The organism is Paenibacillus odorifer (assembly GCF_000758725.1).
Taxonomy (GTDB): domain Bacteria; phylum Bacillota; class Bacilli; order Paenibacillales; family Paenibacillaceae; genus Paenibacillus_AQ; species Paenibacillus_AQ odorifer.
Window position 1 is genome coordinate 5,248,111 of record NZ_CP009428.1, and the last position, 115,343, is coordinate 5,363,453.

Here is a 115,343-nt window from a genome sequence, read left to right on the forward strand (position 1 = left end):
TTTCTACTATCTGATCTAGCAGATCAAGTACCGCACCCCACAACTGGCTATGTTCCCTAGCCTTCTCGGGTTGGCCCTTCTCCATAGACTTAACACTGAGTTTCTCCAGCTTTCGTGCAACATCCGTCTCTTCAAGCAGCTTGTACATTGCCGTACATAGTTCAAGGCCGCTACGGCTTTTCTGGATTCGTTTCTCAAAAGCAAATAATGGTCCTGTTATACTAGCACGGCATCGTTCCATAGTAGCAAGCAGTTCATCATCCATCTGTCTGCCGCCTTCCAGCGACAAGCTAGGAATACCTTTCCATGAGCGGCCATCCGTCCAGCGATACCCTTGAATCCCACAAGCCAGCACATAGTTTTCTAAAGCATCCATATCCTCACGTGTAATACTACCGTCTAGCGGAAGCAAAAGCTCCGTCTTTACGCAACGGAATACATCCTCGTAACGCCAGCGACGACGCACTACATCCAGCGCGGAACGTATAAATTCCACTAGCGGATGATGCAGCTCATTTACCTTCTGGTCCAGAAAAAATGGCACTCCGTAATCTTGGAACAACGGTTGGATCAGCTGCTCGTAATCGCCAATATTGCGCATCAATACAGCCATTTCGCCATATTTTGCACCTTCATCACGCGCCAGTCTAGTCATTTCGAGCAGTGCTCCCTCAACCTCTGCTCTGTGCGAAACTGCGGCGCCTATGGATATAGCCTCTCTTGCCAGTTCATCCGCACCTATCCAGGCCTTCCGGCGATCATATCCCCGTTCAAGGTGAGCAAGTACTGGACTTTCTTCAAAACGCGGAAGAACCGTTGGCTCCAGCAGCTCGTCCCACACATCAATGCCCAGCTCTTCAGCTATTCCACGCAGTTTAATGTAAGTAACCGCAGTGGGGTGAAACAATTCAAGCTCATTCAACTGATCTCCATATGGGTAAGGACGATCAATTGTAAGCGAAACGGTCAGCTTCGAAGCTTGCTGCATCAATTCTCGAAGCACTACGAATTCCTGCGGAGTAAATCCATGGAATCCATCTACCCAAATCTCCGCCCCGCGAATGTAGGAGGAATCAGGAATATGCTCAGCCAGTTCTGCTAAACGATCCTCTTCATCGATATAGAGACGTGACATTTCCTTCTCTAAATCGCTGAATACCAGCTGCAAATCATCCAGCTTACCCTCAAGAATAGGACTTCTTGCAATAGCTCCTCGCATAGCGGACAACTGCTCTTCTAAATCAGTGGAACCCAAACAGCAACGCTTCATCTCCGTGTGCAGTTGGTTCAGACGTTCCACAAAACCCGGTCTGTCTGCTGAGGCACCGAACAATTTCAGTTCCTCTTTGCGACGACTGATGATTTTGTAAATTAACATTTTCTTACCTTCATCACTGATTGGCAGACTTGCACTGCCACCAGTTTCCTGCTTCACACGATAGGCAAGCCGCGAAAAACTCAGTGTCTGCGCCCGAAGGCTTCCCTTCACATTCCCTACGGTCAAAAGCCCCCGTTCTGCTCCAAAAGAACCTTGCTCTGGCACAAGAATAATAATCGGCGCACCAAGCGGTTCCTTCTCTAAGGAAGAAGAGATAGATTCCCATATTTTTGTTGTCTTGCCACTGCCCGAGCGGCCTAGTAAAAAGGTTACCGACATAAATGATAGACTCCTTCCGTAGCGGAGAAAATATATAAATTACAAGGTGAAATATCCACCTATTGATTACACTCCAATTAAAAAAGTTCAGTGATTCCTCGTCCCTTCAGTATATCATAACCACACTAATCGGAACATGTGTTTGCTAGTATTTTCTAATGTTTTACAAAGGATAACAGCTACGAGTACAAATAAAAAAAAGCAAACCTCCGGATTTTGGCGGCTTGCTTTTTAGAGTGTTTAGTTTGTTTTTAATGCCAGATGTGCAACGTTAGATTAGAGCTGCCAATGTCAGAGCATATGGTCAATGTTAGACTGTTCGGCGTTCAGTGCTCAGCGTTCAGCGTTCAGCGTTCGTCATTCGGCATTCGGCATTCGGCGTTCAAATTGCACATTTTCGGCTAGGCTTGTTTCATTAATTACTTACGGACCCAGGAGCCGTTATTCGTGGATTCAGTGCTGTTTTGGCAACTTTTCGGACCCCATTGACGCTATTCTTCGAAAATGTGTTGCATTACGGGTGTTTTAAGAGCAATAGCGCCTTTGGGGTCCGTAAGAATTCAATAATAGGCTGTTTACGCTAAATAGAGTCATCTGAGTCCGTTGGCAACTACTTGCCTTACAGTCGACTCACGGCCACCCTACGTCCAGCCCTTTTATCCTATTTGTTACTTGGCACTGTAAACCTTTTTGACCTTCAGGCTTATTTTTTACTCCGCACTTCAAAAATCGCAAACTTCAGATAGTGTCCTTCATTAACGCCAAGTATTTGTGGGTGGTCTTTGCCTGCGGCCCGCCATTCCACAAGTCTCAACACCTTGCCAGCATCTTTAGCTGCATCGGCAATCGTTTCGAGGAACAGATCTGGCTGCATATGGTAAGAACAGCTTGCGGTAACCAAATAGCCGCCTTCGTTCACCAGCTTCATCCCGTGCAGATTGATATCCTTGTAACCACGGCAAGCGCCAGCTACTGCACTTTTGGTTTTGGCAAACGCCGGAGGGTCCAGGATGACTACATCCCAAGTTCTTCCTCCACCTGCCGTCATCGGCTTGGATGTGTCGGTTTTGGCTGTTTTGCCTCCGGATTTAGGATTTGTAGCAGCTGCTGCCGTCTCTGTTCCACTTGCAACTGTCGCCCGTTCAGAACGTTCCTCTAGTCCTTTAACCTGATTCCGTAGATATGCAAAAGCATCATCCACTACGAATTCAACACGATCGCTAAAGCCGTTCAGCTCCACATTCACTTTGGCACTCTCAATGGCGTGAGCTGAAACGTCAAGGCAGGTTACTTTTTTCGCGCCATACTTGCAGGCATGCAGCGTGAAGCTGCCTGTATGTGAGAAGCATTCCAGCACTGTCGCACCGTCCCAATAAGGGAACGTTACATGTTTGCCGCTCTTATTAACTGGTAAGGTCTGTAGTGAACCCTCCTCAGTTTCAATTTCCTGTAGCGTAATGCCGCTTCGTCCTCCCCAGCCTTTCATGAGCGGAGCAATGGAAGCTCTATTCTCACGTTGGTCAAAGAAGTAACCTGTCTTCTGGCCTTCTTCAATATCAACGACCAGCTTCAGGCCATTCTCACTCACAGTTACATGCCGTGGACATTCCCCATACAGCAAACCCGTTGTCTGCTCCATACCTTCAAGCTCGCGCACACTAACATCACTGCGCTCATAGATTCCGCGCGGTGCCATAACCTGCACCAATGCTTCGACGATTTCTGCACGCCGCTTGTCCATTCCGAGCGTAAGCAGCTGCACAACCAAAATATCTCCGAATCGATCTACAATAAGCCCCGGCAAAAAGTCCGCTTCACCATAAACTAAGCGATAAGCATCCGCACCCGGAAGGAACCGATTTCTGTGTTGCAGACAATTCGCAAACCGTTCTGCAAAAAAGGCTGTGTCCATGATCGCAAGCGGTCCCTGTGATACAATTCTTACCCGAATCTGTGAGGCTGGATTGTAATATCCCACGGCCAAAAATCGGCCCTGATGATTAAGGACATCTACTAATCCCCCCGTTTCCGGATTTCCTTCTACCGATGCGACTTCACCTGCATAGACCCATGGATGGCCCTGTTCCAGTCTTTTTTTGCGATTGCGTTCTAAAATAACCGATGGCAATGACTTCAACTCCCTGTTTTTCTAAAAATGTTTTTATACATGTCCCATGCAATACATTCATATATTGGTGTACAACCCTCGTCCAAAGGAGTATGCCCTATGTTCAGTGATTTGCTGTTCCCTATCATATATGGTCTTGTTATCTTTCTAGCCGGCATGAAGCTGATGGAAACTGCGTTGTCCAAGCTAGCAGGCCCTCTATTAACTACAAGCCTAAATAGAGCTACCTCAACACCTATCAAAGGAATGATTGCCAGCAGCCTGTTGTCCGCCTTACTCCAGAGCAGTACTGCTGTAACGGTGTTGACTATCGGCATGGTCAATGCCGGCCTGCTCACCTATGCCCGCACACTTGGCATTATCTTGGGCAGTAACATCGGCACCACATTAACTACAGAATTGATCGGACTTCAGATCAATACCATGGCCACGCCCTTGCTGGCAGCCTCGCTCAGTTTGTGGGCAGCGGCAGTTATTGCAGGCGAACTGCCGCCTACATCGCGAGTGGCAGAGCTCTGCCACAAAATATCCCCGCCACTGCAATTTATCAGTCTGGCTGTATCAGGCTTCGCCCTCGTCCTATGGGGGATCGCTGTCATGCAGTCTATCGGCGGAACACTTCAGGAAAGTGGCTTATTCCTCTGGTTCCTAAACCATGCCGCTACAAGTGCCCTATGGGGGCTCGCCGCTGGAGCGTGCCTAACAGCCCTGCTCCATAGCAGCGCTGCTGTCATAGCTATGGCTATGAGCATTGCCGCCTCGGGTGCCATGCCGCCTGAGCTAGGTATAGCCATAGTGCTAGGCGCCAACGTAGGCACCTGTGTCACAGCGGTCATCGCTTCCATCGGCGGCACGCCATCCGGCGTCTTCGTCGCTTGGTCCCATGTTGCGCTTAATGTAGGCGGTGCACTACTATTCTTGCCCATGATCGGGCTGCTACAAGCAAGTGCAGCATGGATTGGTGGAGGCCCTGCTTCACAAATCGCCCACGCCCAGACCATTTTCAACGTAGTCTGCTCACTTCTAGCACTGCCATTATGTTACCTGCCTATATGGACAAAACTGGAAAAACGTCTTCAGTCTTAGCTTAAAGGTACCGTTTTTTTATACCCCAGCTTTCCACAACTGTACTATTATACTTCAATCGAAAATATTATAAAACCGCGAACCGTCGTAAAAAGTGATCACCGTCGAGAAAATTCCAATCAGCGCAAACAAAGCCAATGCAAAATAATCGTCTCTCGTGAACGGGCGACTGCTATACCAAGTTCGTTTTGTCTCAGTGCCAAAGCCGCGCAGCTCCATAGCGGTACTGATATTTTCAATTCGCTCGATACTAGTCAAAATTAGGGGCATCAGAATCGAAATGATATTTTTTAGCCGCTTAGGCAGCTTTTCTTTTCTGGAAATATCTATTCCCCTTGCTTGAGCAGAAAACGATATATTCTCATAATCTCGTTGAATATCCGGAATGTACCGCAGAGCCAGCGATACAGAATATGCAATTTTATAGTTCACTCCAACTCTGTTTAAGGATGCTGCAAATTCACTGGGATGGGTCGTTAGAAGAAACAATAGTGCCATTGGAATGACCACTGCATATTTGAGGGCAATATTGAATTGATAGAATAGCTGCTCCCAAGTTACCGTATACCGGCCTGCAATGTGCATAATATCATGACGTGTACCGTAAACACGTACGCCCTCCAAAGGAGAAAAGATAAAGATAGCTATATGATTAAGCAAAAAGAAAATCAAGATGAAATATAATACGAAAGCATAATCCTGAAATTGGACTTTGGAAATTCTAAAGGCAAGCAAACTAAATAACAGCATCACAATTAGACATCTTGTATCATATGTAATCATCCCCGTCACAGACCACACTACAAATAAAATCAACTTAGTAGCGCCGGTAAGACGGTGAATAGGTGAATCCTGCTTCGTAAAAGTTAACATTTTGGCCTTCATCCGCCTCGGCTCCTCCTATCATACGCAATGAACCTTCTAACGAACTCCTCAGGTTGTTTCAGTTCAGCTTTTACAGCTAGGGCAAAAAGCGAGGTTTCTTTCAAGTTCGCTTTTTTTACCACATCAGTATTCGTTAATATTCGCTCAGGGCTATCATCCGCAAGCTTCACGCCATCAGCTAACACTATAGCTCTATCGGCATATTCCAGCATCAAGTGCATATCATGCGTGATCATAATGACCGTCATCCCCTGCCCCCGCAGCGTCAAGAGAAATTCCATCATTTCGTTATAATGCCTGTAATCCTGAGCAGCAGTCGGCTCATCCAAAATGATCACTTCCGGCTCCAGTACCAGAATAGCGGCAATCGTAACCCGTTTCTTCTGGCCATAACTAAGCGCCGAGATAGGCCAGCTGCGAAAAACATAAAGTCCGCACACCTTCAAGACTTGATGGACACGTTCACGAACGAGCTCCTCAGAGCAACCTCGGAGTCTAAGTCCTAGAGCGACCTCGTCATATAAAAGTGTCTTAGAAATCATATGATTGGGATTTTGCATAACAAAACCAATCCGCTCTGCCCGCTCCTTAATCGTGTCCTGAGCAATATCGCGCCCATGCATCCGTATCGATCCGGAAGTAGGTTTATAGAAGCCACAAATAAGCTTGGAAACTGTAGATTTTCCAGCTCCATTTCGCCCCGCTATACAGACCATCTCTCCTTTATGAACACAGAGATTGAGCTTATCTAGCACCTGCTGATTTTTTTCGTATCCAAAAGAAATATCGCTAAGCTCGAGGATGGGTGGGCTATCCAGCTTATCCTGCCGTGCCTGATTGCACTCATACCAGATCTTAAGTTTATTAGAACACGCCTCCAACTGTATATCGTTCATATGCTGCGGATTCATATTTGCTGTAATCGAACATCCGGCATACTTTAAAGCCGTTAAATAGAGAGGTTCCCGAATGCCAACTTCTGAAAGTAGGGTTGTGCTCAACAGTTCTGCAGCCGGCATATCCGCCACAATACATCCTTCATGGATCACAATAATACGATCCACTGCCCGATGCAGCACCTCTTCAAGACGATGCTCGATCATAATAACGGTTTTACCTGTCTCTTTATGCACTCGATCAATAAGCTCAATCGCTTTTATACCGGTATAAGGATCTAAGCTTGCCAGCGGTTCATCAAAGAGCAGGATGTCCACATCACCTACCAGAACACCTGCCAAGGTCGTTTTTTGCTTTTGTCCACCCGATAACTCTTGAGGAGAAGAAGCCAGAAATTCGTGGATATCCACCGCTCTTGCGGCAGCCGCCACTTTACTCTTCATTTCTGTCTGCTGAACCACATGGTTCTCTAGACTGAAGGCGATATCCTCACCAACCGTTAATCCTACAAATTGTCCATCCGGGTCCTGCAATACAGTACCCACCTGATTGGACAGCTCTGCAATACTCAGATCCTTCTGCTCCTGGCCCATAATCCGTAATGAACCTGATATTTCCCCACTGTAAGCAAAAGGAATGAGACCATTAATACAATGAGCAAGTGTACTTTTCCCAGAACCTGAAGGCCCCACGATAAGCACCTTTTCCCCTTCAACAATCGTTAAGTTGATCCCCTGCAGTGTGGGTTCCTGCTGTGCCCGATATTGAAAGCTGAAATCCTTAAATTCAATCATTACTTTTTTCATCCGAGACCTTCCTCTGGGTTAATGTGAAGAGAAAAAAGCCGGTGATTTCCACCGGCTTTTTTAGCTTGGATTTGTATTCCACTCAAGCTTCTCTAGTTAAGCTGCCCTGTTTCGTTCTTGTCTTAGCATACGCAATGGCTAGTAAAGATCCGATCACTGCCACCGAAGCTATATTTAATGCACCTGCGGTCAGTCCTTGCGTAAATACTTTATTTACGGGTTCTGCATAGATCAGAATATCCAACACCGGGGCTACAAGGAACCATGCTACAGCATTCGCTGCAATCTGAGCCAGATTAAAGCGTATTATTTCCTTTCGTCCGAATTCCCCGTCATGAATAGCGATTCTAGCTACTAACAAGCCAATAACCAGCCCTACAATGCCAGATGATATGACCCAACTGAACCATGGCGATCCATAAGATATCGTATCCTTCAGGGTATGCCCGATCAGGCCTATAAATAATCCGGCAAACGGACCGTACAATAGGGAGAACAATGCCAGTAATGCGTATGTAGTCTCGATGTTAGTGTTTGGAATACCCGAAGGAATCGAGCCGAATCTCCCCAATATAACGAATAAAGCAGAACCAATACCAATCGCTACAATCGTCTTGATCGACAACACCTTTTGTTTTGCCATGTTCTCATCTCCCCCAACGCATCTATTATGTTTTATGTGATTATACATCGGAATAGTCGGAATTACTATAGAATCCAAATAAAAAAATCTGCAAAGCAACATAATGTTGGCTTTGCAGATTCATAGTTGATTATTCAGATCCTATTTTCTATTACTTCACTGTCACTGATACCGTAACTGTCTTGCCGCCTAGCTTTCCTTTAATGGATGTCGTTCCTTTACTCACAGCTACAATCTGACCGCTAGCAGATACTCTCGCTACAGAAGGCTTGGAGCTGGTCCATACCGCACTTCCAGTAACAACAGCAGTCTTACCAGTATCATACTGTGCAGTCACGACTACATTCTGAACGGCTCCCGGAGCCATTTTCAGTCTGCTTTCATTAACGGTTAGCTTTGTCAGTTTAGGAACTACAGTAATTTTGACACTAGCAGCAATCCCTTGGTAAGATCCTGTCAGCGTAGCAGTACCTTCTGTTACTGCTTTAACGGATGTAGCTTTAACCGTAGCAACCGCCTCATTCGAGGACTGCCAATTCATACTGCTGGAGACATTTCCTGTCTTACCATTAGAATAATAAGCCGTTACCTTTATCGCTTTAGAGCCTTTAATGTTCATTTCGATAGCAGTAGGTTCTACAACAAGCTTAGTAACCTTTTGTTCAATGGTAACTGGGATACTGATGGTTTTATTGGCGTAAGTTCCCTTTAAAGTAGCAGAACCCTTCACCAGTCCTTTGATTACCTTACCGGAAGTTGTTGTCTTGATAATTGCATTCGTACCGGTAAGCTCCCATTCCATAGTTCCAGTAGCATCAAGTTCACTGCCGTTTTCCATCACAGCTTTCACTTCAGGAACAGCCTTCTCTTCACCAGTAACAATCACCAGATTTTCTTCTGGTCCAAGCAAGACAAGGACTTTATCTTTCACTGTAACCTTTACTTCAACACTTTTTTCTCTTACAGCTGTTTTTGAAGTCGTTGGGTTTTCTGATTTTATTTTACCGATAACCTTCACAATACCTGCCGATTCAGCTACAATTTTACCGTCTTTAATGGTGGCAATCTCATCATCCGCAGAGGTCCACTCGATATCACTGCTAAGATCTAGCTTTGTTCCGTCAAGCTTTGTACCGTTTACTTTTGGAAGGCTTACGGTGTCATCTGTGTAAAGCTCCAGTTCCGTCTTGTCGGCTTCCAGTTCTGTAATCGTAGGATAAACTGTCAGCTTAAAGCTTTTATTAATTCCTCTGTACTCTGCTTTAATAACCGAAGTTCCCACTGCTTTAGCAGTCACTGCCGCGGTATCGCTACCAGGCGTAACGGTTGCCGCCAATTGGTTATCCGAAGTCCATACTGCGCTGCCTGAAATATTCGGAGTAGAATTCGCAGCATCGCGAACCTCAGCCTTAACGTTCAGGGTTTCACCCATAAACAGGAATTGATCTCCTGTAGGAGTAAGTAGTAGCGCTTCATAAGGAGCACGTACATATACGTCTACAGTTTGTGTAATCCCCAGATAGGATACTGTAATTACAGCTTTACCAGCAGACAACACTTTGATCTCGCCTTTGTCTACTGTAGCTACACTAGCACTAGAAGAGGACCATTCCGCTTTCGCTGAAATATCATTTGCGCTGGATTTTGTAGTTTCTTTAGTCTCTGCAACCAATTTCAAAGGTGCATCTCCAACTAGCATCTCTAGTTCTTTAACGATTTTGTCGTCATGTTTAAGCTCAATTTCAGAATAAGGCAATTTCACTACAGCCTTAAAGGTTGCTGTTAAGGTCTTGTATTTGGCAGTGATCGTTGCTGTACCTTCACCAGCCAAAGTGATCTTACCTTCTGCAATGGTCAATACGCTTGTGTTCGAGCTGCTCCAAGTAGTATCAGCCGTTACATCCTTAGCAGAAGTCGCTGTTTCTCCACCAATCGCATTGGCTTTGACCAGCAGTTTATCCTCATCATCACCCAATTTGTAGTTCCCTTCAGAACTATATTCGAGCTTCAGTTCTTTAACAGGATGTGCTACCTCAACTTCAATGGTAGCAAGTGCATGATTATAAGTCGCTGTAATAATAGCTTTTCCACTGTCTATCGGAGTCAGCAGGCCATTTACTACCTTTACAGCGTTTGTGTTAGAAGAATTCCATACAACTGCACCTGTCACATCTCTTTTAGATGAGGACCCTTCCACATTCGCATATACCTTAAGTTGCTTTGGCGTTTGTCCAACCGTAAGCTCTACTTTAGCTGAGCTTTCGAATTCAATCGAGTTGATATCGCCGGTCGCTGCAAAGACACTTACCGGAAAAACCGCAGTAGCTAACAATATCATGATGAGGAGCATTTTCGTCATTTTCCTGTACACAGTCATTTGTTCTCTCCCTTAGGCTATAATGTCGTTCGGTGGTTTATCCCCACACTCTTTTACTTATATCGACAATTGTACCCTAAGTGTTTACCCCCTGGCTCTATAAAGCGAAATTCGGGACTTTCAGACTAGATAATACGGTAAAGGTTGATCAAAATATTAGGAAGTAATATGCTAACTACTAAATTCTTTCTTGAAACAAGGGGGCTACGATGAGTGCAGAGAACGTCCAACTAGAAGCAATCCCGTCTCCTAAACAGGAAGATAGCTTCCTTAAAGGGGTAAAAGATTGTATTCCCACACTACTAGGCTACTTAAGCATCGGACTTGCAGCAGGCGTTGTTCAAAAGACAGCCGGACTCAGCATTGCTGAGATTGCCTTAATCAGCTTGATTCTTTACGCGGGCTCCGCTCAGTTTATAGCTGCTGGAATGATAGCCGTTAGCAGCTCGCCTGCGGCCATTATCATTACGATATTTATCGTGAATCTTCGCCATATTTTGCTTAGTGCAGCTCTTTCTCCTTATTTCCGCCATCTTTCCCCACTGAGAAATATGCTGGTTGGTTCTTTATTGACTGATGAGACCTTTGGAGTTGCCATCAATCAAGCTTTGAATAAGCAGCAAATCAGTGAAAAATGGATGCACGGTCTAAATCTCACAGCATATTTAAATTGGTTTCTTGCGAATGTAGCGGGAGCTTTTTTAGCCCAGTGGATCTCAGACCCTGATCAATTCGGTTTGCAGTTTGCCTTACCTGCGATGTTTATTGGCATTCTTGTAATTTCCATGATTGACCGTAATAAAATCAAACTAGATTTGGTTGTCGCAATCCTTGCCGTAATCATAGCAGTAGGAAGCTCTTTCCTATTCTCCAGTAGTGTTGGAGTGATTATCGCTACAGTTATTGCGTCAACGATAGGGATGGTGTTTGAAAAATGGAAGTGAGATGGGATGTATTTCTGATCATTCTAGGAGCAGCTTTTGTGACCTTTATTCCCAGGGTGGTTCCGCTTATGATCCTTAGCCGGTTTGAATTGCCAAAATGGGGAATGCGCTGGTTAAATTATGTTCCTATCTCTGTTATGGCGGCATTAATAGGTCAGGAGATATTTTTGAATGATGGAGAATTTTCGTCTTTAGCTAATAACATTGAGCTTTTTGCGGCATTGCCTACTTTTTTGGTTGCGATAAAAACCCGGAGCTTGCTAGGCACTGTAGTGGCGGGAATTGTTTCAATCATGATCCTACGGATGTTTTTTTGATCCACTTCTACGCGTATGAAGTCACTATCGGACCCAGTTGACCTTATTCGCAGCAATATCCCACTTTTGGAACACTAACGGACACCATTGTCGCTATTGTCATGAAAAACACCTATTATGAACCACTTTCTGAGGAATAGCTGCACTGGGGTCCGAAACTAAGCATAAAAGGCAAAAAAATTGCAAATAACGCCATCTGGGTCCGAAAGCATCAGGAGATTGTTATGAATTGGTGGTCTAGGCAGCAGCAACTAAAAAACAGAGCAGCCCTTCCCCATTAACGGGAAAATGACTGCTCTGTTTTCTTTTTACTAATATTTATTGCTTAACGGATATTTATTGCTTAACGAACAGCCTGCTGAAGCCCAGTCTGACTAACCCCGATCAACTCGCCGCGGCATTCGTTCACGCCAGCTTCCGTTATCTTCACCTGACAAAGTTCTCCTTGGAGTGAATCTTCACCATCGAAGAACACCTGCAAATAGTTGTCGCTAAACCCATGCTGGATATTGCGGCCCGGAGCCCCTTTTGCGGCTCTTTCCGGAATAACACTTAATGTCTGGCCTACAAATTTACGAGCATAAGCTATTTGCATTTCTTCTGAAAGATCAATCAGTTCCTGCACGCGTACATTTTTGATTTCTTCGTCGATCTGATTCTCCATCCGCGCTGCTGGAGTGCCCGTCCGCTTGGAGTAAGGGAATACATGCATCTCAGAGTAATTAATAGCCTTCATGAAATCGTAGCCGGCACGGAACATTTCATCGGTCTCTCCCGGGAATCCAACGATAACATCCGTAGTAATCCCGACATCCGGCATCGCCTGACGGATCAGCTGCATTTTGGCGTAATATTCTTCTGTCGTATATTTACGGCGCATTGCTTTCAGCACATCATTATGTCCGGCTTGCAGCGGGATATGCAGATGACGGCACATTTTAGAGGAACGGTTCAGCACCTCCAGCAGCTTCTCATCGATCTGGCTGGCTTCGATAGAACTGATACGTACCCGCTCCAGTCCATCCACCTTATCTAGATCCCACAGCAAATCGGCTAGACGGTAATTATCAAGATCATCACCGTAACCACCGGTATGAATACCCGTGAGAACAAATTCTTTATACCCTGCTTCTACTAATTGATGCGCCTGGGTTACGATGCTTTTGGGATCACGGCTGCGGGAAAGTCCACGTGACCATGGAATGATGCAGAATGTGCAGAAGTTGTTGCAGCCATCCTGAATCTTCATAAAAGCACGCGTCCGATCCGCAAAGCCAGGTACATCCATCTCTTCGAATTCACGTGTCTTCATAATATTACGAACAGCGTTGACTGGCTGACGTGAGGCTTCAATGTTCTTCACATGCGTCATGATCTGATCGCGGTCCTGGTTACCAATAACAAGATCGACACCAGGAATATCAAGAATCTCACCAGGAGAGGTCTGTGCATAGCAGCCAGTAACCGCCACGATAGCCTCCGGATTGCGGCGAACGGCACGACGAATCATTTGACGGCTTTTTTTGTCACCTGTATTAGTTACAGTACAAGTATTAATCAGATATACATCGGCAGGTCCCTCGAAATCGACCTGCTCGTAACCTTCATTTTTGAATAGCTGCCAGATGGCTTCGGTGTCATAAAAATTCACTTTACAACCTAAAGTATAAAATGCTACGGATGGCATCTCTTAAGCTCCTCCCATTTCTCCAGATTCATATAAAATACAAGCAGCGGCAACCATGCCCGCTGTCTCACAGCGCAGAATACGCCGTCCTAGTCCTACGGAAACCGCACCAGCTTCTTCTGCCTTTTGGCATTCCTCTGGTGTAAAGCCCCCTTCAGGACCTACCACAATCAATACCTTCCCACCAGCCTGCGGTGAAAGCGAGGATAACCAAGGGGCAACACTGCTGCGAAGCTGCAAGCCTTCTTCTTTTTCATAACAGAAATAAATTGCATCATACTCACTAAAAGTCTGGAGCAGCTGCTTCCAGGATAACGGTGAGCCTACAGCCGGAACGATGTTCCGGTGTGCCTGCTCGGCAGCTTCTTTACAAATTTTACGCCAGCGGTCCAGCCGCTTACTTTCCTTGCGTTCATCGTACTGTACAATCGTGCGCTCCGACAGAAAAGGAATAAAACCAACGGCTCCAATTTCTGTACACTTTTGAATGACAGTTTCCATCTTATCAGCCTTGGGTAAGCTCTGAGCCACTGTGATTTTTATCCGCGGTTCATGCGTCATCTCCAGGGTTTCCAGGATATTCACTGTCACTTCCCCAATTTCGATCTGAGCAATCTCCACTAACGCTTCACGGGAGACGCCATCGCTGACAATAAGCTTGTCCCCAGCCTTACCGCGCATCACTTTGGCAATATGCCTTGCATCTTCTCCGTCAATTCTAACGTTATCCGTACCAAACTGCTCCGGTGTAACAAAATATCGCTGCATCTCTTCATCATCCTGTTCATGAATTCAGTAAGAAGAAACGGTAAAGACGCCTTAATTAAGACGTCACCCGTTTCTTAGAGAAATATAACTATGGATCAGGCGAAATTTAACTATCCTATTTTTCAACAAATTACATAATACAATGTTTAAGCAGGGTTGACCAGACTTCAGTCCCTACCTTAGCTGCCAAACATTCTTAGGAATAGCTGCACAAATGTTCTCGACATTTCACTAGCCCAGTGGCCAAGAGGATCAATGGTATAGGTTCGTAACCCTGGAATAAACAGAATTAATAAAAATATAAATACAGCCCATTGCTCAAATTGCTGTAATTTGCCCCGAATAGAGCGAGGGGCAATATCCTCCACAATCCGGTAGCCATCCAGCGGAGGCAATGGAATCAGATTGAATAAGAATAGAAAGAAGTTCCATTGAATAAAGGTGCCAAAGAACAAATACACTGCCTCTAATACGCGGTCATTGGAGATCGACTCTAATACACCAGTTGCCGCAAGCACCCCATATATTAAAGCACCAATAATCCCTAGTAACAGGTTACTGATTGGGCCCGCAGCAGACACAATGACTCCCATCAGACGGGGGCGGCTAAAGTTATCGCGGTTTACAGGAACCGGACGCGCCCACCCGAAACCAGCAACCAGCAGCAGTAAAATACCAAAAAAATCGAAGTGTACAGCAGGGTTAAGCGTCATGCGTCCTAATAATCTAGCGGTAGGGTCACCGAACTTATTGGCGAAATAAGCATGACTGAATTCATGTACTGTAAAAGCAATTAAAATCGTAATGAGCAGAAAAGGAAGCTGATCCAGATCTACACGTATTATACTTTGCAATATATCCATTTTTACCTCTTTCCGGCTGTAAATGCCACCCAATCTTCTTCACGGGATACTTCCATAATCTCAAAGCCGGACTCTTGTAGTGCGTTAGCCACAAGTCCTTCTTTATCCTTGTAAATACCAGAGGTAATATACAAGCCTCCTGGCTGAAGTGCACGATACACGTCATCCGTAAACAATACGATGATTTCTGCCAAAATATTCGCAACTACAATCTTCACTGGGAGTGTAACGCCAAGACTATCCTCTGTTACTTGCTCAGCAGGTGTTCCCTCAAGAGTGTGACCCGGTCTAGCGGATGGCCACATTTCTCCAGCAGCTGTGTCAGCTACGCCTTCACCGCCTAGCAAGGAGAGCAGGTCGCTTTCTTTTACCGTAATGAACTTCTCAAGTTTGTTCAGTGCTACATTCTCGCGCGCACTTTCAACAGCTACCGGGTCCAAATCTAACGCCAGCACGGATTTCGCACCAAGCAGCATCGCACCTACAGCCAATATTCCTGACCCCGTACCGACATCGATCACTTCTTCGCCGCCGCTAATATTCTTTTCAAGCGCACGCAGGCACAAAGCAGTTGTAGGGTGAGTCCCTGTACCAAATGCCATACCAGGGTCCAGCTCAATGATTGCTTCATCTGGGCGCTCAGGCGTATATTCCTCCCAAGTTGGTTTAATCGTGAGACGCTCCGATACCCTGAGCGGTTTAAAATATTGCTTCCAAGCATGCGCCCATTCGTCTTCATCTACGGTTTTCCAAGAAATCAGCGATTTGCCCGGATCAATACCGTACTCACGCAATTCTGCTACCCGTGGAGTCAGTTCTTCTATAACAGCATCCATATCCGTGGAATCGGCATAATAACCTTTGATTACCGCTTCCCCTTCTGGGATATCATTCAAGGGTTGGTCGTATAATTCACCGTAACGCGTATTCCGCTCTTTACTGAGTGTTCCGGATTCTTCAATAGAAACCCCACCCGCTCCTGCTTCATATAAAAAATTCGAAATCATTTCTTGTGCTTCTTCTGTTGTATGTATCGTCACTTCATGCCATAACATCTTTATGTGATCCTCCTAAAGTTTTGTGAGCGTTAGCTTCATTGATTGACTTCGTGCAAAACTGGCTTCGTAAGCATAGACTTAGTTTTGTGAGCATTCGCTTCATAGTATAACATTTCTTCTTGGGGTAACGCCAAACTACAGATCAACGCTCTGCTATGCCCGTGCTGCTCCTGCAAAAGCAATCGAGCGAATGATCATCTACCATCCCCGATGCCTGCATAAAAGCATAACATATGGTAGAGCCGACAAACTTCATGCCTCGCTTTTTTAATGCTTTACTCATTGCGTCAGACTGAGCCGTCGAAGCAGGGACATCCGCACGTGTCTTCCAATGGTTAATCGAAGGTGCACCCCCCACAAAACTCCAGAGATAATCTGCAAAGCTGCCTGTTTCCGCACTAATTTGCAAATATACGCTTGCATTACGAATGATAGAATCAATCTTTAAGCGATTTCTAATAATCCCGGGATCGTTCATCAGCTCAGCAATTTTCGGCTCATCATAATGCACAATCTTTTCCGGATCAAATCCATCAAATACCTCTCTGTAATGTGCCCGCTTTTTTAAGACGGTGTACCAGCTTAATCCTGCCTGCATGCCTTCGAGCATAAGTAATTCAAACAGCTTCCGGTCATCATACAGAGGTTTACCCCACTCTTCATCATGGTATGCGATATATAAAGGATCCTCATTAACCCAAGCACAGCGAGTGATTTCCATCCTTTTCTCTCCTTTACGCTAATCCTCGCTGAGTCCACTCAGCATCTACTCACTGTAAACGAAAAAAAGGGAAGAACACAAGGTTCCTCCCTAAAAAAAATTTTCTATGGCCGCAGCTGCACTCTTGTTTCTTTATCCGGATCGTCAGTAGTATAGAAGAATATATAAATAGAAGCTTCTGTACCTTTGAAACCCTTGTAAACATCAATGGCCTTATTGTTTCCATCCCCAGTGAAATTAACGGTCAGAGGTTTACCTAAAATACGCTCTTTCCCTAGTCCGATATGGGTCTGGTTAATTCCACCGAAGCGAGCATCTTCACTTTCAGTCTCTACATAAAGATCGGCACCCTGCATATAGTACGTCCATTTTACCGGATAACCGCTAAGCTGCTGAATAAGCGTCTGTTTCTTATCAGATATATTCGTCAACAGAAGTGGTGTTTTTTCGTCCTTGTTAATTTTATAGCTGCCGTGCTGAGTTACCTTGTATTTAGCAACAAAGGTAATTGGCGTCTCTTCTGTGATTTCAAGGTCAACTGGCCGCTCAAAACGAAGCACTGTTAATTCCGGCTCACCTTCTGGAGATCTCCAGAAATTGCCCTCCAGCGTCTTGCCTGCTACTTCAAGAGTAGACTTTTGATACGGGAAATTGGTGCCTTTCTCTTTACTTCTAATAGCGATTCGAATTTGAGTAGGCGTCACTACCATTTTCTCCAGCGTGTAATTAGGTTCGCCCTCTTCTAGCGGCAGATTCAATGAAGTATTTATGGTTCCGCTCTCCATCTGCTTTTTGCTTAATTGAAGATCAAAAGCTAGTGGCCCCTCAACCTTTTTCTCTTGTTTCATGTACTGCAGCTTGTAATTCACTTCTCCGCTGGAAATATCAGCCGCCTTAAAATATTGCTGGGACGTATATTCCCCGTTTTCTCCCGGTGTACCGAAAGCACCTCCTGCCAGCGAATTTATGAGCGTTCCGTTTTTGTATGCAACAATATTTGGAAAGGCCCATTCTTTTGCTTCTGGCTGATCAAAAATGATCGCTGTAGAGAATAATATTTTTTCTTGTCCTTGGGTAAAAGGTTTCACCTCTATGCTGCGCATTCCTTCCTGTCCAATAGGAAACTTTTGTGTCTCCTGCGATTGGATATCCAGCGGTAAATCTAACTCCTGTGTGCTAAAGGCTTGCAGATTATCTGCAACTAGTTGCACATTCACAGTATCCTTTTTCGGTGTCCAATCACTCTCGAAATATCCGTTGTAATGTTGATTTTTCTCATCCCATAACACATAACTGAACTCACTGGGACCATTCGCCCCATCTGCGCCCTTCAAAGTCATTCCTTTAACATTCCAATTTTCATTTTCCAAGCGTTTTCCTACATCCAAAGTGAATAAGATAACCGTCCGATTCTCATCCACAATCGCTGTATGTAGCTTCAGAGTTACTCCATCCTGTGTCACCGACTGGTTCAGTTGTTGTCCGAGATTTTGGGCCAGCGCTGCTTGAACGCCTCCTCTCCCATGGAGCAAATTATCCCAATCATAATGCACTGCCGCATATACGGGTGCCGCTGCAATAAGTACTGAAAATGAAGCAACCACAGCTATTTTACTCCAGTTTCTCCCTCTGTTCCCGCTACCATTGGCCATACGAAGTTGTAGGGGAGTCATTGTACTGTTTTCTTGCTCTAAACGTCCCCACATGCGTTCAAAATCTGGATAAGGCACGCCTTTATCTTCATTTAAACGATGCTCCAGCATATTTTCTAACTTTTTCAAAAGCTTCGCCCTCCTTTAGTTCAATTTGAACCCCAGCCTCCTGCAGGATTCTCCTCATTACCGTTAGTCCTTTATGCAGCCTAGATTTGGTCGTTCCAAGTGGAATGGACAGCAGATCCGAAATTTCAGCCAGACTGAAATCATGCATATACCTAAGTGTGAGCACCATCCTAAGTTTGATAGGGACCTGGCTCATATATTGCGCCCACTCGACCTCCGTCTCACGCTGCTCAATCTGCTGCTCCACAGCTGTTTCTGCCGTTTTATTAAAGAAATGAAGGTTGTCCGTTATCTTCTGTTGCAAGGTTCGTTTTCGTTTCAAATGATTGAGGCAATGGTTGACCGTTATTTTCATAATCCAAGCCTTGATATGCTCCACGTGCTCACGATTGCTGCGAAATACTGTAATAAAGACATCCTGAGTCAAATCCTCTGCATCCGCCGCGTCATGCACCATATAGTAGCAAGTCCGGTATACATCTTTATTGTAGGTTTCAAACAACTCCCGGTTACTCTCCAAATCTTGCGCCCTCCTTTCTTGACTGAGATATCTATATGACAACCAATCCTTGGAAAAGGTTCGTTTTTCTGAGCATAAACTATCGCTACTCTTAAAGACATAGAAAAAATCAAACAGGCTTAATAATCTAAACGAAGCAAATAGAGGAAGGACAATGACTCTTTTAACTACGGGTCCGATAGAAAACAATGTTAACTCAGAAAACAACACAAGACTTACACAACAGGTCACGGTCGGTCAAAATTGCTAATGGTAGCGGTCAGATTGCTTCCACAGTTCTGATCGAAGGCTACTACATGAATGAGAAAGAATTCAATATGTATGCGATCTGCTAGATGTGATGCCAAATCAAGTAATAACTAAAAATTATTTTGCGGATTTTGATACTTTCGAATTTTTTTTCACAACTGCTAGTTTGCCAGATCATCCAATTCAACTCTCATTTTGGGGTAAAGACAGTGCAGAAAGATTAGTAGCCCCGCATCGATTAGTTACAGCAGAATTACTTGGGTATGATGGGGCAACTGGCGCGACAGGCGCTACTGGGGTGATGGGGCTAAAGGTGGGACTGGCTCTGATGGGGCGATTGGGGACACGGGAGTTACTGGAGTCACTGGCACGACTGGTGCTTCTGGTAACACCGGAGTTAACGGAGTCATCATAAATCATAGATATATGATTCCTACCTTGATTGTTAACAAAATCGGATAATACCAACAATTAAAAGGGTCTATCTCTCGCAAGTAGGAGACCGACCCTTTTTTGCTGATATTCAATCTATCAACATACATACTGCTGCTAGAGAATATCCATAACTTCACGCGCTTGTGTGTCGAGATTTTGTGCAGATGAAGCAATCTTCGAAAAATCCTCCAACGCCACCAGAACCTGCTGCTGACTATCTTCTATATTTTCTTGCACTTGATTTGTACCTATAGAGATCTTTCCAATTTCCAGCGTGATCGCATCCACACTATCCCGTACCTTTATGATCGAATCTTGTACCATGGAAGATAACTTTCTTACTTCTTTTGCCACCACGTCAAAACCTCGGCCATACTCCCCGGCATGCGCTGCCTCAATAGCAGCATTTAGGGCTAATAATTGCGTTTGCGAAGCAATATCGCGAATCGTTTGCACGATGCTATGAATCGATACAGCTTGCTTTTCAAGATTAGCTAGAGTATGTGTATTTTCTATCGATACTTCGGCGATTTTGTTGATGCTTCGTAATAATTCTTGACTGCGCTCAATACCTAAATCTGCTCTTTGATTCAAGCTGTCTGCCATCTCTTGCATCCGTAGTACAACATTACTCATGTTGCTTTGTCTTTGGGTGATATTAGTTGCTATTTTAGATACTCCGATGACTTGTTCATTGCTTTCATCAAACACTGGCATGTAGGTGGCTTCAAGCCAAACCGCATTTCCTTTCGAATCCATTCGTTCGATCTTATCCTGAAAACTCTTCCCTGTAAAAAGATCCTGCCAAAACCGTTCGTAACCTGGGCTATCTGCGAAATGTGAAAAACAGAACTCTTTATGATGCATTCCGTACATCTCATCTTTTTTATATCCCATGGAATTTGCAAAAACCTCATTCACATAAGCTACTCGGCGATCAAGGTCAAACCGGATAATGGCTAAATTTCTTTCTAAAGATCTAACAACAAGCCCATCAGTAACTCCTTGAGAGTGTACCAGCCCCATTCTAATTCCCCCTGAAAAAATTCAATACTTGATTGGTCGTAGTTAGTATATTCGAACAGTTATACATCCTTAATTTGTAGTGTGATATTAGCTATTTCACTTAAAATATTTATAACATCTGCAGACGCTAATATAATTGAAAATAATGATAATTAGGGAAAACTTCCCTAATGATGTGCAAGATTCGAAGGTTGATCTATCTTTTAGGGAAATACTCCCCAAAAACTCATGAAATCAGGCTTTTTCTATCTTTTCGAGCGTTTTTCAGGGAGGTTTTCCCTAATTAATCATTTTCCAACCTCAATCATGCCGAAAATTATATCCAATTCCAACAGAAATGCATCTACAGCTACGTCGACTATGAGACGCCCAAATTCTTCTTAGCGGTAGCCTTACTTATAAGCTAAAAGCTTGCCCTAATTTAGTTCATTTTTCTGATCTCATAACAAAAAAACCCAGCTACAAATATCAGCTAGGGTTCAACTCTCAATTTCATTTTCAAATTCCAACCACAAAGCAACTTTATTATTCCGTAACTTTATTTTACCACTACTTCAGTCATTCCCTCATTACGAGCACGCAGCAAAATTTCGCAGTTCATCCAAATCAAATGCACTCCAGCCAGGCTGCGGCGCAGCAAGCCACGTCTACCTTCCCTTCATGCAGCAGTTGTCTGCGACCTGTGCGAATATATTCCTTCTCCCATTGTACGTACAGTCAAAAGTATCTTATTAATTGGATTTATAATCTTTTATTTTAATCCCCAGAACCATATCCTTCTGATATGCGTCAGCTTGCTTCAAACCAATAATCCTTGGGTCTGAAGGGTAGTGACGTTCAAGATATAACAAAAATGCGTGATGAAACCTAATTTCGGCATCCAATTTATTCAGTTCGTTCGGATGATTCTCTAGTTCGGTTAATTCTGCTTCCCATCGATACAAATCGCTCGCCTCAGAGCGCTCCATACGAACCTTCTCTGTCAGCTCCCGCAACTCACGATAGGCCCGTTTTACTTTTGGAGAGTACAACTGCTTCTGGTTCAAATAGGTTAATAGTGCGATCAATAAGGCTAATCCTGTCCACAAAATAACGTTATCCATCTTCTCCCCCCACACTTAAGCTCTTCGCCCTAATTATACATGCCCAAACACAAAAATACCCCACAAAGTGAGGTATCCGCCTTAGCTTTTTTAGCTGCTATTCTTTCTTCATAATCTCATTCAGCTGACGTTTGTCCGCTTCTTGTGCGCGATCCTGAGCTTCAATATCATCAAGATCGGCTTCCGCCGCCGAGAATTCTACATCCTCTGCTTTAGCTTCGTATAACATTTTCAATTTCTCCGTCTTGGAGAAGATTTGTGAGTTTTCTCTATCCATTGTTCGTCTCCTTTCTTCTTATTAATGAAGTGCCGATCAGACCATCCCGCCTGCTTCTTCAATTAAGCGCAGAGCCTGATCGTAGGACTCCGTATGCACAATAACCGTAAGCAAAATATCTCTCCCCGTTGGACCTCCGTTACCACCATGACTCATTCCGCTAGAGCTGGTGTCCGCAGCTGCAAGTATGCCTGTGTGTGCGTGCTCAGCAGTCATGGAGTCCATTCTGGCCACATTGCCTGTCACCGGATTTACCCCTGAGCTAAAGCTGGTACCTCCATATCTACTGAAGCGATCAATGGAAACTTCAATGGCCCGAAGTGCACGAAGCTTGCGCGCGACGCCTTCGGCTTCCTCTGGACTTTTAAAATATGCCAAAATATATCTTTCCGACATCTTATCCCCGCTCTCGCTTGAAATTCAGATATCTGTTGCATTCATTTATATTGTCTTAATTTCACTTGTTTTATGCTCTGATTTTCTTATATTCCACTTATCTACTGGGAATTCGACAATTTCCTCAACGCTTCGCTGCAATATGGTACTAAAGTTGTATATTCGATTTGAAGTTATAGCTGTAGAATAAATTTAATTTTCATAATTTTTTACATTTTATATGGAGGAGGAGAACCACAGACACACAATGCAATACAAAAAAATTCATTTGGGAGGATGAACTTATTTGAAACGTACCTTTAAACACTCTATTCAAAGATTTGGTATTGGAGCGGCAAGCTTCGGACTGGCTGTGTCTGTTCTTTTTCCATCAGCTGCATTTGCGAACTCATCCCTTGAATCTTCAACCCTGGTTACGGATGTACAGTCTCAAAGTGTGACCCCTCATAACTATGCTGGAGTACTCAAAGGTTCAGCACCAGTTTCAGTGATTGTGGAATTGACTAATAAACCAGTCAGTGTGTATGTAAATGAGGCAAAAACTTATTCTTTACGATCCTCAGTCTCCTCACAACGCAGTAAAATTATCTCAGAGCATAAAAGCTTTATTTCCTCAACACAGAAAATCGATGCCGATATCGGTTTTGAATACAGTGAGATTTTTAACGGGTATTCCATTACGCTGCCAGCCAATCAAGTAAACAAGCTGTTAGAGCTTCCAGGCGTTGCGGCTATTTATCCGAATGAAGAAGTACATGCACTAGAAGACAGTGTTGAAGTGGCGACATTACCTGCTACACGTTCCTATTCAGACAGCGGTAAGCTAATAGGCGCGGACAAACTACATGATTTAGGTTACACAGGCAAAGATGTACAGGTAGCGGTTGTCGATACTGGTATTGATAAGAATCACCCTTTGTTAAAAGATAATTATAAGGGCGGCTATGATGTATATGATCAGGATGATGATCCGGCTGAAACAGCCCCTGATGCTAACTTCCCTCCAAGAGCAGGCACTCCTTACGAAACCTCGCATGGTACACACGTTGCCGGGACAATTTTAGATGTGGCACCTGAGGTAGAATTGTATGCGTATCGCGTACTTGGTCCCTATGGATCTGGTTCCACAGCGGATGTAATTGCGGGTATTGAGAAAGCGGTCGATGACGGAGCAGATGTTATTAACCTTTCTCTAGGCTCTAGTGTCAACCAAAGCTATTCCGCGAGTTCAATCGCGATAGACAATACCGTAAAATCGGGCGTGAATGTTATTGTTGCCGCCGGTAACGCTGGACCGGATGCAGGAACACTGGGCGAACCCGCTGGTGCCCAACTCGCGCTTAGTGTTGGAGCTTCTACTACTCCGATAAATACCCCTTTCTTTGATATTGGCGATGTTAAAAAGATTCCCGGGACATTAGCCAGTTACTCCCCAGATTTAATCGATAATATTGCTGGCAGTAAGATCGTTTTCGCTGGTCTTGGAAGTCCTTCCGATTACAAAAATCTGGATGTCAAAGATAAGGTAGTGCTTGTCGATCGGGGCTCGCTGAGCTTCTCAGACAAATCTCTTAATGCCAAAGCTGCTGGTGCGAAGCTTTTGCTGATTGCCAATAATGAGCCTGGTGAAATCAGCCCCACCCTTGGTGCGCCTGGGGATTACATTCCTACCTACGGAATCAGTCAAGCCGATGGCAAAAAAATAAAAACTCAGATGGCTGCGGCTAAAGATATAATCAGTTACTATATAGCGCTTGAAGTAAATCAGTTAGCAAACTTCAGTTCTATGGGTCCGGGGATGCCCGATTATCTAATAAAACCTGATGTTGTAGCGCCCGGAGTCAATATCAACTCGACGATCCCTAGCTGGGATGGGAACTATGACCAAGCTTTCGGCTTAAAAAATGGCACTAGCATGGCAACTCCACACGTTGTAGGAGCTGTGGCTTTGTTACTGAGTAAAAACTCTGATCTGAAGCCAAATGAAATTAAAGCCCTGCTGATGAACAATGCTGATCCTATTTTTAAACGTGATGGGAATTCTTACTCCTTGTACCAACAAGGTGCAGGTTTAATTAATCTGGAGAAGTCGATAAACGCTAAATCCATTGCTAAAGTCGGTGAGATCCTTAACAGCGGTCTTCCGGGTACTGTTGAAATCCCTTATTACACAGGTTCCTTATCCTTCGGCTTACAGCCAAAGGGTGTTACCGTAACGAAAGCTGTCTATGTAGAGGACTTTAAAGGGAATGGAGAAACATACACCCTGTCCACCAAATGGCTGACAGAAGTGCCTAGTGATATTAGTATTGATTTTGCACCACACAGCGTTACTTCAGGGGTAAATCAATATGCACAATTTACACTCAATGTATCTAAAATAGCAAAAGAGGGCGCATATGAAGGCATCCTGTTACTTACCTCTGATACAGAAACCCTTCGTCTGCCATTTAACATTGTTGTAGGCGACCAATTTAATGTAGCACCTATTAATCAGCTCTCTTTTGAAAGTCCACAAATTTCACCTAATGGTGATGGACGCTCAGATGACACCACCTTTACCTTTTCTGTCAATGAAGAGCTGGAAGGCATAAGTTTCGTTGCCTCTTCAAAAGATGCTCCTGCAACAGTTTTAGGTGAAGTTTATGCAATCGATGAGAAGATCTATCGTGGCGTATACGAAGTTCCAAATTGGGATGGAACATTAACAGACCTGGAGACCTCCGCCAAGTCTACTTTAGCAGATGGTCACTACTACATCATTCCTGTGCTTCCCAATGGGCAACTGCTCGAGAAACAAAAGGCCGAATTCACAATTGATACCGAGAAGCCGCTAGTTTCCGGCATCACCATTGAGGAGTATGAACGCGAAGCGCCAACCGATCCTGGCGTGGCACAAATTAGTGGTTTTATTGATGATGACCTAATGGCCTATTATATTTCTAATACAAACCCTATTGGAAACTGGTTTACCGTATATGCCGAAGGCAAACATTATGATGGGAATGCTTATAAATTTGGCGGTGTGATTGCAAATAACGGTGCCTTTACCATTGATGTTCCTGTTAACGAGGGGCTAAATGAGTACAAAGTCCACGTGGTCGATAAAGTGGGGAATGGTGCAGACGACGATGATTACGTTCAGCGGCTGCTTTATAGCACAGGGGATGGTACTTTCACAGTAACTCCGGCTCTTTCTGCATCCACCATTGAAGTAGGACAATCTGTGACCGTTGATTTAGATTATTCCGTGACAGACGAGGTTTATGGCGTCTATGGGGCTTCATTCGGTGTCATATACGATGATTCCCTTGAATCACCGGTAATCCAGCCAAGCGTACAGCTGGTTACGTATCAAGAGGAGCATTTCTCTAGTGTTCCACTTACAGAATATTCACAAACGTATGACCTTGGAGACGGCCACAAACTGACACAATATAGTGTCAATCTGTCAGGAGGTGCTTATCACGGCTCTGGCTCACTAGCCCAAATAACCTTCGAACCAGCAACAGCAGGAGATTATTCCTTTGAGCTATATGATGTCCAGATTTGGAATGATGCCACAACATCAACTATCCCATCTGGTTTGAGAACAGTAAGTGTAACTGTTAGCACACCTGAAAAACCGACACCGACACCAACGCCAACACCGACACCGACACCATCAGCAACGCCATCAGCAACGCCAGACCCAACAGAAACGCCAACACCGACACCATCACCTACGTCTTCTCCATCTTCTGAGACCTATGTATCTACAGCAACCAGCACTCCCACTCCTGGACCTTCTTTGAAATCCGGGAAGCTAGTAGAGACAGCCGATCCAGCTGGTGGTAAACCTTCAACGGTGTTTAACATCTTAGATGCTGCATTAACAAATTCGATCCAGAATGCAAAAGATAAGACTTCTGTACTTGATCTTAGCGATGTGAATTTCAATAAGTATAGCCAAGTCGTTATTACTCTTACCCCGGCGCAAGCCGAACAGTTGAAGAAATCGGAGAATGCACTCAGCCTTAACGGTAGTGGGTTCAATGTTCTTATTCCAGCGGCAACCCTTCCGGATTTCATTAGCAGCAGTGGTTTGTTGCTTACGATAAGTCTGGCTGATGCTAGCGATACAGCAGTCTTATCAGGAAGCTCAGCTGCGATCAATATTGGTTCTTCCATTCTGACCATTAAAAATGGTTGGACAACCGGAAAGCCGATTACCCTTCAGCTTAATCTAAAAGACAGCAGTCTACGTGATGCTCGAAAAACTGCCGCCTATGCAGAAACAAAGGATCATAAATGGTCCTATCTGCAACCTGGATCTTTCTCTAAAGAAGGTATTCTACAGTTTACAGTTACTGGCGACGGCTCTTATAGCGTTGCATTCCGTAATGTAAGCTTCAAGGATATCGGCACTCACTGGGCTAAAGGCGATATCGAAGTTCTTGTTGCTCATGGTATCATTGCCGGCAAAGGAACCGATGGCAGCTTCAAGCCTACTGACACCTTAAATCAAGCGGAGCTACTAACGCTCTTCGACCGTCTACTTGGAAAAGGTGACACTTGGAATACTCGTATCAAACAAAGTGGTTCACGTGATGTGCTGACTCGCGAAGAAGCAGCTCTTATCATTGCTGAAGCTCTAGGTGCTGATCTTACAGTAGCTAAGACTCCTTTGAGCTTTAAGGATGCCGACAACATCGCTGCAGAAGCACGTAACGCCGTAGCCTATGCGGTAAGCAAAGGTTATCTCAAGGGCGTTGGCGCGGACAACTTCAATCCACAAGGTACTCTGACTCGGGCACAGGCAGCAACGATTCTGAGCCGCGTGTTCGAGGACCTACGTTCTTAAACAGTATCTAGTTGAACTCTCAAAGAAAGCCCCAGCAGCCAGATGGCTGCTGGGGCTTTCTCGCTTTAGGTCACATCTGCGGCGCATACGAGGCAACTATCGGACACAGTTGCACTTAAATGCTGGATTATGCGACATTTGCCATGCTAACGGACCCCATAGTCGCTATTAGCACGAAAAACACCAAATATAAGCGCTTTTCTGGGCAATAGCTGCACTGGAGTCCGAAACTTCGCTCAAAAGGAGAAAAATGTGCAAATAGCGCCAACTGGGTCCGTATGCCTCCAGCGTCTTCTGGGTCCTATCCACTCAGATGATTACACTCAACGCTATCGGACTCAGTTGCACTTAAACGCTGAATTATGCGATATTTGCCATGCCAACGGACCCCATAGTCGCTATTAGCACGAAAAACACCAAATATGAGCACTTTTCTAGGCAATAGCTGCACTGGAGTCCGAAACTTCGCTCAAAAGGAGAAAAATGTGCAAATAGCGTCAGCTGAGTCCGCAAGCCTCCAGCGTCTTCTGGGTCCTATCCACTCAGATGATTACACTCAACGCTATCGGACTCAGTTGCACTTAAACGCTGAATTATGCGATATTTGCCATGCCAACGGACCCCATAGTCGCTATTAGCACGAAAAACACCAAATATGAGCACTTTTCTAGGCAATAGCTGCACTGGAGTCCGAAACTTCGCTCAAAAGGAGAAAAATGTGCAAATAGCGCCATCTGGGTCCGTATGCCTCCAGCATCTTTTGGGTCCTATCCACTCAGATGATTATTCTCGGCGCTATCGGACGCAGTTGCACTTAAATGCTGGATTATGCGACATTTACCATGCCCACGTAGATAATTCAAAACAGATAGTGTGTTAAAAAAAGATGGAGACCAGTCGGGGGTTTCAAGGTTACAGGGGGTTCGGGGTTCGGGGTTCGGGGTTCGGGGTTCGGGGTTCGGGGTTCGGGGTTCGGGGTTCGGGGTTCGGGGTTCGGGGTTCGGGGTTCGGGGTTCGGGGTTCGGGGTTCGGGGTTCGGGGTTCGGGGTTCGGGGTTCGGGGTTCGGGGTTCGGGGTTCGCGGTTCGGGGTTCGGGGTTCGGGGTTCGGGGTTCGGGGTTCGGGGTTCGGGGTTCGGGGTTCGGGGTTCGGGGTTCGGGGTTCGGGGTTCGGGGTTCGGGGTTCGGGGTTCGCGGTTCGGGGTTCGGGGTTCGGGGTTCGGGGTTCGGGGTTCGGGGTTCGGGGTTCGCGGTTCGGGGTTCGGGGTTCGCGGTTCGCGGTTCGCGGTTCGCGGTTCGGGGTTCGGGGTTCGGGGTTCGGGGTTCGGGGTTCGGGGTTCGGGGTTCGGGGTTCGGGGTTCGGGGTTCGGGGTTCGCGGTTCGCGGTTCGCGGTTCGCGGTTTGCGGTTCGGGGTTCGGGATTCGGGGTTCGCGGTTCGCAGTTCAGGGTTCGCGGTTCAGGGTTCGGGGACGGGATTCGGGTTCAGAGGTTCGGCGGGGTTTACCGGAGTTACCGGAGTTACCGGAGTTACCGGAGTTACCGGGCTTGCCGAGTTCACCACGAGCTGCCAGGCTTTTCCGGGTTTTCCGAGTTAGCCAAGCTCGCAAAATTCCCCAGGTTCCAGCATTACAGCTCAACCAAAGAATTGCATGGGGTCAGTTAACTGGCCCTGCTATAATCTCATGCTAAACAAAAACACAGAGCAGCGATCCCCCAATAACGGGAGGACCGCTGCTCTGCTATCTTTTTTTTCTATTCATTTACTGAATGAATGAGTTAGGATATCAGTCCCCGCGAAACGCACGTTTCACACGATCAAAGAAGGACTGTTCGTGTTCATGTGTGTTTTCTCCGTTCAGAGAAGCGAACTGGCGCAGCAATTCTTTTTGCTCTTCATTGAGCTTGCTAGGTGTCACAACAATTACTCGTACATGCTGATCACCTTGGCCAGATCCGCGCAGACGCGGAACACCTTTACCTTTGAGGCGGAAGAAAGTGCCTGTTTGCGTTCCGGCAGGAATCTTCAGCTTCACTTTTTCGGTTAAGGTTGGAATTTCAATCTCATCACCAAGTGCTGCCTGTGCAAACGTAAGTGGAACCTCGCACATAATATCATCGTTCTCACGCACGAAGAAATCATGCGATTTGACACGGATAACAATATACAAGTCTCCCGCAGGACCGCCGCGTAAGCCGCCTTCACCTTCGCCAGTCATGCGCAGCTGTGCACCGTCGTCAACACCAGCAGGAATGCGCACATGGATCTTGCGTTGCTTTTTAACTTTACCCTGTCCGCTGCAAGTTGTACATTTTTCCTTAATAATCTTACCTGTACCACTGCAATGTGAACAAGGACGACGATTACGCATCTGTCCAAGCGGTGTATTCTGTACGAATTCCTGTTGTCCACTACCATGACATACGGAACAAGTCTCTGGTTTAGTGCCCGGTTTAGCCCCGGAGCCGTAGCAGGTATCGCAAGTTTCTGTACGTGGAATAGTAATATCGGTTTCTTTGCCGAATACTGCTTCCTTGAATTCAATGGTCATGGTATACTGCAAATCCCCACCGCGCTGCGGTGCGTTAGGATCACGGCGTCCGCCGCCTCCGAAGAACATATCAAAGATATCACCAAGTCCTCCGAAGTCGCCACCACCGCCGCCTCCGAAGCCGCCCATACCTTGGTTAGGGTCAATATGGCCATATTGGTCATATCTAGCTCGCTGTTGTCCATCACTAAGAACATCATAAGCTTCTTTTACTTCCTTAAACTTAGCTTCAGCGTCATCTGCTTTATTCACGTCTGGGTGATATTGGCGCGCCAATTTCCGGTACGCTTTTTTCACCTCATCGTCTGAAGCATCTCTACTTAGGCCAAGCACTTCATAATAATCGCGTTTATCTGCCACTGCTTTCACCTCCGTGCATACATACTCAAATTCCTTATTACCTGTCAAACAAACCATTATACGATAAAACCTCAGGATCTGACCATCCAGATTCAGCGATGTTTATTCTTACAATATCAGAAGGCGCATTCGCAAAGAGTGTGCAGTCTGATATTACAAAAGGAAAGTCAAAACACGGGATGACCCGGTTTTGACCTTCCCTTCTTAACTATATAAGAATTTATCAGTTTCCTATTACACTTATCGTATAAGGTTACCCTTGATTCTTATCTTCGTCAACAACCTCATAGTCAGCGTCAACTACATTATCTTTTTTAGGAGCGCCTTCAGAGGCTCCAGCGCCACCTTCAGCACCTTGCTCAGCTTGAGCAGCTTGTTCGTACAGCTTCATGGACAACTGTTGTACAATCTCAGTCAATGCTTCTGTAGCTGCATTGATTTCTTCAAGATTGTCAGTTTCAAGTGCTGCTTTAACTTTATCTTTAGCTTCATTTGCTTTTTCAACATCAGAAGCATCAGCTTTATCGCCAAGGTCTTTAATTACTTTTTCAGTAGAATACACGAGTTGGTCAGCACCGTTCTTCGCTTCCACCAGTTCTTTACGCTTACGGTCTTCCTCAGCGTGAAGCTCGGCATCCTTCATCATTTGTTCTACTTCTGCGTCGCTCAGGCCGCTGGAAGAAGTGATAGTGATTTTTTGGCTCTTGTTCGTGCCTTTATCTGTTGCAGATACATTTACGATACCGTTGGCATCAATATCGAAAGAAACTTCGATTTGTGGCACGCCACGTGGTGCTGGTGGAATCTCGTTCAGCATGAAGCGTCCCAGTGTCTTGTTGCCATTTGCCATTTGACGCTCACCTTGCAGCACGTGAATCTCTACGCTAGGTTGGTTGTCAGCAAAGGTTGAGAATACTTGGGATTTGCTTGTAGGAATCGTAGTATTACGCTCGATCATCTTCGTGAACACGCCACCTGCAGTTTCAATACCCAGGGAAAGCGGAGTTACATCAAGCAATACAACGTCTTTAACATCACCAGTCAATACACCCGCTTGAACAGCAGCACCAAGAGCTACTACTTCATCCGGATTCACACCTTTGTGTGGTTCTTTGCCAGTAAGCTTTTTGATAGCATCTTGTACAGCTGGGATACGTGTAGAACCACCAACCAGAACGATTCTAGTAAGGTCTGCAGGGGTCATGCCAGCATCAGACAATGCTTGACGAGTTGGTCCCAAAGTACGTTCTACCAGACCAGCAGTCAGTTCATCAAATTTCGCACGAGTCAAGTTGATCTCTAAGTGCTGAGGTACGCCATCAACCACAGTGATGAACGGAAGCGATACAGTTGTTGTCAGTACGCCTGACAATTCTTTTTTCGCTTTTTCAGCTGCATCTTTCAAACGTTGTACAGCAGATTTATCTTTGCTCAGATCAATGCCTTGCTCTTTTTTGAATTCGGATACCAGGTAATCCATAACCACTTGGTCAAAGTCGTCGCCACCCAGCTTGTTGTCGCCGCTTGTAGCTTTTACTTCGAAGAAGCCATCACCAAGTTCAAGGATGGATACGTCAAAAGTACCGCCACCAAGGTCATAGACTAGAATGGTTTGATCTTCGGATTTCTCCAGACCATATGCCAAAGCTGCTGCTGTTGGCTCGTTCACAATACGCAGAACTTCCAAACCTGCAATTTTACCTGCATCTTTGGTAGCTTGACGTTGGCTGTCATTAAAATAAGCAGGAACAGTAATAACTGCTTGAGTAACAGTTTGGCCAAGATAAGCCTCTGCATCGGATTTCAGCTTTTGCAGAATCATTGCCGAAATTTCTTGTGGGGAGTAGTCTTTACCATCAATGCTTTCTTTATGGTTAGTACCCATGTGACGTTTAACAGAGCTGATCGTACGATCAGGGTTAGTAATCGCTTGGCGTTTAGCCGTTTCACCGACGATACGCTCGCCGTCTTTCTTAAAGCCTACAACCGAAGGGGTTGTACGCGCGCCTTCTGGGTTTGGAATTACTACGGCTTCGCCGCCTTCCATAACGGCAACGCAAGAGTTCGTGGTTCCTAAGTCAATACCGATAACTTTACTCACAATAATTTGCCTCCTCTAAAGTTATATGGAGCCTAAGCTCAATAAATTTATAAAAATATCAAAAAAATTCGATTGATAATAAACTATCCGGGCAACAGCCTGCAATCGGATAAATAGTAGGCAAAAGCACTGCTGCTTTATGGCGAGCAGAAACTGCCCGTCCTATATAGACAGACTACATGCTGACTTTGACCATGGCCGGACGAAGAACTCTATCTTTCAGAAGATATCCCTTTTGAACCTCTTCTGTAACGATACCCTCTTCGTACTCCTCGCTCTCAACCTGCATAATAGCCTGATGGTATTCAGGATTAAAAGGCTGTCCTACTGTTTCCATAGCTGTAAGCCCCTCAGCCTTCAATACCCCATCCAGCTGACGGAAAATCATATTAACGCCCTTCGCGAAAGCTTCGGATTCAGGATTAGCTGGAGTAGTGACTAACGCACGCTCGAAATTGTCCAGCACGGAAAGCAATTCCGTCAGGAGCTTGGAGGTAGCATATTGAGCCAACTCTTCTTTTTCCTTCTGGGTACGACGACGGAAGTTATCAAAATCAGCTTGTGCACGCAGTGCACGACCTTGATATTCATCAGCAAGATCCTGTAGGCGTTTCACCTCAGCACCTGTATCTGAAGCACCTTCACTAACGTTTTCAGCTGTAAATGAGTCGGCATCTGAGACTACTTCAGCCACAGGCTCCTCATTGATCAATTCCTCTTTGAATTCATTAGAATCTTGAACTTGTTCCTTTTTCAAGTTGTCTTCACCTCCTTAAAATCATTCACGAAATCATGTTGACTCTGTTCACTTATACCAGTGCGCCAGCATCGCTGTCAAATCTCGGGATAAAATGCCCAAGATCCCCATCACTCTTGCATATTCCATACGGGTCGGCCCAAGGATCCCAATGCTTCCTAGTGCCTGCCCATCAAGTGAATAAGTGGCGGTGATCAGACTACAGTTAGCGAACGCTTCGTGATTGTTTTCTGTTCCTATTCGTACTTGAATACCTGTGCCACCCACTGTAGGGGCCAGCATTTTGAGCAGTGTCGGTGTCTCTTCCAGCAGATCAAGAATACTCTTCACCTTGTCTACGTCTTTGAACTCAGGCTGTGTCAGCATATTCGTTGCTCCGCTGAGATAGATGCGCTGCTCTTGATCGCTTTCCAGCGCGGTGTCCAGCACCTGCATTAATTCTTCATAATGTGAGATGTGACGCTGCATTTCTTCGCCAAGCTCGGAATAGAGCCGAGTCTTCAGCTTATAGAGTGGTACATTGACCAGTTTACTATTCAGTAGGTTAACCACTTTCTCCATCTCGGAAACAGAAATCTCCGGCGGAATGTTCACCGTACGATTCTCAACTTGCCCCGTACTTGTGACGATAATGGCCACAGCGGTTGTATCATCTAATGGTAACAACTGAAAATGACGCAATGAAGTATGAAAAACCTCCGGTCCCAGCAGGATGGAAGTATAATTCGTCATATTGGAAAGAATCATCGCCGCATGTTGGATTACCTGCTCCATTGCATTTAGCTTCTCGGCAAAAAAAGCGCGGATCGTGCCCATTTCTGCCGTTTCGGCGGAATTCCACGGTACCAAATGATCCACATAATATCGGTATCCTTTATGGGAAGGAATTCTTCCCGCCGATGTATGAGGCTGCTCGAGATAACCTAAATCCTCTAGGTCAGCCATTTCATTTCGAATCGTAGCCGGACTGTATCCTACATCTCCCCGTTTAGAAATGCTGCGAGATCCTACTGGCTCTGCCGATGAAATATAATCATCCACAATTGCATTTAGTATCATTCTCTGGCGATCAGTTAACATGTTATTCCCTCCTATCGGCTGTGGCTCCGATTCGTTAGCACTCGACTCAGATGAGTGCTAACCACTAATACAAAAATACCAAACTGACATTGACATTGTCAAGTCAGTTCAGTATCTTAAGCACTGCTATTTCATCGCAGGCATGCTGCTTTTTACAATTCACGCAATCTGTCCATACTTTTTCAGGGAAAATCTCTTTCTGGACGACTTCAAATCCATTTCTAAGAAAAAAATCAACAGCATAGGTTAGTGCCATTACCTTTGGGATTTTCTGGTTCCTAGCTTCCTCGACCAGCTTCGCCAATATCATGGAGCCTACGCCTTTACCCTTGCCTTCATCATTCAATCCAATTGAACGAATCTCTACGAGATCATTCCCGAGCTTGAAAAGTGAACCACAGCCTACGAATCTGCCTTCGATTTCGGCAACTACGAATTGATCGATCTGGCGTGTCAGCGCCTGCCGGGAACGGGGCAACATGATGCCGCGCTGGGCATACTCTTCTATCATTAGATACAATGGCTCAACGTCTTCTACCACAGCATTTCTACAAATCACCTGTGCGTCTCCCGCTGGAGACGAATGGCGAATCATTTCCGTCTTGGCAAGCACTTTGGTTCACCCCTCTGTTGATAATATGAATAAATATACAACAGAGTGAATTACAATTCAAGGGGTATTTTAAAATTAAACTTCTGTCAGGGCGCCTACAAATTCAGCAAAAACATCGTTCCCAAACAAGATTCCTTGCTTGCTGAGTCGGTAAACCCCTGCTTCTTGTTCCAACAGCCCTGCATGCAGCATTTTATGCAAGGATTTCTCGAATACTTCCTCTATTGAACGCCCGAATTGCGCCTGAAAAGCTTCATTAGAGACGCCCTCATGCATACGCAAGCCGACCATCATAAAGTCTTCCATCGCTTCTGCTTCTGAGATTGGGTATGCATCCAGTCGTGGCAGCCCTTTACGTGAGGCTTCTACATATGGATTTACGCCCTTAACATTAATATGCCGCTGACGTCCCACATATCCATGTGCTCCTGCTCCTAGACCATAATAATCTTCATTACGCCAGTAGGTGATATTATGGCGGCTCTCCATTCCTGGTTTTGCGAAGTTACTGATCTCGTATTGATTGTAACCTGCTTCCTTCATAGAGGACATCAACAGGAGGTACATTTGTAATTCATCTTCTTCATTAGGAAGAGGAAGCTTGTTCTTATTAAACAGCGTGTGAAAAAGAGTATTCTCCTCCACCTTCAAGCTGTAAATAGAATAGTGGGGTAGATCCAGCTCCAACGCCTTGCAGATACTTTCGCCCAACATCTCCACAGTTTGATTAGGCAACCCAAACATCAGGTCAACCGAAAGATTATTAAGTCCAACTGCACGTGCATTCTCTAAGCTCCGGTATACATCATCTACATTATGAATCCGGCCGATGCCTGTGAGCAGCTCGTTCTGAAATGCTTGAACGCCAAAGCTCACCCGGTTCACGCCACCTTCTTTCATAACCGTCAGCTTGTCCAGATCCGTTGTTCCAGGGTTAGCTTCCATAGAGAACTCAATATCTTTATCCCAGTTTGGGAAATGCGTACGAACAGACTTTAAGAAATAAGCCATTTCATCAGGTTTTAAAACAGTGGGTGTGCCTCCGCCGACGAAGATCGTTTTGATAACACCCGGAGGGGTGTTCTTGACGGTCTGCTCCATCTCTCGATCCAAAGCTTCGAGATAATCCATAACTGGCTGATCCTTGAGTACATAGGAATTAAAATCACAATAAAAGCACTTATTGGTACAAAAAGGGATATGAATGTATACAGCCTCAGGGGGACGGCCATTAGTCTTCGTTGTCATTAGCTGTCTCCTTTATATAAAAATATCGTTTGAATAGTGTAATCTAAAAAACAAGAAAAGGGAAGCCTGACGGCTTCCCTTCGAGGGCGTTCAATTATAAATGAACTCTATTTTAGAATACAAGAAAGTATAAGTTTTACGTTATCCTATATATTTTGTATTTCCCGCAGAAACGGATACCGTCCCTATAAAGTCGGCAAAGCCGTTGCTTCTTGATAAATCCGCATTTCCACAAGTTCGGCATGTACTCCACCGTTAGTTTCATGAATAACGATCCGGACAGCATCTGTAAGGACAGGCTTCTCTAATCGATGAACATTCTTCCGGCGATGGTTGTCTTTGACACGGAGCATGACTTGCCACGCGCCATCAATGAGCAGCTCTACATCATAGTTCTTTACCAGTTCAGGAATCACTAGAAATGGCGTTTCATGGTGATGTAAGTTGATGAGATCTTCATTGACATCATCATTAAAGGTGAAATGAATTTCGGAGACTGGGGCAGCATCCGGGAGACGCGCCTCTACCCACTCCGATCTACCCGCGGTCATCGGCTCAGAAACCCAGCTATGCGGTCCCGCGAAAGGTCGAACATATCCATCAATGACTTTAGATGCAGCATATGCCGATGTTTCTACTGCAAAGCAGAAATGCCTGCGTACAAGTTGTTTCATGCTCCACTCTATCACCGGCTGATCTGGCTGATGATCCTCCAGCGCTGAATCAACAACGGATTTAGCACCTCGCTCAAATGTAATGACACCAGTGATTGGGGTTTCTGAAATATGCAATTGAAGGTGTTCATTAGCTCGAATAATAGCGAAGATATTACATTCGCCGATTGGACTACATTTCTCCTCTTGTATCGGAACTTCAATCCATTGCTGCTCTCCAGCCTGTACTGTTATAACATCAACCTGTTTGCACTCCGCCGGCACGTAATTTTCCGCGCGTCCAGTCGTCCAGATCTCCACGGTCAGCTGCGTCTGAATACTTGCTGACACAAGCAGCCTTAACCCACGGATACTTCCTTCAACCGGAAACAAAATCCCTACATCATGAGAAAGCTCATAAGCTTCGGCTGGGCGATCCAGCAGGATACCATTCATCGTGCTGGATGCATGAATCTCGCTTTTTCTGGCGAGGTCCAGTGGATCCTCGTTACGTAATCCAATAATCGAAGCATCTTGCTTTAACATCACCTGTTGCAATTCATGCATATGCTGCTCGCGAATTTCACGTGGGGTCACACCTTTGATGACGGATAAAGCTGCACCTGCTCCAGCTGCTTCACCCATGATCGCACAGGTTGCCATAACGCGTGTTGTTCCAAAAGCCACATGAGATGCACTGATATTACGACCCGCGAAGAATAGATTCCGCACATTCTTCGAATATAGCGAACCAAATGGAATATGGTAGATCCCGTCCGCATGCAGATGCTTGGAGCCACTCTCTTGTGCGTACATCCCCTGTGGTGGATGTAGATCAATCGACCAGCCACCAAATCCAATACGGTCTGCAAATTCACGCTGCGCGAGAATATCATTTTGCGTTAGAATCGTATCGCCAACAAACCGTCTGTATTCACGTTTACCCGGAATCGAGCCAACCCATTCAAGCGTCATATTCTCGGCATCAAAATGGCCTGAGTTTTTGATATAATCCCAAATTCCATAAATAACAGAGGATAGCTCATCACGTATACGTTCATTCTCATCCACCGTATCAAGCTCGCCGCCCCACTCAATCCACCAGTAGTGACAGCCTGAATCCCCACTCCGAATGACCCGGCGGATCGGGATAGACGTTGTTGTAATATCCTTCGCGAATGAGGGTGCTACATAACGTACCGGTTTTCCAGTATCCTGTGTATAAAATAATAATGTACTGCCTAATGTAATATTATCAGGCACTTCTGGTGCCCATTCCTCATTAAATTCATGACGGGCTTCACGTCCTAATCGGAAATCCGCTCCTGCTAGGAAGCCAACTAAACCATCACCCGTACAATCGATGAAAGCATCGCTCTCGAACGTGATTAAACGCTCAGATCCCATCATCCAGCCGGTCACACTCTGAATCGTACGCTCCTCTGCCTCACCTTCCGCTTCCACTTCACGTACATCGGTATTTAGGAACAAGCTGATATTCGATTCTGCCTTCACCGCTTCGAGCAAGGTTAGATCCCATAGATATGGATTCCCTTCCGGGTTCCGGTATTGATTCTCGATGAATAGCTCACCCATAATGCCTGTCTCACGTGCATAGCGATTTACACCATGTCCTGTTGCACCACATACCCAAACCCGAACTTCTGAACTCGAGTTACCACCAAGTACAGGACGATTCTGTACCAGTGCTACCTTTAACCCAAGACGTGCTGCAGCAATCGCCGCGTTCATCCCTGCAAGTCCACCCCCGACCACTGTCACATCGGATTTAACCGTTTCTGTTCTCATGTCAGTATCCCTCCTATAGTTAGCCTTTCACAGCCGAGCTAGAAATCCCTTGAATAATATATTTCTGACCTATGAAGAAGATAACAATCATTGGAATGATCGCAGCCGACGAAGCGGCCATCATCCCGTTGTAATCCACATTGTTCTCAAGAATAAAATTCTGCAATCCAAGCGGAATGGTATATAGCTTAGGGCTCTGCAAAAATACAAGCGCATTCTCATAATCATTCCATTGCCAGGAGAAATCAAGAATAGCAAACGTAGCGATTGCCGGCTTCGCTAATGGCAGAATTAAGCGGAAAAATATTCTGTAATGCCCGGCTCCATCCAGAAAAGCAGATTCCGTGATTTCCTTAGGAATGCCCATGAAGAACTGCCGAAGCATAAATACACCGAAGATCGAGAACATGGCTGGAAGGATTAGGGCCAAGTGCGTATTGTAAATCCCAACCCAGTTAAACATGATAAACTTAGGAACAAAAAGCACCTGCGGTGGAATCATCATCATGGATAGATATATGACGAATAGGCCATCACGCCCTTTAAACGAAGTACGTGAAAATCCGTAAGCGGCAAGGGCAGATAGAAACACAGCTCCCGCAGTTCCAATAATCGATATCTTAAGTGAATTTAAATAATACGGAACAAAATCATAACTTCCTGTCCATACCCGAATATGATTGCTCCAGTTGAGAGATGAAGGCAGCCATTCGTTAAACACCTCGGCAGGTGTCTGAAAAGATGTGCTGAGCATCCATAGAAAAGGCACAATCATAAATAGTCCTAGAACAAACATGATGATCGTCACTGGCAGCTTCACCTTCATGTTTCCTGCTTTTTCATTCATACCGCCTGCTCCTTTAATTTATGGTTTCGGGGCCTCCCGCAAAGCTCCACTTTGTAGGGTTATTTAGTAATGAACCCAGCGCTTTTGGCCGATCCACTGAATGACTGTAATGACGAGAATGACGGCGAACAAGAACCATGAAATGACTGAAGCGTATCCCATATCGTAATAACTGAATGCTGTTTTATAAACGAATAGTGATAAGACCGTCGTACTTCCGCTAGGTCCTCCAGCCGTAATGGCTTGAATAATCGAGAACGATTTCATCGTCATAATTAATCCGGTAATCATTAATAAAAAAGTTGTTGGACTAACAAGAGGCCATACAATTTTCCATGTTGTTTTGAATGTGCTTGCACCATCGATCCGGGCAGCTTCTAGCTGTTCTGTCGAAATTTCCTGTAGTGCTGCTAAATATATGATCATATTGTAGCCAAGCATCAGCCAAATCTGTACGATATCAATGGCATACATTGCGGTTTCCGTATCTGCAAACCATCCTGGCGGCGATGTTATGCCAATCCAGCGAAGCAGTTCATTGATGGGTCCCTGTGAAGGCTGAAATAGCAGCATCCAGACAAATGCAACGGCTACTCCACTAGAGATATACGGTAAGAAAAACATTCCACGTAATACGCCTTTAAGATACACACTGCGGTTTAGAAATAGCGCCACAATAAAAGCGAGCACCATCGATACTGGAACCGATATCAGGAATATCACCGTATATTTGATCGAGGCATAGAAATTATCGTCATGGAACAACCGTTTGAGATTATCCAGCCCGGTAAATTGCCAATTCGGATTTGAAAATTGATAATTCGTAAACATCAGGACAAAGGAAAAGATTGCAGGAATCACAAAGAATAAGAGAATACCAATCATATTCGGGAGAATAAAAGTCATGCCGATCCAGCCTTGTCTGTCCATCCAGCTTCTCCGCTTCACGGTATCGCCGCCTTTCGTATGCTGAAAAATGGGTACACGAAAGAGAAGAACGAAGAAATCTTCCTCCTTCTCTTTTGTGCCAGCTATTTCTTTATTTCATTAACTCTTGCGAACGGGTTTGCATATTTTTCATCGTGGTATCAATATCTTGCTTATTTAAGAAGTATTTTTCATACTCTTCTTTACGTGCATCAATGGCTTGTTGAGGTACATTTAGCTGGAAGGATGGGAATTTGCCGAATACAATATTATTCATTGAATCTGTATCATATTTGTCTTCTACACCATTCAAGAGAAGGCTCATCGCTTCCTTACTGTCCACACTCTTAGAGGCTGGAATACGACCCCCGCTTGCCATTGGCAGCATACCGCCATCCGCATACCATTTTGCGAACTCCCAAGCTGCATCCAGATTCTTGGACTTTGCATTAAGAGCAAGCATGTCACCCACACCGCCCGAATATTTATAATCCTTTTGATCTTTATTCACTTTTGGAATAGCGGCGAACGCGGTTTTGAAATCATGCGGATAGTCCTTCAAGTTGTTCGCATTTCTAAAAATAAATTCACCGGCTGCCAGCATTGCCGCTTTGCCTTGCAGGAACATGGTATCCACCGGCATTTTACTGGTCAGCTGCTCCCCATATTCCGGTGTGGATTTGTCTACGAACATCATGTTATGCAATATTTCCAGGTGCTGTTTCCAGAGATCATTCCCAAAGTTTGAGGTACCATCCGCCTGTTTCACACCCATTCCAGCCAGCGTACCGTCCATCGTTGTTGAGAAGGAGGAATCTGCCTGCAATAATCCGTACACACCAGGCTTCGTTAGCTTCTTCGCATACTCCTCAAGATCTGACCAAGTCCAGTCCACCGCAGGAATCGGTAATCCTGCTGCATCCAGCATATCTTTGTTCAACCATACAAACGCCATGTTTTTCTTTGTAGGAATCCCATAGTACTTATCATTGATTTTCCACATCGCTGCGTCCTCGCCGATCTGGCTGTCGATATCATAATCTGTTTTCGTGCTCAGATCCAAGGCAACGCCTGCATCCATACGTTTCTGTAAATGAGCAAGATCGTAGTTCATGAAAAGGTCTATGTTTTGATTGGTCATCAATGCAGTGTCTAGCTTTAAGTTGCCTGCATCGTCATTTACATTACGGATATACTCGACCTGAATGTCTGGATGATCTTTATTCCAGTTATCAATTACAGCTTGAGGCCCGGCTTCTGCAGGAACTGCCCCCCACATAGTGAGCTTTATTTTCTCCTTTGCTGTTTCTCCATTTGCACTGCCCTGAGCCTCATTACTTCCACCACTCCCACAACCAGCCAGCATCGTACCTGCTAATAAGACAGAAAGCACTGCAGGATACCACTTTTTCTTCATAGATAGCTTCCCCCTTGGAAGGATTATGTGTTGTGCTCTACATCTATAACTTTATCATCAGAGCGGATTTTGGGGGATGAACTACATTTGGGAACTTATAGAACGTTTTTTGGTTCTTTACGGAATTCATTTGGCGTGACACCACACCACTTTTTGAAGATTTTTATAAAATAATTATCGTTCTCAAAGCCTACCTGCTGCCCAATCTCGCTAATCGTTAGCTTCGTTTCTGCAAGCAGCATTTTCCCAGCCTGAATCCGACGCTCTTGAATATAATTGGTCAACGTTTTCCCTGTCTTTTTCTTGAATAAGTCACTTATATAGCTGGCATCCATCCGGATCAACTCTGACATGGATTTGAGCGAGATGTCCTCAGCATAATGTTCTTCAATATAAGCTATAATTTTGTTCATCTCCACATGATCTGTCGGTCCCGTTTGTTGCTTCTCCGGAAACCATTTATCGGCTTTCTTCATCTTCACCATTCGCTCCAGCTCGGCCTGAACCTTACCCATGGTCTGCTTCAAACCTTGGAGATCTAAAGATAACTTCAAAATGTAATCCGAAGCCCCAAATACGAGCGCCTGGCGGGCGTATTCAAATTCACTCAATGCGGTCAACATTACAAACCGGCATTCGAAGCCTTCCTCTCGCGCAATTTGAAGAAGCTTCACCCCATCCATCACCGGCATATTGATATCCGTCACTACCACATCAGGCTGAAGCTCACGAATCATTTGCAAGCCTACTTCTCCATTCTCCGCCTCACCTATAATTTCAAACGGGATTCCAGCCTTTAAGAATAGCTTCCGTATACTTTTAACCGCAGGTTGTTCATCATCCACAATTAACGTTCTCCACATGTGAGCTTACCTCCATCGTAAGGTTTTGAAATAAGGAATGGAAAATGGATGATCACTTCAGTTCCTGTATCCGAAGATACAATGTCCATACCTGTCCGTTGATTCTTGAACAACAGCTCTAAGCTCTCCCTAATATTCTGAACACCGATTCCTTTACGTTTCCGTGTAGCCTTATTCAGCTGTGCTCTTTCTATCCCCATGCCGTTATCTCTAACCTGCAGGTACAGCTGTTGTCCAGTCACCTTAGCGGAGATATCAATTCTCCCTTGTTTTACTGACTGACCGAAGCCGTGAATCAAGCTATTTTCAATTAAGGGCTGCAGACAAAATTTAGGGATTAACGCGTATTGCAGCTCCTCGTTGATATCATATTGAATTTCAATCCCATGTCCAAAACGTTGCCGCTGTATCTCCATGTAAGATTCTATTAGTACGATTTCATCCTTTAACAGGATCAAATCCACTTCAGTATTTAAGGTTGTCTCCAATATTTTTCCTAGTGCAACACAAATTCCATAAATTTCATCATCATCTTTATCTAAGGCAATGCTCTTTATCGTATTCAATGTATTTAGTAGAAAATGCGGGTTCATCTGCGAAAGTAATACCTGAAATCGAACGAATTGCTTCTGTTTTTCTTCAAGCTGAAGACGCTGCAACAGCTCATTTAAATCATGAATCATTATATTGAAACTCTGAGTCAGGGCAAGAATCTCTCCCCGCCCTTGCTCGGGTAATTTCATTTTGAGATTCGTCTTAGCGGTCATTTCCATCTTCTTCTGTAGCTTCTTAAGCGGCACTGTAATCGTCGATGATATGAAATAAGTTAATAGAACAAATAGCAGCAGAATGATTCCAAATCCACCAAAAAACCGTCGTTTCTGCTTGTCTACTTCAAGAAAAAGCTGTGCTAGCTGCACCTTTTTAACAACATAGCCATTTAACTCCTCGATGTAGCTGTAGGTGTATAAGCTTTCCTCCTTCGGGTTGACAATGGATGCAGCACGCCCCGTCTGCCGCTGGTTGGCACTCTTCACAATACTCTGCGCAATATCAGAGGAAAAAGCCTCATCCTTAAGGGGATTAAGCATCACTCCCCCCAAGGCATCGAGTAGAAATAAAGCCCCTTCCTGTTTACTCCCTAACGTTGATCTAGTAAACCACTCCTCATAATCGATACTTAATCTTGCATAGGCATAAATATTCAAATCATTGTCACGCATAACTTCATAGAGACTAAGCATTTTCTTACTTGTTGTACTTTCCCGGACCACATTATTCTTGTCATTCGGATTCCATATATATCGATTCGTTCCTTCTCGCTTCAATGCTTGAACCCAATCCTCCGATTGGATTTCGTCGTAGCTCAAAGTTTCCTTTGGCATAAAGGAAGTGTATGCGTTTCCATGAAGGTCGATTAAAGTATAATACACCGTCGCTCCACTCATGAAGAATGTATTTTCAATCGCTCCAAACTTGTTTTCAACGAGTTTTTTTCTCGTGATTTCATCAGATTGCTCGGGATTCTTCATTATCGATAAAATCGTCGTATCTTGTTCGAGTAATGACCCTGTTTTCATCACGAGACTCATGAGATCAACAAAACCATTCTTAATACCAATAAGCTGCTCTATGTTCTTCGTTTCCGCATTATCCTGCAGCATTCGTTCTGTCTCTTTAAAGTTATATAGAACGAGTATGGCAATGGGTGTTAGTACCAACAGCAAGAAAGCTAATAAAATCCGATTCTTAAAGGTACTTGGCGTAAGTTTCAAATATATTCGCTTCACGAGGACTCCCCTCACTTTGTATGTGCTTACAATCCTTCCCCCTATTGTAATCTGCTCCTGCTCAAAAAAATAGAGCCGGGATATTCTCCCGGCTCTACCTATTTTTTACTCGTCGATCTTCAGTACTGCCATAAACGCTTCTTGTGGTACTTCTACACTACCCACTTGCTTCATGCGTTTCTTACCTTCTTTTTGCTTCTCAAGCAGCTTCCGTTTACGGGAAATATCACCGCCGTAACATTTAGCAAGTACGTTTTTGCGCATCGCCTTAACGGTTTCACGCGCAACTACCTTCGTACCCACAGAGGCTTGAATCGGCACTTCGAACATTTGACGAGGGATAATCCCACGTAATTTCTCACAAATGATACGTCCGCGGTTGTAGGCACGATCGCGGTGAACGATAAAGGACAAGGCATCGACCTGCTCATTGTTAAGCAAGATATCCATCTTGACCAGATTCGAACGACGGTATCCGCAAATTTCATAGTCGTAAGAAGCATATCCTTTCGTACCGGATTTCAACTGATCAAAGAAATCATAAACGATCTCTGACAGCGGAATCTCGTACGTAATCGTTACACGATTAGTATCTAGATATTCCATATTTACGAACTCGCCGCGTTTGTTCTGGCACAGCTCCATTACAGTACCCACGAAGTCGTTAGGCACAATGATCGCTGCTTTAACATACGGCTCTTCAATATAGTCAATCGTACCGATCTCCGGATAATGTGACGGGTTGTCGATTTGGATCATTTCGCCATTGGTCAGCATAATTCGGTAAATAACACTCGGCGCTGTTGTGATTAGCGGCAGATTGAACTCGCGCTCAATCCGCTCTTGAATGATCTCCATATGCAAGAGTCCAAGGAAACCGCAACGGAAACCAAATCCAAGCGCGCTTGAGCTTTCCGGCTCAAAGCTTAGCGAAGCATCATTTAGCTGGAGCTTCTCCAAGGCCTCACGAAGATCGTTATAATCGGAGGTCTCAATCGGATACAACCCGCAATATACCATCGGGTTGATCTTACGGTAACCCGGAAGCGGCTCAGCAGTAGGATTCTTTGCGTCAGTGACAGTATCACCGACACGGGTATCTCCAACATGCTTGATCCCAGCTACGATAAAGCCAACATCACCGATGTTCAATTCATCGACAATGGTCATACGCGGCATAAATGCGCCAACTTCAATGACCTCGAAGGTCTTCTCAGTTGCCATCATCTTAATCTTCGAACCCGCACGGATCTTCCCGTCCATTACGCGCACATAGACGATAACGCCTTTGTAAGGATCGTAGTGAGAGTCAAAGATCAATGCTTTAAGCGGCTCTTCTGAATTACCGGATGGCGCAGGAACCTGCTTCACCACCTGCTCCAGAATTTCCTTGATTCCGATACCGGCTTTGGCAGATGCCATAACCGCTTCACTGGTATCCAGCCCGATAACATCCTCAATCTCCTGCTTTACCCGGTCAGGGTCAGCGTTTGGCAAATCAATTTTGTTGAGCACAGGTAGGATTTCCAAGTTGTTATCCAGTGCTAAATACACATTGGCCAGCGTCTGTGCTTCAATTCCTTGAGCCGCATCCACGACCAGCAGTGCGCCTTCACATGCTGCAAGACTGCGGGAAACTTCATAGGTGAAATCGACGTGCCCCGGTGTATCAATCAAGTTGAGATAATACTCTACACCATCGTCTGCACGATAGGTTAAACGCACGGCTTGCAGCTTTATTGTGATACCACGTTCGCGCTCCAGATCCATCTGATCGAGTACCTGTTCCTGCATTTCACGCGTGGTTAGTGCCCCCGTGTATTCCAAAATGCGGTCAGCTAGTGTCGATTTACCATGGTCTATATGTGCAATAATCGAGAAATTGCGAATTTGTTGTTGTCTTTTCTGAACGTCAGTCATTCCTTACCCCCACAGACAGCCTGATATTAATCCACTTATTATAACAGTACAAGCTTACTCCATCAATCCCGCGCTGGCCCAAAACAAAAGAAACAGCTATACACGATCCCGTGAAATAACCGTTTCTTCTAAATTTGCTGTTAATTTTCTGCCGAAGCGAACAATGAAACTACCCAGCGGATTCCCTTCTGGGAAGCCTGCTGCAAGAGACCTGCCGTCTTATCTGCCAGAACATCGACTGTAGGCTTTTGCTCCTCAGGAATTAGAATTTGCTCCGGAGATTTCGTACTATAATCATCCACAACTTGCTGAGGAGGATCTGCGGCTGGCGTTGTATTGCTATTTTGAGGCAAAGGAGAAACAGCCGTATATGCACCTGTGACAGGATCGATTACCATTGGCACATATACATAAGTCTGCCCACCCTGTGTCACACCATTCTTTTGCAGTTGTGGCTGTGGCTGCATGCCTGTTACTTGACTGGTCTGCGTAGTCGGGCTGGCATTCCAGCCGGGTAGAATCTTAGAGACTGTTGACCCACCGCTTCCGCCGAACTGCATCCCTAAGAGGATGCCAATCCCTGCCCAAATCCCAACCATAACCAGTTTTTTTCCGAAACGCGACATGTACACCACTCCTTTTTGATCCTTGGTAATTTATTTTACGAAGCTCCGTTTGATTTCTTTGGTGTTGTAGTGGGATTCGCCACTTTTTCAGGTGCGTTCACCTTCTGAGCGTCATGACTGCTCCAGTACACATCAGCGATAGCATCTGCCAAAATATCAGCCGTCCGCTTTAATTCCTCAGCCGAGTTATCAATTCCGCCCACTTCAATCAAAACACTATTGGGAGACAGGGTCTGATTGTACTCTCCGTTGTTGCCTTTACCCGCAGCTTTTCCCCATATCCCACGAGATATTCCCGGGTAATTCTTTTCAAGCTGTTGATGAATCTTATTGGCAAATTCTTCGTTCTTCTTCCAGTCTTTATTTGCATGTCCAATGATAAAATAGACCTGTGCATAGCTTTTCCCGTCAATAACAGCTGTTGTTTTGCTATGACGCTGCGAATCACGGTGAATGTCGATAAAACTATCCATTTCCTCATTTGCGCTGAGTGCTGATTTAACCAAGATCCGGGAATATTTATAGGAAAAGTTCCAGTTATAGTCGGTGACTTTGGTCGGAAAATCTTCTTTGGCATGAACCGTACCAATCCCGAGCTGTTCCAGTCTTTTCGTAATATATGATCCTACCAGCATTACATTTTTAGTTGAAACTCCGGAGCTGGGATTTTCATTTGCTGCCCCTAACAGAGGATTGTAGGCTTCTCTAGGATGTGAATGATAGATTAGAATCCGTTTGATCGAGGTATCCTTAGTGCTGTCTGTGCCGCTTTGCGGATTACTCTTATCCGTCCCTTCCTCCGCCGCTGATGGATCAGGAGATGGTGCAACCGTCGCTTCAGGCTGCTGTGTTGTAACATCTTCTTGCTTGTCCCCTTCGTCCGGAACAGAAGTTTCCGCATCTCCACTACCCTCAGCCAGCTCATCAGTCCCAGGATGATAATCCACTGGTGCTCCTGTAGATCCACCTGAACCTTTCCGCAAAAGAAATGGATCATCCGCCGCCATCCCCGGCACTTCACGAGAGACTAGACTCTTAGGGTCACCTGGATTCACGCTGGTCAGCAACTGAAATACGAAAGAAGTTACCTTTTCACCTGAAAAAGCGGATGGCTCTTTACCCTGCGGTAAATGCGGCACCTCCATCCCCAGCAGCTCCATGAAAAAACCACTAGACAGGGAGGCGGCAAGCCCCTTCATTGAAGGAATGGGTGAAGAGCTAAGCTTCTGTCCGGCCAATCCACCAGCTCCAAGCAGCATAAAAAATACTAGTGAACCTCCGGCCAACAGCAGCATCGTTCTCCCCAGCGATAAAACATCCAGCATTTTTCCCCTTAAACGGCCGATGTTCCAAAGCTGAAACCATTTTTTATTCATTGTAGTTATGTCCTCCTCCAGCCCTCTGTAATCTCTTATACTCCAAATCTATGAGTGCAAGAGCAATACTAGAACCGAAAATGAGAGAATAGACATAAAGCCCGTACAGGATACCTTAATTCAGCATCCCGCCGGGCTTAACAAACCATAATTCAGTTAGTGGGTATAAGCGCCAACATTCTCAGGATCAACCGCATCATGTAAAGCCGCATTCAGACCACTGGCCACGATATTCGCGATCCCTTCAATAAATTCATCGATTTCCTTGGGAGTGACGATCAAATCGTGCCCCAGGGGTTCAAGCACTTCCTTCACTAATGACAAGCGTTCCTGCTCAGAGATATCGTCCAGCATTCCCATGATTTCCTTAGTATGGTTTGCTCCTTGCCCGAAGTGATTTTTCATCATCTCCAGCACATTATTCACAATAGTTGAGGCATAGCAGACAGTGGGCACTCCGATTGCGATACAAGGAACACCCAGAATTTCTTGGGTCAATCCACGTCGCTTGTTGCCAATCCCCGAACCGGGATGGATCCCAATGTCCGCAATTTGAATCGTCGTATTGATACGCTCCAGTGACCGGGATGCCAACGCATCTATGGCGATAATAAGCTCAGGTTTCGTGCGATCCACGATTCCCTGCACGACCTCACTCGACTCAATTCCAGTCAGCCCAAGCACTCCAGGAGCAATAGCGCTCACCTTACGATAACCAGGGGAGATCTGATCCGGAACCAACTCATAGAACTGCCGTGTAATGAGTGAGTTCTCCACCACTAAAGGACCCAGTGAATCCGGTGTAACATTCCAGTTACCAAGACCAACAATCAACACAGATGCATCCTTGCCAATCCCAATTCTGATCAAAAAGTCCTCAAATTCGCGGGCAAAAACTTCTGCCACCTTTTGCTGCAAGCCTGTATCTCCGCCACGCAGAGCGGGTACCTCAAGGGTTACATAGTTGCCAATTGCGCGTCCTATTGCCTGTGATCCGGCAGCATTAGCTACACCAAGACGGGTCACTTTAATCCCATCAGACTCTTCCACTTCTTCGTTCACACCAGGGATTGGCGTTCGTTGTGGGCCTTGAGCCATTTCCTTTGCCTCTAACGCCAAATCGGTGCGCACAGAATATAGCTGCAGATCCGGTTCCATTGTGTACCAGCCTCCTAAAAGTTTTGTAAGCATACACTTCCATGAATTACTTCGAACAAAACTCACTTCGAAAGCAGCTGCTTAGTTTTGTAAGCATACACTTCCATGAGTTCATCCTCATTTGGCAAGCTTCTGCCTATGCTCTTTTGTCGATAGTGTGCGAGAGAAAGCCAATGTTTATGCAGGATACGGAGGTTTAATTTGAAAGCTTTAAGTATTGCTTTTTGCTACCGGTCATGCTAAACTATTTTAAGTTGTGAATCATTTGATAATGATTTCGAATGTCTTACAGGAGGTGAATGCAATGCCAAATATTAAATCCGCGGTTAAACGCGTAAACACGAACGAAAAACGCCGTGCACTGAATGCTTCCCAAAAATCCGCGCTTCGTACAGCTGTGAAAACTGCTGATGTAGCTCTGACTGGTACGGAAGTAGAAACTGCTCAAGCTGCTTTCCTAGCTGCTTCCAAAAAGCTGGACAAGGCCGTAAGTAAAGGTCTGGTTCATAAAAATGCGGCTGCCCGCAAAAAATCCCGCTTGGCGAAGAAATTGAACGCTCTTACGGCTCAAGCCTAAGACGACATTCATAATGAGCAATTGAAGAACCTGACCGCTATGCTTCATACGGTTAGGTTTTTTTGTGTCTATTAATTAATAATAAGTAGTGTTAGTTACTTTTAAGAGATGTGTGTTAAATGAAAGAAGACCACCTTAGAGAGGCGGTCTTCTTTCATTTATTTTTTCTCTTTTTTCATTTCATAATAGTTACCATCCCATAAGAAAATCATCGTTTGATCGTCTTTAACAATAAAACTGCTGCCGGGATTCGTCCAATTATTTATAGATACCGTCTTAACCGATTCCGTTTCGATCCCAAGGTCACTTAATTCATTTCTGTATTCGTTAAAATAGTCATCCTTAGTGATGTTCTCTTCCTTATATTCAGGGCTCATAATTTCATCTTTATCAAAAGATGCTTTTTCTATCGAATAAGTTACTCGCATTCCAATAAGCTTTTCATCCTCCGCTGCCGAGACAGGTGTAGAACCTACTATACTTTGTACACTCCATTCCCCAAAATAAGAAGGTGCATCTGCAGAGGTATTCGTATTCGCAGGCGAATCAGAGGCAGATCCTGACGGTGAATTAGTATCCGTTTTGCCACAGGAACTAATTAGTAGAACGAGTAAAAGCAGTGCCGAATATTGAAATATTCTTTTCATAGTCAGATCATCTCCAATACTCTTTCCCTTCTTAGCTCAGACACCTAAACGCAGCATGAACAGCTCCAGCCCTAGCACTTTGTCTATAGCCCCTGTTTTCATTTTATAATCCAGATCCGCCAATGCACTTAAGATTTGCCGCAATCGTTCACTGGAGAACTTATGGGCCTGCTCCCCAGCAAGCTTAACCGCATAAGGATGCAATCCGATCTGTGACGCAATCTGTCCCTGCGAATAACTATGTGCTGATAAATCCTTAACCTGCAAAATAATGCGGAACTGCCGCGCAACCAGCGCTGCGATCTTGATCGGTTCCTCACGCTGCTTCAGCAGCTCATATAATGTATCAAGCGCCTTATCAAGACGCAGATTAGCGATATCCTCAACAAGCGTAAACACATTTTGTTCTGTTCCACGATGTACCAGACTCTCTACGGCCCCCGCATCCACAGTGCCGCCCTTACCAGCGAATAAACAAAGCTTGTCCATCTCTGCAGATAAACCTTGCAAGCCGGTGCCTGCATTCGTTATAAGAATTTCTGCAGTGCCAGGTGCCATTACACAACCACGCTCACGAATTCCTTTTTCCACCCAGCGCAGCAGCTCTTCTGCTCCCAGCGGATTAAAGGCTAATACTGTGCCCACTGATTTGACAGTCTTCACAATTTTTTTTCGCTCATCCAGCTTATCATTATTCACCATAAAGACGATCACACTGAAGTCTACAGGATGCTGCAAATAGTCACTTAAAAGATCTATACGATGCTCCAGTTTGGCATTTTCTTTGCCCGCTGTAAATAACGAGGCATCCCGCACCAGCAATAGTTTACGTTCTACCATAAATGGCACAGTCTCCGCTTCTTCTACCACAGCCTGCACCGGCGTCTCAGAGAGATCAAAGGGAATAACTGCGAAATCACGATCCTCTTTAGCAATCAGCTGTTCTTCCAGCAGTGCCGTGAATTCATTCATTCGAAATTTCTCACTGCCATATAAAACATACAACGGTGAGATCTTCCCTTGTTTGATTTCTTTTATCGCCGTTTTGGCATCCATCCCGCCACTTCCTTTTCCATTCATCTAGCCCATTTTGTCCAGAGTTCTATTGTAGCAAAAAAAACTACAAAAATGCATGCAAAAACGGAGAAACTCTGGCAGCCATGGCCAAAGCCTCTCCGTTTAAGCGGCGCATCTATATAAACGACGGAGTGCGAAGCTCTAGAAACTCCACATCCGGCGGTCATACCGATGTTCTGCAAAACCTATACTTTCTAGTTCCTGTCCTGTTGATATAGTATATTCAGAAACTTCGAAAAAAGTTCCAACCCCACTTTAATTTGTTGAAGATGAGGTTGGAGTGTTCGTTGGGGTCGCTCCAGGGGATGCAGCCGGACTTGAAGAAGCAGTAGCTGCTTCCTGTACAGTGAACACCTTGGTTACATTCACACCATCTTTTTCTGTCACGTACGTAAACTTCGAGCTGTCCGCGGACCATTCACCAGAAATCCAATTTCCTTCTAGCGGATAAGAGTTTACGGCTAACCGTTCTTCCGCTGAGCCCTCTGGCGACTTCTTATAAATTACAAGCTGCAACCCAACAAATTCTATAGCATACTGACCATCAGGAGAAGTCCAGGTCTGCACATTAGGATCTTCAGAACTGCTTAAGCTCATAACTTCCCGTCCGTAGTCATATGGAAACTTTAAAGAATCCTCCATCGGTGGAGCAGAATCGGCTGCGCTGTCTGAATTCATATCAGCAGTTTGCTCCTTATTATCCACCTTTAGCTGATTGCTACTGGCGTTGCTAGAATCTGAATTTTGAGATTTCGTGGCGACATCCTGCCTTGGCGGAGCAATCTTCTCTGTCGGCTTAGGATCTGCGCTTTGAGGCGGTTCAGTGATCGACCGCCCTCCAGCTCCCGCTCCCGCATCAGCTGCATCCGCCGGTGCACTTGGCATCGAGGCAGGGTCCACTGGTCCCGTCGCTCTATCTAAAGCGGCGTTATCTTCGTTCATCTCCGGTGCATCCGCCTTAAACTGCGCAGCGCCCTCGTTCTCTCCACCAGCGGCAGGTGAAGCTCCATCAGAGTTAGCAGTAATAGAAGCTTGCGATTCCATTGCTGTATCCTTAGTATCATCGCTGGCTGTTTTAGCGCTATCCTGCATCCTTTGTTCCACTTCTGCCCCAGGCATTTTATCGGGCATATTAAATATTGCGATCCCTAATAGAACGGCAGCTGCAATAGCTCCAATGCCTGTCCGTGTTGCTATAGAGGTTCCCTTGGCAGGTTTACCGCGGGAGCTTTCACGTGAAAATGGGACAACAACCGGCTCCTCAGATCTCACAGCACTCTGTTCACGACTGCTTCGATCCAATTCTGCAAGCTGAGGTAAAATAGAGTCAACCAGACTAAACGGGGGTTTCACGTCTGGCAACTGCTCCAATTCATTGGAGAGAAGTGTCAGGCGCTCAAAGACTTCCGCGCAGGAAGGACAATTATCGATATGACGGAACATCTCAACAATCTCATCTTGACTCAAATCTTTGTCTAAATAGCGGTGCATCCATTCCATCACCTCCGCGCATTTCATCCCGATACACCACCTTTCTGGTACTCCTGAAGTCTATTCTGCAGTTGCTGTCTAGCCCGAAATAAGTATGATTTCACTGTATTCAAGGGCAAATCCAGACAATCTGCAATCTCGTTGTAAGAAAAATCCTGTAAATAGCGCAGGACAATGACTGTCCGATGATGCTCGGGCAATTGATCAATTGCTTCACGTATATCCTCAGCTAAATAAGAGGATAGAACCTCACGTTCCACATTGTGTTTATCCTGAAACACCATTTCATGTTCATCAATAGAAACTGTAGGTTTAGTTCTTCTGAATTTATCAATGCAAATGTTAGTGACGATTCGCTGAACCCACGTTTTGAACTGGGCCTTCTCCTCATATGAGCCGATTTTTGTATAAACCCGGATCAAGGCTTCCTGAGATGCATCTAACGCATCTTGTTCATTATGCAAAATGTAGAAGGCCGTTTTATATACATGTCCTTCAATTTCTCGCAATAGGGTGATTAGAGCGTCGCGATCGCCCGCTTGAGCGGCTCTGATGAGTCCCTGCTCCACCACGAAGGTTCCCCCTCTCTATGCAATCTTACTGACGCGCAAGACTGCGAATTTGTTGCAACCGTGTAATTAATATTTTTAGAATACCAAACTTTTCTTAGAACGTCATGTTAAGCCAGCCGTTACAACGCGCTATCCCGCATTGCACAGCCAATAATTCCTACTAAGCATACAGGGGAAACAACAATCATTCAAATACTCTTTTTCACTATCTTAGTAACAAAAATGACATCAAAAGAAACGGCCTATCCCCTTGTCGGAAATGAAGCCGTCTGTCTTAAATATTACCCTCCGGAATCGGGCAAGAAACTCTATTTATAGAGCGCAATTTTGCAGAGCATGAAGACCGCGTAGTTTTCCCTAGTCTCATCATCCACCACATAGGCTTCTCCATTCTCAAATAATTGAGGGTTATTGTAATTGCGCTCTAATCTGTAGATCTGCCCTTCCGTCACCTTACAACCATGGAATGCCGACTCAATTTCTACGTACTCAGCATCATCTTCATCCGCTGCTTGATACAGCTTTTTGTCATTATAAGCAGGCATATACTCACTCCCGGCTGGATAATAGATCCTGACGTTCAGTCCATGTATCACTACTCTTCTATTATATAGTTTATTATCTTTATCCCGATTCTATACTTTCTAAAAAGCATAGAATAAAAGGAATATGGACAGCTCAAAGAAAATCAACATAAAAAGGCTGCATGGCCAACATCTGTCAGCCACACAGCCTATAAATAAAAACGCGAATCTGGATTTCAATCTTCGTTCGAACTATACATTAAATCCCTTTTATCTCTTTAAACTTCGCCACATATTGGGCAGCAAGATCGGTAATCTGATCGTATCGGCCATTCTTCGCCGGTGCAGTCAAATTCCCCCCAATGCCCACAGCCATGCAGCCGTTTGCAATCCACTTCTCCATATTGTTCAAATCCACGCCACCGGTCGGCATAATATTCACATGTGGCATAGGACCTTTAACCGCTTTTACATAATCCGGACCGAAAGCACTGCCAGGGAACAGTTTAAGCACATCCACGCCGTACTTCAACGCTTCCTTCATTTCATTTAATGTCATGCAACCAGGCATATAGGGAATGCCGTAAAGATTACACATCTTAGCTGTCTCCACTTCAAAAGAGGGACTAACGACAAACTCTGAACCTGCAAGAATGGCTATTCTAGCTGTTAATGGGTCCAAGACAGTTCCGGCGCCAATCACCGCACGACTCCCGTACTCTGCAACCAATCTCTTAATCGCCACGTCCGCGTCTGGTGTAGTAAAAGTTACCTCAATATTATTTAGACCGCCTTCTATACAAGCAACGGACATCTTAAAAGCTTCCTCAGCACTATCTGCTCGAATAACCGCTACAACCCCGACGGATGCCACATTCTGTAATACTTTCATTTTCTTCATCAGTAGACTCCCTTTCTCTTGGTACGATCATAGATAAACAGGAAATACTTTTTTAGGTAAACTTTTTTATTAAATTTACTAATTATTGCGTTTTGTTCTATAAGGAAATAGTAATAACAATACGATTAACAGTCAATACATTTTTATTACATCAGAGGGAAATAAGTAATAAAATCTAAGAAAAACCTTTATAAAACAAGGGTTTATGGAAACATTATTTTCTTTTTACGAAAAAAGTTTTTTGGTTAACAATCATTCTTTTATTGTACAAAACCGATTTATGTGATAATTTCAAATTACAAATCATTATACTGGGATAAAATCATTACCCTAGGAGGAACTAAAAATGAGTAAACAGCTGGATGCCGTCACTTTCGGGGAGCCGATGGCGATGTTTTATGCGAATGAGGCCGGTCCTCTGCATGAAGTATTTTCGTTCTCCAAAGCATTAGCAGGTGCAGAAAGCAACGTGGCTACAGGCTTGTCGCGTTTGAATCATCCTACAGGTTATGTTACGAAGCTTGGCGAAGATAACTTTGGCACATTCATTGCTCAGGCGATGAAGAATGAGAACATTAATACGGACAATATTACTTTTACTAAAGAGTATTCAACAGGTATGCTTATCAAATCGAAAGTGGTTACCGGCGATCCAAAGGTCGAATACTTCCGCAAAAACTCCGCGGCCTCCACGCTTAGTTTGGAGGATTTTGACGAGGCCTACTTCAATTCCGCAGGACATCTGCATGTTACAAGTATCTCCGCCGCTTTGTCCAAGAACTGTCTTGAATTTTCTATTCACGCTATGGAATTTATGAAGAGTAAAGGAAAGACGATCTCTCTGGATCCTAATCTGCGTCCTAGCTTATGGCCGGATACAGAAACAATGGTGAGTACCATCAATGATCTGGCTACACGCTGCGACTGGTTCCTGCCGGGACTCGGTGAAGGTAAAATCCTTACCGGACTGAGCACACCCGAAGAGATTGCTGACTATTACCTGGAGCGTGGCGTAAGCTTAGTCGTCATCAAGCTTGGCCCTGAAGGCGCTTACTATAAATCCTCTGCTGGGGAAGGTTACGTGGACGGATTCAAGGTGGAGCAGGTTGTTGATACGGTGGGTGCAGGTGATGGATTTGCGGTTGGCGTAATCAGTGCGATGCTGGAAAAGCTTCCGATTGCTGAGGCCGTCAAACGCGGCAATGCGATCGGTGCGTTAGCCGTCATGTCGCCAGGCGATATGGACGGACTTCCCACCCGTGAGGAACTTGCGAAGTTTATGCAACAAGAAGTCTAATAATCGCAAAAGAGCAGCGATTCTCCGTTATTGGAGGAGCGCTGCTCTGCTTTTTGGGTCGCTGATTGGCTGCTATGGCTATGCTATTGCTATTGCTATTGCTATTGCTATTGCTATTGCTATTGCTATTGCTATGCTTCAGCAGTGTAATCACGTACCCCTGGGGCTTTCGGACCCAGAAGACGCTATTTGCGATTTTTTTACCTTTGCGGCGTAGTTTCGAACTCCAGTGACGCTATTCCTTATGAAAAAGGGCATTTAGCATGTTTTCCATGCCGATAACTGCGATGGGGTCCGATAGTACTCCAAATATGGGATTATACTGCTTATAAGATCAGCTGAGTCCGATAGCGACTTCCTGCGCGAAAATATTACTCAATCAAACCCAAGTTTAGTGTTTAGATAAAGTTAGGTCCAATAAAAGGGGGAGTGCTCAACAAGCTAAGAAATAGCTGCTGGGCACTCCCCTTTTTATAGTTCAAACTTATTTGTAAGACTTCACCGACTGCCCTTGCTGCAAGGTCGGCGGGAAACGATATGTAATTGGAACAGAAGCTCCCTTATCCTCGATACAAGAGAGTATAATCTTGGCAGCCTGCATCCCCATCTCGTAAGCAGGCTGTCGGATTGTCGTAATGACCGGATTATATATTTGCGCGAATTCCGCATCATCTATCCCGATGACCGACAACTGTTCTGGAATAGAGATGGCATTTCGATTCGCATATTTCAGAATCTCCGCTAGCGTGATGTCGTTCGTAGCAAGCAACGCGGTCGGCGGCTCCGGCAGTGCTAATAAGTGTTCCAGCCCCGAAGCTAATTCCTCTTTGGATACACTGCAAATATACTCCTCACGCAGCGTTATGCCCGCTTCTTCCATCGCTTTTTTGTAGCCACTAATCCGCTCTTTCCGAGGGGTAATCGCATGCTCCCCAATTGGGAGGGACACCAGAGCAATCCGCTCATGACCTTGCTGTATTAGCTGCCCTACGCCTATCTTTGCCGCCATTTCATTGTCCAGCAATAGACTCTGCGTGGTGATTCCATCTACCAGACGATCCATAAAGACTAGCGGAAAATCAGCCTCTATCAGCTTGCTATAGGCAGACGGGTTATTCCCTGTAGGAAAAATAATCAGCCCGTCCACCTGACGTGCGATTAAGGTTTCTACATACTTGCTTTCTTTCTCCGCATTCTCATCCGCGTTGCATATGATCACTTGGATTCCGTGATGCTGCAGCTCATTCTCAATCGCCCGGATACATTGGATTGACAGCGTATAGTCAATATTGGCTACGATGATCCCGACCATATGCGTCCGATTCTGCTTCAGACTGCGCGCCAGACCATTCGGCTGATAATTAAGCTCCTCAATTACTGCCTCAATCCGGTTTTTCGTCGCTTCACTCATATATTTAAAACGTTTGTTCAAAAATTGGGAGACCGTACTTTTCGAAACTCCCGCTTTTTGAGCCACATCATCAATCGTTAACTTCTTCATCGCTTCGGCTCCACTCTTCTCAAAAGAAAATACTTTATCAAAAAGTATAGCTTTTATTTAGTGATTTATCTACTAGGGAGTATTGTTCATATAATCCATATAAAGCTTATTTTGTTGCTCTTCGGATAAAAAAGCCCAATTCTCATCCAGCCACCCCAATCCAGCTTTCGTAAGAATATCCGCTTTACGTTGTTCCCCACCCACTTTATAATCCATAATTAATGTTTCTCCCTTAATCTCTTTAAAACCAATTGCTGTAGCAGGTGTTGGAATGCTCATGGTCTCCATATCATAAAGTACGGTTTTCTCTTTGTACTTTTTATCCCCTGCATATTCTAAGTAACTAAGTACGAGTTGTCCATGCTCCTTATCAACAGCGATTAATGACTTGTATTCTAAAAGTGTATTATCGAAGGATGCAAGCGCTATTGGAACTACAGATTCTCCCGCCGCTGCTTTTTTAACATTAAGCATTGAAAATTTAACATCCTCATACATTCCTACACCAAGAGTCATTTTGAAGGAAATTAACAGGACGTAATCGCCTGCCCCAAAAAATCCACTCAAATATTGATACGTACTTGCCCCTCCCCCATAAAGAGGAAAAGTATAAATCCTAGTAGCCGAAGAAGCCGTTAGCTCCGTCTGGTCCTTAGAGCTCAGGTAAAGAGTGAACGGTTCTGTAGGATGTGTGTACTTTGGCTTCTTGTAGTCAACCATCGGGGGTGGCGGCGACCAAAGAATTCCCGCTGTTGTCTCAACGGCATACGCTTTGCTCTTATCTCTGTTCATTGGCAAAGGCATGTAGTATTTCTTACCGCTAATCTCAAATTCTACTGGACTTGTCGGAGGCTCTAACGCTTTATCATTAGTTGCAGAACTAGAAGAAGGCAGTATGCCTGCGCCTTGTGACTGAACGGATGGCGAATGGATTGGCCCTGTGTTTTTCCATACACCCATAGGCAAGGTAAGCGCACCTATCAACAAAACCGTAGCCAGACTGGTTAGAAGCACATTTTTATTCATCCAATAACGTTTGTAACCTGAACTTTTATTCACAGCAGCCTGTTCGATCCGCATCATTAACTCAGGCGTGAAACCATCTTCAATGAAAGGTCTTTTGCCTGCTTCCGCATACCAATCCGTCTGCCCGATCATCACTGGATTACTATCATCCGCGTTGCGTTTCATTCCCTCTCCTCCTTCTGGATAGCCTCTTTAACCTTCTCTCTCGCCCGCGCGAGCCGAGATTTCACGGTTCCTTGTGCTACATTCAGCAAATCTGACATTTCGGCAATGGATAATCCATGTTGAATATCTAGCACAAGCACCTCTCTGTTCTTCTCTGGAAGGGTCATAATAATTTCCCAGATACGGTTCGCATACTGATTGCCGAGAGCTTCTTTTTCCGCAGAAGGAGCATTAACAGTAGTAGGTTGATCGCCCAAAGCTATGAATCTGCGCCAAAAGCTATTTTTACTCCAACTGAAGGCCGTATTTCTGGTAATTGTAAGCAGCCAGGTTTTCATCGAAGATTGACCCCGGTATTTCCCAACATTCTTATACGCCTTCAAAAATACTTCTTGGCTGATATCATTTGCCTGCTCTCGACTTCTAGTTAAGAAAAAAGCATAATTCCACACATCCGAGCCATGCGCCTCCATCATTTCCCGCAAACTCATTGCGGGCGCGTACGCTGCTGTATATGGTATATCTTCGCTTAGCATGTTTCGCCTCACCCCTTGCCTAATAAGACTTTCCAAACTTGAAAAAGTTCCCTCTAAAATAAAAAAATAGGTCATTCATTAAAAAACACCACCGATGAACGTTTTAAGCGTTCACTAGTGGTGTGCGGATATTTTAAAGAGAGCTGAATTTCTCCTCCAGCCGCCGTGCAAGCTCATCGTCCGGTAACGGATTACGATGCGTATTTTCCAGATAGATATGCTTTTCAGTCTCGGGCATCAAATATTCCTTATACCATAAAAACATATCCGGACTATCCCCCTGAATCCGCAAAAATTTGCGGGCTGTTTCTACATGATCTATAGTGTTGGCAATATTGGTCAACCAATCAGCCCGATAAAAATGCTTCCACTGACCGATCTCTACCCGTAAAAGAGCCTGCTGGCCCTCCTTATAATCCCAAACCGCATGTGAAGCTTCGATAAACGCCTCTGGAAATCGCTCTTCTTGGTAACACATATACGCCTGGCAAAGAGAGGATAACCCTCTGCACCCGCTCCAATGCAGCTCAATTTGAACTAGCAGTTGAACATGCAGCCTGTTTCGCTCTTTTTCGGGTAAAAGTTCCATCACCTCTAGGCACTGCTTTCGCAGCAGATACCAGACTAGTACAACTCGCTCAGCTCGATCCCTGAACCATCGAACCTGCTCTACAAAAGGAACATCCCCTGCGGCCCAGCACAGACGTTCATCGCTCTCCGTCTTATTTTGCAGCCAATGCCCTATAATCTGCCTTGCCGGATGATGATAGAATTCATCGCCTGCGCGGTCGTCAGCATTAGGACCATATACTATGGTGTTTTTGAAGTAGCTTTTGTACAATTGGGCAATTCGCCCCTGCTGCGCTGTGTAGAAACGGTTAACGAAGGTCTGAAGTTGTTCATCAGCATCTGCTGTTCCATCCATCCACAACTTTGCTGTCAGATCTAATGTATAGAGATGAGGCAAAATATTCCCTGAATTCACCAGCAGATATTCACTAGCCCCTGCCGCAAATGCACCCTGTAATTCCTCCACTATAAAGGACGGATCCGTAGGGAATTGTGTTAGATGATTGGAGGCCTGCAAATCGTGGAAGGTGACGTGGTAATATACCCCGTTTTTGCCTTGATCTCCTGCCTCGGGTAGAGCAGGCACGCGCAGATTCAGATGGCCATGTCGTCGCGACACCATTTTGCCGTATCCGTTATCCGCCCATATTTTAATAACACCTTCTGGAACTTCGATCTTTCCCTGTTTATACAGCTCCGCAATTTCTCCGTACATCGCCATACAGCACACAGGCTGGTCCACATATTCACAGATCATATCGTATTGCTTGCGAACCACAAATGAGATCAAATCGCCCCGTTTCTCCGGAGTATCAAAAGAGGGGTCATTCTCCCAAAATGGTTTATCGCCCTGTCCGCGGAAGGAGAGCACCCAGAGTGTTTTTTCATCTTTTTGCCGCTCGATGGCTTCTCTCCACAGCTGTTCAAACAATTCTGGATATTCTTTATAGCTAGCCTGCTTGCCCGGAAAAGCACGCAGGAACATTTGCGCGCCAAGCGGCTCCGCATGATGATGTGTGATCCACAGTCCCATATCTACCGCAAGCTGATGATGAACTCCGTCTCTCGGCAAATCCGTCCCCGGGATTACCATATTTCCACCACAGCGCAGCAGCGCTTCAAAAACAGGCTCCCATACCTCCGCCGTCGGAGGATAATCCTCCTTCCAGCCGATAAGACACACTTCATCATTCACGAACCAACCTCGGTAACGTACCTTTGGCTGAATGCTGTTGTAGTCAGAAACAGGCAGATTGATCGCATCTTTCTTAGCAGGAGGAAGCTCCGCCCAGAACCAGAAGGGATCGACACCAAGCACGTGGCGGCTGTAATGAAGCATCCCATAAATAATGCCCAATTCATCACGGCCGATAATATGCAGGACCCGATCCTCTTCACTACCTGCAAAATGCAAACAAAAACCCTCTGCCCATTCCGGGCAGCCATCATCCTGTGTTGCATAACGAATAATTACAGTAGCTGCTGCTCCTTGTAACGGAGCTTTTCCGAACACCTGCTCATGATCTCTGGCGATCATTCGCCAAGCATGTCCAATTGGATTACTACATTCCACTTGAACATCGTATACACTTTCCGCTGTGACTCTAAATTCTGCATATGTATTCACTATCGCTTCATCTCCTAATTCGCTACAAAACACGGAGGACATAAGCTTCTCACCACCGGGCTTTGAAACATAGTTTAAATAGGCATAGAGTTTACCAGAATCTTCTATCTCTATTATAAAGCGTTTACATAGATTGTGCATGCACGCGTAATAATTACTGGAGGAGGACGGCGGTTACTGGAGCTGGAGCTACTGCATTTGAGCAGTTGGTGCTAGACAGGACAACAGTTACGACAGTTACTGCAATAGAGCAGCTGGTGCTAGAAAGGGACTACAGTTACTGCATTAGAGCAGGTGCTAGAACAAATGGACTGGAATCATCAGCAAGTAATCGGAATTTGGGTGGAAGTTAACATCGTTACAACGATAATATGTAACAGAAGCGCTTTGGTATGTTCATATGGAGCGTTCTATTGCACTTTGTGCAACTAAAAAAGATCTTTCCAGCTCATAAAGTGATTTAGTTGCACTTCATGCAACTATTTCTGCTCAAAATTAGAGAAATAGGCATTTTTCCAGATTCCAAGTGTACAAAGTGCAACTAAATGAAGATCCAGCTAATTTAAAGTGCGATCTATTGCACAAAGTGCAACTAAACGAGTTTTTAGGTTCTATGGTGTCTATGGGGAAGAATGCAACGGAGGAGCTACATAGATTCTGCGATATTGATACATGATGACCTACTCTGCACTAACGCGACAGAAGGAGCTACTTGAGCTGTCTACTACCTAAATTAATTCGGATAGGAGCAACTTTGCCCGCTTACACAAACCGCAACAGTAGAAGTCCGTGTGCACTCACAATTCCCTCTTTCATACCCCAGCACTCAATCACATTACTCTACTACCTTCCTCTACTACCTTCCTTAATCCGCTCCCTCCGCCAACTTATGACGCACCATAATCCCGTCGGCCCGCACACGCATCTGAATCTCCCCCTGCTGATCCGTTCTAAAAATAGCAGCATGATTAACTTCCAAACGTTCCAATACCTCAGCTTTCGGATGACCATATAGATTATTTACTCCCGCAGAAATCACCGCAGCCGATGGATGCCAGAACTGCAGCCAAGACTCGCCTGTTGAAGTTTTGCTCCCATGGTGAGCTACTTTTAAAACGTCAATGGAAGGTCCTGCGTTAATACCCTTTTGCAGTGCTTGCTGCACAATCTCCTCCTCGGCTTCCAGATCCATATCTCCGGTAAATAGAAAATTTCTTCCGTTCATCTCTAAACGAAAAACTACAGAATCGTGGTTCTGATCCTCTAGCATTGGGATGCCATTCAGCATAGAAGAACCTGACGCTGCTCCCTCTCTATCTTGTTCCTCCGGCCATAAAAAGGACAGCTTTGTCTTATCATCCGGGGAAAGCCTCATTCCCTGATGCACGGCATACAGTTGAACATTGTTCTCCAGCGCAGTCCGCATCATCTCCATATAAGATTCACGGTCAGCGAGTGTGCCATTAAAAAGCAGTGCCGAAACCGGAATCGCCTCCATAACGGCTTGGAGTCCCCCGGCATGATCCTGATCCCCATGAGTCAAAATAATCGCGTCCAGACGGTGGATCCCACGTTTTTTAAGCAAGGGCACCAACACTTTAGCCCCTACCTCGAACGGGCTGCGGCGAATCCGCCATTCTTCTTTTTGCCCAAAATTTAACGTTCCTCCACCATCTACAAGGATATGAGCTCCTTTTGGTGTAGTGATGAGGATACTGTCGCCTTGCCCGATATCCAGATAACTAATCGTCCCTTTACCTTCCATTCTTTCTGACTGATAACCATTGTACAGCATTAGGCCCAGTCCAACCGCAGATAGTAGAACAATCGCTCCGCTCCAACGTACAAACATAGGCGCATCCAAAAAATACTGTGCGCTCCCCGCTCCCCCAAACCCGCCGTGCTTGTTCACAGCTAAACCAATCTCAGCTAACGGCCTCGTCTCATCCTCCATATACTGCGGTGTTGCGCGGGCTTCCATTCTTAGCTTGGCAGCATACAACAGCCCGTACAACAAGACATAATACACTCCGATCCACAGCAGTGAAGGCGAGCGCCAAATCAAAACTCCACCAGCAAAACCATTGATCCATTCAACCGCATAAAAAGTAACGTTATTCAGCAGCTCCGTAATATGTGCCAAAAAAATTGCAGCATCTCCCCACAATCGTCCAAGCAGTAGCGCCAGCGTTCCTAAAGGCAATACAATAAAAGTAATAAAGGGCACAAAAACCAGATTAGCCACTAAAGACAGCAGCGAAAATTGATTAAAATAATAGATCGTCAATGGAAATGAGACCAACTGGGCAACTAGAGTCACAGAGACGGCGCTTTTAAGCCAGCGTGGCAGTGCCCTCAGCAGAGGGTCCATAAGCGGAACGTAGACCATTAATCCTAAGGTCACCAGAAATGACAACTGGAAACTGACACTGAGCAGCATGTAAGGATTCCAAATCAGCATAACCAGTGCCGCTGCAGCCAAAATATTCAGTCCATCCTTCAGCATGCCAACTCGTGCAGCGAGCAATGCAATCATACTCATTAATCCCGCACGTACGATAGACGGACCCGCACCTGTCAAAAGGACGTATATGGGAACGAGCACTAAGGTGACTGTTAGCGTGGTCTCTTTTGTCATCCGTAAGCGCCTGAATATAAATAAAAGAACACCAACATACACTGCAACATGCATGCCTGAAATGGCGAGGATATGTGTCAACCCAAGTTGTGAGAACTGCTTAAAGGTATCCGGATCGAGATCATCCTGCATCCCAATCACCAAACCCTTCATATATCCAGAGTGGCGCTCTTGAAACAGCCGATCCGTCTCTGCTCCAAGAACTGCCCGCGCTTTATCATTCCAGCGTAAGATCATTAACGGACGCCATGAATCTGGAGCCGTTGCTTGCACGTTCTCTGCCCCCTGACCCTTTAGAAGCCAGTGGATCTTCTGCGTATGTAAATAGGTTCGATAATCAAACCCTCCGTAATTCCGCGCTGTCGCTGGCTCTTCAAGTACGCCGTTTAGCGACACCTGATCCCCTCTGTGCCACTCCGCGGCAATAGCGATTTCTTGCTCGGCAAGAAGTTTGATCTGCACCATAATTAACTCCCCATGCCCCCTTTTATCTTGTTCGTCCCGCGGATCAGGCGAAGCGGCCTCTTCCTCAGTAATCAACGATAACTCTGAGAGCTTCATCGTAAAATCAACCCGGTCCCCGTCCCGTTCCACAACGGAAATAATCGTCCCCTTAGCCTCCACGGCAGTCTCATTCAACTCCGAAAATAATTTCCCCAGCACTTCAGGCAGGTGACTTACATTGCGGCCTTCATTCCATTCCCAATATCCAGCGGATATAATAATCGCCAAACAAAATACCGCCAGCTGTTTCCAGCTCATGTTCACCCAAACTCTCATACTAACCAGTAACAATAGTAATCCAGCCCACGCCAACCACAAGCCAATCCCTGAGTATAAACACGCTGCTGCACTTCCAGTCACCCAACACACTGTAAAACTTAATAAGGGTCTCTCCTTCACGTCTCCATTCTCCTCCTTTCGCAAGATAAAAAAAGAACCTCTGCATACGCCATAAAGGCGTACGAGAGGTTCTTCCTCAAGTCATCTTATTCAATTAGGGTTGTACAATACAGCTAATCCGCTACTTTAATCATCGTTTCACTTGGTGGCTCATAATTTTCCAATTGGCGAAATACGATGCCTTTGGCAGCCATCATTGCTTCTACCTTTTCCATATCCTTACGGTAAGGACGATAATACACAATCTCCACAATACCGCTATTAGCCAGCATATTTGCACAGGTCCAGCAAGGCTCATCCGTCACATAGACGGTGCTGCCTTCCCGGTCAATCCGGTCTGTGAATAGCAAAAGATTCTGTTCCGCATGAATCGTGCGAATGCAGCGCTGTTTCTTCACCATAGTCTCTACGCCATCCACGATCTCCATCTCATATTGCTCCGAGAGCATACAACCTGCCTCTGAGCAATCAGGTACGCCCATTGGCGCCCCATTGTACGCGGTACCAAGCAGCTTTTTGCCTTGCACCAGCACAGCACCTACATGTCGTCGTGAGCAGCGTGAACGAGTTGAGACCATACAGGCAATGTCCATGAAATAAGTATCCCAGTCTTTACGATAGGCAGTAGTCATAATCAATCTCCATATCCTTCTAAATAGTTGTTAACTATTGTAGCACATCCCCGCAAGTTTTCACTAGGACAACGGTTGTGGCACTTCCAACGATCTTCATTTCCTATTTATCTTCAAAATATTACTAAAGCTTTTAACTTCTCCAGCATTTTAGGTCCTATCCCCTTTACCTTCCCCAGATCAGATAGGCTGCGAAAGGTCCCTACACGGTTGCGGTAATCCATAATTGCCTGAGCCTTCTTTTCTCCGATGCCCGGAAGATCCATCAGCTCCTTAACACCCGCAGTATTCACATTTACTTTACCTTCCTGTGAAGCTGCTGATGCGGAAAGCTCAGTCGCCTCCTTAGCCGCAACAGCTTTATCCCCTGCCGACGTTTGCTTCCCTGCAATGTTTGGCGTTTGAACTTCTGCCCCTGTTGGTGTTTGACCTTCTGCCGTTGGTGTTTGGCCCGCTCCTTTTGCTCGCTCCCCCGCAGCGGCTGCCGTAGCTTTTTCATCTGCCGAAGTTTGGACAGCTTGTTCTGCTTGTTCTGCTTGTTCTGCTTCTTCTGCTTCTTCTGCTTCTTCTGCTTGCGCAGCCTCCTTAACCTTCTCACCGTCTTCAACATTCCCAGCAGCTTCAGCCTGCCCTGCATCTTTCTCTAAATGTTGCTTATTTCCTTTCGTCTGATGACCTCCCTCACTGCCCCCAGCAGCTGGAGCGTCACCAGACTCAGCGATTCCAACAGCTTGCTCCATACCAACATTCAAAGTCTCCCACCCGGCAATCCCGGAATCGCCCTTGCTTCCCGCCGCCCAGAATAGCCCACTTCCTATTACAGCAGCAGCCACTCCGAGCACGATACTCCCTTTATTCATATCACTTTCCTCCTCACAAAAATTCTTCTTATGCCTTTTTGTGAATCTTCATACATTCCTGCGGCTGGAAACTCCTTTAATAATTCATACAAAACCTGTCATCTGTCCAAGTCTATCCTGCATACATATAACGAAGAGCATTCATGTCAGTTAGTAAAAAAGCAACGCTAGAAAGGAGGAACCACAGGTGAAAGTAGGATTTATCGGAACAGGCAGCATGGGCAGCCTGCTGATTGACGCCTTTCTTTCTTCCGGAGCCCTGAATCCGTGCGATGTACTCGCCAGCAACCGCAGTCTGAATAAACTGCTGGAGCTAGAAGATCGTCATCCCGGCATAAACTTATGCGGAAGCAATAGTGAAACAGCGACTGGAAGTGACATTGTTTTTTTATGTGTAAAACCGCTGGAATTCAAAACCTTAACAGATGAGATTGGCCCTTATCTCCGCAGCGATCAAATCGTCGTATCCATTACAAGTCCCGTTCAATTGCAACATCTGGAATCCGCTTTGCCGTCCAAAATAGCCAAGATCATCCCCAGCATTACACACTGTGTCAAAAGTGGGACATCACTGTGCATATTTGGCAGCAGGCTTAATAAAGAAGACAGGCTTGTGCTGCTGCAGCTGTTGTCTTTCATAGGTGTTCCTTTGGAAATTCAAGAGGCCCATACCCGAATCGCTTCTGATTTCTCCAGCTGCGGACCTGCGTTCTTGAGCTATTTCATTGAACGCTGGATTGAAGCTGCGGTGGAAGTTACCGGGATTGAAGAGACGTTAATCAGCCGGCTTGCAGGTGAAATGCTGCTTGGAACAGGCAAGCTGCTAACAGAAGGAGAATTCACCCCGCAAGAGCTCCAAGAACGTGTAGCTGTCCGTGGCGGGATTACCGCAGAGGCACTGAACCATCTTCGCATTAGTCTTGAGGGCGTATTCGAACGTCTCATCATGACTACGCATGATAAATACGATGAGGATGTCACCAAGCTGGATGCATTATTTGGGCATGACGGTATTATTCAAAGTCCTGTAGACCGTTAGAAAACAATAAAACCCGCAGCACGGAATTCTCCGTTGCTGCGGGCATTATTGCGTTCTTCGCTTAACCCACTACGATATTTACAAGCTTGCCAGGAACCGCAATGATCTTGCGTACGGTTTTACCTTCTACTGCTGCACTCACATTCGGGAGTGACAACGCATGAGCTTGCATCTCTTCTTGACCCATATCCTGCGGGATCAACGCGCGTTGTACGATTTTACCATTTACCTGAATAACGATTTCAACCTCAGCATCCACCGTCCATGCTTCATCATACGTTGGCCAAGCCACGTAGCTGATACTTCCTTCGTGACCGAGCAGCTGCCACAGCTCTTCAGCGATGTGAGGCGCCAGTGGTGACAACATTTGTACGAAGTGTTCAGCAGCTTCTTGGGACAAAGTTTCTTGCTTATAAGCATCGTTAATAAAAATCATCAACTGGCTAATTGAGGTATTGAAACGCAGATGCTCGAAATCATCAGTGACCTTCTTAATGGTCTTGTGCCAAGTGCGTTTGAACTCGTCAGTGCCACCGTCTGCTGTGATTTTGGTGCTCAGCTTACCATCTTCACTCACGAACAGGCGCCATACACGGGACAAGAAACGGTGAACTCCTTCTACACCCTTTTCATTCCAAGGTTTGGTTGCTTCCAGAGGGCCCATAAACATTTCATACACACGTAGTGTATCTGCACCAAAAGCTTCCACAATCTCATCAGGGTTGATGACATTTCCGCGTGATTTACTCATTTTTTCATTATTATTTCCAAGAATCATACCTTGGTTAACCAGCTTATGGAAAGGTTCTTTTGTTTCAACAACGCCGAGATCATAAAGCACCTTGTGCCAAAAACGTGCATAGAGCAAGTGAAGCACGGCATGCTCCGCTCCACCAATATACAGATCTACTGGAAGCCATGCTTTTTGCTTCTCAGGGGAGCACAGCTCTTGATCGTTTTTCGGATCAATATAACGCAGGTAATACCAGCAGCTGCCCGCCCATTGCGGCATGGTGTTCGTCTCGCGGCGAGCCTTCATGCCAGTCTCAGGATCAATAGTTTCCACCCACTCTGTTACATTCGCAAGTGGAGATTCCCCTGTACCCGAAGGTTTGATCGCATCTACATCCGGCAGTACCAGCGGCAGCTGATCAACCGGAACAGTCTTCATTGTGCCGTCTTCCAAATGCAGAATTGGAATGGGCTCTCCCCAGTAGCGTTGACGGCTAAACAGCCAGTCACGCAGACGATAGGTTACTTTGCCTTTACCTACGCCCTTTTCTTCCAACCAAGCAATCATCTTCGCAATCGCTTCTTCATTCTTGAGTCCATTCAGGAAATCAGAATTGACATGCGGTCCATCTCCGGAATAAGCCTCTTCTTCAACGTTGCCGCCTTGAACGACTTCCACGATATTCAGGCCGAATTGTTTAGCAAATTCCCAGTCGCGTGTATCGTGACCCGGAACTGCCATGATTGCTCCCGTTCCGTAACCAGCAAGCACATAATCTGCAATCCAGATTGGCGCCTTCGCACCATTCACAGGATTAATTGCATATGCGCCTGTGAAGACACCGCTCTTCTCTTTTGCCAAATCCGTACGCTCCAGATCGCTCTTACGAGAAGCTTTTTCACGATATTCTGCCACAGCAGCACGCTGAGCTTCAGTGGTAATCACATCAACAAGCTCATGCTCTGGTGCCAGTACGCAGTAACTTGCTCCGAACAGTGTATCTGGACGTGTAGTAAACACGGTCAGGTTAGCCTCGTGACCTTCAATGTTAAAGTTCACTTCTGCACCTGTTGATTTCCCGATCCAGTTGCGCTGCATATCCTTGATGCTTTCGGACCAATCCAGTTCTTCCAGATCCTCCAGCAAACGCTCAGCGTACTCTGTAATTCTCAGAATCCATTGACGCATCGGTTTGCGCACGACCGGGTGACCGCCGCGCTCACTTTTACCATCGATAACCTCTTCGTTGGCAAGTACCGTACCCAGTGCCTCACACCAGTTAACAGGTACTTCTGCTACATAAGCCAGGCCTTTGTTATACAACTGGATAAAAATCCATTGTGTCCATTTATAATAATCCGGATCTGTCGTGCTGATCTCGCGGTCCCAATCGTAGGAGAAACCCAGCGATTTGATCTGACGACGGAAATTATCGATGTTCTTATCGGTAAAATCACGTGGATGCTGGCCGGTATCCATCGCATACTGCTCTGCCGGAAGTCCAAAAGCATCCCAGCCCATCGGATGCAATACATTGAAACCGCGCATCCGCTTGTAGCGAGAAACGATATCAGTCGCTGTGTAACCCTCTGGATGACCTACGTGCAGTCCTGCACCTGAAGGATACGGAAACATATCCAGTGCATAAAAATTGGGTTTTTCAGGATCTTCTCCTGTCTTAAAGCTTTTGTTCTCATCCCAGAACTTTTGCCATTTCGGCTCAATAGTCTGCGCCCGGTAACCACCAGCGGGTGTGCTATTTGTTTGATTGTCGCTCATTGTCTGCTCCTCCTTGGAGTGTTACTTCTTAGATTTCTTATTTCTTAACCAAGCATATACACCTTCGGTGTCCTTATAAGGACGGTAAGCGTTTATGCGGGAAATATAAGACATGAAGTATTGCGTGAAACGTATACTCTCTTATATTTACAAAAAAACCTCCCATCCCTAGCGTATTATCGCTAGGGACGAGAGGTTATAATTCCCGTGGTACCACCCTAGTTAGCGGCTGAATATACTTTATTCTGCCACTCACTTTGCACCCTTTAGCGGGGGTGAGGCGACGGCGGTTCATTCATGACATCCATTATCTCTTATGGATATCCTGTAAACTTGCACCGTTACTCCGAGGTGAGTTCACTCTGTTCCGTTAACCGACTCGCACCTTAGTGTCGGCTCTCTGCAATAACGGTATAGAATTAATACTCCTCATCATCGAACAACTATATACTGAGTCATCAGTAATATTCCCCAACATTATATACAAAACTGTTATCAATAGTCAATGATTATCCCTTTATACGGGCTTTCGTTTGATTAAAAACGCCATAAAGTGTTGAATTACGACTTTTGCAGCTGCAAAGAACGGTACAGCAAGGATAAGTCCAATCATCCCTGCCAGTTCACCACCTACCAGCAATGCGAAGATAATAAGCAGCGGATGCAAATGTAGCGTCCTGCCTACGACCTGTGGAGAAATAATATTGCTCTCCACAATTTGGCATAAAGTGTTTACCACAGCAACCAGTAGAACTAATCGAAAAGAGACGGTCGAAGCCATCACAATGGCAGGTGCAGCCCCTAGAAAAGGACCCATATACGGAACAATATTAAATACTGCCACCACACTGGCGAACAGTAAGGCATAAGGCATTCCGACGATGGCATAGCCGATATAGGCAAGCACACCTATAATGATGCAGACCAGAAATTGTCCGCGAATGTAATTGCCGAGCGCAGCATCGATATCTTTTAACAAAGTAACAATAGACTTGCGGCGTGCGCGGGGCAGACAAGAGACCACCGTCCGTTCAAATACGTCAAAATCCTTCAAAATATAGAACACCAGAAACGGCACGATAAAAGCATTGAACAGCAAGTTAATCGTTGTCCCTATATTATCGAGAAAATGCGAAATCCCTTCGGCCAGACGATTCTCCAGTTGAAAAAACCAGTTGTTCATCCCCATTTCAACCCCAGGCGGTATTAGCCTTGTATTCATATGGCTCATCAGCCCCTGGGCTTGCAGTGTGATCTCAGGCAGATGTTCATTTAATTCTTCAAGCTGCTCAATAAACATCGGGATAAGGTTGATGGCGATCACGGTAATCGCCGTTAGAAACACTGCATATATAAGTAGAACAGCTACGCTACGCGGCATCTTCCGTCCGGCCAGCATACTAACCACGGGATTCAGCACATAGGAAATAATCATAGCTGCCAGAAATGGAGCGAGGATTGCCTTTAAAAATACAAAAATCCCCTGCAGCATCGGACGAAGCAACCAAACAAAATACAAAATGATCAGGGATAGCAGCACTCCGATCATCCAGCGGAACCATTTACTTTGGGACCATTGTTCCATGAGAGTACCCTCCTGCGGTAGAGCCTGGACTAGCTTCGTAAATAAGTATATGTATGGCCGCAGCAAAATAACCATCAAACACACAAAAAAGCGTCAATAACCTTGCAACTGATTTCAGCTGAAAGGAAATTGACGCTTAAGTACATAGAGCAGTCTTGCTTACAAAGCAAGATTCATAGTTAAGACGACGCATGAATTTGCGGGAAATCCTGAGTCATATCATCCCCGGAGAACAGGTCGTCCAGCGAGCTTAGTGTGCCGTCTTCTTCAACTTGATAAACCGACATTTTTTCGCCATTTACCGTCAATTCGATGAAACAGCCCCAGCAATAAAACTGGTGGGAACCGATCTTTCCGATATCTTTGGAGTTGCAGTTTGGACACTTCATATAATACATTCCACCTATCCGTTAACAATATTAATGGCTTTTTGTAGCCGTTCTTCGCTCATCGCAGGAACCATTAATGCATTCTCACCAATGGACATCTCGTCAGAACAAGGCAGCCATTTGCGGCCTTCGATCAAATCAGTGACAAGCCCGTCACTAATTTCCAGCGCTCCTATTGTGTTTCCCAACTTTTGGTCAAAATAAACATCAGATATTCGTCCGAGTATAGTTCCAGTTGTAGTTAGCACTTTCAAATCCTTAAGTTTGTTCTTTCCAAGTAGAAAAGTACAAGGTATATGATCGGCATCTATCTTATCAATCGACTCTTTATTACGAATCATGACAGCATCCTCGCCGTAGGCCACAATATCTTCCCATGCCACAAATTTCACATGGCCACCAAAAAAAGATTTGCTTTCCAGTTCAATACCCGTAATATTCCAGTTTGAATCGAGCAAAATATCGACAATTTTGCCGATTGCGTTACCCTCTTCAACTTCATATACAGCCAAGCCGATCAGATCTTGAAGTTTCATGGCTGCTCGGTCTCCTCACTTTGAGTGTAATTACGAGTTCTCAAAAAGTGAAAGCCCGAATGATCAGGATACCTACCATAGCCTAGAAGTAACTAGTCTCTGATACGCAGCCGATTCAGAATGGTTTCAACTTTTCGAGCAACGTACTCAATTTCTTCAGTAGTATTACCCAAACCCATGCTAAATCGAATCGCTGACCCTAAAATATTTTCTGGAAGCTCCATTGCTCTCAGAACATGGGATATTTCCAGTGATCCTGACGTGCAGGCTGAACCGCTTGCTGCCGCAATCCCGTCCATATCCAGGTTCATCAGCATAACATCTGTTCTAGCTCCCGGGAAGCTCAAATTCAGTATACTTGGCAAAAAATGCTCGGTATTGCCGTTAATTGAATAACTTTCCCGTCCAATCAGCGCATCCAGCTCTTCAAGTAGTCTATTGCGCAGGAGCTGCACTTTTTGTCGACGTTCTGATAGACCTGTAACTGCTATTTCAACAGCCTTGGCAAATCCAGCAGTACCTGCTAAATTTTCTGTTCCGGCTCGTCTGCCGCGCTCCTGAAGGCCACCGTGGAGTCTTGGATGCAGCGGTGCTCCACTCCGCACATAAAGGCCACCGATCCCCCCAGGTCCATTGATTTTGTGAGCTGTAAAGCTCATGTAATCTACCGGAAGCTCCCGCAGTGTGATCGGTAAGGCACCAAGAGCTTGTACAGCATCAACATGGAACAGAATACCCCGCTCTCTGGCAAACTGGCCAATTTCCTGAATCGGCTGAACGGTTCCTACCTCATTGTTGGCATACATTACACTGATTAGCACTGTGTCTTCCTGCACCGCTGCTTCTACATCTGCAACGGATACTCGGCCTGTAGAATCCACAGGAAGATAAGTAACCTTAAAGCCTTCCTTCTCCAGCTCTTCGCAGGTATGTAGCACTGCATGATGCTCTATCGCAGAGGTGATAATATGATTGCCTTTCTGGGCAACAGCAGCGACAGCTCCATAGAGTGCTAGATTGTCACTTTCGGTTCCGCCGCCAGTGAACACCCACTCTTCCGGCGAGCAGCCTAAAAAGGCGGCGATAGTATCGCGCGCCCCATTTAATATTTTCTTGGCTGAACGTCCGAACTGATGTACACTGGACGCATTTCCATATTGTTCTGTCATTATATTCAGCATGACCTTGGCCACCTCCGGATGAACCGGGGTTGATGCGGCGTGGTCCAAATAGATGGTTTTCATCATTCATTTCTCCACTTCTAGGGTATAGGAAAACAGTTCGTTTTTAAGAACTATTAAATTATACCGCGCGAGAAGTTAGTTTTCCACAAACTAAAGAACACAATATTGTAATCAATTCCCTGCACAGGCTAAGGTAATGACAGCCAATTCTCTTCAGAGGTAACTTCTATGCCGTTTTTTCTAAGTAAAGCTGCAGTCACGCCGTTCCCAGCGATCTTCTTCCCTTTGAACTCTCCGTTATAAATCATGGTGCTGCCGCAAGAAGGACTGTTTTCCTTGAGGACTACCATCGTAGCTGAAACTTCTTGAGCTTTCTCAAGCGTAATATAAGCCCCTTTTAAATATAGTTCTGTTACATCTATGCCCGATCGGTCCACTACTTTAGCCGTTCCTGCAAGCACAGCCTCACCATCCCCGCCGACAATTTCAGCTGGCTCTCTAGGCGTAGAGAATCCCCCTAATAATTCCGGACACACAGCAATAGCTTGATTCTCATTCAAAAGCTTCTGAATTTTCTCATCCAAACAATCCGTGCCATTATATCTTACCTTCATACCAGCTAAACAAGAGCTTACCAAAATCACCTATATGCACCGCTTTCTTCATTCATTATGCTTCGTTTATAATAAGATACAACCCTTAACAGCCGTTCAAGCTAAGAAATATTTCGAGCATAACATGCTGATTACAAGCTGTAAACAAATCCAGCCTCAAAAACGACCGAATGGGAAGTGTATAAAATGTGCGGACGATATACGATAACCGTCACCATGGAAGAGCTGATGGTCAGATATTTTGCGAATGATTCAACCATTATCCACTATGCTCCAACATATAACGCAGCACCCATGCAGCAAATTCCGGCAGTCATTAACACAGGATCCAGCAATAAACTTGGGGAACTGCGCTGGGGTCTGGTTCCTTCATGGGCCAAAGATGACAAAATCGGCAGTAAAATGATCAATGCCCGGGCAGAGTCACTCCTTGAGAAGCCTTCTTTCAAGCGATTAGTAAGCTCCCGCCGCTGCATCATTCCATCTGATGGCTTCTATGAATGGAAGGTTCAGGGCAATAGCAAACAACCCATGCGAATCGTGATGCGCGATGGGGGTATTTTTTCAATGGCCGGATTGTATGATATTTGGATGGACCCTGAAGGTAATAAATTAAGTACCTGCACGATTATAACGACTACCCCAAATGAACTTATGGCTGAAATCCATAACCGTATGCCAGTTATTTTGAAGCCTGAGGATGAGCCAGAATGGCTGAGCCGGGACAATCAGGACGCAACTTCGTTAATAAAGCTTCTTAAACCCTATGATCAGCATCAAATGAGAGCCTACCCGGTTTCTACTGCAGTGGGAAATGTTCGGAATAATACGAAGGAATTAATCAATGAGATATAGAAAACAATATTATTCAAATGGTAGGAATGATTATCACCCTTTTATTGACACTAATTCTGACCTCGTTGTTTATCCATGAAAAAACATCTTAACCCTGCGGATTAACCGCAGAGTTAAGACCAGCGCCGCTCAATATGAATTCTGCGTCCCATCAATTGATGATACATCTGTAGAAATCTGTCTGCATACAGCTCAGAGGATAGGTTAGTCCGGATATGCCATTCTCCATTCATCCTGATTCTGGCCCGTAGTTCTGGATCATTCATTAAGGATAGAGCAGCAACCACAGCTTCATCCAGCTGCCCTCTAGTGTATATTTTTCCAGTGTGATTGTTAATGACGAGTCTACGAACGCCGTCTGAATCTGTAGTAAGTACAGGACAACGGCACAACATCGCCTCAGCAACCGCGTATCCAAACCCTTCCAAAATAGAGGTAGAAAGGAGCAAACCTCCCGAATCACCAATAATACTCATATAATCTGCCATTTGCTCATGAGGAATATTGGAATACGAAATCAACCGTGAAGAAATCCCCGTCTCAGCTACAAATTGATCAAAGCTTTCTTTTTGCTCTGGATCAAACAAAGTATCATCCTGAAAAATCCATAAATAAAGTTCGGGATGGATCGCCAGCAGCCTTTGCCCGATTTGCAGAAATTCCCGCCAATTCTTATTCGTTTGAATGCGTCCTACCCAGCCGAGGATAGGGAAACTTTTCGCGGGATAATTGGTATATCCAAACTGATCGCAATCGATCGGATCATCAAAACAATATTGTGGAATGGTTGGAAATCCGCCTTTGAAAAGCGCCTGCAAATGGGTTGTTTCTGGATACAGCAGTGCATCGGTGAGCCTGTAAATGCGCTCTGTAAAATTATTAACGACCTGCTCAGCTTCATCTAAGGTGCCTAAACCCTGCACTTCAAAAACAAGCGGCCCTTTATACCCGAACCCTCGAATCCGCTCTGCTAAGTTAATATCCGTACACACTACAATTAAGTCAAAAGCTTCACGAGCAAGCATTGCCCTGATCTCGTCATCGCTATTGGTAATATGCGTTTGAATGTTACGGATATTCTGCTGTCCTTTTCCATGGTGTGTATACAGTAAATGGCACTCTACACCGCGAGCATGTAACGCTTGGCAGCGAACTCGGTTCAGGGTTTGCATACCTCCACTCGGGTTATAAAAAGTGAACAAAATCTTCATTATGATCACTCATTCGCAAATTATTTTTAGGTAAAAGAGGTCTTCAACAAATCATACAGATCTGCGCTGCGAAACAGCTCATTATAATAGTGGCCTTTGGTCGATGGGACATGTCTGTGTCGAAATCCAATCAGGCTATGATCATCCGTATAGTAATTGGAAGTCGTATCCCCGCCCGTAGTTACCAAAGCTTCCAGCATGTACTCAATATCGAGCGCTCCTATAAAAACTTTTGGACCTAAAACTATCGTGAATGGAGTGGATAGTTGTTCTATAGCACTGCAAATCGCGTGTGACTCCACAGCTCCAGGCAGCCAGGCGAACGCTGTCGCAGGATGAGGTATGGTTTCCAATAGAGCCGATGGCTGACGCGTAGTTGATAAATCCAACACCCGGCATTCATAATTGCTATACGTTTGTTCGTACAGATTCTCTATCCGCGTTATTTCATCCGCACAAGCATTCACTACAGGATATAGAACGGTAATCATCGCCGGAATTCCTCTGCGAAACCGTGCCTGATGGCGGGTCAAATGATAGGCATATCTCCATCTACGATGATTTTCAACCGAATGTAATTGGGCAGATACACTAAAGGTAGAATCCACACGATAATTCACCAGTTCCACCGGTATAAAGCGAATTTCACAATGTTCAGCCAGTCTCAGCCAGTAATCATAATCCTCCACCGGTTCCATTCCATAAGCTCCAACAAGCTTCGCAATCTGTGCTTTGTACATAAAAGAAACGCCAATAAGCGAGTAATCCAGCAATCTCTCTTTAGGCTGTGACTGATAATTACGCTGAGTAGCTAATTGATGTTCGTTATGAAGAAACCTTCCCTCGTTATCGATGCTTTGAAAAGAACTGTACACGATGCCTAACTCCTGTGGACCTCTAACTAGCGCCCCCCGAAGGATTTCGAGGAAACGGGGTTCATAAACATTGTCGCTGGAAACCCAACTTAGATATTGAATACTAGGCTCACTATACAAAAGATCAAAGCCGGTATTCAGTGCATGTGCTATACCCCTGTTCTGTACGTAAGAGATAACCGTTACCCTTGGATCTTCGACAATAATGGATCTCACGAGCGGTTCCATTTCAGGTGCACCATCGATCACAACAACCAGCCGAAAATTGGTAAAAGATTGGTGTAGAACAGACTGCAGAGCTTGCCGTAAGAACTCCGGCTTTTGGGTATACACAGGCATAACTACTCCTACATCCGCCATGATTTTTTACCTCTCTCTACATTGGAGTATAAAAACAGTATATTTTGATTCCTCCCATCTGACTGTGTGAATGCCCTTAAAATACTTTATTACGCCTAAAAAAGCAGCAATCGCCCTATTTCTTTCAGCGACTGCTGCTTAATGGTCTAAATATTACTATTATACAGGTATAGAAAGAGCGGTAATCTCCGTCATTTCAGATTGAAGCACCCGCTGATCGGTAACTAGATTTCCGAACTCATCCAGCCCATAAACAGAGGTGACTACTTCTGCCAAAGGATAAGGACTACTAATTTGCACCTCGTAAGCCAGATTCCCCCCAATGAAAAACTCTCTAATATCAGAACTCTTTGCAGGAACGAAATAACCTGTGACATAAAGCGGGGTAAGAGCTGGCAAGGAATATGGAACACCGAAGACTTCGACAATCATCATTGCACTCGCATTACTTGTGTTACGAACACTGACCACTACATTACTCGCTGCAGTACCAGTTGCTCTCGTATTCGTAATAAGACCTGTTGTATAAGGCATTTTCTCACTCCTCCTCTTGGTTTCTATCAACTTATTCAACAGCTAGCTTATAGTTGTGAGGCAAGAGGAGGGGTTAACACGTGGAATAATAGCCAAATAGACAGGTATACAGTTCCTTTCCCGCTTTTTTCATAACATAGATTAAAGATGAAAAAGGAGAGGTGACAATGACCAATTTCAATTTTCAGGTCACTACAGGTTTGCCACCAAAGTTTGAACCCTATGTTGCTGTGAATCTGCTTATTCCCGGGATCATGATTGCTGTAGCTGTAGACACTACAACCGGAGTTCCATTAATAGGGATGTATCGCTCGTTAGATGGCGGTGCCAACTGGTCACAAGCTTTACTGCCTCTGCCTCCAGGATTTACAGGGGCCGAAGCACCTGCTGTTGCGTACTCCTTTCCGAATACATTTGCCATTTCTGCACATGCTTTTCCAGGCGCTTCAGACGGAACAACTATATTCTATATTTCCACCAACAATGGTACTAATTTCAGCAGCCCTGTAATTGTAAGTAGCGGGTATGGAACCTACATTAATAATGACGAAACAAATATCACAATCGATGTAGGACAATCTAGCCCATATTTAGGAAATATCTATGTTTCTTACAATCATCAGTTCAATGTAGCTAACGGAGGTAACTCGACAGCTTTTCTTAGTCGATCTCGTGATAATGGAGCCACATGGGACACTCCCATCCTGCTTTCCAGTGAAGCTAATCAGGTAGAACGTCCCGATGTAGCTGTGGATTTGATAGGCAGCGTGTATGGAGCATGGATTACGACAAATCCGGAATTCCGATTTGTGATCAGAACTTCTTTGGATGGTGGAACAACGTTTGGCGCCCCTGTTCTTGTGTCCACGATCGTACCTGTGCCCATAGTCCTGCCCGTTCCCGGCTATGCTTTTCGGGTCTTAACATTTGCGAATATTTCAACCGATCGATCAGTCGGACCCTTTACCAACCGTGTGTATACCATCTGGCAGGATTTCCGCCAAGGGTACTCTGATGTATTCATGTCCATTTCAAACGACAGGGGCATGACTTGGAGCACTCCCGTTAGTATTACCGGTGCACCCGCGGGATCTCAGAACTTTTTTCCTGCGATCGATGTCGACCCTTTGACGGGCGTAGTAAATGTGATCTATTACAGCAATCAGGTTAACGGATTTTTGCTAGATGTATATGTTGCGCGATCCATTAACGGTGGACAGACATTTACCAACACTAGAATAACTAACGTTTCCTTCGATCCGAATGCTGGAGGTACAGGACCTGTAACCTTAATAGGGGATTATATTGATATCACTTCCGTTCCGCCTGGAGGATATATCGGCGTATGGACAGATACTAGTCCGGGAACACAGACTATTTTTGCGGGATATTCCGATGTAGTTATTACTTGATTGGGGCTGGCTGCCCACATCATAAAAAGTCTATTGCCGGGGATTAGGCGATAGGCTTTTTAGTGCAGGTAATGAAAAAGAAAATATTTTCATGAACTTGAACGCTGTTACGCTGAGCTTTCGCATCCGCATCATCGCCGATTCCCACTCTGGCAAGATCCATAGCATACTGGGCTTTGATATTACATATGTTCGATTTTTCAGTTAAAAAACCTTCTCTAATAAAGATCCAAAAGCATAACCAAATTCATATGTATTTCTTACCAGACTCTCCATTCCCTGAACTAATAACGTGACGCCCTTAAGCATTAGAGTAAAAATAAATATCACACCAAACATTCGAAATACTCCCATTCCTTTCTCGTGCCTCCAACGATAATTCTTGCCCATTTTAAAACACCTCATTTTGAGTATTATTATGTTAACTACGTCTCATTACGGGCTCCTATGTATTTCACATCATCCGTATAAAATCTTCTTACTAGAATACTAGATTTGGAACATTATGTATACCAATGCAGAGGTCATCGGGTGATTTCTGCCTTCTCATAAGTAAATAAGCACAAATGTTCGCATATAAAGAATAATAGTGTTAAAATGAAGTTATACTATTCCTAAACTAAAGCCTAAGGAGTCTTGCCAAATGAGTCAAAGAGTTGCCTACAATGAAGTTGCACCTGAGGGTATGAAAATCATGATGGATATGGAGATGTACACCAAAAAATCTACGATTAATCGGACTACAAGAGAACTTATCAAAATCAGAGTTTCTCAAATTAACGGATGTGCTTTCTGCATAGATATGCATACATCCGAAGCTCGTAAAATGGGTGAAACCGAACAACGAATTTATTGTTTAAATGTTTGGGAGGAATGTACTTTTTATACACCTGAAGAGAAGGTTGCTCTCGAACTATCTGAGCATATTACGCTAATCCCTTCCAAAAGAGTTCCTGATGAGCTATATAAACGAGTACGTGAACAATACGATGAGAAGCAATATATTGATCTTGTACTGGTCATTAATCAAATCAACAGTTGGAACAGAATTTCTATTGCAATGGGAAATACACCCGCAGAACAATAATTACCCTCAAAGAACACCTTAGGGTGTTTTTTTTATTCTCCGCTCCGTACGTTCCACGGCTCCGTTGATATATAAATTATCTCATTAAAATGCCCTGCCAGTATAATTACTAGCAAGGCATTTTTTCATGCGATCGCGTTGGGTTAGTTCAATAACAATTGCTGATTTTAGTACTCTCTTTTATTTCCCTTCTTTACGTATTCCCACTCAACCTCAACATTTTTCCTAACTCTTTGCAAGAGTTGAAACAATACTTCCGTTTCTTTTTCAGATAATCCTGCTAACGCAACCAAGTCGGTATGTTCCCCTTCTCTCTTCAGAAAAGAATAGGCTTGTTTACCTTTTTCAGTTGTGAATAACCTTTTTATTTTTTTGTTCGTTTCATCGTCTTTCTTTTCAATAAAACCTTGGATTTCAAGTTTCTGAATCGCACGCGCTGCTGTTGTTCGGTCCACCTTTATCATTTCTGACAGCTTTTCTTGAATAATACCTGGATTCTCATATATCCGGACCAGATATAAATACTGCCCCTTTGTAAGCTCTAATTCCTTGAACTCTATATTACTTATGGAATCTAATGCCCTCGCTATCATTCCAACTTCACGAAGTATCTCCTTCATTCAATCACCTACCAGTTCCAATAATGTTGTATTTACAACAATATTGATTATATATATACTTATAATTGTCGTTAATTCATTATGACGTTTTTCCTAAAAAAAACAAATACAGAATGGAGTAAGCAAGAATGAATCTTAAAAGAATTACACTAATCGAGGAACTTGAAGCTGCATTTTCAATAAGAAAAAAAGTATTTGTTGAGGAACAAGGCGTACCCCTTAATGATGAATTTGATGAATTCGATACGCTGAATGGAGAATGTGAGCATGTTCTCGCCTATTATGATGGGCAACCAGTTGCCACAGGAAGGATCCGCTTTCTTGATGGATTAGGTAAGTTAGAGCGTATTTGCATCCTAGAACCTTATCGTAAATTTGGAATTGGGAAAAAAATTATTTCTGCATTAGAAGAGATCGTGGTTGAAAAGGGGCATCAAAAGGTTAAATTGCACGGGCAAACTCAGGCAGAGGGGTTCTATAAGAAACTTGGTTATCGGGCTTCATCTACTGAATTTATGGAGGATGGCATCCCTCATCTTTTAATGATTAAAGATCTTTCTGCTTCAATAGAATGAAGAAGTTTAGTGTAACTACGTTTTCCATTTTCACTTGCGGAATTTTCATCTTAACCCTAGGCGTTTCACTAACAATAATCTCCGATCTTGGAGCGTCACCTTTTGATGCACTTTTAGTCGGTCTATCCCAAAATGTCGGTCTTACAGTAGGCAGTTGGGAAGTGCTGATCGCATGCCTATTGATTGGATGTAATTCATGTTTATCCAAGCAAAGACCAGAATTATTAGGGTTGGTAACTGCATTTATAGCAGGCATTGGTATCGATATGTGGCTTTTTTTGTTAAACAATCTGATCGAGCCTAATCTGTGGATCAGTAAAATCGCCTTTTATGGTTTAGGCTTAATCGCAATTGGATTAGGTACATCCATTTATTTGTACGCAAATTTCGCACCGATTCCAGTGGACCGACTAACATTAGTACTGCAAACGATAACTAGGCTTAGTATACTATTTACTAAAACAATCATTTATCTGGTTTTCTTATTTGCCGCCATTATTTTCAATGGGCCTATTGGGATTGGCACTCTACTTACCATTTGTTTAGGCGGCTTAATTCTTAATTACTTTATGCCACTTATACAGAAAGCCTTGGACCGATTGCTACAACATACAACAGCGGACTCCGCTAAAGAAATATGATATATAGAGCAAACCATAATCTTATCATTGGGAGTGAATAATATGGAGATTAGAATCGATAACTTAACCGGAACCGAAATCATAGCATTGATCAGTGAACATCTGCAGAGCATGTTTGAGCAATCCCCGCCAGAGAGTGTACATGCGTTGAATTTAGATAAATTAAAAACACCTGAAATTACCTTCTGGAGCGCCTGGGAGCAGGGCGAACTCTTAGGTTGCGGTGCTCTTAAAGACCTGGGTAGCCATCATGGTGAAATCAAATCCATGCGTACTTCTACCAAGCATCTTAGGAAGGGCATTGCATCTAAAATGCTTGCCCATATCATTAAGGAAGCTAAGCAACAAGGCTATCGGCGGCTGAGCTTAGAAACCGGATCCACTGAAGGGTTCGAAGCAGCTAGAAAATTATATGAACAATATGGATTTGAATACTGCAGTCCGTTTGCAGATTACATTGAAGACCCCTATAGTGTTTTTATGACGAAAGAATTATAAGCACTATGGAGATGCTAATTTGACTACTAATCAATGGATACCGATTCTCGCAGCGTTCATCGGAGCCTCTTGCTGCTGGATCGCGCTCTTTAATAAGCGTAAGAACAAATAGAATCGCAGATAAAAAAAGACTCCCAAATGGGAGCCTAAACGTTGACACATTTTTTTTTGGAATATCTTTCATTCGAGGACTAAATATAAAACATGTAATTGTCAGCCAAACTCTCTTCTTTGTAGTTAATCAAATCATAAAGTGTTGTGGAATCCAGCACATCGGCAATGCTGTCACGAATACGCAACCATAAATCCCGTTTCGCTGCATCGTCCTCTTCCGTGAAGTCTACAGGAGAGATAGGGCCCTCCAGCACACGGATGATATCACCGGCAGTGATAGCGTTCGCCTCACGCGACAAAATGTATCCGCCATATGCTCCACGAATACTTTTTACAAGCCCTGCATTGCGCAGAGGAGCAATTAGTTGCTCCAGATAATGCTCGGAAAGACCATTTTTCTCAGCGATACTCTTAAGTGAAGTTGGTCCTTCACCAAATTTCAGTGCAAGCTCCATCATAATTGTTAGTCCGTAACGACCTTTGGTTGATATTTTCAAAGGGGCACCTCTTTCAGTTTAATGTCTGATTATTGTATACTATTGATTCGGCAAGTCATTTTGATTGTCATATCAAGGTATTCCGATAATTACTCTCAGTTTATGTTATCATATCCGAAGTCACAAATGAAATGGTAAACGAAACATTTTACGAGAATGTTCACCCCAGGTGGACATTTTGTTGTTTCCAGTCTCTTATTTCAGAGGTTTAGAGTAGACAGGTATGTTATAATACATTTTGAGCCGGGTGTTCCATGAATGACCGGTATTTTGGGTACAGAAATGGTGATTACGATGACAAAAGCAAAACAAGACACCCGTGTCGTCGTCGGCATGTCCGGAGGGGTCGATTCCTCCGTCACGGCGCTTCTGCTCAAGCAGCAGGGCTATGACGTCATCGGCATCTTCATGAAGAACTGGGACGATACCGACGAATTCGGAGTATGTACGGCCGAAAGCGATGCAGAGGATGTTCGCCGCGTATGCGAGCAGATTGATATTCCTTACTATACCGTTAATTTCGAGAAGGAATACTTTGATAAGGTATTTTCTTATTTTCTCGATGAATATAAGGCCGGCCGGACGCCAAATCCTGACGTCATGTGCAACCGCGAGATTAAGTTTGGAGAATTTTTGAACAAAGCTCTTCAGCTTGGTGCCGATTATGTCGCAACTGGACATTACGCACGTGTTATAGAAGAAGATGGTGTGTACAAGCTGCTCCGCGGCGTAGACAACAATAAGGATCAAACCTATTTCCTGAATGCACTGGGGCAACATCAACTCTCTAAAACAATGTTCCCTATTGGACATCTGCCGAAACCTGAAGTGCGGAGAATTGCTGAAGAAGCAGGACTTTACACTGCCAAGAAAAAAGATAGCACAGGCGTCTGCTTTATCGGCGAGCGCAACTTCCGCGAATTCCTCAGTCAATATCTCCCGGCACAAGCTGGCGATATGGTTGACATAGTAACTGGAGAGATCAAAGGCCGCCACGACGGACTTATGTATTACACGTTAGGCCAACGCCAAGGCCTTGGTATTGGTGGCTCTGGCAACGGCGAACCGTGGTTTGTAGCTGAGAAAGACCTTAGCCGCAACATTCTTTATGTAGTACAAGGAGACAAGCACCATAGCCTGTACTCCACTAGCCTGATTGCTTCCGGTGTTAACTGGATTGACGGCCAAGAGCTTGGGCAAGAGCCGCTGAAATGCACCGCCAAATTCCGGTATCGCCAGCCAGATCAAGGCGTGACCCTTACAGCGCGTGAAGATGGAACAATAACTGTAGCCTTTGATGTTCCACAAAAAGCTATCACACCTGGTCAAGCCGTTGTCTTCTATCTCGGCGAGCAATGTCTCGGCGGCGGAACGATAGAATACGCGGAGAAGGTTGTTCCTTCAGCACAAGTGTGAATGTATACCAAGCTTCTATAAAAGCTTGATCTACAAGTAATCGTAGTAACTCACAATATCTAACAAACGTACCAAAGCACGAAATAGTTGTATTTAATACAGCTATTTCGTGCTTTTTTATTTCTTTTTGGGTTTTAGTTGTATATTGTACAGTTAAACTGAGCTTATACCTCAATAAATACCCATATACTGATAAATAGTTGTATGAAGTGCAACTAAATTACGTTGGCGCGGCTAGGGTGTATTTTAGTTGTAAAAAATACAATTAAAATGGATATGAAGCCACATTTAGTCGCAGTCGCTAACTAGCCAATTACTAAAAAAAGCCCCAGCCAAATGGCTAGGGCTTCCCTTATTTAGACTTTAAGGCTCAAGTCCCCATGCTAGATCACCATTCAAATACAACGGCACATGATTCCATTCCGTGTACGATGTTTTGGCAGGATCATAAGAGTAGTCTCCAACCTCGTTGTAATTGCTCCAATCCGTTTTGTTGACCCGGATCTGGATATCACCCGTGTTGGCTCCCGGTGCAAGACTGCCTGCACCTGCGCCGAAGGAGATTTCTAAATAATAATCCGCTCCAGTTTTGGCAGGGTCCACCTTCACGAATGTTCCCTGTATATTACTTCCACCGATGTTAGCATAGTCAACATTAAATTGTTGAGGTTTATCGCCATCAATCGTGTAATAATACCGCAGCTTTACATCGCTAAGCGCTACAGCCGTATCCCCATTGTTAACAATTTGCAGCTGCGGGCGGAACTGATTATCTCCCGGATTGGTATCACTTGTCCGGTATTTCACCAGCAAATCTCCTTGTACCGGAATCGGCACATCAATAGGCTTGGCATGAACCTCAAGCGAATTTGGGCTCTCTCCAACCACGTTGGAAGCACTAACTACGTAGTAGTAATCCGTACCGTTAACCACTGAAGCGTCATTGTAAGTCGCCTGAGTGACAACAGCCACATCGCTGTAAGGGCCACCAGTTGTCGCAGCTCTTTTCACAGTGTAGCTAGTAGCTCCAGTTACGTTGTTCCAACTAAGATCTACAACTTTGTTACCAGCGACCACACTTGGTTTGGAAGGTGCTTTTGGAGCTACTGGCTCAGTAGGCACACTGCTGTTGATCAGTCGATCGTATTCAGCATAAGCAGTTGCCATATCTACTTGCGACCAGAAGCGATGGTAGGTAAATTCAGGGGCTCCATTGTCCCAAGTTTTAGTCACTTTATTAAAAGAAGTATTGTATTTGTCCAGCAAATATTGCCACTTGGAGTCATTCACGATATTTGGACGGATATCGGTATAGCTTGCGTATACCCCGTTTCCGCCTTTAGCTGGATCGGAAGGCACTGTAGATGAACCAGGGATCGTATTTCCTTGGCCGAATGTACCTGTCCAACCGCTTGGGAAATAGACTTCTTTAGTGAAATAGCGAGAATAATCTCCACGGCTTTCGGTAGTTGCAATACCAACTCCATCGTTATAACCCCATGCCGTGTCTAACAAAGATTTAGCCAGTACCTGAGCCTCTCCTCCCAGAGTACTGTAGCTGCCATGTTCAGCTTTGGTGCCAGCCGCATAGAAGGTAAGTGCCTTAATATAGCTGCCCAGTACACCTGTATCTTGGCTTGGACTCTTAGTTACGGCTTTCAGGTTACTGTTTGCTGCAGAACCACTGAAGCCATTCCACGTATTAGGTTGTCCTGTCCATTCCACATTACCTGGAATCCAGAACTCTCCTGGTGCAGAGACTGTTGCCACTTGTGGGTTGTCTCCTCCAAGAATTCGATTACCTTGACTGTTCAGGTAGTAACCTTCAGCATCCGTAACTGGACGTTTGTTGGCAAAGGCATAATCTTTAGACCAATCTACCCAATTTTCTATAACTTGTTTTGCCATTTGAAAGTTTTCAGATGTAGTGTCTCCGTTAGAAGCAAGGATATAGTACAGCTCTGCTACCCGCTCCACACTCCATGCCTGCATCCCGAACCAGTTATTGGATGGAGGATCGTGGTAGACTGGAGCTTCGTCATATGCCATGCCATAAAAAGTACTGGTTCCGGCTGGATAAGCCTTGTAGGCGCCTTGATAACTATTGGTCGCTCCTCCGGCAATTGCCCCTTCAGAGGACTGCAGCCAAGTATAGAATTCCAATTGACGTTTCAGAGAATTTTCCCAATCCTGTCCAGCTGTAGCTGATGACGGGATCAGACCACCATCCGAATCAGAAAGTGCGTAGGCAGCCACGACATTCTGATACCCTTGGTGGGCATGGCTCGCCCCGATTCTCCAAGCCCAGTTTCCTGTAGCTCCAAGTCCACCGCCCCATGCGGTATACCAAGCCAGAAGATATTGATTGGAATCTTTGCCAGTCCCGGCATCAGGTGTGCCGTCAGTAGCTGCACTTCCTACTTTTTGGAAGTATTTATCATACATACCGTACCGCAGGAAATCGCCCATTTTCTTAGCTTTGTTCAAATACACTGTATTGTTGTAGCCGAGCTCTTTAGCCCAGTACATTGCTTGTACTGCCCGTGCATCGGCATCTGTAGCATTCGTGTAACGCCATTGAGCGGAAGGCACGTTAGCTTCTTTTGTGAACAGGCTCATGAAGCCTTCGTTTGCTTTTCCGAACGTTTTGTCATCTTGAGACGGGTGAGGGACCGCCTCCCAAACGGACTCTTGTTCACCCCGTTGGAATGTATTCACATAAGCGGCTGTATGCGTAGGATTCAGCAAGTTGCCGAAGCCGTACCAGTTGTCCACGTCTACCAGCCAGTGCATCAAGTAGGTCTGGTTGTTGCCATACGTCGCCTTCAATTCAGCATCTAGCGGATCTTTACCTGCTGTATACTGGCCACCTAGCTGACTTGGATACTGATCCGGCTGAGCATGCTCCGCTGCATACGTAGCCGGGCTGTTCGGATTGTAATAACTCATGGTTGGCTGTTCTTCCTTGCCATCACCTTCGTTAATAGGGATGATATACTTCTCCATGTTGTCCCAAGCTGATTCCAGCTTAGTCCAGTCCCCTGTGTGATAACCATAGAGTACCTCAAGCCACATCCAATAACTGTAAGCTTCTGAGGTCGTCATATGTCCGTAATCAGGGGCTTCACTCATCAAGGTCTCTACCGCATGATAAGGTACTCCTTCAGCAGAGAAATAACCATTTGCGGGGTCTTTTAGCTGCGCATATAATTGCAGAAATCGCGTCTGCTCCGTAGTAGAAGCGTGAGCAGTCTGAGGTCTAAAATTAAATAGACCGGTCATGAGTGAGAGAAACAGGACTGCGGCCATCATTACAGAAACAGGCTTCTTTATTAAGCTCAATTTCATCATCTTAGGCAAGCTCCCTCTCTTGGATATATTTATGGTTCTAAGCCCCATACAAGTGTTTCACCTTGATAAAGTGTAACTTTATTCCAATCGGCAAATGTCTGCTGAACCGCGCTGTAGGAATAATCATCCGTTTCATTGTAAGCCGTCCAGTCCGTCTTATTGGTGCGAGCCTGAATCTCGCCGCTATCTCCACCAGGCGCTACGCTTCCAGCCCCTGCACCAAAAGAAATCTCCAGATAATAATCCGCGCCCGTACTGGCGGGATTCAGCTTAACAAAACTGCCGCTTAAATTACCACTGCCCACTACAGCATAATCACAATGAAACTGTTGTGGTTTATCCCCATCCACAGTGAAATAATAACGCAGCTTCAAGCCGCTAAGTGCCACAGACTCGGTTCCTGTATTCATAATTCGGAACTGAGGGCGCAGCTGTCCATCACTGGCATTCGTATCATTCGTACGATATTGCACCTTCAAATTCCCCGTTGTGGGCTGTGTTGTTTCTTGGGGTTTGGCACTAACCTGTATAGATGGCAAGCTCTCCCCTACACTATTCGTGGCAGTGATCACATAATAATAAGTGGTTCCGTTCACCCGTCCACTATCCATGTAATCCGTTCCCATGACATTCTCAAGCACCGTATACGGGCCTCCACTCACTTCACTGCGTTTAACGGTATATTCACTAACCCCGCTAATGGCATTCCAAGTCAAATGGACAGTCCCATTACCTGCTACTGCCTGAACATTAGTCGGACGTGCAGGGACTTGAGGTTCTCCAGGTTGTCCACCACCCGCTGGAAGTTCTCCATACATGTGCACACCTGCATCAAACACCGGAATGTTCGCTGTTTTAACAGGAGTTGCTCCTTGAGCTGCCACACCTTGGAATGAAAAATCATTAGCATTATTCCAGAAGTTAGTGTTCAGCGGGGCTGCAATTCGGAATTGAATCTCCTTACGATGAGCAGATTGTCCACCCGGATAAATTAAAGTACCTGTAAAATCAACCTTAGTATAGTAGATATGGTTAGCTGCATCGTAAGGCTGAAGTGCAGACACCGTTCCACCCTGATTGTAGCCTCCCGCCGTAACCGTAATATCCTCAGGAGCATAACCAGCCGCTATCGCTTCACTAAGATCCACATAGTAGTTAAAAGACATCTCTTTACTGGCCCGTGCCGGCCAGCCCGTACGGTTATTCAGCAATGCTCGAATCTCTACGAAGTTGCTGCCACTAGCATTCACAGAGGCTTCGACAAACATCTCATCTTCACGTGTCTCTGCAGGTGGAAATTGTGCAAGCGGCTGTTGCCCTTGTCCATGCAGCAGCACCATTTTTGCAATAGCTCCTGTAAAAGCTGCATTGTAATCGGTTGCAACTTCATTCGAGACATAATCGTTAATGGAGTCGGTGTAGCTGTCTGTTTTGGACGGGCCTCCAACTAGCGCTCCGTACAAGACATGGCGATGATTTACCGGAACGGTCTGACTATCATTCCATGATCCATGTGAGGTTCGATGATGGGGATGCTGAGGAGAATTATTACCATAACCGATAACATAACTGCTGTTTCGTGGATTGTCGCCAAGCATATACGTAATTTGTCTCTCCGCGAAAGAACGCGCCGTATCTTTCTTCACCGGATCGCTCACCCAGTCCGAGTAAACGAAGGCCATAAAAGCCTGATTGGCTGCATAACGCAATGCGCCCCATTGATCCAGATGGGCTAGTCCGCCAGGTGTATAGGCAACACGGTCACTTGTTCCACCCACTCCAGTCGTCCAATACTGCATATTCCGTTCAGTGGATTGAATGAACTTGGTCTGCCCGGTGATTCGTGCCAACAGTAATTGAGCGCCATAATGCTTGTCGTCCCAAGACTGCGTCCACTGATAACCCCAGTTTCCAGCCTGATTCGTTCCCCATTGATCACTTGCTGCAATAGCCTTATTGAGATACTGCTGATCGTTAGTCGCCAAATACAACCAGACAGCCCCCCAGCTCAATTCATCCGCATAACCGCTCCAAGAATTATAATATTGTTTGGCATCGGTAATGCTATCGGAATAGGAGCCGCGGTAAGTGTCAGCAAAATTATAAAGCTGTTTAGCATGCAGCAGCAGCTTGTCCGCATATACGGCATCCGTATCCCTGAAAATAATGGATGCTGAAGCTAACGCTGCAGCTGTTTCTGCGGCAAGATCTGATCCGGGATGAGTGGCATCAATTTTGTAGGAAGGTCTCTGCATCTGCATGACTTCTGCGGGTCCCCACCAATTATGATCGGTTGTTCCGTTACCAACTTGTCCCCACAGCTCGTTAGGAGCAGTATGAGCTTTTACAAAATAATCGGTTGCCCAGCGAATATTGTCTAATATTTCCTCCAGCTGCCCAGACCCCTCATATCCTTGCTTGTACTCATAAACCGACCACGCCAGCATCGTCGTAGAATAAGCCATAGGCAGACCGAATTTAACGTGATCACCGGCATCATACCAACCACCAGTCAGATCATGTCCCACATCCGCCCCGTCCAAAAGACCGGAATCGCCCCGCCATTCCACCCGATTGTTATCTGGCAATTCACCAGACCGCTGGGTTTCGTAGAAATAAATAGATTTTTGAAGAACCTCCGCATAGTTATAGTCTCCGGCCGCCGCCTCTGCTATCGCCGGTTGAAATGCAGCATTTGAACAAAATGTAAGCGTAAACAACAAACTGAACACCAGTCCTTGTTTCCTATACCTCTTGATCATTTCTACTGCCCCTCTCTTCAGTGAATGCCACAAGAAAGATTACACCTCAGTCCCGTAACACCTCCCTCACTTGAATCAGGTACCCGTCATTGCGATCATCCACTCACCTCTCTCTAAGAGCTATATTTAAGCGAAAGTTTCGCTCTCACCCAAAATATACCATATCTTTCATTAAAACACTATATTTTTACAGTAAATAATGCACAAAATATAGAAATTATTGTTAATTTAATGAAAAATAAAAAACAGCAGCTCAGGATCTCTCCTTGAACTGCTGTTCATTAATACCCTCTTACTGAGCTACCGCAGCTTTATCTGCAGAAACCGCAATGTCGTTATAATAGATTTCAACTCCATCACCAACAGCCCAATAATTCAGGACGCGGTTATTAACCGGCACTATTACAGCACGATAAAGTGTTGGGAATACTGGAATCTCATCAACCATAAATTGTTGCCACTCTTTATAGATTTCTTTACGTTTGTCTACATCAAATGCAGCCTCGGAGATCCCTTCGGCGAGCAAACGATCGTTCTCTGCACTCGAGTAACGCGGGAAGTTATAGATTGCATCTTTGCCATACAGACCTGATGGGTCAACGTCAATCCCTACACCCCAAGCGCCTTGGTACACATCAACAGTAGGATCATCCTCACCATTTTGACCTATGCGATCATAGAAGGTATTAAACTCTACCATTTCCAAAGTTACATTCAGACCAATCGCTTTCCAGGATTGTACATAATATTGAGCCAGCGGCTCAGCAATGTCTCCACCAGTCATCGAAATGAAATTAATCTTCAGCTCGCTGCCATCTGGATTCGTTCTAAATTCACCGTTTAGTTTGTAACCAGCGTCATCCAGGATCTTCTTAGCTGCTTCTGGATCATAAGCTACACCTGGATTGGAAGCATCATGGAATTCAGGATGGGAAGGTGGGATCAACGTAGTCGCATTCCAGCGAAGTCCATTATAAAACTTCTTACCGACAGTATCATTATCTACGGCAGCCCACATGGCTTTACGCAGATTTACATCCGCCATTTTAGCTTTAGGATCTGTTGCAACAACCTTTTTCTCTGCATCCCATTTACCAAGCTTAAAGCCTATATACGTATAAGCACGATCAACCGCACCCAGGAATTCAACGTTTGACATCTTTGCATTATCCGGGAATTGATCAATAGGGAAGGAATCCACCAAGTCAACTCCGCCAGATTTCAGTTCTTGTACAATCGTTGTTGGGTTGATAACCTTCAAAATTACTTTATCCAGTTTTGGGGCTCCGCGCCAGTAATCTTCATTCTTAACAAATACTACAGACTCACCAGGAACGATGCTCTCTACTTTAAAAGCTCCGAAGCCAATTGGCTTTTGGCGGACTTCAGGGGAAGAGGAGATTTTGGCAACATCCATGCCGCCAAAGATATGTTTGGCTAATGGATAAATCCATACGCTACCCGTTAACAAGGAAGGTGTAGATTGCTTATAAGTAATCTGCAGTTTCTTATCACCCAGCACTTTAATCCCGGATATGGTCTTGGCTTTACCGGAATGGTACTCATCCATGCCTTCAATATTAGTGAAGTCAGAACCATAACGAGGACCATCATAAGCAGGATTACCAATAACTTCATGGGCGAACAACCAGTCTTCAGCCGTTACTGGCTTACCATCCTGCCAGTTTACATTGTCGCGAATCGTAAAGGTAAAGGTCCGTCCATCTTCTGCAACTTCATAAGTAGCCGCACCATCATTAGTATATACATAGTCTTTATCCCAAGTTAACAAACCTTCATCAAACCAGTTCAGAACTTGAGCATCTGGATCTCCAGAATAGAAGTTCCAGTTCAAAGTACCTTCAAATGGACTATCGGAAACAAGTCCAAATGTAATTGTCCCTCCGTCAATAGCTTCACCTTGGTTAGTCTTAACGTTACTAAAATCTTTAATGTTATAAAGTCCGTCTTCTGCCTCAGGCGCGGCCGTTGCTTCTGCAGTTGCCGCAGGTGCGCTGGCGCTAGGAGCTGCTGTTGATTCAGCCGCTTCGTTGTTGTTCTTGGAGCCGCAAGCCGCAAGAGCGAACAACATTACAAACATTAATGAAACTAGTAAAGCTTTTGAACGAATGGCTTTTCTCATTTAATCATTTCCTCCCTTATTATCCTTTTCTTTGTCTTGCGTCGGTCGCACGTTTAAGCGCTTGACCCACATTATTTATACTCAACATCAATACCAGGATCAGCAATGATGCGGGTAACCAGATCCACCATCTGAACTCAAGGGTCTGCGGATTTCTCGCATAGCTTACTAGAGTACCCAGACTGGGTGTACTTTCTGGAAAACCAAAACCTAGAAAGGATAGGCCTGATTCCAATCCAATATTAGCTGCCAGATTCAAGGTCATCGTTACGATAATGATAGAGCTTAAGTTCGGCAGAACTTGCGTGAACATAATTTTTAGATTGGAGGAGCCTAGGGTCTTAGATGCCTGAACATAATCCAATTCCTTCTCTTGCAATGTCTTGGAACGAATTAGCCTGGCAATCCCCATCCAAAGAAATGCTGTCATGATAAAGGAGAAGGTCAATGTATTGTACTTAGGAACTGCGCTGACAAAAGCTATAACAATCATTAGAAAAGGTAGAATCATGAAGAAATCCACAATACGCATCGCGACATTATCTACCGTTCCCCCAAAGTAACCTGAGACTAAACCTACCAGAATACCGATAATTCCCGTAAAAAAAGTAACCATAAAGGCAATAGACATGGAATTTCGTGTTCCTATAATTAATTGACCGAATACATCCCGTCCTCCATAATCAGTCCCCAGCCAATGCACAGCCGAAGGCTTCTCATATAGGGCGAACAAGTCAACCGTGACAATTTCTTTCTGATCTAAAAATAAGGAGATCCCATATACAGCAGCAATAATCGTAAATAGGAAAATCAATGAGATCAGTGCCAGCTTATCCCGCACCATCTCCCGCCAAACAATTTTGAAGCCCGATGGACTTTTATCAGTTTCCTGCAGCAGAGCTATCTCTGCGCTCGTCTTTGCCATTTCATTCACCCCAAAGTGTTCATCTTCTTATTTAATCCGGATACGAGGATCTACGATACTTAAAATAATGTCTGATAACAACGCACCGACGATGGAAGCAACCCCATACAGAAGAACAAGAGCTGTTACCACGCTGAAATCCCGAATCGTTATCGAACTTAGAAACAGCAAACCCATTCCTGGATAGCTGAAGATCGTTTCAACGAACACCGTACCACCGATTAGTCCAGTGATCTCATATCCAAAAAATGCAGCGATCGGCAGCAAGGAGTTTCTCAAAATATGACGATTGTATACGCGTGACTCCGAAGCCCCTTTAGCTCTAGCAGTGAGAATGAAATCTTTTTGCTTCGTATCAATGATCTCATTTCTCAGATATTGTACAGTCCCAACCGTTGCAATTAGCGCCATAGATAGCGCAGGCAGAAGCAGATGATAGAATTTACTCCAGAAGTGACTTAGTGTACCTGGAACTTCCCCGGGACTGACACTGCCGCTGGTAGGAAACCAATGAAAATGAAACCCGAAAACCCATACCATTAAGAGTGCAAATATAAACAACGGTGCAGCAAATCCAATATAGGTATAGCCAGTTATCAAGCGATCCAGCCACGAATCGTTATAACGTCCGCTGGTAATACCAAGCGGGATAGCAATAAGGTATGTAAGAATCAGCGTAACAATGGCCAGCCAAAGGGTATTCATCAGGCGTTGACCGATTAGCTCTGAGACCGGCATTTTGAAACGGAAGGACTGGCCGAAATCCCCTTGTATCGCTTTAGTGATCCAATCCCAGTACTGGATGTACCATGGATCATTTAAACCGAGCTTTTCTCTCATCGCATCAATGGCCGCCGGGTCAATATTCGGATCAAGCATTCCTGAAAGTGCGTCACCAGGCATCGCCTTCGCCATAAGAAAAACAAGAATACTTAATAGAACTACTTGAGGGATCATTATAAGAATTCTACGAACGATAATCTTCCACATATTCTCAACCTTTCTCAGGCAAGGCTACCAGATGAGTCTCGGAAATTGATTTTAATGGATAAGCCATGCCTTCTTCATCAAAATAATTCCGGTGCGCTTGTTCATATTCCTTGCTTACTGATTTTCTAAACTCCGTCTGCTTTTCTCTCTGTTTCGGATCAATATCAGGAATGGCGGCAATGAGTCGTTTGGTATAAATATGCTGAGGATTGTCAAAAATATCTTTAGCAGTCCCTTGCTCCACATGTCGTCCTTTATACATAATCCCTATGTGATCGCACATATGCCTGATGATCCCGAGATCATGACTGATAAATAGAAAAGTAAGATTCAGCTCTTTTTGAATGTCCTGCATGAAGTTAAGCACTTGTGCCTGTACTGAGACATCTAGCGCAGATACCGGCTCGTCAGCAATAATAAGCTTTGGCTTGAGTGCAATTGCTCTGGCAATTCCGATCCGCTGCCGCTGGCCGCCAGAAAATTCATGCGGATATTTCAGGATGTTCTCAGGACTTAAGCCTACCTGTAAAAGCAATTCCTGCACCCGGCGTTTTTCTTCCCCTGGAGACATTTTTTCGAAATTACGCAACGGTTCTGCAATAATATCGAGTACACGCTTCTTAGGATTTAAGGAAGAGTACGGATCCTGAAAGATCATCTGAATGTCTTTGCGGACATTTCTTTGCTTACGTACACCCCTCAAGGCCAAATCTTGCCCTTCAAAAATCACGCTGCCGCTAGTAATAGAATTAAGACCTATAATCGCGCGACCCGTTGTCGTCTTCCCGGAACCAGATTCACCAACCAGACCATAGGTTTGCCCAGCTTCAATGGTAAAATTAACATTATCGACAGCCTTAACTACGCCAACTTCCCTTCGAAAAACACCGCCGTGGATTGGAAAATGTACTGCTAAATTTTTAACCTCAAGAAGTCCCATTGTGGATTGCCTCCTCGTTAGTATCAGGGAAATGGAAATTGTTATAACAGGTGCAGCGAACGAAATGTCCGGGTGCGACTTCATGCAGCTGTGGGTTCTCCTCATGCTCCGATTCAGGAATCCAAGGCGTCCGTGCCGAGAAACGGCAGCCCTTACGCGGAAGGTTTTGCAGTGGTGGAACAATCCCCTGAATCACATGCAATCTGGATTTCTCTTCTTTTGCCGTTGGAATGGAGTTTAATAAGGATCTCGTATACGGATGTTTCGGATTAGACGTCAACGTAAAAATATCTGCGATTTCGACGATTTGTCCGGCATACATCACCGCAACACGGTCAGCCATTTCGCTTACAACCCCTAAGTCATGAGTGATTAAGATAATGCCTGCTTCCATATCGTTTTTTAATTTTTTAATAAGTTCAAGGATTTGTAATTGGATAGTCACATCTAGTGCTGTAGTAGGTTCGTCGGCGATCAAAAGCTTGGGTCCATTGGCTATCGCAATGGCGATAACCACCCGCTGCCTCATGCCACCGGATAATTCGTGGGGGTACTGCTGATATGTATGCTCGGGACGGGAAATTCCAACCTTGGTCAAAAGATCAATGACCTTCTCTTTTCTCTGTTTCTTAGAAAGCTTGGAATCGTGTAGGATAAGTACTTCTTCAATCTGTGAGCCGATGATCATTAGCGGGTTTAAAGCGGATAAAGGATCTTGAAAAATCATAGACATTTCTTGGCCGCGCAGCTTGTTTAGTGCAGCAGGAGACATGGTAACGATGTCCTGGCCCTTGTATTTGATTTGTCCGTCAATTTTGGCTCTGGTGTGCAGCCCCATAATTGAAAAGGCGAGCGCACTTTTTCCTGAACCAGACTCTCCAACGATAGCCAGAATTTCATTTTTGCGAACAGACAGGGTAACATCATCAACCGCAGCATAATAGTCGTCTGCAATTCTGAACGATGTCGACAAATTTTTGATTTCTAGTAGTTCTTCGCCCATATTCATCACCCTAACGACAAGGATTTCAAAATTAACACAATGAAAATATTATGTAAATTTTGATATAAATAGTGTTGATTTTCATGAAACATTTTGAAATAACCAATGTGATGATAATTAACACCATTAAGAATACTACCAGTAGTTCAATCGGAAATAAAAATGAACATCTCGTAACTTTGTAGTTCATTTTAATTAACTTATGGTAAATTATCAATCTTTTCCTATAAAAAATTTTCAATCGATGTGATTAAAAGTAACGTAGGCAACAAAAAAACGGCTCTAGGCCGCCTTTTTTTGGGAATTATTTAGTTCGTCTGAAAGTTAAAATCTTTTGCTTTCCAGCATGAAATTGGAAGGTATTACAGTCGCTAGCTGGGTTACTGCTCCCGCCGAAGCTTTTGATTATGACGAATCTTAATCTCGTTGCCTTGCTCAGTTGCTTGATAAAAAACACGCTGAGAAATCTCCTTAGGCAAATACTCCTGCTTTACATAATGCCCCGGAAAATTGTGCGGATATTGATATCCTTCATGCCCTAACGCAGTTGCGCCTTTATAGTGCGTATCACGCAGATGCAGCGGTACCTCCGCTGATTTGATCTCATCCATACTTGCCATTGCATTGGAAATAGCCATAACCACAGCATTAGACTTCGGACTCTCCACGGCAAAAAGAATAGCTTGGGCAATGTTCAGCTTCGCCTCTGGCCAACCATTGTTTCGATAAGCATCCAGCGCACTCACCGCTTGAACCATAGCTTGGGGATTAGCCAGGCCGATATCCTCACTGCTGGCTGCAATCAGGCGCCGAATAAAAGTCATAGGGTCCATTCCAAGCTTTTCTACCGCATACAGAAACCAAAACAACGCGGCGTCGCTGGAACCGCGGATACTTTTATGAAAAGCGGATAGCACATCATACTGCGTAGATTCATCAGCCTTCACAATGGGGCGCCGAATGGATTCCTCCGCCACCTCCAGCGTAATATGAACACTTCCATCAACTTGCGGCGCGGTAGTCAGGGCTGCCAGCTCCAGCGCATTTAGTGCCCGGCGAATGTCTCCATTAGCCATAGTTGCAATATGCAACAAAGCCTCTTCATCGACCTGAAGCTCCATAAATCCAAGACCTTTATCTTTGTCCGCCAAGGCTCTGCGCATCGCGATCAGACTGTGTTCACTCGTTAATGCCTCCAGCTGAAATAAGGTGGAGCGGCTCATAAGCGCCCCATTAACATAATGGAACGGGTTCTCTGTAGTCGCTCCAATGAAGGTGATGGTCCCTTTTTCTACCGCTGGCAAAAGCGCATCCTGGCGTGAGCTATTAAATCGATGCACCTCGTCCAGGAACAGGATCGTCTTTGTGCCGTACAATGTTTGATTGTTCTGAGCTCGCTCAATAACCTCCCGTACATCCTTCACGGTAGCTTCCACCGCATTCAGACGTACGAATTCCCCTTGTGTGTGATGAGAAATAATATGCGCGAGTGTCGTCTTACCGCATCCCGGGGGACCATAGAGCAAAATCGAAGAGACTTGATCCGCCTCAATCGCTCTTCGCAGCAGCTTCCCCCGACCTATGATATGCTCTTGACCAATATATTCATCAAGATTCTCCGGTCTCATCCGGTCCGCAAGCAGCCGTCCGCCCCCGGTGTCCTCTCCGAAAGAAAATAAATCCATAACTCCACTTCCTTGCTATATTCTTGTAAAAGCTCAATATAAATCCCTCTCTATCATACCATATCACAGGGAAGGATTAGGATGTCCTGCCGGTTCAAGGTAACAGTATCAGCATAGACTTATTTTACGCCAAAATAAAAAGAGCATGATCTCGTCTTAGAAAGGCGGGAGCCATGCTCTTTTTTCAAAATATAAGAAAGTATAGGTTTCACGCTATACTTTATCCTTATGATTTCTCGCATAACGCTTACCGTCCTTATAGGGACGCCAAAGGCGTTTATGCTTGAATTGCAAGCTAGCAATTTACTGCCAGCCGCATTTTTGATATGATTTTACGAATGCTTTCTTCCGATAGATGGTACTTCTTCTGAAGTTCCGCTACGGAATCACCGCTTCGATGACAACTGAAAATTTCCTTGTTCCGGTTCGCTATTTCTTTCCTCGAACCGCTGTTCTCGCCCCATCGAACCCGCTCTTCCGTCCTCTTTGGGATGTAGAGCAGTTCACCTTGGATGTATCCCTGAAGCTCTTCGAGCAAGCCAGGGGGGAGCACATCCTTCCCATTTACATAACTCAACTTGCATTTCCTCCTTCAACAGGTGTGTCCCTATGCGTCGGTCAACTAAGTTTTTAGTTATAATCACGTCACCTGCCTCCTTTCTTCTCCTCATATTTGGAAAAATCCGTAATTTCATTATATAAAAACCTTTTGGTAGCGTCTACATTCGATTTCATAAATTTCGTTCTTATGGATAAGTGTGGTACTTCTTATGTTAGTAATAAGGAGGCCATAAGGCCTCCTCGCTTTAAGCAGGTTTCCGTCTTAAACGGAAACCACCTCGTATACTGAAATCATTTCAATCAGCCTCCTTCCAGAAGTGTTCTTGCCCGGCCGGACACTTATTATTAAGCCATACCTATGGGGGAGTTACAAGACCAAGAACAGTTATAACCATTCTCCACCAGTCTTACTCCCCCTCAGAATCGCTTCCAGCCGCCGTTTGCACATAGGAAGGAACTTCCCCATTATGGAGCAGCCACAGCTCATGGAGAGCACGTGTACAGCCGACATACATCAGCTTCGCGTCCCAAGCCGTCGCCCCGTAATGGTCTTGATCGGCATCTGCTAAGATCACTGCATCGAACTCCAAACCTTTTGATAAATAGACAGGCAGCACCGATAGCCCACCCTGATATTGGGTCATACTGCCATCAATCAGATGAATATCTTCAAAATGCTGTGCCAGCTCCGCATATAGTTCTGCAGCCTCATGAAGATTTCTTGTTAGGACAGCCACCGTACGGTATTCCCTTCCTGACAGAGACTTCAGTGCAGAGGTTATTGTCCGCAAGCGAGCTTGCTCATCAGCCACCAGTTCCCCGTTATCCTCACCGTAGGCGATCATACGCACGGGATCTCCACTACGAAACACAGGAACAGCCAGCAATGAGCTCTCCACACCTGAAGATAGAATTCCATTAGCGAAGTCTATAATTTCCATAGTAGAACGATAGCTGCGTGTCAGCGCGTGATAAGCAGTGTTCTCAGGGGCAAACAACGTCTGCATCTCTTCCCACGCGTGTACGCCTTTATAGGCATGTATACCCTGCGAGAGGTCACCCAGGATCGTAAAGGAATGGCCTCGCACATATAAATCCAGAACGGCAATTTGGAAAGGTGAAAAATCCTGAGCCTCATCGATTACTACATGGTCAAAGCGAGTAACGCCCTCATCACCGTTCAAAAGATAATGGATATACAGCAGCGGAGGTAAATCCTCTTCACGTATGATGCCTTTTTTCAGCTCTTTTGCCGTTTCCTTCAGTACAGCTGCCGGAATTTCCTCAGGCGGTTCAATCGGCCAATCCTCAGGAAGTTTAGCTGCTCGGAAAATTTGCTTATAGATCGTTAATGGATCATATTTAGGCCATTTGGCACTATAAGCCTTCTCTCGCTGCGCGCCTTTTTTCTTGCGATCCTTCATAGCAGCAGCTGAAGGGCTCTTCTTCAGTTCCATCTCAATCCAGCGATGAATCCGCGCCATTACCCGTTCCTTGCGCTTAGCTGGAGGATAGGGAGCATACTCCTCATTATGCCAGCGCAAAATCATAGAACGGCGTAGCACCGCACCCTCCCACGGGCTAAAATCACCCTCAGGTACAGAGCTGCTTTCCAATAGCTTGATGCTGGACTCTATGATTCCCATCAGCACCGTGGAACCCTTGAAGCGCCCTGGTGTCTCTTCTGTAATTACCGGCATGCCGCCAGGGGTTTCGAACCAGCGGTTCATCGTCTCCGTCGCATCCTGTTCCGGCAATTCCAGTCCTAGTACATTAGCTGCCCAATCCGGAAATGTACTTTGAGCAATATTACCTACCCCGAGCTCAGGCAATACATCCGAGATGTAATCTAAAAACATCCGGTTTGGTGCAAAAATGATCATTTTTTCCGCAGAAACCTGATCCTTGTATTGATACAGCAGAAAAGCAAGCCTGTGCAGTGCAACGGTTGTTTTACCGCTTCCTGCCACGCCCTGAATGATCAGCGCTGTATTCTTGGCAGCACGGATAATCTTGTCCTGCTCCTCTTGTATGGTCGATACGATATCCCGTAGGCGATTATCCTTATTCTCCCCAAGTCGATAGACGAGAAACTCATCTGATACTATCGGTGCATCGCTTTCCCGATTGTACGTATCCGCGACCCGCTCCAGAATTTGCTTCCGAATCACGACGTTGCGTTTGAGGTATACCAGCCCCTCTATCAATCCCTCAGGAGCTTCATAGGAGGCTGGCTCGGTACCGCCGGTAAACGAATAGAACAGGCTTGCTACCGGTGCGCGCCAGTCGATGACTAGCGGACGGTCGCTTACCTGCTCACGGTCTACGCCGATTTTGCCTATATAGAGTGCCTTCCGTTCATTCTCATCATTGCCTTGAAAATCAAGCCGTCCGAAATAAGGCTCCTGCCTAAGCTTGGCAAGATCTTTGCGCTTCTGATCACGGTTCGCTTCCAGCACCTGTTCCGTATAGTCATGTCCCGTGTACACTGGTGTCTGCTGGAGCTTCTCCAGCAAAGTGTCAATTTCAGTAAGCGCTTGATTCAGCCTGTCTTCTTCCTCTTGATAGGCACTTTGAAAGTTGTCTTCCAATTTCAGTTACCTCCTAAAAGTTTATCGAGCTTAAATTTTCATGCTCCTACGTCCATTTCTCACGCAAAAGGATACCCATTGTAGCACAATCAGCGCTTAAATACCAAATCTTTCAAATGATTTGACTAAACTTATAAGTTCTCCAACCTAAAACCCTTTGGTGCTCCTTAGCTCGCACAAGCGTCGAATATTTAGGACACACCAAAGGTGTTTTTGCCTTTGATTTCGGCGCTTACATACATTTAGCACGGATCAAAGGCATTTTTGCCTTTGGTTTCGGCGTACACGCACATTTAGCTCCAATCAACGGTGTTTATACCTTTGATTTCTTCGTCTATGCGCTTTTAGCTCGAATCTACGGTATTTATACCTTTGATCTCGACGTCTACGCGTATTCGGCTCCAATCAACGGTATTTATACCTTTGATTTCGACGTCTACGCGCATTTAGCTCCAATCAACGGTATTTATACCTTTGATCTCGACGTCTACGCGTATTCGGCTCGAATCTACGGTATTTATACCTTTGATTTCGACTTCTACGCGCATTTAGCTCCATTCAACGGTATTTATACCTTTGATTTCGTCGTCTACGCACATTTAGCTCCAATCAACGGTATTTATACCTTTGATTTCGACGTCTACGCGCATTTAGCTCCAATCAACGGTATTTTTCCCTTTGATTTCAACGCTGGCTAATAGAGCTGATTAGTGAACAACAGTTCCCTCGTAATCAAAGAAACTGGATGCCGCACTATAACACAGCCTGCAAAATAAAGTTAGCTACAAACAAACCAGCAATCCCATACAGCGCAGGTGGCACTTCCTTCCCTTTGCCCAGCGCCAGCTTCACAATCGGGTAGGTAATAAAACCAAAAGCCATACCATCCACAATGCTATAGGTGAATGGAATCATAACCATGATTAGAAAAGACGGGAACAGCTCGGTCAAATCACTCAAGTCCATCTCACGCACATTCTGTACCATAAGTCCGCCGATCACAATCAGGATCGGTGCGATCGCACTATCGGGAATATAGGATAACAACGGAAGGAATAAGAAGGTCGCCCCAAATAGAAGCCCTGTCACCAGCGAGGTGAGACCCGAACGCCCGCCCGCAGCTATTCCTGCATTAGATTCTGCAGCGGCCACGACTGGACTGCTTCCGAAAAGACCCGCGGCGATATTGGCAAGCGAGAGCGCACGCAGGCTGCTTTTGAAGCGTTCTGGACGGCCTGCCATCATCGTCTGTGAGGCTACAAGACCGATATTTTCAAATACAACGATTAACAATAACAGGAATACAGCAATCCAGAACACAATGCTCACAATACCGCTCCAGTCCATTCCGAAAAATAGGCCGCCATAACCTGAGAATACATGCCCTGAAGCTTGTTTTTCCGGTGCATGTGCAGCTCCCAGAAGATAGGCTAGTCCTGTACCAACCAGCATACTTATCAGCAGGCCGCCGTTAGTTCCCCGGATAAATAACACTAAAGCCAGCAATAAAGTCACACAGGATGTAATAACTGCAGGATCACTAAAATGTCCTATGGCAACAAAAGTAGTCTGATGGGCAATCACTATCCCGCTCTTTTGCAGCCCTATAAAAGTCAGAAATAGCCCTATACCGACTGTAATGGCATGCTGCAGGTTTTGGGGAATTGCCTCACTAAGAATACGATAAAGTGATGTAAAGGCCACGATAGCGAATAACACGCCTGTTATAACGACTACAGTAAGCGCCTCTCTCCAGTCCAGTTTCATGGAATGAACAAGCGTATAAGTGAAAAATGCGTTAATCCCCATCCCGGGAACCACGATGATAGGCGTCTTCCCGCCGAAAGCCATCAGCAGACAGCCGGTAATTGCGGTCAACAGTGTAGCCACCATTGCCGGTCTAAGCGGCATCCCTGCGTCATGGAGAATCGTCGCATTCACCATAACAATATAAACTGAAGCAAAATAGGAGAGAATCCCTGCCGCCCATTCCCGTTTCCAGTCATTCTCAGGCGCAAGCCCCACACTATTTCGCCAAAAATTCGATTTCATGTACAAAAACCTCCACTGATATTAAGTTCCGCAGGCGGATATTACCCGGATTATAAATCTTATAATCAGCCGTTCATCCCGGTTCAGCTATTATGCCTATTTATGGCCTGCTTATTGCAGAGCCCGCCTGTTAACGACAACAAAAGGGCGTACGCAGCCGGATTCCAGCTACTCGCCCTTTTGTCCATTACTCTAATCCTATAACTATAATTGAAACAGCCTCAGCTCAGCGATTCACTTACAAGCTGACGCCTCCAGCCTCAAGCAAATCACGCACGGCAACGCTGACCATGATTAGGCCGGCTACCGGTGGAACAAATGAATTGCTGGCTGGCGGTTGTTTCGCTTTACGTCGATCCGGCGCATTCTCCGGAACAATCTTGTCCGTAACATCCTGACGTGGCTTCATTGGCGGCTCCGTAGAGAAGACCACCTTCACGCCTTTCTTAATCCCATCCTTACGCAGCTTCTGGCGAATGACACGGGCAATCGGATCATACGTTGTCTTGGAAATGTCCGCTACCTGGAATCTTGTAGGATCCATTTTGTTGGCAGCGCCCATGCTTGAGATCATAGGAATTCCACGTGACAGACATTCTTTAATCAAATGTACCTTGTAGATAATCGTATCCGAGGCATCAATCACATAATCCGGTTTCAGCTTGAACAGTTCCTCATAGGTTTCTTCCGTATAGAACATGTTCAGCGCAATCGCTTCACATTCCGGATTAATCAGCTTCACGCGATCCACCATCAGTTCGGCCTTCTTTTGCCCAACCGTAGTAGTAAGTGCGTGAATCTGCCGATTCACATTGGTAATGTCGACAGAATCCTTATCAATCAGAATCAGTCTGCCGATCCCGCTACGAGCCAATGCCTCAACAGCCATACCGCCAACACCGCCGATACCAAGTACCGCTACTGTGCTGTTCTTCATAATCTCCAGACCTTCCGGTCCGATCGCCAGTTCCGTACGTGAGAACTGATGCAGCATGAGGTCAGCCTCCTTCAAAAGCTATGGCGAAGCAGAAATCTGCCTCGCCCGCTTTATTTAATTATTCTTTTTCTTTTTCTTTCTTTGGTTTAAGGGCCAGCTTAATGTGCAGTTGCTCCAATTGTGAACCGTCTACTGGTGCAGGTGCATCCATAAGCAGGTCCGTTGCACTTGCCGTTTTCGGGAATGCGATGGTTTCGCGCAGATTTGTACGACCCGCCAGCAGCATGATTAGACGATCTAAACCGAAGGCGATACCACCGTGTGGAGGTGTACCATATTCGAACGCATCCATCAGGTAACCGAACTTCTCGTAAGCAACCTCTTCTGTGAAGCCGAGAGCTTGGAACATTTTTTCCTGTACTTCACGTTTGTAAATCCGCATGGAGCCGCCGCCTACTTCATAACCGTTCAGAACGATATCGTAGGCTTGTGCACGAATTGCACCTGGATCTGTGTCGAACAGATGCAGATCCTCTTCACGCGGACGAGTGAACGGATGGTGTTCTGCTACATAACGTTTCTGATCTTCATCATAACCAAGCAATGGGAAGTCAGTCACCCAAGCGAACTTGAACACGTTATCGTCGATCAGACCCAGCTGACGTCCGATTTTGACACGAAGGGCGCCTAGAACGTCCGCTACAACCTTTTTGGTATCAGCGGAGAACAACAGTAGGTCGCCTTCTTCAGCGCCTGTACGCTCCTTCACAGCGGCAATTTCTTCTTCAGTGAAGAATTTGACAATCGGTCCTTTGAACTCGCCGTCTTTCACTTGAATCCAAGCCAAACCTTTCGCACCATAACGCGCAGCATAAGGTCCGAGATCATCGATTTCTTTACGAGTCCAAGTCCCGCAGCCTTTAGCATTTAGACATTTCACTTCTCCGCCCTTTTCGATCACAGAAGCAAATACCTTTACGCCACTTGTTGCAACAATATCGTTCATTTCTACAAGCTCTAATCCAAAACGCAGGTCAGGTTTGTCTGAACCGTATTTGCCCATTGCCTCAGCATAAGTCAAACGTTGGAATGGAAGCTGAATATCCGCTCCTACAGTTTCTTTGAACAAACGCTGCATTAGGTTCTCCATCATGCCAAGCAACTCATCTTGAGACAGGAATGAAGTCTCGATGTCCACTTGTGTAAATTCCGGCTGGCGGTCAGCACGCAAATCTTCATCACGGAAACAACGAGCAATTTGATAATAGCGTTCAACGCCACCCACCATCAAAAGCTGCTTGTAGATTTGTGGAGATTGAGGCAATGCGAAAAACTCGCCTTCATGCACACGGCTTGGCACCAAATAATCACGCGCACCTTCCGGTGAGCTCTTAGTTAGGATTGGTGTCTCTACGTCAATAAATCCTTCACTGTCAAGGAAATCGCGGAAAATCTTAGAAGCTTTCGAGCGTAGCAACAGTGTTTTTTGCATTTCCGGACGACGCAGATCCAGGTAACGATATTTCAGACGAAGAGATTCGTCTACTTCCACTCCATCTTCGATGAAGAATGGAGGAGTCTTAGCAGCGTTCAGCACTTCGATATCTGTAATTTGAACTTCAATCTCACCTGTTGGCAGATTGCGGTTAATAGTTTCTTCATCACGTTTAACCACTTTTCCTTTGACAGCCAAAACATACTCACTGCGAACCTTATCCGCAATTTGCAGTGCTTCGCCGGAGTAGTCCGGGTTGAATACAACTTGCACAATACCGCTTCTGTCACGCAGGTCAATAAAAAGTACGCCCCCAAGGTCGCGGCGGGTCTGGACCCATCCGTTTAAGGTTACCGTTTGTCCAATATGTTCTGGTGTTAATTGCCCACAGTTATGACTTCTTTGCATAATTCACCATTCCCCTTTTTATTTAAAAATACATTTCTACTTAAAAAGTCTTCTTCTATACCAACGCCTGAGCCAGCTCTTCGAGCTTCACAGTCTGCTGTTCCCCTGTGCTCATCGACTTCAGCGCAATTACACCATTCTTCAGCTCGTCTTCGCCAAGAATCGCAGTATAACGTGCCGACATACGGTCAGCTGACTTCATCTGCGCCTTCATCTTCCGGCCGAGGTAGTCGCGTTCTGCCGAGAACCCTTGGCTACGCAGAAAGTATAGCTGCTTGGAGATTTCAATGTCAGCCTCTTCGCCAAGAGCTACAAAATACACATCCAGTGGCTTCGCAGTCTCCAGCTCTACCTTCTGATCCTCCAGAATAAGAAGAATACGCTCCAGCCCGATCCCAAAACCAATACCCGGTTGATCCGGTCCACCGATTTCTTCAACCAAACCGTTGTACCGGCCTCCGCCGCCTACGGTATCAATAGAGCCAATGCCAGCTGCTTTATATTCAAACGCAGTATGCGTGTAATAATCCAAACCACGTACAAGACGAGAATTAATCGTGAACTCTACACCCATAATGTCGAGATGCATCTTAACCTTCTCAAAATGAGTTATGCATTCATCATCCAAACTGTCCAAAATAGAAGGGGCATCTGTAAATTTATCCTGATCCACCTTGCAATCCAGCACACGAAGCGGATTACGCTCGATTCGACGCTGACAGTCACTACAGAGGTTATCCTTCATCGGTCTAAGGAATCCCAGCAGCTTCTCCCGGTAAGCCGCACGGCTTGGTGCATTACCCACGGAATTAAGCTCCACTCTTACATCCTTAAGACCTAGATCCTTATAGAACTGATAGCCCATAGAGATTACTTCTGCATCAATAGCCGGATCCACGGCCCCAAACGCCTCAATCCCAAACTGATGGAACTGGCGATATCTTCCGGCCTGCGGACGCTCATAACGGAACATAGGTCCGATATAATACAGCTTGCTTACATCAGGTTCACCGTATAGCTTGTTCTGAACGTAAGCCCGCACGACACCAGCCGTTCCTTCTGGACGAAGAGCCAAATCACGGTCGCCTTTGTCCTTGAACGTATACATTTCGCCTTCCACAATATCCGTTGTTTCGCCTACTCCACGTTCGAATAACCCTGTGTGCTCAAACATAGGTGTGCGAATTTCCCGGTAGTTAAAACGGCGGCATAAATCTCTGGCCTTCCCCTCAATATACTGCCATTTCTCCACAGCACCCGGAAGCACGTCCTGCGTTCCTGTTGGTTTCTCGAATCTTTCTTTAGCCACAGTCTATCCCTCCTAAAAAATAACCCCTCTAAAGCTGTTCTCTTCATCTGTTTCTATTGCAGAAATAGCAAAAAATCCCTCGTCCCTGTTTTATAAAAAAACAGGGACGAGGGATTATCATAACCAATAATACACCACGTGGTACCACCCACATTCCGGATCAGTAAAAATATACTGAAGCCGCTCAAAGCGGTTAACGCCCGCCTACGCGTAAACGGCTACTGATCGCGGCAATCAACACTGCCCACTTTCGCCGTACGTTCTCGGGGAGGTCATTCATTCGCTCATCAACAGAATCCTTGCAGCCAAGCGATACCGGTTCATCATCCACTTAAGTAGATGTCATCCGAATCGACAAGGGATTCTTCTCTGGAGTTGTGGGTTCTCGAATTACTTGGTCCCGTCATCAAAACCATATGATAAAATCGTATATTGTTAATATTCTACTGAACTACTGCATTAAAGTCAAGGTAGTAAAAAGGATGCCTAGTATAAATTTTGACAGCTTCCGAGTTTTTTATTCAGCAATTATATTGTAACAAAAAAATGACCTGCAGCCGAATGCTGCAGGTCCATCATCATATATTATTAAAAAGGGGGTCATGCCTTTATTATAAACACGCTATATTAAGGAATCATGTACGTAATATTACGATTATATTACATTCCATGAAAGCGGTTTATTTTTAATAGAATACTATTCGAATTGTTCAACATAAGCCCCTTTGCCCCGGAGGATTTCCACAACTTCATTATAATTCTCTTCTGCTATACTTAGCTCCATCACATAACGAAGTTCACTTAAATCCCCATCTTCGAGATCTCCTTCTGCCACGTTCGCACTAACCTGATCTTCATTCACACTATAATGCGTTTCAGGGTCAGCACGAGTGTCGGAAGCGGCAATGCCAGGAACCAGCATAGCTCCAGCTGCAGGTGTGCTAGCCGTTCCAAGCGTTCCAGTTGTGCCTGCGACTACAGATGCACTATCCAGTGGAATGATTGGAAACAGAATATTACGATCATTGCCGATAGGGTCCGTGAGTGGCCAAACCTCCAAGCCATCCACCTTATAGCTAATCAATGCTGTTTTTGCGCCTTCTGCTTCATTTTCAGTTCTGAAATACGCTTGGATTTTTCTGCTCATTGCCATTACCTCCTTGGATTATAAGACTCTAATTTAAATATTGCTTATTTATTTCAGGACCTTCAATATTTCACGAACAAATGCAGGCTCATCTTTTGGTGTACGCGAAGTAATGTAATTGCGATCAACCACTACTTCCTCATCCTTAAACACCGCACCGGCATTCACAACATCATCCTTCAGCGGAGGATAAGAGGTAATGGTGCGTCCCTTAAGCAAGTCTGCACTGATCAGAATTTGCGGTCCGTGGCAAATAGAGGCGATAGGTTTGCCTGCTTCATTTGCTTCTTTTACAAACTTCAAAATATCGGCATTTTGCCGTAAATTCTCGGGGGAAGAACCACCCGGGATGACAATCGCGTCATAATCACTTGCTTGAACCTCGGCGATCGCCTTGTCTGCTGCGTAGGAGACTTCTTTCTTTTTACCCAGCAGGGTCTCCCCTTTTTTCAAACCAATAATGTCAGCTTGATGTCCTGCCTTTATAATTTCATCATAAGGAACCTTCATTTCAGAATCTTCAAAATCATTAGCCAGTAAGAAAGCAACGTTACTCATGTGATAGTTTCTCCTCTCTGTCTTTAGCAATTAATGATGTTCTTATTATTCTTTCTTGTGGTCTATTACCCTTATGAGGATGCTTTCTAACCTTTAATCGGAAAAAAGGCTTCATTCACAACACCGAAAAAGCCGCCTTTTCCACCCGCTTCAGGTACGCGGCAAGAGATTGCGGCTTCTTCCTTTGATTACTAATGGTTCGGTCTCGCCTTCTAGCTTTTTGGCTAATGCACAGGCTTCCATAGGACTCCCAGCCGGTAGTGCCGGGATACTTCTCCATACCCATGCCTTCTGTGATTGTCTCATTCTTAAACTCCCTGCCTTATGCGTGATATCTGCCTGCATTTAGTTTATCCAGCCCGAAGAAGCTCTATCCGCATAAAAAAAAGATGTCGAAAGTTAGCTCCGGCCAGAAGCAATCTTCGACATCCTCTATTTCGTTAGCTGCGGCTATCCAGAATGAGAGTAACTGGGCCCCAATTGGTCAGCGACACATCCATCATCGCTCCAAATATGCCCGTCTCCACCTGAAGACCTCCAACTCTAAGCTCTTGATTAAAATAATCATAAAGACGCTCGGCCTCCGCAGGAGCTGCAGCTCCCATGAAATTCGGCCGTCTTCCCTTACGGCAATCTCCGTATAAAGTAAACTGGGACACTGAAAGAATAGCTCCGTTAGTATCCGTGACACTATAGTTCATTTTGCCAGCATCATCTTCAAAAATACGCAGTCCAGCTATTTTATCCGCCAAATATTTGGCATCCTTCTCCGTATCTTCATGGGTAACGCCGACAAGCAGCATCAGACCATTGCCAATCGCTCCGGTCACTGTCTCATCCACGGTTACTTTGGCGTCCTTGCAACGCTGTACTACAACTCTCATCGCACTACTTCGCTCCTTGCCTTATTGCATGATCCGATTCACTGTATATACATCTTTGACTCGTTTCACTTTATCTACAACGGATTGCAGATGCTCCGTATTACGAATAAGGATGGTCATATGAATCATTGCCATCTTATTCTTGTCAGAGCGCCCAGTGACCGCTGAAATGTTCGTTTTGCTCTCGGACACTGCCTGCAGTACTTCATTGAGCAGTCCATTGCGATCATGGCCTGTAATCTCAATATCCACACTGTAGTTTGCTTCCATCGTGCCTTCCCATTCCACTTCAATCACTCTAGCTGCTTCTTCTCCGTCACCTTCACCCGGAATGTTAGGACAATCCTGGCGGTGTACAGATACGCCCCGGCCCCGTGTAACATAACCTACAATGTCGTCACCCGGAACCGGGTTGCAACATCGTGCAAAACGAACAAGTAAGTTTTCAATTCCTTTTACACTAACACCATTGGTAGGTTGATTACGTCTCTCGCCGGAAGACTTGATCTCCTTCATCTCTGAAGTAAGCTCCAAGTGATTAGCAGCTTCTTCCTGCTCCTTGCGCAGCTTCTCCGTCAAGCGGGAGGCAATTTGCGAAGCGGTAATCCCACCAAAACCAACGGCAGACAACATATCCTCTACATCATTAAAGGCAAATTTTTTCGCAGCTTCCAATAGTTTTTCATCAGAAATCCACTCGGAAACTTCGACATTCAGGCGCTTCAGCTCACGTTCAATCGCTTCGCGACCTTTTTCGACATTTTCCTCACGTTTTTCTTTTTTGAACCATTGCTTAATTTTGCTTCTTGCGTGAGAGGATTGTGCAATTTTGAGCCAGTCACGGCTAGGTCCGTAAGAATGCTTAGACGTCAAAATCTCAACAATATCGCCCGTCTTCAGCTTGTGATCAAGCGGCACGATCCGCCCGTTCACCTTGGAACCAATTGTACGATTGCCCACTTCTGTATGAATGCGGAACGCGAAGTCAAGAGGCACAGAACCCGCAGGAAGCTCAATAACCTCACCTTTAGGAGTAAATACAAACACCAGGTCTGAGAAAAAATCCATTTTCAGTGATTTTACGAACTCTTCGGCATCCTTAGCTTCATGCTGCAGCTCCAATATTTCGCGAAAGAAAGGCATCCGATTCTCCGGATTAGCATTATTACTGCTGCCTTCTTTGTATGCCCAGTGTGCGGCTATCCCGTATTCTGCCGTGCGGTGCATTTCCCAGGTGCGAATTTGCACCTCAGTAGGCTCTCCGCCTGGTCCTACCACAGTAGTATGCAGAGATTGATACATATTGGCTTTTGGCATAGCTATATAATCTTTAAAACGCCCCGGCATTGGCTTCCATAAGGTGTGAATAATTCCAAGGGTTGCATAACAGTCCTTGATATTATCCACAATGATACGAATGGCCAGCAGGTCATAAATTTCATTAAACTGCTTGTTTTTTGTGCTCATTTTGTTATAAACACTGTAAATATGCTTCGGGCGGCCGGAAAGATCACCTTCAATGCCCATTTCATCCAGCTTGGCACGAATACGGCCAATTACGCTGTCGATAAATTGCTCACGCTCGGCCCGCTTCTTATGCACCAGATTAGCAATCCGGTAATACTGCTGCGGGTTCAAGTAACGAAGCGCAATATCCTCCATCTCCCACTTGATCGCGGAAATCCCCAGCCGGTCAGCTACAGGACAGAAAATCTCCAACGTCTCATAAGAAATACGGCGCTGGCTCTCTTCAGATTGGTATTTTAACGTTCGCATATTATGCAGACGGTCCGCCAGTTTAATGACAATGACCCGGATATCCTGAGCCATAGCAATAAACATTTTGCGGTAATTCTCGTTCTGCTGCTCTTCCTTTGAGCGAAAGCGAATGCGTTCCAGCTTCGTTAAGCCGTCAACAAGCATTGCGCAGGTATCGCCAAATTTAGCGCGGATTTGTTCCAGTGAGACCGTCGTATCTTCCACCACATCATGCAAAAGCGCTGCAACAATAGATATAACATCCATTTGCATATTGACGACAATATCTGCCACCGCCAGCGGATGCAGAATGTATGGCTCCCCCGACTTGCGGATCTGCCCGTGATGAGCCTGATCGGCAAATTCATAAGCTTCCCGGATGCGGAGAAGATCTTTATCTTTTATATAGGCGCCAGCCTTATCAATTAATCGCTCAATGCCCATTCTCGTCGTATCCGATTCCTTTCTATAATAAAATGAACCCGCAACTGTTCAAAAATCTGCAGGTTCCAATCATTTCATTTGTCCAAGCTTACTTACGCCCTTATTCAAAGTTGTCTATAATTATGAGGCTTAAGGAGGATTACGTCAACACTTGCCATCTCATGGAATTCCAGAAGTAAAAGTAATTAAATTCGGACAAATTAATAACACTTGTGAAAATGTTGTTGTAAAAAAGCCAAGTTCTATTTAATCTAGTAAAGGCGGATTTTCGCCGGACAACATAATATCAGATAAGAAAGAGGAGTGAACTCCATTGCAACGCGAAATTCAAGTTAACGAAAAACTTCCATGGGGCCCAGGCTTTCTATTAAGTCTCCAGCATTTGTTTGCCATGTTTGGCAGTACAGTGCTAGTGCCTAACTTGTTCGGGGTCGACCCTGGAATGATTTTGCTTATGAATGGTATCGGTACATTGCTGTACATTTGGATCTGTCGCGGTAAAATCCCTGCGTACCTTGGTTCCAGCTTTGCCTTTATTGCACCGGTATTATCAGTACTCAGTCGTTACCCAAATGATCACATGAAAGGATACTCGCTTGCTTTGGGTGCTTTTATCGTCACTGGTATTATATTCGTGCTCGTGGCATTGATCATTCGTTATGCAGGAACCAAATGGATTGATGTTGTTTTCCCTCCAGCAGTAATGGGGGCTATCGTAGCTACGATCGGCCTTGAACTTGTACCTGTTGCCGCACGAATGGCAGGACTTATTGCTCCTGAAGGCGTTGCAGTTGCAGACTGGACGCCAGATGGCAAAACAATCGCACTTTCTATGGTGACGCTTGGTGTAACTGTAATTGGAGCTGTACTCTTCCGCGGTTTTCCAAAAATCATTCACATCCTTATTGGTATCGTCACTGGTTATGGTTTAGCATATATTTTGAAAATGGTGGATACCGCTGCTATCTCTAATGCAAAATTTTTAGCGCATCCTTCCATTGTTACTCCTTCATTTGATTGGAATGTAATATTCACTATTATCCCGGTATCATTAGTTGTTATCGTTGAGCATATTGGACATTTACTTGTAACAAGCAATATTGTCGGCAGAGACTTGGCAAAAGATCCTGGACTTGACCGCTCTCTGATGGGGAACGGGATATCTACAATTATCTCCGGTTTTATCGGTTCTACTCCAAATACAACCTACGGTGAAAATATCGGGGTTATGGCGTTGACTAAAGTATATTCGGTATATGTAATCGGCGGCGCAGCGGTGATTGCTATTCTGCTTTCATTCTCTGGTACTTTCTCCTCCGTTATCGCTAATATTCCAACCCCTGTAATGGGTGGTGTATCCTTGTTGCTGTTTGGTGTAATTGCGGCTTCCGGATTACGTATTTTCGTTGAGCAAAAAGTTGATTTTTCCAAAGCTACGAACATGATCATGGCTACGTTGGTACTCGTTGTCGGAATCAGTGGTACAACCCTTACTATGGGCAACGTTAAACTTAGTGGTATGGCGCTGGCTACAATTGTTGGTATCGTATTGGCACTGTTCTTCAAACTCATTGAAGTGCTTGGACTGTCTAATGATGGCGGAGAAAGTGATAAAACTGCCCATTAATCGGTTGAAAAAATAGAATTTTAAAAAAGCTGCTCCAACATCCATTTATGGACTTGGGCAGCTTTTTTTATTGACTCAGATACAAAACAGCAACTCTCCGCCAAAAGGCAGACAG

General features: G+C 45.0%; 95 protein-coding genes (1 of these 95 running past the window's edge). 17 read left to right on the forward strand and 78 right to left on the reverse strand.

What is annotated here, in order from left to right; genetic code table 11:
• Both addB and PODO_RS22990 read right to left on the reverse strand, forming a co-directional pair.
• Positions 1-1,657, reverse strand: partial view of a helicase-exonuclease AddAB subunit AddB gene (gene addB, locus PODO_RS22985; protein WP_038572903.1) — the 5' end (the start) only. Its footprint begins 1,856 nt before the window's first position; 1,657 of the gene's 3,513 nt are visible here — the first part of the coding sequence; the start codon lies at positions 1,655-1,657; its stop codon lies beyond the left edge, outside the window.
• A gap of 703 nt (positions 1,658-2,360) precedes the next feature.
• Entirely contained in the window at positions 2,361-3,785 is a 1,425-nt protein-coding gene (locus PODO_RS22990) for a class I SAM-dependent rRNA methyltransferase (protein WP_038572905.1), read from the reverse strand.
• A 99-nt stretch (positions 3,786-3,884) separates the two neighbouring features.
• Between PODO_RS22990 and PODO_RS22995 the strand changes: the two genes are divergently transcribed.
• Entirely contained in the window at positions 3,885-4,871 is a 987-nt protein-coding gene (locus PODO_RS22995; protein ID WP_038572907.1) for a Na/Pi cotransporter family protein, read from the forward strand.
• 54 nt (positions 4,872-4,925) lie between these two features.
• Here the strand turns inward: PODO_RS22995 and PODO_RS23000 are convergent, their stop codons facing one another.
• The 4 genes from PODO_RS23000 to PODO_RS23015 all read right to left on the reverse strand — a co-directional run bounded on the left by PODO_RS23000 (position 4,926) and on the right by PODO_RS23015 (position 10,479).
• Positions 4,926-5,756 carry an energy-coupling factor transporter transmembrane component T family protein gene (locus PODO_RS23000; protein ID WP_038572909.1) on the reverse strand — a complete coding sequence of 277 codons (831 nt, stop codon included), beginning with the start codon at positions 5,754-5,756 and terminating at the stop codon, positions 4,926-4,928.
• The gene (locus tag PODO_RS23005) at positions 5,753-7,459 is read right to left on the reverse strand and encodes an ABC transporter ATP-binding protein (RefSeq protein WP_038572911.1); all 1,707 of its coding nucleotides are present in this window, start codon (positions 7,457-7,459) and stop codon (positions 5,753-5,755) included. Before PODO_RS23005 ends, PODO_RS23000 begins: the two co-directional genes overlap by 4 nt.
• Before the next feature lie 82 nt (positions 7,460-7,541).
• Positions 7,542-8,102, reverse strand: coding sequence for an ECF-type riboflavin transporter substrate-binding protein (locus PODO_RS23010; RefSeq protein ID WP_036683889.1), 561 nt, complete (start codon positions 8,100-8,102; stop codon positions 7,542-7,544).
• A 151-nt stretch (positions 8,103-8,253) separates the two neighbouring features.
• The gene (locus PODO_RS23015; protein ID WP_036683896.1) at positions 8,254-10,479 is read right to left on the reverse strand and encodes an Ig-like domain-containing protein; all 2,226 of its coding nucleotides are present in this window, start codon (positions 10,477-10,479) and stop codon (positions 8,254-8,256) included.
• A 209-nt stretch (positions 10,480-10,688) separates the two neighbouring features.
• Here PODO_RS23015 and PODO_RS23020 point away from each other — a divergent pair, with 209 nt between their 5' ends.
• Both PODO_RS23020 and PODO_RS23025 read left to right on the forward strand, forming a co-directional pair.
• Positions 10,689-11,423, forward strand: a complete 735-nt coding sequence (locus tag PODO_RS23020) for an AzlC family ABC transporter permease (RefSeq protein ID WP_036683898.1) — start codon at positions 10,689-10,691, stop codon at positions 11,421-11,423.
• The gene (locus PODO_RS23025) at positions 11,414-11,740 is read left to right on the forward strand and encodes an AzlD domain-containing protein (RefSeq protein WP_038572914.1); all 327 of its coding nucleotides are present in this window, start codon (positions 11,414-11,416) and stop codon (positions 11,738-11,740) included. The genes PODO_RS23020 and PODO_RS23025 overlap by 10 nt, the downstream gene beginning before the upstream one ends.
• A 343-nt stretch (positions 11,741-12,083) precedes the next feature.
• On the opposite strand, the gene mtaB is transcribed toward PODO_RS23025, so the two are convergent.
• From mtaB to PODO_RS23060, 7 genes are all read right to left on the reverse strand, one after another.
• A complete protein-coding gene (gene mtaB / locus PODO_RS23030; protein ID WP_038572916.1) occupies positions 12,084-13,427 on the reverse strand; it encodes a tRNA (N(6)-L-threonylcarbamoyladenosine(37)-C(2))-methylthiotransferase MtaB in 1,344 nt (447 codons plus the stop codon).
• Positions 13,428-13,430: 3 nt separating this feature from the next.
• Positions 13,431-14,195: an RsmE family RNA methyltransferase gene (locus PODO_RS23035; RefSeq protein WP_036683903.1), complete on the reverse strand. Its 765-nt coding sequence runs from the start codon at positions 14,193-14,195 to the stop codon at positions 13,431-13,433.
• 179 nt (positions 14,196-14,374) lie between these two features.
• Positions 14,375-15,058 (reverse strand): site-2 protease family protein, encoded by a 684-nt coding sequence (locus PODO_RS23040; protein ID WP_036683904.1) that lies wholly within the window; start codon positions 15,056-15,058, stop codon positions 14,375-14,377.
• A gap of 2 nt (positions 15,059-15,060) precedes the next feature.
• Positions 15,061-16,113, reverse strand: a complete 1,053-nt coding sequence (gene prmA / locus PODO_RS23045; protein WP_038572918.1) for a 50S ribosomal protein L11 methyltransferase — start codon at positions 16,111-16,113, stop codon at positions 15,061-15,063.
• Between the two features lie 145 nt (positions 16,114-16,258).
• Entirely contained in the window at positions 16,259-16,837 is a 579-nt protein-coding gene (locus tag PODO_RS23050) for a DNA-3-methyladenine glycosylase I (RefSeq protein WP_038572920.1), read from the reverse strand.
• Positions 16,838-16,941: 104 nt separating this feature from the next.
• On the reverse strand, positions 16,942-18,618 hold the full coding sequence (locus PODO_RS23055) for a DUF4179 domain-containing protein (RefSeq protein WP_155288179.1): 1,677 nt from the start codon (positions 18,616-18,618) through the stop codon (positions 16,942-16,944).
• Positions 18,578-19,138, reverse strand: a complete 561-nt coding sequence (locus PODO_RS23060) for an RNA polymerase sigma factor (RefSeq protein WP_036683913.1) — start codon at positions 19,136-19,138, stop codon at positions 18,578-18,580. The genes PODO_RS23055 and PODO_RS23060 overlap by 41 nt, the downstream gene beginning before the upstream one ends.
• A 340-nt stretch (positions 19,139-19,478) precedes the next feature.
• On the opposite strand from PODO_RS23060, the gene PODO_RS31565 reads away from it, so the two are divergent.
• Positions 19,479-19,802 (forward strand): hypothetical protein, encoded by a 324-nt coding sequence (locus PODO_RS31565; RefSeq protein ID WP_038572923.1) that lies wholly within the window; start codon positions 19,479-19,481, stop codon positions 19,800-19,802.
• Positions 19,803-19,936: 134 nt separating this feature from the next.
• Here PODO_RS31565 and PODO_RS23070 read toward each other — a convergent pair whose 3' ends face one another.
• The 4 genes from PODO_RS23070 to PODO_RS23085 all read right to left on the reverse strand — a co-directional run bounded on the left by PODO_RS23070 (position 19,937) and on the right by PODO_RS23085 (position 22,624).
• Positions 19,937-20,848 carry a methyl-accepting chemotaxis protein gene (locus PODO_RS23070; RefSeq protein ID WP_038572925.1) on the reverse strand — a complete coding sequence of 304 codons (912 nt, stop codon included), beginning with the start codon at positions 20,846-20,848 and terminating at the stop codon, positions 19,937-19,939.
• Positions 20,849-21,579: 731 nt separating this feature from the next.
• Positions 21,580-21,951 (reverse strand): hypothetical protein, encoded by a 372-nt coding sequence (locus PODO_RS23075; protein ID WP_036683921.1) that lies wholly within the window; start codon positions 21,949-21,951, stop codon positions 21,580-21,582.
• Between the two features lie 97 nt (positions 21,952-22,048).
• Positions 22,049-22,228, reverse strand: a complete 180-nt coding sequence (locus PODO_RS23080) for a YfhD family protein (protein ID WP_036683923.1) — start codon at positions 22,226-22,228, stop codon at positions 22,049-22,051.
• Positions 22,229-22,264: 36 nt separating this feature from the next.
• The gene (locus PODO_RS23085; RefSeq protein WP_036683926.1) at positions 22,265-22,624 is read right to left on the reverse strand and encodes a hypothetical protein; all 360 of its coding nucleotides are present in this window, start codon (positions 22,622-22,624) and stop codon (positions 22,265-22,267) included.
• 286 nt (positions 22,625-22,910) lie between these two features.
• Here PODO_RS23085 and PODO_RS32185 point away from each other — a divergent pair, with 286 nt between their 5' ends.
• Together PODO_RS32185 and PODO_RS31310 are read left to right on the forward strand one after the other, a co-directional pair.
• Entirely contained in the window at positions 22,911-27,467 is a 4,557-nt protein-coding gene (locus tag PODO_RS32185) for a S8 family serine peptidase (protein WP_038572928.1), read from the forward strand.
• 1,399 nt (positions 27,468-28,866) lie between these two features.
• Positions 28,867-29,061, forward strand: coding sequence for a hypothetical protein (locus tag PODO_RS31310; protein WP_155288180.1), 195 nt, complete (start codon positions 28,867-28,869; stop codon positions 29,059-29,061).
• A gap of 189 nt (positions 29,062-29,250) precedes the next feature.
• Here the strand turns inward: PODO_RS31310 and dnaJ are convergent, their stop codons facing one another.
• The 16 genes from dnaJ to gpr all read right to left on the reverse strand — a co-directional run bounded on the left by dnaJ (position 29,251) and on the right by gpr (position 49,560).
• Complete coding sequence (gene dnaJ / locus PODO_RS23100) at positions 29,251-30,375, reverse strand: molecular chaperone DnaJ (RefSeq protein ID WP_038572930.1); 1,125 nt, start codon at positions 30,373-30,375, stop codon at positions 29,251-29,253.
• Positions 30,376-30,628: 253 nt separating this feature from the next.
• Positions 30,629-32,476 carry a molecular chaperone DnaK gene (gene dnaK, locus PODO_RS23105; RefSeq protein ID WP_038572932.1) on the reverse strand — a complete coding sequence of 616 codons (1,848 nt, stop codon included), beginning with the start codon at positions 32,474-32,476 and terminating at the stop codon, positions 30,629-30,631.
• Positions 32,477-32,651: 175 nt separating this feature from the next.
• Positions 32,652-33,233 (reverse strand): nucleotide exchange factor GrpE, encoded by a 582-nt coding sequence (grpE, locus tag PODO_RS23110; RefSeq protein WP_036677491.1) that lies wholly within the window; start codon positions 33,231-33,233, stop codon positions 32,652-32,654.
• Between the two features lie 48 nt (positions 33,234-33,281).
• Positions 33,282-34,313 carry a heat-inducible transcriptional repressor HrcA gene (gene hrcA, locus PODO_RS23115; RefSeq protein ID WP_036677493.1) on the reverse strand — a complete coding sequence of 344 codons (1,032 nt, stop codon included), beginning with the start codon at positions 34,311-34,313 and terminating at the stop codon, positions 33,282-33,284.
• 103 nt (positions 34,314-34,416) lie between these two features.
• Entirely contained in the window at positions 34,417-34,908 is a 492-nt protein-coding gene (locus PODO_RS23120; RefSeq protein WP_051490987.1) for an N-acetyltransferase, read from the reverse strand.
• Positions 34,909-35,001: 93 nt separating this feature from the next.
• Complete coding sequence (gene hemW / locus PODO_RS23125) at positions 35,002-36,174, reverse strand: radical SAM family heme chaperone HemW (protein WP_038572935.1); 1,173 nt, start codon at positions 36,172-36,174, stop codon at positions 35,002-35,004.
• Between the two features lie 185 nt (positions 36,175-36,359).
• Entirely contained in the window at positions 36,360-38,636 is a 2,277-nt protein-coding gene (locus tag PODO_RS23130; protein ID WP_038572937.1) for an FAD-dependent oxidoreductase, read from the reverse strand.
• 19 nt (positions 38,637-38,655) lie between these two features.
• Positions 38,656-39,483, reverse strand: coding sequence for a carbohydrate ABC transporter permease (locus tag PODO_RS23135; protein WP_038572939.1), 828 nt, complete (start codon positions 39,481-39,483; stop codon positions 38,656-38,658).
• A gap of 63 nt (positions 39,484-39,546) precedes the next feature.
• Positions 39,547-40,431, reverse strand: a complete 885-nt coding sequence (locus PODO_RS23140; protein ID WP_232061438.1) for a carbohydrate ABC transporter permease — start codon at positions 40,429-40,431, stop codon at positions 39,547-39,549.
• 91 nt (positions 40,432-40,522) lie between these two features.
• Positions 40,523-41,827, reverse strand: a complete 1,305-nt coding sequence (locus PODO_RS23145; protein WP_038572941.1) for an ABC transporter substrate-binding protein — start codon at positions 41,825-41,827, stop codon at positions 40,523-40,525.
• A gap of 95 nt (positions 41,828-41,922) precedes the next feature.
• Complete coding sequence (locus tag PODO_RS23150; protein WP_036677509.1) at positions 41,923-42,690, reverse strand: response regulator transcription factor; 768 nt, start codon at positions 42,688-42,690, stop codon at positions 41,923-41,925.
• Positions 42,675-44,480, reverse strand: coding sequence for a sensor histidine kinase (locus PODO_RS23155; protein ID WP_244886382.1), 1,806 nt, complete (start codon positions 44,478-44,480; stop codon positions 42,675-42,677). Before PODO_RS23155 ends, PODO_RS23150 begins: the two co-directional genes overlap by 16 nt.
• Positions 44,481-44,585: 105 nt before the next feature.
• The gene (gene lepA, locus PODO_RS23160; protein ID WP_036677511.1) at positions 44,586-46,400 is read right to left on the reverse strand and encodes a translation elongation factor 4; all 1,815 of its coding nucleotides are present in this window, start codon (positions 46,398-46,400) and stop codon (positions 44,586-44,588) included.
• 140 nt (positions 46,401-46,540) lie between these two features.
• Complete coding sequence (locus tag PODO_RS23165) at positions 46,541-47,026, reverse strand: hypothetical protein (RefSeq protein WP_036677514.1); 486 nt, start codon at positions 47,024-47,026, stop codon at positions 46,541-46,543.
• Positions 47,027-47,061: 35 nt separating this feature from the next.
• Complete coding sequence (locus tag PODO_RS23170; protein ID WP_036677516.1) at positions 47,062-48,402, reverse strand: stage II sporulation protein P; 1,341 nt, start codon at positions 48,400-48,402, stop codon at positions 47,062-47,064.
• Positions 48,403-48,558: 156 nt separating this feature from the next.
• Positions 48,559-49,560, reverse strand: coding sequence for a GPR endopeptidase (gene gpr / locus PODO_RS23175; RefSeq protein ID WP_036677518.1), 1,002 nt, complete (start codon positions 49,558-49,560; stop codon positions 48,559-48,561).
• 304 nt (positions 49,561-49,864) lie between these two features.
• Between gpr and rpsT the strand changes: the two genes are divergently transcribed.
• Complete coding sequence (gene rpsT, locus PODO_RS23180; protein ID WP_036677521.1) at positions 49,865-50,137, forward strand: 30S ribosomal protein S20; 273 nt, start codon at positions 49,865-49,867, stop codon at positions 50,135-50,137.
• Positions 50,138-50,295: 158 nt separating this feature from the next.
• Here the strand turns inward: rpsT and PODO_RS23185 are convergent, their stop codons facing one another.
• From PODO_RS23185 to PODO_RS23210, 6 genes are all read right to left on the reverse strand, one after another.
• Positions 50,296-50,784: a hypothetical protein gene (locus PODO_RS23185; RefSeq protein WP_038572946.1), complete on the reverse strand. Its 489-nt coding sequence runs from the start codon at positions 50,782-50,784 to the stop codon at positions 50,296-50,298.
• Between the two features lie 36 nt (positions 50,785-50,820).
• Complete coding sequence (gene holA / locus PODO_RS23190; protein ID WP_036677525.1) at positions 50,821-51,840, reverse strand: DNA polymerase III subunit delta; 1,020 nt, start codon at positions 51,838-51,840, stop codon at positions 50,821-50,823.
• Between the two features lie 276 nt (positions 51,841-52,116).
• Entirely contained in the window at positions 52,117-53,379 is a 1,263-nt protein-coding gene (locus tag PODO_RS23195) for an anti-sigma factor family protein (RefSeq protein WP_038572948.1), read from the reverse strand.
• Entirely contained in the window at positions 53,376-53,924 is a 549-nt protein-coding gene (locus PODO_RS23200; RefSeq protein ID WP_036677530.1) for an RNA polymerase sigma factor, read from the reverse strand. Before PODO_RS23200 ends, PODO_RS23195 begins: the two co-directional genes overlap by 4 nt.
• Before the next feature lie 308 nt (positions 53,925-54,232).
• Complete coding sequence (locus tag PODO_RS23205; RefSeq protein WP_038572950.1) at positions 54,233-54,469, reverse strand: hypothetical protein; 237 nt, start codon at positions 54,467-54,469, stop codon at positions 54,233-54,235.
• Between the two features lie 238 nt (positions 54,470-54,707).
• A complete protein-coding gene (locus PODO_RS23210; protein ID WP_038572952.1) occupies positions 54,708-55,349 on the reverse strand; it encodes a bifunctional 2-keto-4-hydroxyglutarate aldolase/2-keto-3-deoxy-6-phosphogluconate aldolase in 642 nt (213 codons plus the stop codon).
• Positions 55,350-55,695: 346 nt separating this feature from the next.
• Between PODO_RS23210 and PODO_RS23215 the strand changes: the two genes are divergently transcribed.
• Positions 55,696-56,646, forward strand: a complete 951-nt coding sequence (locus PODO_RS23215) for a sugar kinase (protein ID WP_036677538.1) — start codon at positions 55,696-55,698, stop codon at positions 56,644-56,646.
• A gap of 484 nt (positions 56,647-57,130) precedes the next feature.
• Here PODO_RS23215 and PODO_RS23225 read toward each other — a convergent pair whose 3' ends face one another.
• From PODO_RS23225 to PODO_RS31635, 7 genes are all read right to left on the reverse strand, one after another.
• A complete protein-coding gene (locus tag PODO_RS23225) occupies positions 57,131-58,147 on the reverse strand; it encodes a LacI family DNA-binding transcriptional regulator (protein WP_038572957.1) in 1,017 nt (338 codons plus the stop codon).
• 72 nt (positions 58,148-58,219) lie between these two features.
• Positions 58,220-59,338: a hypothetical protein gene (locus tag PODO_RS23230; protein ID WP_038572959.1), complete on the reverse strand. Its 1,119-nt coding sequence runs from the start codon at positions 59,336-59,338 to the stop codon at positions 58,220-58,222.
• Positions 59,335-59,874: an RNA polymerase sigma factor gene (locus PODO_RS23235; RefSeq protein ID WP_052097267.1), complete on the reverse strand. Its 540-nt coding sequence runs from the start codon at positions 59,872-59,874 to the stop codon at positions 59,335-59,337. The genes PODO_RS23230 and PODO_RS23235 overlap by 4 nt, the downstream gene beginning before the upstream one ends.
• Before the next feature lie 133 nt (positions 59,875-60,007).
• A complete protein-coding gene (locus PODO_RS23240; protein ID WP_244886383.1) occupies positions 60,008-62,071 on the reverse strand; it encodes a glycosyl hydrolase 115 family protein in 2,064 nt (687 codons plus the stop codon).
• Between the two features lie 865 nt (positions 62,072-62,936).
• Positions 62,937-65,612 (reverse strand): ComEC/Rec2 family competence protein, encoded by a 2,676-nt coding sequence (locus PODO_RS23245; RefSeq protein ID WP_080742570.1) that lies wholly within the window; start codon positions 65,610-65,612, stop codon positions 62,937-62,939.
• Between the two features lie 113 nt (positions 65,613-65,725).
• Positions 65,726-66,244 (reverse strand): deoxycytidylate deaminase, encoded by a 519-nt coding sequence (locus PODO_RS23250; RefSeq protein WP_036677545.1) that lies wholly within the window; start codon positions 66,242-66,244, stop codon positions 65,726-65,728.
• A gap of 113 nt (positions 66,245-66,357) precedes the next feature.
• Complete coding sequence (locus PODO_RS31635) at positions 66,358-67,104, reverse strand: ComEA family DNA-binding protein (protein WP_052097269.1); 747 nt, start codon at positions 67,102-67,104, stop codon at positions 66,358-66,360.
• Between the two features lie 187 nt (positions 67,105-67,291).
• On the opposite strand from PODO_RS31635, the gene comER reads away from it, so the two are divergent.
• Positions 67,292-68,143, forward strand: coding sequence for a late competence protein ComER (gene comER / locus PODO_RS23260; RefSeq protein WP_036677548.1), 852 nt, complete (start codon positions 67,292-67,294; stop codon positions 68,141-68,143).
• Positions 68,144-68,204: 61 nt separating this feature from the next.
• Here comER and leuS read toward each other — a convergent pair whose 3' ends face one another.
• From leuS to PODO_RS23290, 6 genes are all read right to left on the reverse strand, one after another.
• A complete protein-coding gene (leuS, locus tag PODO_RS23265) occupies positions 68,205-70,655 on the reverse strand; it encodes a leucine--tRNA ligase (RefSeq protein ID WP_036677550.1) in 2,451 nt (816 codons plus the stop codon).
• 517 nt (positions 70,656-71,172) lie between these two features.
• Complete coding sequence (locus PODO_RS23270; protein WP_036677553.1) at positions 71,173-72,240, reverse strand: AI-2E family transporter; 1,068 nt, start codon at positions 72,238-72,240, stop codon at positions 71,173-71,175.
• Positions 72,241-72,419: 179 nt separating this feature from the next.
• The gene (locus PODO_RS23275; protein ID WP_036677557.1) at positions 72,420-72,629 is read right to left on the reverse strand and encodes a hypothetical protein; all 210 of its coding nucleotides are present in this window, start codon (positions 72,627-72,629) and stop codon (positions 72,420-72,422) included.
• Positions 72,630-72,643: 14 nt separating this feature from the next.
• On the reverse strand, positions 72,644-73,165 hold the full coding sequence (locus tag PODO_RS23280) for a PRC-barrel domain-containing protein (protein ID WP_038572961.1): 522 nt from the start codon (positions 73,163-73,165) through the stop codon (positions 72,644-72,646).
• A gap of 92 nt (positions 73,166-73,257) precedes the next feature.
• Positions 73,258-74,409: a cysteine desulfurase family protein gene (locus tag PODO_RS23285; RefSeq protein WP_038572963.1), complete on the reverse strand. Its 1,152-nt coding sequence runs from the start codon at positions 74,407-74,409 to the stop codon at positions 73,258-73,260.
• 128 nt (positions 74,410-74,537) lie between these two features.
• Positions 74,538-74,993, reverse strand: a complete 456-nt coding sequence (locus tag PODO_RS23290; protein WP_036677566.1) for a 2-thiouracil desulfurase family protein — start codon at positions 74,991-74,993, stop codon at positions 74,538-74,540.
• 156 nt (positions 74,994-75,149) lie between these two features.
• Between PODO_RS23290 and PODO_RS23295 the strand changes: the two genes are divergently transcribed.
• The gene (locus PODO_RS23295) at positions 75,150-75,818 is read left to right on the forward strand and encodes an SOS response-associated peptidase (protein WP_036677569.1); all 669 of its coding nucleotides are present in this window, start codon (positions 75,150-75,152) and stop codon (positions 75,816-75,818) included.
• 113 nt (positions 75,819-75,931) lie between these two features.
• On the opposite strand, the gene PODO_RS23300 is transcribed toward PODO_RS23295, so the two are convergent.
• The 3 genes from PODO_RS23300 to PODO_RS23310 form a co-directional block, all read right to left on the reverse strand.
• Positions 75,932-77,029, reverse strand: coding sequence for a glycosyltransferase family 4 protein (locus PODO_RS23300; protein WP_036677572.1), 1,098 nt, complete (start codon positions 77,027-77,029; stop codon positions 75,932-75,934).
• 26 nt (positions 77,030-77,055) lie between these two features.
• The gene (locus tag PODO_RS23305; protein ID WP_036677575.1) at positions 77,056-78,264 is read right to left on the reverse strand and encodes a glycosyltransferase family 2 protein; all 1,209 of its coding nucleotides are present in this window, start codon (positions 78,262-78,264) and stop codon (positions 77,056-77,058) included.
• Positions 78,265-78,423: 159 nt separating this feature from the next.
• The gene (locus tag PODO_RS23310; RefSeq protein WP_036677578.1) at positions 78,424-78,798 is read right to left on the reverse strand and encodes a hypothetical protein; all 375 of its coding nucleotides are present in this window, start codon (positions 78,796-78,798) and stop codon (positions 78,424-78,426) included.
• A gap of 167 nt (positions 78,799-78,965) precedes the next feature.
• Here PODO_RS23310 and PODO_RS23315 point away from each other — a divergent pair, with 167 nt between their 5' ends.
• A complete protein-coding gene (locus PODO_RS23315; protein ID WP_051490984.1) occupies positions 78,966-80,210 on the forward strand; it encodes a sialidase family protein in 1,245 nt (414 codons plus the stop codon).
• A 204-nt stretch (positions 80,211-80,414) separates the two neighbouring features.
• Here PODO_RS23315 and PODO_RS23320 read toward each other — a convergent pair whose 3' ends face one another.
• The gene (locus PODO_RS23320; RefSeq protein WP_155288181.1) at positions 80,415-80,564 is read right to left on the reverse strand and encodes a hypothetical protein; all 150 of its coding nucleotides are present in this window, start codon (positions 80,562-80,564) and stop codon (positions 80,415-80,417) included.
• Positions 80,565-80,853: 289 nt separating this feature from the next.
• Here PODO_RS23320 and PODO_RS23325 point away from each other — a divergent pair, with 289 nt between their 5' ends.
• Complete coding sequence (locus PODO_RS23325) at positions 80,854-81,297, forward strand: carboxymuconolactone decarboxylase family protein (protein WP_036677583.1); 444 nt, start codon at positions 80,854-80,856, stop codon at positions 81,295-81,297.
• A 167-nt stretch (positions 81,298-81,464) separates the two neighbouring features.
• On the opposite strand, the gene PODO_RS23330 is transcribed toward PODO_RS23325, so the two are convergent.
• Positions 81,465-81,917, reverse strand: a complete 453-nt coding sequence (locus PODO_RS23330) for a MarR family winged helix-turn-helix transcriptional regulator (protein ID WP_036677586.1) — start codon at positions 81,915-81,917, stop codon at positions 81,465-81,467.
• Between the two features lie 128 nt (positions 81,918-82,045).
• Here PODO_RS23330 and PODO_RS23335 point away from each other — a divergent pair, with 128 nt between their 5' ends.
• Genes PODO_RS23335 through PODO_RS23345 form a run of 3 tightly spaced genes read left to right on the forward strand, consistent with a single transcriptional unit; the run spans position 82,046 to position 83,631 of the window.
• Positions 82,046-82,492, forward strand: coding sequence for a GNAT family N-acetyltransferase (locus tag PODO_RS23335; RefSeq protein ID WP_038572966.1), 447 nt, complete (start codon positions 82,046-82,048; stop codon positions 82,490-82,492).
• The gene (locus tag PODO_RS23340; protein ID WP_038572968.1) at positions 82,489-83,133 is read left to right on the forward strand and encodes a YczE/YyaS/YitT family protein; all 645 of its coding nucleotides are present in this window, start codon (positions 82,489-82,491) and stop codon (positions 83,131-83,133) included. The genes PODO_RS23335 and PODO_RS23340 overlap by 4 nt, the downstream gene beginning before the upstream one ends.
• 42 nt (positions 83,134-83,175) lie before the next feature.
• Entirely contained in the window at positions 83,176-83,631 is a 456-nt protein-coding gene (locus PODO_RS23345) for a GNAT family N-acetyltransferase (RefSeq protein ID WP_036677596.1), read from the forward strand.
• A 191-nt stretch (positions 83,632-83,822) separates the two neighbouring features.
• On the opposite strand, the gene cymR is transcribed toward PODO_RS23345, so the two are convergent.
• Complete coding sequence (gene cymR, locus PODO_RS23350; RefSeq protein WP_036677599.1) at positions 83,823-84,242, reverse strand: cysteine metabolism transcriptional regulator CymR; 420 nt, start codon at positions 84,240-84,242, stop codon at positions 83,823-83,825.
• A 294-nt stretch (positions 84,243-84,536) separates the two neighbouring features.
• Here cymR and mnmA point away from each other — a divergent pair, with 294 nt between their 5' ends.
• Complete coding sequence (mnmA, locus tag PODO_RS23355) at positions 84,537-85,658, forward strand: tRNA 2-thiouridine(34) synthase MnmA (protein WP_036677701.1); 1,122 nt, start codon at positions 84,537-84,539, stop codon at positions 85,656-85,658.
• Positions 85,659-86,021: 363 nt separating this feature from the next.
• On the opposite strand, the gene PODO_RS23360 is transcribed toward mnmA, so the two are convergent.
• From PODO_RS23360 to PODO_RS23445, 20 genes are all read right to left on the reverse strand, one after another.
• A complete protein-coding gene (locus PODO_RS23360; RefSeq protein ID WP_080742725.1) occupies positions 86,022-89,006 on the reverse strand; it encodes a glycoside hydrolase family 48 protein in 2,985 nt (994 codons plus the stop codon).
• 32 nt (positions 89,007-89,038) lie between these two features.
• Positions 89,039-91,771 (reverse strand): glycoside hydrolase family 9 protein, encoded by a 2,733-nt coding sequence (locus PODO_RS23365; protein ID WP_038572972.1) that lies wholly within the window; start codon positions 91,769-91,771, stop codon positions 89,039-89,041.
• Positions 91,772-92,063: 292 nt separating this feature from the next.
• Entirely contained in the window at positions 92,064-93,914 is a 1,851-nt protein-coding gene (locus PODO_RS23370; protein ID WP_036677608.1) for an oligopeptide ABC transporter substrate-binding protein, read from the reverse strand.
• A gap of 19 nt (positions 93,915-93,933) precedes the next feature.
• Positions 93,934-94,839, reverse strand: a complete 906-nt coding sequence (locus PODO_RS23375; RefSeq protein WP_051490985.1) for an ABC transporter permease — start codon at positions 94,837-94,839, stop codon at positions 93,934-93,936.
• Positions 94,840-94,866: 27 nt separating this feature from the next.
• Positions 94,867-95,829, reverse strand: coding sequence for an oligopeptide ABC transporter permease (gene opp4B / locus PODO_RS23380; RefSeq protein ID WP_036677612.1), 963 nt, complete (start codon positions 95,827-95,829; stop codon positions 94,867-94,869).
• Positions 95,830-95,833: 4 nt separating this feature from the next.
• Positions 95,834-96,769 (reverse strand): ABC transporter ATP-binding protein, encoded by a 936-nt coding sequence (locus tag PODO_RS23385; RefSeq protein ID WP_036677615.1) that lies wholly within the window; start codon positions 96,767-96,769, stop codon positions 95,834-95,836.
• A complete protein-coding gene (locus PODO_RS23390; protein WP_036677618.1) occupies positions 96,756-97,772 on the reverse strand; it encodes an ABC transporter ATP-binding protein in 1,017 nt (338 codons plus the stop codon). Before PODO_RS23390 ends, PODO_RS23385 begins: the two co-directional genes overlap by 14 nt.
• Before the next feature lie 380 nt (positions 97,773-98,152).
• On the reverse strand, positions 98,153-99,457 hold the full coding sequence (locus PODO_RS23395; protein ID WP_036677622.1) for a replication-associated recombination protein A: 1,305 nt from the start codon (positions 99,455-99,457) through the stop codon (positions 98,153-98,155).
• A gap of 295 nt (positions 99,458-99,752) precedes the next feature.
• Complete coding sequence (locus PODO_RS23400) at positions 99,753-100,034, reverse strand: CD3324 family protein (RefSeq protein WP_036677625.1); 282 nt, start codon at positions 100,032-100,034, stop codon at positions 99,753-99,755.
• A gap of 391 nt (positions 100,035-100,425) precedes the next feature.
• Entirely contained in the window at positions 100,426-102,609 is a 2,184-nt protein-coding gene (locus PODO_RS23405; protein WP_038572975.1) for a HelD family protein, read from the reverse strand.
• Between the two features lie 753 nt (positions 102,610-103,362).
• Positions 103,363-104,661 (reverse strand): NCS2 family permease, encoded by a 1,299-nt coding sequence (locus PODO_RS23410; protein ID WP_038572977.1) that lies wholly within the window; start codon positions 104,659-104,661, stop codon positions 103,363-103,365.
• A gap of 238 nt (positions 104,662-104,899) precedes the next feature.
• The gene (locus tag PODO_RS23415) at positions 104,900-105,655 is read right to left on the reverse strand and encodes a tRNA threonylcarbamoyladenosine dehydratase (RefSeq protein WP_036677632.1); all 756 of its coding nucleotides are present in this window, start codon (positions 105,653-105,655) and stop codon (positions 104,900-104,902) included.
• Positions 105,656-105,716: 61 nt separating this feature from the next.
• A complete protein-coding gene (aspS, locus tag PODO_RS23420; protein ID WP_038572979.1) occupies positions 105,717-107,501 on the reverse strand; it encodes an aspartate--tRNA ligase in 1,785 nt (594 codons plus the stop codon).
• Positions 107,502-107,556: 55 nt separating this feature from the next.
• Entirely contained in the window at positions 107,557-108,810 is a 1,254-nt protein-coding gene (gene hisS, locus PODO_RS23425) for a histidine--tRNA ligase (protein ID WP_038572981.1), read from the reverse strand.
• A gap of 193 nt (positions 108,811-109,003) precedes the next feature.
• Positions 109,004-109,141: a hypothetical protein gene (locus PODO_RS31320; RefSeq protein WP_155288182.1), complete on the reverse strand. Its 138-nt coding sequence runs from the start codon at positions 109,139-109,141 to the stop codon at positions 109,004-109,006.
• Between the two features lie 366 nt (positions 109,142-109,507).
• Positions 109,508-109,957: a hypothetical protein gene (locus PODO_RS23430; protein WP_036677637.1), complete on the reverse strand. Its 450-nt coding sequence runs from the start codon at positions 109,955-109,957 to the stop codon at positions 109,508-109,510.
• Positions 109,958-110,005: 48 nt separating this feature from the next.
• The gene (locus PODO_RS23435) at positions 110,006-110,515 is read right to left on the reverse strand and encodes a type 1 glutamine amidotransferase domain-containing protein (protein WP_038572983.1); all 510 of its coding nucleotides are present in this window, start codon (positions 110,513-110,515) and stop codon (positions 110,006-110,008) included.
• Positions 110,516-110,665: 150 nt separating this feature from the next.
• Positions 110,666-110,821 (reverse strand): hypothetical protein, encoded by a 156-nt coding sequence (locus PODO_RS31325; protein WP_155288183.1) that lies wholly within the window; start codon positions 110,819-110,821, stop codon positions 110,666-110,668.
• 134 nt (positions 110,822-110,955) lie between these two features.
• Positions 110,956-111,399, reverse strand: a complete 444-nt coding sequence (dtd, locus tag PODO_RS23440; protein WP_038572985.1) for a D-aminoacyl-tRNA deacylase — start codon at positions 111,397-111,399, stop codon at positions 110,956-110,958.
• A gap of 21 nt (positions 111,400-111,420) precedes the next feature.
• The gene (locus PODO_RS23445; RefSeq protein WP_036677643.1) at positions 111,421-113,601 is read right to left on the reverse strand and encodes a RelA/SpoT family protein; all 2,181 of its coding nucleotides are present in this window, start codon (positions 113,599-113,601) and stop codon (positions 111,421-111,423) included.
• A 313-nt stretch (positions 113,602-113,914) separates the two neighbouring features.
• On the opposite strand from PODO_RS23445, the gene uraA reads away from it, so the two are divergent.
• Positions 113,915-115,228 carry a uracil permease gene (gene uraA / locus PODO_RS23450; protein ID WP_038572987.1) on the forward strand — a complete coding sequence of 438 codons (1,314 nt, stop codon included), beginning with the start codon at positions 113,915-113,917 and terminating at the stop codon, positions 115,226-115,228.
• The last annotated feature ends 115 nt before the right edge of the window (positions 115,229-115,343 follow it).

Coding starts and splice junctions, on each gene's coding strand:
- PODO_RS22995 (WP_038572907.1), top strand. CDS start 3,885: ATGTTCAGTGATTTGCTGTTCCCTATCATATATGGTCTTGTTATCTTT.
- PODO_RS23000 (WP_038572909.1), bottom strand. CDS start 5,756: ATGAAGGCCAAAATGTTAACTTTTACGAAGCAGGATTCACCTATTCAC.
- PODO_RS23005 (WP_038572911.1), bottom strand. CDS start 7,459: ATGAAAAAAGTAATGATTGAATTTAAGGATTTCAGCTTTCAATATCGG.
- PODO_RS23010 (WP_036683889.1), bottom strand. CDS start 8,102: ATGGCAAAACAAAAGGTGTTGTCGATCAAGACGATTGTAGCGATTGGT.
- PODO_RS23015 (WP_036683896.1), bottom strand. CDS start 10,479: ATGACTGTGTACAGGAAAATGACGAAAATGCTCCTCATCATGATATTG.
- PODO_RS23020 (WP_036683898.1), top strand. CDS start 10,689: ATGAGTGCAGAGAACGTCCAACTAGAAGCAATCCCGTCTCCTAAACAG.
- PODO_RS23025 (WP_038572914.1), top strand. CDS start 11,414: ATGGAAGTGAGATGGGATGTATTTCTGATCATTCTAGGAGCAGCTTTT.
- mtaB (WP_038572916.1), bottom strand. CDS start 13,427: ATGCCATCCGTAGCATTTTATACTTTAGGTTGTAAAGTGAATTTTTAT.
- PODO_RS23035 (WP_036683903.1), bottom strand. CDS start 14,195: ATGCAGCGATATTTTGTTACACCGGAGCAGTTTGGTACGGATAACGTT.
- PODO_RS23040 (WP_036683904.1), bottom strand. CDS start 15,058: ATGGATATATTGCAAAGTATAATACGTGTAGATCTGGATCAGCTTCCT.
- prmA (WP_038572918.1), bottom strand. CDS start 16,113: ATGTTATGGCATGAAGTGACGATACATACAACAGAAGAAGCACAAGAA.
- PODO_RS23050 (WP_038572920.1), bottom strand. CDS start 16,837: ATGGAAATCACTCGCTGTGCTTGGGTTAATGAGGATCCTTTATATATC.
- PODO_RS31565 (WP_038572923.1), top strand. CDS start 19,479: ATGCCAAATCAAGTAATAACTAAAAATTATTTTGCGGATTTTGATACT.
- PODO_RS23070 (WP_038572925.1), bottom strand. CDS start 20,848: ATGGGGCTGGTACACTCTCAAGGAGTTACTGATGGGCTTGTTGTTAGA.
- PODO_RS23075 (WP_036683921.1), bottom strand. CDS start 21,951: ATGGATAACGTTATTTTGTGGACAGGATTAGCCTTATTGATCGCACTA.
- PODO_RS23080 (WP_036683923.1), bottom strand. CDS start 22,228: ATGGATAGAGAAAACTCACAAATCTTCTCCAAGACGGAGAAATTGAAA.
- PODO_RS23085 (WP_036683926.1), bottom strand. CDS start 22,624: ATGTCGGAAAGATATATTTTGGCATATTTTAAAAGTCCAGAGGAAGCC.
- hrcA (WP_036677493.1), bottom strand. CDS start 34,313: ATGTTAACTGATCGCCAGAGAATGATACTAAATGCAATTGTGGATGAT.
- PODO_RS23120 (WP_051490987.1), bottom strand. CDS start 34,908: ATGATTCGCCATTCGTCTCCAGCGGGAGACGCACAGGTGATTTGTAGA.
- hemW (WP_038572935.1), bottom strand. CDS start 36,174: ATGACAACGAAGACTAATGGCCGTCCCCCTGAGGCTGTATACATTCAT.
- PODO_RS23130 (WP_038572937.1), bottom strand. CDS start 38,636: ATGAGAACAGAAACGGTTAAATCCGATGTGACAGTGGTCGGGGGTGGA.
- PODO_RS23135 (WP_038572939.1), bottom strand. CDS start 39,483: ATGAATGAAAAAGCAGGAAACATGAAGGTGAAGCTGCCAGTGACGATC.
- PODO_RS23145 (WP_038572941.1), bottom strand. CDS start 41,827: ATGAAGAAAAAGTGGTATCCTGCAGTGCTTTCTGTCTTATTAGCAGGT.
- PODO_RS23150 (WP_036677509.1), bottom strand. CDS start 42,690: ATGTGGAGAACGTTAATTGTGGATGATGAACAACCTGCGGTTAAAAGT.
- lepA (WP_036677511.1), bottom strand. CDS start 46,400: ATGACTGACGTTCAGAAAAGACAACAACAAATTCGCAATTTCTCGATT.
- PODO_RS23165 (WP_036677514.1), bottom strand. CDS start 47,026: ATGTCGCGTTTCGGAAAAAAACTGGTTATGGTTGGGATTTGGGCAGGG.
- PODO_RS23170 (WP_036677516.1), bottom strand. CDS start 48,402: ATGAATAAAAAATGGTTTCAGCTTTGGAACATCGGCCGTTTAAGGGGA.
- gpr (WP_036677518.1), bottom strand. CDS start 49,560: ATGGAACCGGATCTGCAGCTATATTCTGTGCGCACCGATTTGGCGTTA.
- rpsT (WP_036677521.1), top strand. CDS start 49,865: ATGCCAAATATTAAATCCGCGGTTAAACGCGTAAACACGAACGAAAAA.
- PODO_RS23185 (WP_038572946.1), bottom strand. CDS start 50,784: ATGAAAAGAATATTTCAATATTCGGCACTGCTTTTACTCGTTCTACTA.
- holA (WP_036677525.1), bottom strand. CDS start 51,840: ATGGATGCCAAAACGGCGATAAAAGAAATCAAACAAGGGAAGATCTCA.
- PODO_RS23195 (WP_038572948.1), bottom strand. CDS start 53,379: ATGAAATGCGCGGAGGTGATGGAATGGATGCACCGCTATTTAGACAAA.
- PODO_RS23205 (WP_038572950.1), bottom strand. CDS start 54,469: ATGCCTGCTTATAATGACAAAAAGCTGTATCAAGCAGCGGATGAAGAT.
- PODO_RS23210 (WP_038572952.1), bottom strand. CDS start 55,349: ATGAAGAAAATGAAAGTATTACAGAATGTGGCATCCGTCGGGGTTGTA.
- PODO_RS23215 (WP_036677538.1), top strand. CDS start 55,696: ATGAGTAAACAGCTGGATGCCGTCACTTTCGGGGAGCCGATGGCGATG.
- PODO_RS23225 (WP_038572957.1), bottom strand. CDS start 58,147: ATGAAGAAGTTAACGATTGATGATGTGGCTCAAAAAGCGGGAGTTTCG.
- PODO_RS23230 (WP_038572959.1), bottom strand. CDS start 59,338: ATGAAACGCAACGCGGATGATAGTAATCCAGTGATGATCGGGCAGACG.
- PODO_RS23235 (WP_052097267.1), bottom strand. CDS start 59,874: ATGCTAAGCGAAGATATACCATATACAGCAGCGTACGCGCCCGCAATG.
- PODO_RS23250 (WP_036677545.1), bottom strand. CDS start 66,244: ATGACTACTGCCTATCGTAAAGACTGGGATACTTATTTCATGGACATT.
- PODO_RS31635 (WP_052097269.1), bottom strand. CDS start 67,104: ATGAATAAAGGGAGTATCGTGCTCGGAGTGGCTGCTGCTGTAATAGGA.
- leuS (WP_036677550.1), bottom strand. CDS start 70,655: ATGAGCGACAATCAAACAAATAGCACACCCGCTGGTGGTTACCGGGCG.
- PODO_RS23270 (WP_036677553.1), bottom strand. CDS start 72,240: ATGGAACAATGGTCCCAAAGTAAATGGTTCCGCTGGATGATCGGAGTG.
- PODO_RS23275 (WP_036677557.1), bottom strand. CDS start 72,629: ATGAAGTGTCCAAACTGCAACTCCAAAGATATCGGAAAGATCGGTTCC.
- PODO_RS23280 (WP_038572961.1), bottom strand. CDS start 73,165: ATGAAACTTCAAGATCTGATCGGCTTGGCTGTATATGAAGTTGAAGAG.
- PODO_RS23285 (WP_038572963.1), bottom strand. CDS start 74,409: ATGAAAACCATCTATTTGGACCACGCCGCATCAACCCCGGTTCATCCG.
- PODO_RS23295 (WP_036677569.1), top strand. CDS start 75,150: ATGTGCGGACGATATACGATAACCGTCACCATGGAAGAGCTGATGGTC.
- PODO_RS23300 (WP_036677572.1), bottom strand. CDS start 77,029: ATGAAGATTTTGTTCACTTTTTATAACCCGAGTGGAGGTATGCAAACC.
- PODO_RS23305 (WP_036677575.1), bottom strand. CDS start 78,264: ATGGCGGATGTAGGAGTAGTTATGCCTGTGTATACCCAAAAGCCGGAG.
- PODO_RS23310 (WP_036677578.1), bottom strand. CDS start 78,798: ATGCCTTATACAACAGGTCTTATTACGAATACGAGAGCAACTGGTACT.
- PODO_RS23315 (WP_051490984.1), top strand. CDS start 78,966: ATGACCAATTTCAATTTTCAGGTCACTACAGGTTTGCCACCAAAGTTT.
- PODO_RS23320 (WP_155288181.1), bottom strand. CDS start 80,564: ATGGGAGTATTTCGAATGTTTGGTGTGATATTTATTTTTACTCTAATG.
- PODO_RS23325 (WP_036677583.1), top strand. CDS start 80,854: ATGAGTCAAAGAGTTGCCTACAATGAAGTTGCACCTGAGGGTATGAAA.
- PODO_RS23330 (WP_036677586.1), bottom strand. CDS start 81,917: ATGAAGGAGATACTTCGTGAAGTTGGAATGATAGCGAGGGCATTAGAT.
- PODO_RS23335 (WP_038572966.1), top strand. CDS start 82,046: ATGAATCTTAAAAGAATTACACTAATCGAGGAACTTGAAGCTGCATTT.
- PODO_RS23340 (WP_038572968.1), top strand. CDS start 82,489: ATGAAGAAGTTTAGTGTAACTACGTTTTCCATTTTCACTTGCGGAATT.
- PODO_RS23345 (WP_036677596.1), top strand. CDS start 83,176: ATGGAGATTAGAATCGATAACTTAACCGGAACCGAAATCATAGCATTG.
- mnmA (WP_036677701.1), top strand. CDS start 84,537: ATGACAAAAGCAAAACAAGACACCCGTGTCGTCGTCGGCATGTCCGGA.
- PODO_RS23360 (WP_080742725.1), bottom strand. CDS start 89,006: ATGAAATTGAGCTTAATAAAGAAGCCTGTTTCTGTAATGATGGCCGCA.
- PODO_RS23365 (WP_038572972.1), bottom strand. CDS start 91,771: ATGATCAAGAGGTATAGGAAACAAGGACTGGTGTTCAGTTTGTTGTTT.
- PODO_RS23370 (WP_036677608.1), bottom strand. CDS start 93,914: ATGAGAAAAGCCATTCGTTCAAAAGCTTTACTAGTTTCATTAATGTTT.
- PODO_RS23375 (WP_051490985.1), bottom strand. CDS start 94,839: ATGGCAAAGACGAGCGCAGAGATAGCTCTGCTGCAGGAAACTGATAAA.
- opp4B (WP_036677612.1), bottom strand. CDS start 95,829: ATGTGGAAGATTATCGTTCGTAGAATTCTTATAATGATCCCTCAAGTA.
- PODO_RS23385 (WP_036677615.1), bottom strand. CDS start 96,769: ATGGGACTTCTTGAGGTTAAAAATTTAGCAGTACATTTTCCAATCCAC.
- PODO_RS23390 (WP_036677618.1), bottom strand. CDS start 97,772: ATGGGCGAAGAACTACTAGAAATCAAAAATTTGTCGACATCGTTCAGA.
- PODO_RS23395 (WP_036677622.1), bottom strand. CDS start 99,457: ATGGATTTATTTTCTTTCGGAGAGGACACCGGGGGCGGACGGCTGCTT.
- PODO_RS23410 (WP_038572977.1), bottom strand. CDS start 104,661: ATGAAATCGAATTTTTGGCGAAATAGTGTGGGGCTTGCGCCTGAGAAT.
- PODO_RS23415 (WP_036677632.1), bottom strand. CDS start 105,655: ATGCTGCATCAGTTCTCACGTACGGAACTGGCGATCGGACCGGAAGGT.
- aspS (WP_038572979.1), bottom strand. CDS start 107,501: ATGCAAAGAAGTCATAACTGTGGGCAATTAACACCAGAACATATTGGA.
- PODO_RS23430 (WP_036677637.1), bottom strand. CDS start 109,957: ATGAGCAGAAAAATCCAAGCGTATTTCAGAACTGAAAATGAAGCAGAA.
- PODO_RS23435 (WP_038572983.1), bottom strand. CDS start 110,515: ATGAGTAACGTTGCTTTCTTACTGGCTAATGATTTTGAAGATTCTGAA.
- PODO_RS31325 (WP_155288183.1), bottom strand. CDS start 110,821: ATGAGACAATCACAGAAGGCATGGGTATGGAGAAGTATCCCGGCACTA.
- dtd (WP_038572985.1), bottom strand. CDS start 111,399: ATGAGAGTTGTAGTACAGCGTTGCAAGGACGCCAAAGTAACCGTGGAT.
- PODO_RS23445 (WP_036677643.1), bottom strand. CDS start 113,601: ATGGGCATTGAGCGATTAATTGATAAGGCTGGCGCCTATATAAAAGAT.